The organism is Streptomyces sp. H27-H5, from assembly GCF_026627505.1.
Classification (GTDB): domain Bacteria; phylum Actinomycetota; class Actinomycetes; order Streptomycetales; family Streptomycetaceae; genus Streptomyces.
Genome location: NZ_JAPNLK010000014.1, coordinates 1 through 113,562, shown reverse-complemented (window position 1 = coordinate 113,562; position 113,562 = coordinate 1). Strand labels below are relative to the sequence as shown.

General features: G+C 71.8%; 111 protein-coding genes, 2 pseudogenes and 1 riboswitch. Of the genes and pseudogenes, 60 read left to right on the top strand and 53 right to left on the bottom strand.

The genetic code is table 11. From position 1 onward, the window contains the following. Window positions 1-494: 494 nt before the first annotated feature. The 25 genes from OTB19_RS09635 to OTB19_RS09515 form a co-directional block, all read right to left on the bottom strand. Window positions 495-965: a hypothetical protein gene (locus OTB19_RS09635; RefSeq protein ID WP_267797619.1), complete on the bottom strand. Its 471-nt coding sequence runs from the start codon at window positions 963-965 to the stop codon at window positions 495-497. 260 nt (window positions 966-1,225) lie between these two features. After that, entirely contained in the window at window positions 1,226-1,447 is a 222-nt protein-coding gene (locus tag OTB19_RS09630; RefSeq protein ID WP_267797618.1) for a hypothetical protein, read from the bottom strand. 22 nt (window positions 1,448-1,469) lie between these two features. Continuing rightward, entirely contained in the window at window positions 1,470-1,712 is a 243-nt protein-coding gene (locus OTB19_RS09625; protein WP_267797617.1) for a hypothetical protein, read from the bottom strand. A gap of 5 nt (window positions 1,713-1,717) precedes the next feature. Then, complete coding sequence (locus OTB19_RS09620; protein ID WP_267797616.1) at window positions 1,718-2,119, bottom strand: DUF6221 family protein; 402 nt, start codon at window positions 2,117-2,119, stop codon at window positions 1,718-1,720. Then, a complete protein-coding gene (locus tag OTB19_RS09615; RefSeq protein WP_267797615.1) occupies window positions 2,094-2,513 on the bottom strand; it encodes a helix-turn-helix domain-containing protein in 420 nt (139 codons plus the stop codon). The genes OTB19_RS09620 and OTB19_RS09615 overlap by 26 nt, the downstream gene beginning before the upstream one ends. An 89-nt stretch (window positions 2,514-2,602) precedes the next feature. Then, window positions 2,603-2,854 carry a hypothetical protein gene (locus tag OTB19_RS09610; protein WP_267797614.1) on the bottom strand — a complete coding sequence of 84 codons (252 nt, stop codon included), beginning with the start codon at window positions 2,852-2,854 and terminating at the stop codon, window positions 2,603-2,605. Further along, window positions 2,851-3,009 carry a hypothetical protein gene (locus OTB19_RS09605; protein WP_267797613.1) on the bottom strand — a complete coding sequence of 53 codons (159 nt, stop codon included), beginning with the start codon at window positions 3,007-3,009 and terminating at the stop codon, window positions 2,851-2,853. The genes OTB19_RS09610 and OTB19_RS09605 overlap by 4 nt, the downstream gene beginning before the upstream one ends. An 83-nt stretch (window positions 3,010-3,092) precedes the next feature. After that, window positions 3,093-3,752 (bottom strand): hypothetical protein, encoded by a 660-nt coding sequence (locus OTB19_RS09600; RefSeq protein WP_267797612.1) that lies wholly within the window; start codon window positions 3,750-3,752, stop codon window positions 3,093-3,095. Beyond that, window positions 3,749-4,396: a hypothetical protein gene (locus OTB19_RS09595; protein WP_267797611.1), complete on the bottom strand. Its 648-nt coding sequence runs from the start codon at window positions 4,394-4,396 to the stop codon at window positions 3,749-3,751. Before OTB19_RS09595 ends, OTB19_RS09600 begins: the two co-directional genes overlap by 4 nt. Next, the gene (locus OTB19_RS09590) at window positions 4,393-5,049 is read right to left on the bottom strand and encodes a hypothetical protein (RefSeq protein WP_267797610.1); all 657 of its coding nucleotides are present in this window, start codon (window positions 5,047-5,049) and stop codon (window positions 4,393-4,395) included. The genes OTB19_RS09595 and OTB19_RS09590 overlap by 4 nt, the downstream gene beginning before the upstream one ends. After that, window positions 5,046-5,396 carry a hypothetical protein gene (locus OTB19_RS09585; protein ID WP_267797609.1) on the bottom strand — a complete coding sequence of 117 codons (351 nt, stop codon included), beginning with the start codon at window positions 5,394-5,396 and terminating at the stop codon, window positions 5,046-5,048. The genes OTB19_RS09590 and OTB19_RS09585 overlap by 4 nt, the downstream gene beginning before the upstream one ends. After that, the gene (locus tag OTB19_RS09580) at window positions 5,393-5,614 is read right to left on the bottom strand and encodes a hypothetical protein (RefSeq protein WP_267797608.1); all 222 of its coding nucleotides are present in this window, start codon (window positions 5,612-5,614) and stop codon (window positions 5,393-5,395) included. Before OTB19_RS09580 ends, OTB19_RS09585 begins: the two co-directional genes overlap by 4 nt. Next, the gene (locus tag OTB19_RS09575) at window positions 5,614-5,844 is read right to left on the bottom strand and encodes a hypothetical protein (protein ID WP_267797607.1); all 231 of its coding nucleotides are present in this window, start codon (window positions 5,842-5,844) and stop codon (window positions 5,614-5,616) included. The genes OTB19_RS09580 and OTB19_RS09575 overlap by 1 nt, the downstream gene beginning before the upstream one ends. Further along, window positions 5,841-6,965: a WhiB family transcriptional regulator gene (locus OTB19_RS09570; RefSeq protein ID WP_267797606.1), complete on the bottom strand. Its 1,125-nt coding sequence runs from the start codon at window positions 6,963-6,965 to the stop codon at window positions 5,841-5,843. Before OTB19_RS09570 ends, OTB19_RS09575 begins: the two co-directional genes overlap by 4 nt. A 36-nt stretch (window positions 6,966-7,001) precedes the next feature. Continuing rightward, entirely contained in the window at window positions 7,002-7,580 is a 579-nt protein-coding gene (locus OTB19_RS09565; protein ID WP_267797605.1) for a hypothetical protein, read from the bottom strand. Further along, entirely contained in the window at window positions 7,577-7,906 is a 330-nt protein-coding gene (locus OTB19_RS09560) for a hypothetical protein (protein WP_267797604.1), read from the bottom strand. The genes OTB19_RS09565 and OTB19_RS09560 overlap by 4 nt, the downstream gene beginning before the upstream one ends. A 39-nt stretch (window positions 7,907-7,945) precedes the next feature. Then, window positions 7,946-8,206 (bottom strand): hypothetical protein, encoded by a 261-nt coding sequence (locus tag OTB19_RS09555; RefSeq protein ID WP_267797603.1) that lies wholly within the window; start codon window positions 8,204-8,206, stop codon window positions 7,946-7,948. A gap of 12 nt (window positions 8,207-8,218) precedes the next feature. Further along, window positions 8,219-9,208 carry a hypothetical protein gene (locus OTB19_RS09550; RefSeq protein ID WP_267797602.1) on the bottom strand — a complete coding sequence of 330 codons (990 nt, stop codon included), beginning with the start codon at window positions 9,206-9,208 and terminating at the stop codon, window positions 8,219-8,221. A 42-nt stretch (window positions 9,209-9,250) separates the two neighbouring features. Next, window positions 9,251-9,625, bottom strand: a complete 375-nt coding sequence (locus OTB19_RS09545; protein WP_267797601.1) for a hypothetical protein — start codon at window positions 9,623-9,625, stop codon at window positions 9,251-9,253. A gap of 220 nt (window positions 9,626-9,845) precedes the next feature. After that, window positions 9,846-9,992, bottom strand: a complete 147-nt coding sequence (locus tag OTB19_RS09540) for a hypothetical protein (protein WP_267797600.1) — start codon at window positions 9,990-9,992, stop codon at window positions 9,846-9,848. Continuing rightward, complete coding sequence (locus OTB19_RS09535) at window positions 9,989-10,330, bottom strand: hypothetical protein (protein ID WP_267797599.1); 342 nt, start codon at window positions 10,328-10,330, stop codon at window positions 9,989-9,991. Before OTB19_RS09535 ends, OTB19_RS09540 begins: the two co-directional genes overlap by 4 nt. Beyond that, window positions 10,327-10,800: a hypothetical protein gene (locus OTB19_RS09530; RefSeq protein WP_267797598.1), complete on the bottom strand. Its 474-nt coding sequence runs from the start codon at window positions 10,798-10,800 to the stop codon at window positions 10,327-10,329. The genes OTB19_RS09535 and OTB19_RS09530 overlap by 4 nt, the downstream gene beginning before the upstream one ends. After that, window positions 10,797-11,249 (bottom strand): DUF6197 family protein, encoded by a 453-nt coding sequence (locus OTB19_RS09525; protein ID WP_267797597.1) that lies wholly within the window; start codon window positions 11,247-11,249, stop codon window positions 10,797-10,799. Before OTB19_RS09525 ends, OTB19_RS09530 begins: the two co-directional genes overlap by 4 nt. 83 nt (window positions 11,250-11,332) lie before the next feature. Next, window positions 11,333-11,518, bottom strand: a complete 186-nt coding sequence (locus OTB19_RS09520) for a hypothetical protein (protein WP_267797596.1) — start codon at window positions 11,516-11,518, stop codon at window positions 11,333-11,335. Continuing rightward, on the bottom strand, window positions 11,515-11,808 hold the full coding sequence (locus OTB19_RS09515; protein WP_267797595.1) for a helix-turn-helix domain-containing protein: 294 nt from the start codon (window positions 11,806-11,808) through the stop codon (window positions 11,515-11,517). Before OTB19_RS09515 ends, OTB19_RS09520 begins: the two co-directional genes overlap by 4 nt. Window positions 11,809-12,082: 274 nt before the next feature. On the opposite strand from OTB19_RS09515, the gene OTB19_RS09510 reads away from it, so the two are divergent. From OTB19_RS09510 to OTB19_RS09485, 7 genes and pseudogenes are all read left to right on the top strand, one after another. Continuing rightward, window positions 12,083-12,481 (top strand): hypothetical protein, encoded by a 399-nt coding sequence (locus tag OTB19_RS09510; protein WP_267797594.1) that lies wholly within the window; start codon window positions 12,083-12,085, stop codon window positions 12,479-12,481. Between the two features lie 189 nt (window positions 12,482-12,670). After that, window positions 12,671-12,934: a hypothetical protein gene (locus OTB19_RS09505; protein ID WP_267797593.1), complete on the top strand. Its 264-nt coding sequence runs from the start codon at window positions 12,671-12,673 to the stop codon at window positions 12,932-12,934. A gap of 44 nt (window positions 12,935-12,978) precedes the next feature. Beyond that, window positions 12,979-13,173, top strand: a pseudogene (locus OTB19_RS43575) (magnesium chelatase domain-containing protein); the annotation flags it as partial. Beyond that, the gene (locus OTB19_RS09500) at window positions 13,171-14,361 is read left to right on the top strand and encodes a YifB family Mg chelatase-like AAA ATPase (RefSeq protein ID WP_420716816.1); all 1,191 of its coding nucleotides are present in this window, start codon (window positions 13,171-13,173) and stop codon (window positions 14,359-14,361) included. The pseudogene OTB19_RS43575 and the gene OTB19_RS09500, both read left to right, overlap by 3 nt. Beyond that, window positions 14,358-15,539 (top strand): DNA-processing protein DprA, encoded by a 1,182-nt coding sequence (dprA, locus tag OTB19_RS09495; protein ID WP_267797591.1) that lies wholly within the window; start codon window positions 14,358-14,360, stop codon window positions 15,537-15,539. Before OTB19_RS09500 ends, dprA begins: the two co-directional genes overlap by 4 nt. 209 nt (window positions 15,540-15,748) lie before the next feature. Further along, window positions 15,749-16,585 carry an RNA polymerase sigma factor WhiG gene (gene whiG, locus OTB19_RS09490; protein WP_267797590.1) on the top strand — a complete coding sequence of 279 codons (837 nt, stop codon included), beginning with the start codon at window positions 15,749-15,751 and terminating at the stop codon, window positions 16,583-16,585. A 61-nt stretch (window positions 16,586-16,646) separates the two neighbouring features. Further along, window positions 16,647-17,204 (top strand): TetR/AcrR family transcriptional regulator, encoded by a 558-nt coding sequence (locus OTB19_RS09485; RefSeq protein ID WP_053675163.1) that lies wholly within the window; start codon window positions 16,647-16,649, stop codon window positions 17,202-17,204. A gap of 53 nt (window positions 17,205-17,257) precedes the next feature. Here OTB19_RS09485 and OTB19_RS09480 read toward each other — a convergent pair whose 3' ends face one another. After that, window positions 17,258-17,719, bottom strand: coding sequence for a M23 family metallopeptidase (locus tag OTB19_RS09480; protein WP_267797589.1), 462 nt, complete (start codon window positions 17,717-17,719; stop codon window positions 17,258-17,260). A 251-nt stretch (window positions 17,720-17,970) separates the two neighbouring features. Between OTB19_RS09480 and rpsB the strand changes: the two genes are divergently transcribed. The 9 genes from rpsB (at window position 17,971) to OTB19_RS09435 (ending at window position 27,794) form a co-directional block, all read left to right on the top strand. Further along, window positions 17,971-18,924, top strand: a complete 954-nt coding sequence (rpsB, locus tag OTB19_RS09475) for a 30S ribosomal protein S2 (RefSeq protein WP_267797588.1) — start codon at window positions 17,971-17,973, stop codon at window positions 18,922-18,924. Between the two features lie 135 nt (window positions 18,925-19,059). Then, window positions 19,060-19,896 carry a translation elongation factor Ts gene (gene tsf / locus OTB19_RS09470; RefSeq protein WP_053675167.1) on the top strand — a complete coding sequence of 279 codons (837 nt, stop codon included), beginning with the start codon at window positions 19,060-19,062 and terminating at the stop codon, window positions 19,894-19,896. A 162-nt stretch (window positions 19,897-20,058) separates the two neighbouring features. Next, a complete protein-coding gene (gene pyrH / locus OTB19_RS09465) occupies window positions 20,059-20,838 on the top strand; it encodes a UMP kinase (protein WP_267797587.1) in 780 nt (259 codons plus the stop codon). An 85-nt stretch (window positions 20,839-20,923) separates the two neighbouring features. After that, window positions 20,924-21,481 carry a ribosome recycling factor gene (frr, locus tag OTB19_RS09460; protein ID WP_053675274.1) on the top strand — a complete coding sequence of 186 codons (558 nt, stop codon included), beginning with the start codon at window positions 20,924-20,926 and terminating at the stop codon, window positions 21,479-21,481. After that, window positions 21,481-22,557, top strand: coding sequence for a phosphatidate cytidylyltransferase (locus tag OTB19_RS09455; protein WP_267797586.1), 1,077 nt, complete (start codon window positions 21,481-21,483; stop codon window positions 22,555-22,557). The genes frr and OTB19_RS09455 overlap by 1 nt, the downstream gene beginning before the upstream one ends. A 74-nt stretch (window positions 22,558-22,631) precedes the next feature. After that, a complete protein-coding gene (rlmN, locus tag OTB19_RS09450; protein ID WP_150517606.1) occupies window positions 22,632-23,744 on the top strand; it encodes a 23S rRNA (adenine(2503)-C(2))-methyltransferase RlmN in 1,113 nt (370 codons plus the stop codon). Between the two features lie 58 nt (window positions 23,745-23,802). Then, a riboswitch (TPP riboswitch) is annotated at window positions 23,803-23,911 on the top strand. Between the two features lie 84 nt (window positions 23,912-23,995). Continuing rightward, window positions 23,996-25,099, top strand: coding sequence for a thiamine ABC transporter substrate-binding protein (locus OTB19_RS09445; protein WP_267797585.1), 1,104 nt, complete (start codon window positions 23,996-23,998; stop codon window positions 25,097-25,099). Between the two features lie 53 nt (window positions 25,100-25,152). Further along, window positions 25,153-26,769, top strand: a complete 1,617-nt coding sequence (locus OTB19_RS09440; RefSeq protein WP_267797642.1) for an ABC transporter permease — start codon at window positions 25,153-25,155, stop codon at window positions 26,767-26,769. After that, window positions 26,769-27,794 (top strand): ABC transporter ATP-binding protein, encoded by a 1,026-nt coding sequence (locus tag OTB19_RS09435; protein ID WP_267797584.1) that lies wholly within the window; start codon window positions 26,769-26,771, stop codon window positions 27,792-27,794. Before OTB19_RS09440 ends, OTB19_RS09435 begins: the two co-directional genes overlap by 1 nt. A 119-nt stretch (window positions 27,795-27,913) precedes the next feature. On the opposite strand, the gene OTB19_RS09430 is transcribed toward OTB19_RS09435, so the two are convergent. The 6 genes from OTB19_RS09430 to OTB19_RS09405 all read right to left on the bottom strand — a co-directional run bounded on the left by OTB19_RS09430 (window position 27,914) and on the right by OTB19_RS09405 (window position 33,869). Continuing rightward, the gene (locus OTB19_RS09430) at window positions 27,914-28,819 is read right to left on the bottom strand and encodes a DMT family transporter (protein WP_267797583.1); all 906 of its coding nucleotides are present in this window, start codon (window positions 28,817-28,819) and stop codon (window positions 27,914-27,916) included. An 80-nt stretch (window positions 28,820-28,899) separates the two neighbouring features. Next, window positions 28,900-29,991: an LOG family protein gene (locus tag OTB19_RS09425; RefSeq protein ID WP_267797582.1), complete on the bottom strand. Its 1,092-nt coding sequence runs from the start codon at window positions 29,989-29,991 to the stop codon at window positions 28,900-28,902. A 26-nt stretch (window positions 29,992-30,017) separates the two neighbouring features. Beyond that, window positions 30,018-31,100, bottom strand: coding sequence for a hypothetical protein (locus tag OTB19_RS09420; RefSeq protein WP_267797581.1), 1,083 nt, complete (start codon window positions 31,098-31,100; stop codon window positions 30,018-30,020). Beyond that, the gene (locus tag OTB19_RS09415) at window positions 31,082-31,819 is read right to left on the bottom strand and encodes an ABC transporter ATP-binding protein (protein ID WP_267797580.1); all 738 of its coding nucleotides are present in this window, start codon (window positions 31,817-31,819) and stop codon (window positions 31,082-31,084) included. Before OTB19_RS09415 ends, OTB19_RS09420 begins: the two co-directional genes overlap by 19 nt. A gap of 182 nt (window positions 31,820-32,001) precedes the next feature. Then, window positions 32,002-33,381, bottom strand: a complete 1,380-nt coding sequence (locus OTB19_RS09410) for an aspartate aminotransferase family protein (RefSeq protein ID WP_008737612.1) — start codon at window positions 33,379-33,381, stop codon at window positions 32,002-32,004. Further along, window positions 33,366-33,869, bottom strand: a complete 504-nt coding sequence (locus OTB19_RS09405; protein WP_053675186.1) for an Lrp/AsnC family transcriptional regulator — start codon at window positions 33,867-33,869, stop codon at window positions 33,366-33,368. Before OTB19_RS09405 ends, OTB19_RS09410 begins: the two co-directional genes overlap by 16 nt. Before the next feature lie 170 nt (window positions 33,870-34,039). On the opposite strand from OTB19_RS09405, the gene OTB19_RS09400 reads away from it, so the two are divergent. Next, window positions 34,040-35,479, top strand: coding sequence for a gamma-aminobutyraldehyde dehydrogenase (locus tag OTB19_RS09400; protein WP_053675188.1), 1,440 nt, complete (start codon window positions 34,040-34,042; stop codon window positions 35,477-35,479). A gap of 104 nt (window positions 35,480-35,583) precedes the next feature. Continuing rightward, a complete protein-coding gene (locus OTB19_RS09395) occupies window positions 35,584-36,762 on the top strand; it encodes an ABC transporter substrate-binding protein (protein ID WP_267797579.1) in 1,179 nt (392 codons plus the stop codon). Between the two features lie 122 nt (window positions 36,763-36,884). Here OTB19_RS09395 and OTB19_RS09390 read toward each other — a convergent pair whose 3' ends face one another. From OTB19_RS09390 to OTB19_RS09370, 5 genes are all read right to left on the bottom strand, one after another. After that, the gene (locus OTB19_RS09390; protein WP_267797578.1) at window positions 36,885-38,126 is read right to left on the bottom strand and encodes a serine hydrolase domain-containing protein; all 1,242 of its coding nucleotides are present in this window, start codon (window positions 38,124-38,126) and stop codon (window positions 36,885-36,887) included. A 147-nt stretch (window positions 38,127-38,273) separates the two neighbouring features. Next, entirely contained in the window at window positions 38,274-38,990 is a 717-nt protein-coding gene (locus OTB19_RS09385; RefSeq protein ID WP_267797577.1) for a response regulator transcription factor, read from the bottom strand. Continuing rightward, on the bottom strand, window positions 38,987-40,153 hold the full coding sequence (locus OTB19_RS09380) for a sensor histidine kinase (RefSeq protein WP_420716815.1): 1,167 nt from the start codon (window positions 40,151-40,153) through the stop codon (window positions 38,987-38,989). The genes OTB19_RS09385 and OTB19_RS09380 overlap by 4 nt, the downstream gene beginning before the upstream one ends. Beyond that, entirely contained in the window at window positions 40,150-40,839 is a 690-nt protein-coding gene (locus OTB19_RS09375) for a glycerophosphodiester phosphodiesterase (RefSeq protein ID WP_267797576.1), read from the bottom strand. The genes OTB19_RS09380 and OTB19_RS09375 overlap by 4 nt, the downstream gene beginning before the upstream one ends. Before the next feature lie 21 nt (window positions 40,840-40,860). Continuing rightward, the gene (locus OTB19_RS09370) at window positions 40,861-41,886 is read right to left on the bottom strand and encodes an adenosine deaminase (RefSeq protein ID WP_267797575.1); all 1,026 of its coding nucleotides are present in this window, start codon (window positions 41,884-41,886) and stop codon (window positions 40,861-40,863) included. A 108-nt stretch (window positions 41,887-41,994) separates the two neighbouring features. Here OTB19_RS09370 and OTB19_RS09365 point away from each other — a divergent pair, with 108 nt between their 5' ends. After that, on the top strand, window positions 41,995-42,708 hold the full coding sequence (locus OTB19_RS09365; protein ID WP_267797574.1) for a DUF4190 domain-containing protein: 714 nt from the start codon (window positions 41,995-41,997) through the stop codon (window positions 42,706-42,708). A 63-nt stretch (window positions 42,709-42,771) separates the two neighbouring features. On the opposite strand, the gene OTB19_RS09360 is transcribed toward OTB19_RS09365, so the two are convergent. Continuing rightward, entirely contained in the window at window positions 42,772-43,242 is a 471-nt protein-coding gene (locus OTB19_RS09360) for an NUDIX hydrolase (RefSeq protein WP_324290511.1), read from the bottom strand. 38 nt (window positions 43,243-43,280) lie between these two features. Next, entirely contained in the window at window positions 43,281-43,835 is a 555-nt protein-coding gene (locus OTB19_RS09355; RefSeq protein WP_267797572.1) for an NADAR family protein, read from the bottom strand. Window positions 43,836-44,029: 194 nt separating this feature from the next. Here OTB19_RS09355 and OTB19_RS09350 point away from each other — a divergent pair, with 194 nt between their 5' ends. The 8 genes and pseudogenes from OTB19_RS09350 to OTB19_RS09315 form a co-directional block, all read left to right on the top strand. Then, window positions 44,030-45,544, top strand: coding sequence for a gamma-aminobutyraldehyde dehydrogenase (locus OTB19_RS09350; RefSeq protein WP_267797640.1), 1,515 nt, complete (start codon window positions 44,030-44,032; stop codon window positions 45,542-45,544). A gap of 47 nt (window positions 45,545-45,591) precedes the next feature. Next, on the top strand, window positions 45,592-46,842 hold the full coding sequence (locus OTB19_RS09345; RefSeq protein WP_053675203.1) for a polyamine ABC transporter substrate-binding protein: 1,251 nt from the start codon (window positions 45,592-45,594) through the stop codon (window positions 46,840-46,842). Window positions 46,843-46,973: 131 nt separating this feature from the next. Then, window positions 46,974-48,125 (top strand): ABC transporter ATP-binding protein, encoded by a 1,152-nt coding sequence (locus tag OTB19_RS09340; RefSeq protein WP_053675205.1) that lies wholly within the window; start codon window positions 46,974-46,976, stop codon window positions 48,123-48,125. Further along, entirely contained in the window at window positions 48,122-49,051 is a 930-nt protein-coding gene (locus tag OTB19_RS09335; RefSeq protein WP_053675207.1) for an ABC transporter permease, read from the top strand. The genes OTB19_RS09340 and OTB19_RS09335 overlap by 4 nt, the downstream gene beginning before the upstream one ends. After that, window positions 49,051-49,854 carry an ABC transporter permease gene (locus tag OTB19_RS09330; RefSeq protein ID WP_267797571.1) on the top strand — a complete coding sequence of 268 codons (804 nt, stop codon included), beginning with the start codon at window positions 49,051-49,053 and terminating at the stop codon, window positions 49,852-49,854. Before OTB19_RS09335 ends, OTB19_RS09330 begins: the two co-directional genes overlap by 1 nt. Window positions 49,855-49,875: 21 nt before the next feature. After that, complete coding sequence (locus OTB19_RS09325) at window positions 49,876-51,294, top strand: NAD(P)/FAD-dependent oxidoreductase (protein WP_267797570.1); 1,419 nt, start codon at window positions 49,876-49,878, stop codon at window positions 51,292-51,294. A 198-nt stretch (window positions 51,295-51,492) separates the two neighbouring features. Beyond that, window positions 51,493-51,960 carry a hypothetical protein gene (locus OTB19_RS09320; RefSeq protein ID WP_267797569.1) on the top strand — a complete coding sequence of 156 codons (468 nt, stop codon included), beginning with the start codon at window positions 51,493-51,495 and terminating at the stop codon, window positions 51,958-51,960. Continuing rightward, a pseudogene (locus tag OTB19_RS09315) lies at window positions 51,942-52,481 on the top strand (chitinase); the annotation flags it as partial. The gene OTB19_RS09320 and the pseudogene OTB19_RS09315, both read left to right, overlap by 19 nt. A 61-nt stretch (window positions 52,482-52,542) precedes the next feature. Here the strand turns inward: OTB19_RS09315 and OTB19_RS09310 are convergent. Beyond that, complete coding sequence (locus tag OTB19_RS09310; protein WP_267797568.1) at window positions 52,543-53,166, bottom strand: phosphatase PAP2 family protein; 624 nt, start codon at window positions 53,164-53,166, stop codon at window positions 52,543-52,545. Between the two features lie 370 nt (window positions 53,167-53,536). Further along, complete coding sequence (gene gabT, locus OTB19_RS09305) at window positions 53,537-54,871, bottom strand: 4-aminobutyrate--2-oxoglutarate transaminase (protein WP_053675217.1); 1,335 nt, start codon at window positions 54,869-54,871, stop codon at window positions 53,537-53,539. 241 nt (window positions 54,872-55,112) lie between these two features. On the opposite strand from gabT, the gene OTB19_RS09300 reads away from it, so the two are divergent. The 11 genes from OTB19_RS09300 (at window position 55,113) to OTB19_RS09250 (ending at window position 71,713) form a co-directional block, all read left to right on the top strand. Next, the gene (locus OTB19_RS09300) at window positions 55,113-57,461 is read left to right on the top strand and encodes an ATP/GTP-binding protein (protein WP_267797567.1); all 2,349 of its coding nucleotides are present in this window, start codon (window positions 55,113-55,115) and stop codon (window positions 57,459-57,461) included. A gap of 170 nt (window positions 57,462-57,631) precedes the next feature. Continuing rightward, complete coding sequence (locus OTB19_RS09295) at window positions 57,632-59,212, top strand: PucR family transcriptional regulator (protein ID WP_267797566.1); 1,581 nt, start codon at window positions 57,632-57,634, stop codon at window positions 59,210-59,212. Window positions 59,213-59,383: 171 nt separating this feature from the next. Then, window positions 59,384-60,829, top strand: a complete 1,446-nt coding sequence (locus tag OTB19_RS09290) for an aldehyde dehydrogenase family protein (protein WP_053675222.1) — start codon at window positions 59,384-59,386, stop codon at window positions 60,827-60,829. A 184-nt stretch (window positions 60,830-61,013) separates the two neighbouring features. Next, window positions 61,014-62,966, top strand: a complete 1,953-nt coding sequence (locus tag OTB19_RS09285) for an acyl-CoA dehydrogenase family protein (protein WP_267797565.1) — start codon at window positions 61,014-61,016, stop codon at window positions 62,964-62,966. Window positions 62,967-63,078: 112 nt separating this feature from the next. Continuing rightward, window positions 63,079-64,341, top strand: coding sequence for a hypothetical protein (locus OTB19_RS09280; RefSeq protein ID WP_267797564.1), 1,263 nt, complete (start codon window positions 63,079-63,081; stop codon window positions 64,339-64,341). Window positions 64,342-64,361: 20 nt separating this feature from the next. Then, window positions 64,362-65,615 carry a 1-deoxy-D-xylulose-5-phosphate reductoisomerase gene (gene dxr / locus OTB19_RS09275; protein WP_267797563.1) on the top strand — a complete coding sequence of 418 codons (1,254 nt, stop codon included), beginning with the start codon at window positions 64,362-64,364 and terminating at the stop codon, window positions 65,613-65,615. Beyond that, the gene (locus OTB19_RS09270; protein ID WP_267797562.1) at window positions 65,612-66,913 is read left to right on the top strand and encodes a M50 family metallopeptidase; all 1,302 of its coding nucleotides are present in this window, start codon (window positions 65,612-65,614) and stop codon (window positions 66,911-66,913) included. Before dxr ends, OTB19_RS09270 begins: the two co-directional genes overlap by 4 nt. A 206-nt stretch (window positions 66,914-67,119) precedes the next feature. Then, window positions 67,120-68,277 carry a flavodoxin-dependent (E)-4-hydroxy-3-methylbut-2-enyl-diphosphate synthase gene (ispG, locus tag OTB19_RS09265; protein ID WP_267797561.1) on the top strand — a complete coding sequence of 386 codons (1,158 nt, stop codon included), beginning with the start codon at window positions 67,120-67,122 and terminating at the stop codon, window positions 68,275-68,277. Between the two features lie 147 nt (window positions 68,278-68,424). After that, window positions 68,425-69,270 carry a GNAT family N-acetyltransferase gene (locus tag OTB19_RS09260; protein WP_267797560.1) on the top strand — a complete coding sequence of 282 codons (846 nt, stop codon included), beginning with the start codon at window positions 68,425-68,427 and terminating at the stop codon, window positions 69,268-69,270. Between the two features lie 133 nt (window positions 69,271-69,403). Then, complete coding sequence (locus OTB19_RS09255) at window positions 69,404-69,976, top strand: GNAT family N-acetyltransferase (RefSeq protein ID WP_267797559.1); 573 nt, start codon at window positions 69,404-69,406, stop codon at window positions 69,974-69,976. A gap of 42 nt (window positions 69,977-70,018) precedes the next feature. Further along, window positions 70,019-71,713, top strand: coding sequence for a proline--tRNA ligase (locus OTB19_RS09250; protein WP_267797558.1), 1,695 nt, complete (start codon window positions 70,019-70,021; stop codon window positions 71,711-71,713). A gap of 41 nt (window positions 71,714-71,754) precedes the next feature. Here OTB19_RS09250 and OTB19_RS09245 read toward each other — a convergent pair whose 3' ends face one another. Genes OTB19_RS09245 through OTB19_RS09230 form a run of 4 tightly spaced genes read right to left on the bottom strand, consistent with a single transcriptional unit; the run spans window position 71,755 to window position 74,712 of the window. Beyond that, on the bottom strand, window positions 71,755-72,669 hold the full coding sequence (locus OTB19_RS09245) for a slipin family protein (RefSeq protein ID WP_267797557.1): 915 nt from the start codon (window positions 72,667-72,669) through the stop codon (window positions 71,755-71,757). Window positions 72,670-72,711: 42 nt separating this feature from the next. Then, window positions 72,712-73,614: an aminoglycoside phosphotransferase family protein gene (locus tag OTB19_RS09240; protein WP_267797556.1), complete on the bottom strand. Its 903-nt coding sequence runs from the start codon at window positions 73,612-73,614 to the stop codon at window positions 72,712-72,714. 16 nt (window positions 73,615-73,630) lie between these two features. Continuing rightward, complete coding sequence (locus OTB19_RS09235) at window positions 73,631-74,095, bottom strand: ferritin-like domain-containing protein (RefSeq protein WP_267797555.1); 465 nt, start codon at window positions 74,093-74,095, stop codon at window positions 73,631-73,633. Next, a complete protein-coding gene (locus OTB19_RS09230; RefSeq protein WP_267797554.1) occupies window positions 74,092-74,712 on the bottom strand; it encodes a hypothetical protein in 621 nt (206 codons plus the stop codon). Before OTB19_RS09230 ends, OTB19_RS09235 begins: the two co-directional genes overlap by 4 nt. A 157-nt stretch (window positions 74,713-74,869) precedes the next feature. Between OTB19_RS09230 and rimP the strand changes: the two genes are divergently transcribed. The 9 genes from rimP (at window position 74,870) to OTB19_RS09185 (ending at window position 87,596) form a co-directional block, all read left to right on the top strand. After that, entirely contained in the window at window positions 74,870-75,367 is a 498-nt protein-coding gene (gene rimP / locus OTB19_RS09225) for a ribosome maturation factor RimP (RefSeq protein ID WP_267797553.1), read from the top strand. A 2-nt stretch (window positions 75,368-75,369) separates the two neighbouring features. Then, window positions 75,370-76,455: a transcription termination factor NusA gene (gene nusA / locus OTB19_RS09220; RefSeq protein WP_267797552.1), complete on the top strand. Its 1,086-nt coding sequence runs from the start codon at window positions 75,370-75,372 to the stop codon at window positions 76,453-76,455. Between the two features lie 156 nt (window positions 76,456-76,611). After that, window positions 76,612-76,899, top strand: a complete 288-nt coding sequence (locus OTB19_RS09215; RefSeq protein WP_267797551.1) for a YlxR family protein — start codon at window positions 76,612-76,614, stop codon at window positions 76,897-76,899. A 148-nt stretch (window positions 76,900-77,047) separates the two neighbouring features. Then, a complete protein-coding gene (gene infB / locus OTB19_RS09210) occupies window positions 77,048-80,185 on the top strand; it encodes a translation initiation factor IF-2 (protein ID WP_267797550.1) in 3,138 nt (1,045 codons plus the stop codon). A 190-nt stretch (window positions 80,186-80,375) separates the two neighbouring features. Continuing rightward, window positions 80,376-80,669 carry a DUF503 domain-containing protein gene (locus OTB19_RS09205; RefSeq protein WP_053675255.1) on the top strand — a complete coding sequence of 98 codons (294 nt, stop codon included), beginning with the start codon at window positions 80,376-80,378 and terminating at the stop codon, window positions 80,667-80,669. 27 nt (window positions 80,670-80,696) lie between these two features. After that, entirely contained in the window at window positions 80,697-81,146 is a 450-nt protein-coding gene (rbfA, locus tag OTB19_RS09200; RefSeq protein WP_267797549.1) for a 30S ribosome-binding factor RbfA, read from the top strand. Further along, on the top strand, window positions 81,143-82,051 hold the full coding sequence (gene truB / locus OTB19_RS09195; RefSeq protein WP_267797548.1) for a tRNA pseudouridine(55) synthase TruB: 909 nt from the start codon (window positions 81,143-81,145) through the stop codon (window positions 82,049-82,051). Before rbfA ends, truB begins: the two co-directional genes overlap by 4 nt. 407 nt (window positions 82,052-82,458) lie before the next feature. Then, window positions 82,459-86,475 carry a serine protease gene (locus tag OTB19_RS09190; RefSeq protein ID WP_267797547.1) on the top strand — a complete coding sequence of 1,339 codons (4,017 nt, stop codon included), beginning with the start codon at window positions 82,459-82,461 and terminating at the stop codon, window positions 86,473-86,475. A 164-nt stretch (window positions 86,476-86,639) separates the two neighbouring features. Next, on the top strand, window positions 86,640-87,596 hold the full coding sequence (locus OTB19_RS09185) for a bifunctional riboflavin kinase/FAD synthetase (RefSeq protein WP_267797546.1): 957 nt from the start codon (window positions 86,640-86,642) through the stop codon (window positions 87,594-87,596). A gap of 95 nt (window positions 87,597-87,691) precedes the next feature. Here OTB19_RS09185 and OTB19_RS09180 read toward each other — a convergent pair whose 3' ends face one another. The 3 genes from OTB19_RS09180 to eccE form a co-directional block, all read right to left on the bottom strand. Continuing rightward, a complete protein-coding gene (locus OTB19_RS09180; RefSeq protein WP_267797545.1) occupies window positions 87,692-90,220 on the bottom strand; it encodes an SCO5717 family growth-regulating ATPase in 2,529 nt (842 codons plus the stop codon). Window positions 90,221-90,452: 232 nt separating this feature from the next. Then, window positions 90,453-91,169 carry a hypothetical protein gene (locus OTB19_RS09175; RefSeq protein ID WP_267797544.1) on the bottom strand — a complete coding sequence of 239 codons (717 nt, stop codon included), beginning with the start codon at window positions 91,167-91,169 and terminating at the stop codon, window positions 90,453-90,455. Continuing rightward, entirely contained in the window at window positions 91,166-92,335 is a 1,170-nt protein-coding gene (gene eccE, locus OTB19_RS09170) for a type VII secretion protein EccE (RefSeq protein ID WP_420716814.1), read from the bottom strand. Before eccE ends, OTB19_RS09175 begins: the two co-directional genes overlap by 4 nt. Window positions 92,336-92,714: 379 nt before the next feature. Here eccE and eccB point away from each other — a divergent pair, with 379 nt between their 5' ends. The 4 genes from eccB (at window position 92,715) to OTB19_RS09150 (ending at window position 96,526) form a co-directional block, all read left to right on the top strand. Beyond that, entirely contained in the window at window positions 92,715-94,289 is a 1,575-nt protein-coding gene (gene eccB, locus OTB19_RS09165) for a type VII secretion protein EccB (protein ID WP_267797542.1), read from the top strand. Window positions 94,290-94,300: 11 nt separating this feature from the next. Continuing rightward, window positions 94,301-95,641 carry a type VII secretion-associated serine protease mycosin gene (gene mycP / locus OTB19_RS09160; RefSeq protein WP_420716813.1) on the top strand — a complete coding sequence of 447 codons (1,341 nt, stop codon included), beginning with the start codon at window positions 94,301-94,303 and terminating at the stop codon, window positions 95,639-95,641. A gap of 214 nt (window positions 95,642-95,855) precedes the next feature. Next, the gene (locus OTB19_RS09155) at window positions 95,856-96,176 is read left to right on the top strand and encodes a WXG100 family type VII secretion target (RefSeq protein WP_267797541.1); all 321 of its coding nucleotides are present in this window, start codon (window positions 95,856-95,858) and stop codon (window positions 96,174-96,176) included. Between the two features lie 44 nt (window positions 96,177-96,220). Next, window positions 96,221-96,526, top strand: coding sequence for a WXG100 family type VII secretion target (locus OTB19_RS09150; RefSeq protein ID WP_267797540.1), 306 nt, complete (start codon window positions 96,221-96,223; stop codon window positions 96,524-96,526). 132 nt (window positions 96,527-96,658) lie between these two features. Here OTB19_RS09150 and OTB19_RS09145 read toward each other — a convergent pair whose 3' ends face one another. Together OTB19_RS09145 and eccCa are read right to left on the bottom strand one after the other, a co-directional pair. Beyond that, on the bottom strand, window positions 96,659-96,892 hold the full coding sequence (locus OTB19_RS09145; RefSeq protein WP_053683900.1) for a DUF397 domain-containing protein: 234 nt from the start codon (window positions 96,890-96,892) through the stop codon (window positions 96,659-96,661). 100 nt (window positions 96,893-96,992) lie between these two features. Beyond that, on the bottom strand, window positions 96,993-100,955 hold the full coding sequence (gene eccCa / locus OTB19_RS09140) for a type VII secretion protein EccCa (RefSeq protein WP_267797539.1): 3,963 nt from the start codon (window positions 100,953-100,955) through the stop codon (window positions 96,993-96,995). 208 nt (window positions 100,956-101,163) lie between these two features. Here eccCa and eccD point away from each other — a divergent pair, with 208 nt between their 5' ends. From eccD to OTB19_RS09110, 6 genes are all read left to right on the top strand, one after another. Beyond that, the gene (eccD, locus tag OTB19_RS09135) at window positions 101,164-102,684 is read left to right on the top strand and encodes a type VII secretion integral membrane protein EccD (RefSeq protein WP_267797538.1); all 1,521 of its coding nucleotides are present in this window, start codon (window positions 101,164-101,166) and stop codon (window positions 102,682-102,684) included. A 175-nt stretch (window positions 102,685-102,859) separates the two neighbouring features. Further along, window positions 102,860-103,147: a 30S ribosomal protein S15 gene (rpsO, locus tag OTB19_RS09130; RefSeq protein ID WP_053683894.1), complete on the top strand. Its 288-nt coding sequence runs from the start codon at window positions 102,860-102,862 to the stop codon at window positions 103,145-103,147. Between the two features lie 285 nt (window positions 103,148-103,432). Further along, complete coding sequence (locus tag OTB19_RS09125; RefSeq protein WP_053683892.1) at window positions 103,433-105,655, top strand: polyribonucleotide nucleotidyltransferase; 2,223 nt, start codon at window positions 103,433-103,435, stop codon at window positions 105,653-105,655. Then, window positions 105,652-107,031, top strand: coding sequence for a M16 family metallopeptidase (locus OTB19_RS09120; protein WP_267797537.1), 1,380 nt, complete (start codon window positions 105,652-105,654; stop codon window positions 107,029-107,031). Before OTB19_RS09125 ends, OTB19_RS09120 begins: the two co-directional genes overlap by 4 nt. 80 nt (window positions 107,032-107,111) lie before the next feature. Beyond that, complete coding sequence (dapB, locus tag OTB19_RS09115) at window positions 107,112-107,867, top strand: 4-hydroxy-tetrahydrodipicolinate reductase (RefSeq protein WP_267797536.1); 756 nt, start codon at window positions 107,112-107,114, stop codon at window positions 107,865-107,867. A gap of 19 nt (window positions 107,868-107,886) precedes the next feature. Then, a complete protein-coding gene (locus tag OTB19_RS09110; protein ID WP_267797535.1) occupies window positions 107,887-108,339 on the top strand; it encodes a hypothetical protein in 453 nt (150 codons plus the stop codon). A gap of 34 nt (window positions 108,340-108,373) precedes the next feature. Here the strand turns inward: OTB19_RS09110 and OTB19_RS09105 are convergent, their stop codons facing one another. Both OTB19_RS09105 and OTB19_RS09100 read right to left on the bottom strand, forming a co-directional pair. After that, window positions 108,374-108,928 (bottom strand): PH domain-containing protein, encoded by a 555-nt coding sequence (locus OTB19_RS09105; RefSeq protein WP_267797534.1) that lies wholly within the window; start codon window positions 108,926-108,928, stop codon window positions 108,374-108,376. A 48-nt stretch (window positions 108,929-108,976) separates the two neighbouring features. After that, on the bottom strand, window positions 108,977-109,216 hold the full coding sequence (locus OTB19_RS09100) for a hypothetical protein (RefSeq protein ID WP_053683883.1): 240 nt from the start codon (window positions 109,214-109,216) through the stop codon (window positions 108,977-108,979). A 225-nt stretch (window positions 109,217-109,441) separates the two neighbouring features. Here OTB19_RS09100 and thyX point away from each other — a divergent pair, with 225 nt between their 5' ends. The 3 genes from thyX (at window position 109,442) to OTB19_RS09085 (ending at window position 113,080) form a co-directional block, all read left to right on the top strand. After that, window positions 109,442-110,182, top strand: coding sequence for an FAD-dependent thymidylate synthase (thyX, locus tag OTB19_RS09095; RefSeq protein WP_267797533.1), 741 nt, complete (start codon window positions 109,442-109,444; stop codon window positions 110,180-110,182). A gap of 199 nt (window positions 110,183-110,381) precedes the next feature. Beyond that, complete coding sequence (gene dapA / locus OTB19_RS09090) at window positions 110,382-111,281, top strand: 4-hydroxy-tetrahydrodipicolinate synthase (RefSeq protein ID WP_267797532.1); 900 nt, start codon at window positions 110,382-110,384, stop codon at window positions 111,279-111,281. Window positions 111,282-111,394: 113 nt separating this feature from the next. Beyond that, window positions 111,395-113,080, top strand: a complete 1,686-nt coding sequence (locus OTB19_RS09085; protein WP_267797531.1) for a ribonuclease J — start codon at window positions 111,395-111,397, stop codon at window positions 113,078-113,080. 207 nt (window positions 113,081-113,287) lie between these two features. Here the strand turns inward: OTB19_RS09085 and OTB19_RS09080 are convergent. Then, on the bottom strand, window positions 113,288-113,562 hold a 275-nt coding region (locus tag OTB19_RS09080), incomplete at its 5' end, for a hypothetical protein (RefSeq protein ID WP_267797530.1).

Genomic DNA, 113,562 nt, shown 5'->3' with positions numbered 1-113,562 from the left:
TACCCGTCAGCGAGCCACAGGGCTCCCCCCCGCGTTCCGCGGGGCCCCACGGCAGCGATCGGAGGCCCCCCTCCCCCCTCACGCAGCGTGAGACGGGTCAGTAGCGAGGGCCGGCGCCATGCCAGCCACCGGGCTGGTGAGCTGCGGTGACACGGCTGTGACAGGGATGGCACAGGCCACGCCCACGCCGAGGGTCGTGGTCGTCCAGGCCGCGCTCGACCAGCTCCCGCTTGGACAGGGGCCAGTGGTCCGCGTGCGCGCTCGGCCGGCCGCACACCCCGTCGTGCGGGTGGTCCTCCTCGGCACAGACGCACGTCGGATCGCGGCGCAGCACCACGTCCCGGAACCGGCGCTCATGCTCACGCCCGTAGCCCTGAGTAGCCGCAGACGGGCGCGCCCGAGGCCGCGTGCACTCCTTGCACTTCGACGTCCCGGGCACGGGCACCTGCCCGCAGCCGGCCGTCGTGCACCGTCGAGGCGCGCGCGTGGGCACGTCAGACGTCCTTGCCGTCGGCCGGGGCGTCCTTGCCCACGGGCATGCCCTCTTCGACCAGGGCGAGGGTGGGACACGGCCAGGCGGGGGCCTCCCACGGGTTGCCGGCCGAGCAACCCTCGCAGATGCGGGTACGGCCGCCGTGCCCGTAGGGGTAACAGGCCTCGCGGCTGGGGGTGTGCAGGGCGCGGATGCGGTCGGCGAGGCTCTGCTCCACCGGCTCGGCGGGAGCGGCCTGCCCGGGGCGGGTCCAGCCGAAGGAGGTGAGCAGGTTGTCCGTCCCCGGCTTCATCGCGAGAGTGGCGACGCCCTCGACCATGGCCGTGTAGAGGGCGAGGTCGAGTGCGATGGCCGGCGGCTCACCGGCCCGTTGGGTGAGCGTGAAGCCGCTGACGGTGTCGCTGATGTCGTGGCCGTCGACCTCGACGGTGCCGCCGGTAGAGGTGAGGGCCAGGCGTACGGTGCGCTCCATGGTGGCTCCTGCTGCTGGCTGTTGGGGCGGGCCGGCCGCGGCCGCGTGCATGCCGCAGGGCCGTCGGGAGTCTCAACGCCCCGCGATGGTCTGCCTGCTGGACGCCCACCAGGCGGTGCGCCAGAGCATCCGACGGCCCTGCGGTGGACATGGCGAGGGCCCCAACCGCGGTGCTGTGGTCGGGGCCCTCGTGTGTCCTGGTCAGCCTGCCTGTGGGCATGGCTGTACTCGCGAATCGTGGCGCGCGACAACGGGCGTTGTCAAGCCGGATGATCACGGCGCTGTCCGGCCCGTGTGGGCTTGGGCCTGTCGCGGGCGGCCAGGACGTCCGCCAGCCGGTAGATGGGGCGCTTGGGTGTGCCGCCGATCCGGGTGAGGAGGCCGCGGCGTACCCAGTCTCGGATGGTGGCCGGGCGCACCCCGCAGGCGAGGGCGGCCGTGGTCGTCGTGAGCTGCCCGGGCGGCAGGGACAGGTACTCCATGCCTCTCAGTGTCACTCAGAGGTCAGAGCTGCCTCGCGGCGATCACGGCGGGGTCGGCGTCCACGAGGGCACGGGCCTCGCGCCTCACCTGCTCGGGCAGTGCGTCGAACGCGGCCTGGTACCCGGGGCGGACGACCCTGTCTCGAATGTCGTCGGGCATGCCGGCCATGAACTGGGGCGGCATGGCGTCGGCCAGGTCGCGCATGGTGATGGAGGCGATCAAGAGGGCCGCGGCAGCATCGACGAGCGCGTCGTGTTCGGTCATGGTGTTCATCGTCCCATCGCCGGGGCCCATGTGGGGTCGTAGTCCGGATGGTCGGCGTACGGCAGGGCAAGGAGGCGCAGGACGTCGGGTGCCCACGGGCTTCCCTCGCCGGGGACGACCACCGGTTGCGGATCCGCGATGCCGGTCACGTCTACGAGAGGCGCCGCGCACAGCTCCACGACCCGCGCCTTGGCGTCGATGTCGAGGAGGGTGCGGGCGGGGTCGTGGCGGGCGAGGTGCCCGCCGTCACGGGTGCCGGGGACGAACGCAACGGTGCCGTGGTTGTCGCGGTCCCTGATCTCACAGGCCGCGTGGTCGTAGTACCAGTGGGGTGACCACTGCTGGTGGGCCTCGGCCACCGTCTTGTCGTCGGCCAGGCGGTCACGCAGGAACGTGTACAGGTCCATCGGGTCCCTCCGGGGCGGTGGGTGCGGTGAGGTGGGGGTAGTAGTCGCGGAACTCGGCGGCGACGGCCAGGAGCTCGGCGGCGTCCTGGCGCAGCTGCTCGTGCCACTGAGCGGCGGTCGCGTCATCGATGAGGGGCGTGTAGCCGGGGCGCGCCTCGACGGTCTGGCGCACGGCCTGGTGGAGGTGGCGCATCGTCTCGTGCGCCAGGGCGGCGCGATGGCGCATCCGGTCCACCGCCGGCGCGGGAGCCGGCTTCATGACGGCGAGGTCGCGGCTCACGGTGTCCTTGGAGATGCCCAGTTCAATGGCGATGCGCCGGTTCGATGCGCCGGCCTGCGCCAGTCGTGCGACAGCGGCTCGGCGGTCGGTTCGGGTCAGCTTCTGGTGGCTCATGTGTGGGTGGTCCCTGGCTCATCCGTGGGGGTGGTGGCTCATGCCCGGCCGGGCCCGGTGCAACGCGCGGGCCCGGCCGGGCGGGTCGGTCAGTCCTCGGCGGCGGCGCGGCGCAGTTCCTCGGCGTACCGGGCGCGGCGGATGCCGGGTGTGACGCCGGGGGCGTGGGTGAGGATCTCCCGCTCGGTCTCGGTGGCGAGGTCGGTGTGGAGGCCGTGGTGTTCGACGGCGACCATCCGGGCGAGGATGTCGCGGCTGCCGGGCCACATGAGGTGGGTCGGGCGGGAGCGGTCGAGGTAGGCGGCGATACGCAGGAGCAGTGCGCGGCACGTGTCGGTCATCGGGTCACCGCCGAGGTGATGGTGCCGGTGACGCCGGCGGGGGTGGCGCGGAGGGTCAGGGTGCGGCCGCCGGTGTGGCGGATGATGCCGACGGCGGCGAGGTGCCGGCCGGGGCGGGGTTCGGGCGTCGGGGTGGGCGTGGCAGTATCGGGCACAGCCGATCTCCTTGGGTGTTCAAGGGGTTGGTCAGGCCCTCGCCGGTGTTCGAGCACTGGCGGGGGCCGTTGTGCGTGGTGGGTCAGCCGGTCGCCATTACCTCCTCACGCGCCGGCTGGGCGTCCTCGTCCATCCAGGTCTTGAGGTCGGCCCAGGCGGCCGCCGGGTACACGACTGCGCACCAGCGGCAGGTGATACCGGGCTGGCCGGCGTAGTGGCGCAGCGTCGCGCCGCAGACGCCGTCGCCGATGGTGGCCGGGCAGGGGCCGAGGCGGGTGCCGCGCTCCATCGTGTCGCGGGGGCAGACGATCTCCATGGCGGCCTCGTCGATCTGCCTGATCTCGGCGGCCAGGACGGCGGCCTTGGGCCAGGTGACGATGTAGGCGAGGTGACGGCCGAGGAAGTCGGCCGCGGTGGACACGCGCTCGTCGTAGGAGCCGGCGATCCTGGGCGCGGTGCCGCCGTAGGAGGCCTGCACGGCCGTCCATGCCTGCTCCAGCACGCCGACGATGCCGCCGGGCCCGCGCAGTGTCAGGACGTGGGCCGACACGGGCATCGGGGCTTCGACGTGGCGGACACGACCACCGAAGTTCGCCGGGCCGCTCGCGGTGGGCTGCAGTTCGTCCCGCAGGAGTCGGTAGAGGACGGGGAGGCGGCGCAGGCGGCCGGAGGTCGCGGCGCGGCACCGCGGGCACAGGTGGGTGTCGTCGACGAGCTCGGTGCCGCAGAGGCAGAGGTTCACGGCTGCTGCTCCTCGGTGTCGAGGGTGGCCAGGACGGCGGCGTACTGGTCGCGCCTGGCCCTGTACCCCTCGCAGCGCTGCGCGGCGTACTGCTCGGAGCTGGTGCCGTCGGCGAACGTGGTCTGTTCGTGACCGCGCCAGAAGGCCAGTTCTTCCTCGGCGCGGGTGATGGCCAGGCGGGCCTCGACCGCGAGGGCCTGCGGGGTGGCCCACACCGGGTCCGTGATCAGCGGTCGACCCTCGTAGACGTGGTCCCGCAGGTACGTGAACAGGGTGACGAACTGCATCTCCGCGCACCGGTCGTAGAACGCCGCCTTGTAGAAGATCGCGACGCGCCGGCGGCCGAGGTCGTCGAGGATGTACGACCACATGGGGTGATCGGACGCCTCGCGGGTCCACCCGTCCGGGAGCGAGGCCGGCACGAACAGCGGGTCGGCGGGGTCAGCGGCGCCGAACTGGAAACCGAGGGCCTCGAAGCTGGCACGGTCGCCTCGGAGGATCTCGGTGGGCAGGCGGTCGGAGGTGACGAGCTGCTCCTGGCCGCGCTGCTCCTGGCCGGCGATCAGCTCGTCGGGGGATCGGCCGAGCAGTGCGCCGGCGACCATTCCAGCGAGGGCAGTGGCGTCGGTGGTGTTCTCGATCATGACGTGGGCTCCTTGCGGGTGTCGGCGATGGAGCGGAGCAGCATCGCGGTGAAGTACCGGGACGGCGAGGGCCGGTTCGAGCTGAGGCGCTCCTCCAGCCAGGCGGCGATGTCGCGGATGGTGCCGAGCTGGGCTTCGGCGTCCCGGGCGCGAGCCGCCTGCCGTTGGGCTTGGAGGATGGTGGAGGCGTGGGCGCGCTGGGCGCGGGCGAGGTCGCCTGCGAGTCGGGTGGCGCGTCGGTGGGCCTCGGTGAACGCCCTGTCGGCGGTGGCGAGCTGTCGGGCCAGTTCGGTCTCCTGGGCGTTGTCGAGCCGCTCGTACAGGGCGTCGAGGGCGTCGCTGGTGATCGTGTCGACGGTGTGCCGGACGGGCTGGCCGGTGGACGTCTGCGGCTGCTGGAGGAACCGGTTCGTCCACCATCGGGTGCCGTTCGCATCGGCGTGGCTGCCGGCGTGGCCGGGGCGCAGGACGCATTCGGTGGCGCTCTGGTCGAGGGCCAGCGGGGGCTGGTGGCCGCAGTGCTCGGCGGGGCCCTTCCGGGCGGGCGGCGCGGGCCGGGCCTTGCGGGGGTAGGACACGTAGATGCCTACGAGCACGGCGGCCGTGACCGCCACGGCGGCGATCCACGCGAGGGCGACGAGGAAGCTGCTCATCGGCTGCTCTCCTTGGTGGGGGTGGCGCCCGGGTGGTCGAAGGGCGGCGGGGGCGGGGCGATCCCGGCGGCGACGGCGGCGCGCATCCAGCCGCGGGCCTCGGCGATCAGGGTGTCCGGGTGGTTCTTGCCGAGCGTCAGCCAGGCGGTGAAGGTCCCGCCGGTCTGCAGGTGCCAGGCGGCGTAGGCGAGCTGGCGTACGCGCGGGTCGACGTAGTGCACGCGGGCTGCTGCCTCGGTGTTCAGGACGGGTTCTGACATGTGGTCGCTCCGGTGCTTGTGTCCGTGGTGGTGCAGGGCGATCAGGAGAGGGAGGGCGGCGGCCCAGGCGGCGAGGAACCAGGTCACGGGGTGTCCGTGGGCGGTTGCTGGTCGGGGAGGCGGCGGCGCAGTACGCGGCGCAGGCTGGCCCGCTGCTCCTCGGACCGGGCGAGCTGTCGTTTGAAGTAGGCGGCGGTGGCCTGCGCTTCCCGCAGTTGGTCGGCGAGGGTGTCGCGTTCTTCGGTGCACAGGCGCAGGGCGCGAGCCGTCTCGGTGAGCCGGCGCCTGGTGGTGATCACGAACATCAGCGGTCTCCCGTCCGGGGGCGGCTGTGGAGGGGGATGACGGGCACGCTGGGGAGCCGGCGGGGGCCGGCGCAGATCGGGCAGAGGTCGGGGGTGCCGCCGACGCTCCAGCCGAGGCCGGCGGCGATCTCGTACGCCTCGTCCAGATCGCTGGTCGTCGTGAAGAGCTGCGCCGGACACCCCCCGTACTGGCCCATCCGGTCGCAGCGGACGGTGACGTGGGCGCTCACCGCTGCGCCCGGGCGGCCTCGTAGGTGCGGCGGGTCTTCTCGTAGGCCTTGCGGGCGGTGTCGAAGGCCGCGCGGGTGCCGCCGCGGTCGGGATGCGCGGCGGCCATCGTCCGGCGTGCCTCGGCCACCTGCAGCTCGGCGGCGCGGACGTCGATGCCGCCGGTGGGGGCGAGGGCGGGAGGCTTCAGGTACAGGTGGAAGTCGATCTCCCACCATCCGGCCGAGGCGCGGTAGATCTCGCCCTGGGCCTCGATCTTGTGCCGGTCCACGGAACCGATGTCGGGCTTACCGTCGTTCTCTCGTCGGATGTAGAAGATGCGGTGCGCCGTCTTGCGGGTGACGCGGAAGCGGACCACCCGGTGCGGCACCCACACGTCGTCGCCGTCTTCCCGGTGCTCTGCCTCGACGCCGTACAGGTACTCGATCACGGCGGGAAGCAGCGCCCGGGGACGAACGGGCTTGGGCATGGCCTGACGCATCGGCTGGTCGGCCAGGTGCTGCCAGGCCACGCACCGTGTGACCCCGCACGTCGCCTCGACACCGCCGGTCGCCGGCCGCCCGTACCCCAGGCGGAAGGCGACCTGCCGGAACGCGAACTGGGTGCCGCCCACGATCAGGCCGCGGCCTCCGGCCCATTCGACATGCCCGTCACTGCTCGGCCTGGTCCGGCCGTGGAATCGGAGGGCGACCTCCGCCCATGCCGGCTGCACGCCGAGGTCGCGGCGCAGCGGGGTGAGTGCGGCCGGGGCGACCTTGGTGCGGGCGCTGATCTCCCGGTCGGTGAGCTCGCCGGCGAGCAGCAGCGCCCTGGCCTGCTCCACGTCGCCGGTGGGGATCTCCCGAGGGCGGGTGTGCATCGGGTCGAGCTCCCACCGCTCGTGTGCGTTCAGGCCGCCGCGGATTCCCTCGCGTTCGTACAGGCCCTCGCCGGCCTCCTCGACGAGCGCGGCGGTCAGGCACTCGGTGCGTACCGGACACGTCCCGCAGATGGAGCGGGCGGCCAGGGCGTCCCCGAGGAACTCGGCGGCGCGGTCGCCGGCGCATGAGGCCTGGTCGGCCCAGTGGGGGGACGGCTCGGTGTCGGCGTGAGGGCGGGACCGGGCGTGGGACAGGAAGGGCATCAGGGCCTCCTCAGGGGTGTGGATGGGGCGCGGGGGTCAGCAGGGGCTGATGAGGTGCCGGTGACCGAGCAGGGTGCCGTCGGGGTCGTGGACCTCGCCCATGGGGACGAGGAGGTCGGCGCGGCCGCGCGCGGCGAACGCGATGGCGGCGGTGACGACGTACCGGGCGCCGGGGCGGGAGGGCGGCAGGTGCCGGATGTGGATCTCGGCGAGGTCGATGGGGACGACGTGGCCGCGGTACTCGTCGTCGCCCGGGCTGCCCAGGTCGATGATGTTGAGGTCGGCGGCCGGCTCGATGGCGTCGATGACCGCGCCCAGGCCGGTCAACGGGTCGGTGAGGACGTCGGGCGAGTCCGGCTTGTACATGCGCAGGGTCTCGCCGGTCAGGTTGATGATCACGGGGCGTCTCCGTCTCGGGTTGGCGGGCGGGGAGGGGGCAGTGCGGCGGGGCGGGGTGATGGACCAGCCGGCGGCGCGGATGTCGCGGGCGGTGGCCGCCCCGATGGCGAGGGCGGCGTCCGGCGCCAGGCCCACGCCGAGGACGTCGAGTCCCTGGTGGACGCGGGCGGCGATGACGGCGCCGATCGCCTCGGGGACGGTTCCGGGCCGGGTCACCTGCGCCACCGGTCCGTACGGGAGTCGTGGACCAGGCGCAGGCGACGGCGCGCCGCCTGCACGTTGGGCACGGGCGGGGCCGCCGGGCTGCAGGTCGCGGCGTGCGGCATCGCGAGCCACTCGTACGACTCGGCGGCCGGGCGGTCCGAGGTCAGGCCTCGGGAGCGGTACCCGCCCAGGCCGTCGCGGTAGACGGCGGTGTTCCCGCCCGCGGCCGGCTCGGGGTTGACGGCCTGGCGGCGGCCGCGGGCGGTGATGGTCCACAGGATGGACTGGTCGCAGGCGGAGCAGGCGGCCAGGTCGCGGGGGGCGGGCGTGGTGGGCACGGTGTGCGCTCCTCGAGGGCGGTCAGGGGGTCGGATTGGTCAGCAGCCGGCGGCGCAGCGCAGGATCGCGGTGTCGACCTGGTGGACGTGGACGTGCCCGGCGGCGCAGCGGGTGCCGGCGCAGTGCACGCCCCCGTCGACCACCACGTGCACGTGCTCGCCCTCGGCGGCGAGGGCCTGGGCGGCCTCGTGCGCCGGGTGCGGGGCCGGGCGGTAGGTCTTGGGGTGGCGGGCGTACGGGCCGTCCACGAGGTCGGAGATGTCCGAGGAGATGACGAGGTCTGCAGTGAGCAGCGGCACGGTGAGGGCCTTTCAGGCGGGTCTGGTGTCGGTGTCGGGTTCGGATTCGTCGGTGAGGTGCGGGTGGACCAGGCGGTGGCCGTACAGGGTCACGGCGCCTCGCACGCCCAGGTCCCGGATGGCGCGCAGGACGATCTCGGGATGGCCCTCGGCGGCCGCGCGGACCTCGGCCACGGTCGCCACGTGCTCGGGGTCGCGTACCGACAGCAGGAGCGGCATCTGGCCCTTGTTGCCGGCGCTTTTGGCTTTGGCCTCGGCGGCTCGGGCGTCGCGTCGCTGCTGCGTCGTGAGCGTCAGGCGTGGCGGCCAGGCGCCCGGCGGTGGGTCGGCGTCTGCCGGGCCGTCCTCACCAGGGGAGGGGCCCCCAGGGGAGAGCTGGTCAACAACAGCAGCCGATTCCTGGGGTAGTACCTGGGTAACCCTGGGTTGTTCCGGGGACGGTCCCCCGAACTCAACGGGGGATGGTCCCCCGAACCCCAACGGGGGACGGTCCCCCGAACTTTGCTCGGGAAAGTTCGGGGGATGGTCCCCCGAACTCTGGGCGTCGGGTTCAGGGGGCGGTCCCCCGAACTCCGGGTCGTCCTGCCAAGGCGCCGGCTTGGGCGGCTTCTTCTTCACGGGCAGGCTCTCGGCCAGGGATGCGACGGCCGCGGTCCAGTCCGGTCGGGGGCTGACGAGCAGCTGGTAGACGGTCGGCTTCCCCCGGCCACGGGCCCCGGCCACCCCCACCACCCCCGCCGCGATCGCGGCGTTGATGTAGCGGCGGCAGTCCTTCTCGTCCGTTGCAGCGCCCTTGGCGATGTCCTGGATCCGGATCTCCTTGCCGTCGCGGAACCGCATCTCTCCACGCGAGTTGGCGGCCGTGCCGAGCGCGTACAAGACCTTCAGGAAGCCGCCGCGCAAGGGTCGGGGTAGATCGCGCGTCCAGCGCCAGAACAGCGCGTTGCGGAAGTCGAGAGGCACGCTTCCGCGGGCGGGTTCGGGCTGCTCCTGGTCGTGCACGGTGGCCTCTCGGGTCGAGGTCGAACGGGTTGGCGGCGGTGCTCAGTTGCGGGGAACCCTGGGGACGGTGGCGTACCGCGGTACGGCCAGGCGCAGCACGGCCGTCTCGTACTTGTGGCCGGTGCCGTGGAGGCGGGCCACCCACCCGCGCTCTTCGAGGATTCGGATCTGCACGGCGACCTGGCCCGCCGTCAGGCCGGTGGAGGCGACCAGGCCGTGCAGGCCGGGCTGGTCGTCGCGGGAAATGTCGCCCGAGAGGGAGGCGAACGTGCAGAGCGTGAGCGCGACCAGCCGCGTGTGCGGGGTCATGCCGCTGGTGCGGATGCCCTGCTCGAAGGCTGCGCGGGAGGGGCGACTTCCGAGGCCGGCGGGCGACAGGGCGCGGCGGGCGACGTCGAGGGGAGTCGGAGAGGGCATGGTGCCTCCGGTCACTGGTGCGGGCGGGACGATGTGGGGACTTCGGTGGGTGCTGGCCGGGTCAGGTACGAGCCGGCGGGCCAGCCGGGGCCGGGCGGCGACTCGGGGCGCCCGGCCATGGCGTTCGGGGTGTGCAGGGAGCAGCGCCAGCCGCACGGGTACAGCCGGGCGGGGCCCGGGCCGTGCGGTACGGCCAGCGACTCACAGGCGCGGGGCCGGCTCACGAGGAGCGGGAGACCCGCAGGCGCGCGGCCCGCCACCCGGCGGCCACCGCCCGGGCCGCGAGGGCCAGGACGATGACCAGACCGAGGAGCCAGGCGAGCACGCCGCTCGCGAAGATGACCAGGAGGAGCAGCGCGGTGCTCATCCGATGTCCGGCTGTCTCGGCTCGTCGACGGTGGTCAAGGGTTCTCCCGGGGTGGTGGTGCCGCACTCGTCGCAGACGAGGCCGGCAGGGGTGCGGGTGTGGGGCCGGGTCAGGTGGGCGCAGGCGAGGGCGTGGCAGGCGAGCCAGGCGTCCGGCGCCCCGGCGTCCCGGCGGTGACGGCCGGCTCCCGGGTGGGCCGAGTAGCTCGGGTGCTGCGGGACCTCGACGACCAGGGGCGGGGGCACGAGTGCCTCCACCCGCCGAGTCGCCAGGTGGGCCACGGCGTGGAAGACCAGCCAGATCACGGCCAGCGCGCATAAAGCCAGCTCGCCCGTCATCGGGCGCTCCGGTGCTCGAAGCTGCCGCACCGGCAGCTCTCGGCGTAGCAGTGCGGGCCGTGAACGTTGTCCCAGTGCCCGCAGACACACCGGTACGTGCCGTCCGCAGTGGCGCTCAGCTCGGCCTCGGTCAGCCCGGCGCGGGCGGGCGGCTCGGTGATCTGCAGGCCGTTCTGTGCCGCCCACTCGCGTGCCAGCCGCTCGTCCGCAGCGGCGCAGTGCGCGTCGAAGTCGACGTATCCGAAAGCCCGGTAGGTGAGCGGGCCGAAGGCCATGGCGGTCGACGCGTTACCTTCGTCGTCGTAGGCGACCTCCAGCCCGTGGCGATGGGCGAAGGACTCGACGTCGGCATTGCGGCGGAGAGGCAACCGCATGTTCTGGGAGGCCGGGGCCTGTACCTGCGGGTTGCTCTCCAGCCAGTCCGTGAAGGCTCGCAGGCCGGCGATGAATTCGGCGCGGCGGGCGCTCATGCGGCACGCTCCAGCGTGGCCGCCAGGCGCTCCAGCAGCTCGACGGCGTCGTCGGTCGACCGTGCGGGCATGTCGCCCCACGCGTCGATGTGCTCCTCCAAGTCGAAGATCCCACCGCGGCTGAGGGCACCGCCCAGGGACGTCGCGAGGATGACGATCACGTTGTCCGCGAGGACACAGGTGTCGCGAGGGTCCCCGGTCGTGGCGCATTTGATGGCGGCGGTGATGGACATGGGGCGCAGGGCGTGCGGGATACACATCTCGCGGTCGGCGGCGTCCGGCACGGATCCGTGCTGCCAGTGCCCGCGGGTCCGGAGGATCCAGGCCGCCGTCCGGACGGTCTCCTCGACGGTGGCCGCGATGTGGCCGAGCTCCTGTACACGCAGGGCAGCCGGCAGCTTGACCACGGGCGCGTCGTCGGGCGGGATGGTCGGTAGGGTGGGGTTCACGGTGTACCTCTCTTCTCTGCTGAGTGAGGTCGTCCGGGGGGCTGCTCAGGCCGGGAAGTCGGAGCAGCCCTCACGCATGTGGGTCAGGCGGCGGTCTGCAGGGCCGGCGACACGGGGGCCGTCGGACGAGCCGACTCGAACACCGCCTGAATCTGCTGCCGCTGCTCGGCGGTCAGCGGCGGGGCAGCGGCCACGAGGTCGCGGATCGCCTCGACGGCGGTTGGCCCCAGCCGGTTCCTGGCGGCGGCTCGGCTGAAAGGGGCGGTCATACCGTCGCCTCCAGCCGGCTGCGGCCGGGGTGCCGGGTGGCGCGCCCCGTAGGGGTGAACAGGATCAGGACATCTACGCCGATGGCATCGGCGATCTGACAGGCCGTCGGATAGAACACGGACACCTGCCCACCGGAGAGCAGATTGCCGACGGTGCTGCGCGTGACGCCGGCCTCGGCGGCGAGCTCCCGGACACTCATTGCGGCACCGGTGCCGGTGCGCTTCATGAGCTTGGCCAGGAGGTCCCGGTCTACGAGCCGGAAAAGCGGAATGGCGTTGAGGTCAGTCACGGGGCCGTCCATCTCGTGCAGTGTTTCGTTGCACTGCTTGGATGGATGAAGCATTGCATAGCTTGGACGGTTCGTCCATGCACTTGGATGGTGAGTGTTGATTTGGCCAACATCGGCTCTGCGCCCTAGCGTGCGCCGTTGCACTGCATGGACACTCTGTCCAGCGAGTGGGGTGGCAGACCCCCCGCCACATGGGGGTATAGGTGGACCGCCTCACTGGTCGCATGGACACCCCACGGCCCATGACCAGACTCGGAGTGGCAAGATGACCCTCATGGCTGCACAAGATCGTTCCCCCACTGGGCGGACCCAGCTCAGGGATCTCGTGCGCGAGCGGAAGGCCGCGCTGGGCGTGGGCTATGAGCGACTCGCCGCGCGATGCATTGACCCCGAGACCGGGGAGCAGACGATCAAGGCGAGCTGGCTTCACCGCCTGGCGACGGACCTCCCCGTTCAGATCCCCGACTACGCGATGCTCCGGGGTCTCGCCGTCGGCCTCGATGTGCCGCTCGGGCGGGCGCAGGATGCGGCCGGCGCCGAGTACTTCGGTATCGACGTGGAGTGGTCCGCGTCCGGCGAGGCGCGCGCGCTGGTTCAAGGAGTAGAAGCTCTGACGCCCACTCAGCGTGAGCAGCTCCATCGACTCATCGAATCGATCGCCCGACAGGAATAGGGCCCGAGCTGCACCTCTGGCCAGCAATGCCACTCAGCGTGATCATGGCGTGCTCGGTGTAGTCAGAACCTGTTCAATGCGGCACCATTACTCGGACCGCCTGGGGGCGAGATAGTCCGATAGCCTGCGTCTGCGCTGGAGATCGAACACGCGCACGGATTGTGATGCAGGCAGCGCCAAGGGGGTCGCATGGCTGACAGTGACAGCAACCTGGGGCGTCCGCGCCCACGCCCGGTCGAGGCCGAGGTGATCGTCTCCCCCCTCGTACCCGACGGCCACGCGATGGTCCCGGTCCAGGTGCGGGGCCGCACCGTCCTCGCTCTGCACCCGGACCACGGGACGGAGCAGCTCGCCAAGGAGCTGACGGACCACCTGGCGCACGCGACGCGGGTGGGAATGGCTGTCCTCTATAACCCGCTCGACGACGAACCGCGGTCTCGGCCCGAGGTGTAGCCACTCTCCATACCTAGAACTGCCTTTCGTGAGCCTTCGACCTCGCCGTGGCGGCGGCCGTGCTCGGTGCCGCCGAGGTGGTCGAACCGGAGGTGATCGCCGACCTCGTCCTCATCGGGGAACTGGGGCTCGACGGCCGGGTGCGCCCCGTCCGCGGGATCCTCCCGGCCGTGCTCGCCGCCGCCGAGGCCGGCTACCGACAGGTGGTGGTGCCCCGACAATGCGCGGCCGAGGCCATGCTCGTCCCGGACGTCTCCGTCCTCGGCGTGGGCAGCCTGCGCCAACTGATCGCCGTGCTCACCGACGGGGAGGTGCCCGAGGAGGAGCCGGAGCCGGCCGGTCGGCCCGATCCCATGCTGGCCGGGCTGCTCGTGCCGGGCGCCGGACTCGGCAGCGGGATCTCCCGCGCCGGCGGGGACGGCTCCGATCATCCCGACCTGGCGGACGTCGCCGGACAGCACGCCGCCCGCCGGGCCCTGGAGGTGGCGGCCTCCGGCGGACACCACCTGTTCCTCAGCGGACCCCCGGGCGCGGGCAAGACGATGCTCGCCGAGCGGCTGCCCTGGATCCTGCCGCCGCTCACCCGACAGGACTCCCTGGAGGTGACGGCCGTCCACTCGGTCGCGGGAATCCTCCCGCCCGGCGAACCGCTCGTCGCCAGGCCCCCGTACTGCGCGCCCCACCACTCCGCGACCATGCAGTCGTTGGTCGGCGGCGGGGCCGGGGTGCCCAGGCCGGGGGCGGTGTCCCTGGCCCACCGCGGAGTGCTCTTCCTGGACGAGGCCGCCGAGTTCGGGGTCAAGGCGCTCGACGCCCTGCGCCAGCCGCTGGAGGCGGGGCACGTGGTCATCGCCAGGGCCGCCGGAGTGGTAAGGATGCCGGCCGGGTTCCTGATGGTGCTCGCCGCCAACCCGTGCCCCTGCGGGCGGCACACCGTGCAGGGCGGCGGCTGTGAATGCCCGTCCTCGGTGATCCGGCGCTACCAGGCCAGGCTCTCCGGACCGTTGCTCGACCGGGTCGACCTGCGGGTCGAGGTCGAACCGGTCAGCCGCCGCGACCTCCTCGGGGGGTCGGGCCGGGGCGAGTCCAGCGCGGTGGTAGCCGCCCGGGTGGAGGAGGCCCGGGACCGCGCCGCCACCCGGCTCGCCGAGACCCCCTGGCGGCTCAACTCCGAGGTACCCGGTCACCAGCTCCGCACCCGCTGGCAGGCCGCGCCGGGCGCGCTCGTGCAGGCCGAGCGGGACCTGGAACGCGGCCTGTTGACGGCGCGGGGGCTGGACCGGGTGCTCCGGGTCGCCTGGACCGTCGCCGACCTGCGGGGCCGGGACCGCCCCGAGGCGGCGGACGTGGCCGTCGCGCTGGAACTGCGGACCGGGATCGCGCGCGGGGCGACGCGGATCATGGGGGCGGCGGGGGTCGCGTCATGACCGGGGAGACGGAAGCCCAGGCGGAGACGGTGGCGCGGGCCGCCCTGACCCGGGTCCTGGAACCGGGGGACGCGCAGGGCGGGCGCCTGCTCCGGGAGCTGGGCGCCGTGGAACTCCTGCGACACCTCACCGACCCCGAGCCGGGGACCTCGGCGCCGGCCGGGGTGGGGCCCGAGCGGCTCGCCGGATACCGCAGACGGGCCGCCCTGGCCGAGCCCCTGCGGGACCTGGAGACCGCCGCCGCGGCGGGCGTGCGGTTCGTCTGCCCGGGCTCGGCGCAGTGGCCGACCCAGCTGGACGACCTCGGCGACGCGCGGCCCGTGGGGCTCTGGCTGCGGGGCGGACCGGACCTGCGGACCTGGGCGCTGCGCTCCGTCGCCGTGGTCGGGGCCCGCGCCTGCACCCCGTACGGGGCCCACATGGCGCAGACCCTGGCGGCCGGGCTCGCCGAGCGCGGCTGGGTCGTCGTCTCCGGTGCGGCGTACGGCATCGACGGCTCGGCCCATCGCGGAGCCCTCGCCTCGGGCGGGGCCACGGCCGCGGTGCTGGCCTGCGGGGTGGACGTGGCGTACCCCAAGGGGCACGCCGGGCTCCTCGGCCGGATCGCCGGCCAAGGACTGATCCTGGGGGAGCTGCCGCCCGGCAGTCATCCCACCCCGAGCAGGTTCGTGCTGCGCAACAGGGTCATCGCCGCCCTCACACGGGGCACGGTCGTCATCGAGGCGGCCCACCGCAGCGGCTCACTGGTCACCGCCCGGCGGGCCCAGGCGCTCGGCCGGTTCACCATGGGCACCCCCGGCCCGGCCACCAGCGGACTCTCCGCGGGGGTCCACGAACTGCTGCGCGGCGAGGCGGTGCTCGTCACGGACGCCGCCGAGGTGATCGAGCTGGTCGGAGGGATGGGTGAACTGGCCCCCGAGCGGCGCGGGCCCGTGCTCGCCCGGGACCTGCTGGACCCGGGCGCCTCACGGGTGCTCGAAGCCCTGCCGGCGGATCGGCCCGTGCCGGCGGAGGAGGTCGCCGTCGCCGCGGGCGCCGGCACCGATGAAGTCATCGGCAGACTGTACGAACTTCACTCTCTGGGGTTCGTCGAACGGCAGGGCGACGGCTGGCGGTTGACCATGCGGAGGTCGAGAGGAGGCGCACAAACCGACGCCACCCGGCGAGGCGGTCATTGACCTGGGGCGTTCCGGTGAAAGAGTGAAGCCGATGAGAGACGCGGTGTTCCGGTTGGCAGTCGTCGGGACCGTGCGCGAGGCGCCGGTCCGGAGCCGCCCGTGCCGGTCGGGGCGCCCCGACGGCCGCGCGGGATCCCGTACTCTTCGCGCACCGCGACACTTCCGTCACGCTACGCTCCCCACCAATCCGGCTCCGGCAAAGGCGAAGCATGCCCCAGCACACCTCAGGGTCTGACCGCGCTGCGGTGCCCCCCGCTGCCCGCGGCAGCGTGCGGTCCACCGCGCCCTCGTCCCTGGAGGTGCTGTGGCGCTCGTACAAGGAGTCCGGTGACGAGCGGCTGCGGGAGCAGCTGATCCTGCACTACTCGCCGCTGGTCAAGTACGTCGCGGGCCGGGTCAGCGTCGGCCTCCCGCCCAATGTGGAACAGGCCGACTTCGTCTCCTCGGGCGTCTTCGGACTGATCGACGCCATCGAGAAGTTCGACATCGAACGGTCCATCAAGTTCGAGACCTACGCCATCACCCGCATCCGCGGCGCGATGATCGACGAACTCCGGGCCCTCGACTGGATCCCGCGTTCCGTCCGGCAGAAGGCGCGGGCCGTCGAGCGGGCCTACGCCACGCTGGAGGCCCAGCTGCGGCGCACCCCGACCGAACACGAGGTCGCGGGCGAGATGGGCATCGCCGTCGAGGAACTCCACACCGTCTTCAGTCAGTTGTCCCTCGCCAACGTGGTCGCCCTGGAGGAACTCCTCCACGTGGGCGGGGAGGGCGGCGACCGACTCTCCCTGATGGACACCCTGGAGGACCACGCCGCGGACAACCCGGTCGCCGTCGCCGAGGACCGCGAACTGCGCAGGCTGCTGGCCAGGGCCATCAACACCCTCCCGGACAGGGAGAAGACCGTCGTGACCCTCTACTACTACGAGGGACTCACGCTCGCGGAGATCGGCAACGTCCTGGGCGTCACCGAGAGCCGGGTCAGTCAAATCCACACCAAGTCGGTCCTCCAGCTTCGGGCGAAGCTGGCGGATGTGGGGCGCTGACGGGCCGGCCCTTGCGGGACGTCCGTAGAGTGGTCGTGTGCCCAGGATTCGAGCGGCCTCCGTGGCCGAGCACCGGTCGATGCAGCGCGGCGCCCTGTTGGACGCCGCGCGTTCCCTGCTGTCCGAAGGCGGTACGGAGGCGCTGACCTTCCCCGCCCTGGCGGAGCGGACCGGTCTCGCCCGGTCGTCCGTCTACGAGTACTTCCGGTCGCGCGCGGCCGTCGTCGAAGAGCTGTGCGCGGTGGACTTCCCCGTGTGGGCCGCCGAGATCGAGGCGGCCATGGCCTCCGCCGAGTCGCCGGAGGCCAAGATCGAGGCCTACGTCCGCAGTCAGCTGGGGCTCGTGGGAGACCGGCGGCACCGCGCGGTCGTCGCGATCTCGGCGAGCGAGCTGGACGCCGGCGCGCGGGAGAAGATCCGCGCCGCGCACGGCGGGCTGGTCGCGATGATCGTCGAGGCGCTCGCGGGCCTCGGGCACGCCGAACCGCGCCTCGCGGCGATGCTGCTCCAGGGCGTCGTGGACGCGGCCGTCCGACGCATCGAGCTGGGCGCCGCGGAGGACCCGGTCGTGATCACGGACGCCGCCGTCGCCATGGCACTGCGGGGCGTCCGGGGCTGAGACCCTGCGGGCGCGCGACCCCCGGTCGCGGCCGGCACGTCACCGCCGGAGCGTCACTGCCGACCGGGACCGGGAAGCAGCCGGGGGGTCGGGCGGGGGAGCAGCCCCAGGGGGTTGAGGTAGGTCTCGCCGGCCAGGAGACCCCAGTGCAGGCAGGGCCGCGGACAGTGCGCGCCCTCGGTGAGGACCGCCACCACCTGCCCCGCCACGACCTCCTCGCCCTCGACGACGAGCGGGCGGACCGGCTCGTACGTCGTGCGCAGCCCGCCCGGGAGCGTGAGCGAGAGGACTCCCCGCCCCGCCACCGGCCCCGCGTGGTGGACCCGACCGGGGCCCGGCGCCCTGATCTCCGCGCCCACCGGCGCCGCCAGGTCCACGCCCCGGTGTCCGGCGGCGTACGGGGTCGGGGGCGGGTCCCACCAGCGGGCCACGACCAGCGGGGGCGGCAGCGGGCGCACTCCCGAGGTGAACGCCTGGGACAGCGCGAGCAGCAGTGTCAGCAGCAGTGTCGTCATACGGGCCAGCGTGCCGCGCTCCCCACCGGCCCCGCCGGGGCCTGTGGACGGCCGGGCCGGTGTGGACAATCGCGTCACCCGGCATACCGCCGAGTCCCGTACACTTCTTGTGGCGATCCGGGTCACCGGGTCGACTTCGCACGCCCCAGCACCGGCCGGTCAGGCCACGTGAAAGCGTCTCTCGGTCCCCTCTCAGGGGGCAGGGCGCGGCGGGGCGTCAGGAACCAAACCGAGAAAACAAGGAGATGGCCATGGCCGTCGTAACGATGCGGGAGCTGCTGGAAAGCGGCGTCCACTTCGGTCACCAGACCCGCCGCTGGAACCCGAAGATGAAGCGCTTCATCTTCACGGAGCGCAACGGCATCTACATCATCGACCTGCTCCAGTCGCTGTCGTACATCGACCGCGCCTACGAGTTCGTGAAGGAGACCGTCGCGCACGGTGGCTCCATCATGTTCGTCGGTACCAAGAAGCAGGCTCAGGAAGCCATCGCCGAGCAGGCGACCCGCGTCGGCATGCCGTACGTCAACCAGCGGTGGCTGGGTGGCATGCTCACCAACTTCTCGACCGTCTACAAGCGCCTTCAGCGTCTGAAGGAGCTTGAGGCGATCGACTTCGAGGACGTCGCGGCCTCGGGTCTCACCAAGAAGGAGCTCCTGGTCCTCTCTCGCGAGAAGATCAAGCTGGAGAAGACCCTCGGTGGTATCCGTGAGATGTCGAAGGTTCCCAGCGCCGTCTGGATCGTCGACACCAAGAAGGAGCACATCGCCGTCGGTGAGGCGCGCAAGCTCCACATCCCGGTCGTCGCGATCCTCGACACCAACTGCGACCCCGACGAGGTCGACTACAAGATCCCGGGCAACGACGACGCGATCCGCTCCGTCACCCTGCTCACCCGCGTGATCGCCGACGCCGTCGCCGAGGGCCTCATCGCCCGCTCCGGCGCTGCGACCGGCGACTCGAAGCCGGGCGAGAAGGCCGCCGCCGAGCCGCTCGCCGAGTGGGAGCGCGACCTCCTCGAGGGCGAGAAGAAGGCTGACGACGCCGAGGCCGCTCCGGCCGAGGCCGCTGCCGAGGCCCCCGCTGCCGAGGCCGTCGAGGCTCCGGCCGCCGAGGCCCCGGCCGCCGACGCCGAGGCTGTCGAGGCCCCGGCCGCCGACGCCGAGGCTGTCGAGGCCCCGGCCGCCGACGCCGAGCAGGCCTGACCCACTGAGAGCGCCCGGCGTTCACGCGCCGGGCACTCGCAGCACGGACGATGACGGCGGGGGAGCCGCGCCACAAGCGCGACTCCTCCGCCGTTCACCCGTAGATCTACGACTTCGAGAGAGAATCACAGACTCATGGCGAACTACACCGCCGCTGACGTCAAGAAGCTCCGCGAGCTCACCGGCGTCGGCATGATGGACTGCAAGAACGCACTGGTCGAGTCCGACGGCGACGTCGACAAGGCCATCGAGGCGCTCCGCATCAAGGGTCAGAAGGGCGTCGCCAAGCGCGAGGGCCGTTCTGCCGAGAACGGTGCCGTCGCCTCCCTGATCGCCGACGACAACACCTCCGGTGTCCTCGTCGAGCTGAAGTGCGAGACGGACTTCGTCGCCAAGGGCGACAAGTTCCAGGCCGTCACCAACGAGCTGGCCGCCCACATCGCCGCGACGTCCCCGGCCGACCTCGAGGCGCTGCTCGCGTCCGAGATCGCTCCCGGCAAGACCGTCCAGGCGTTCGTGGACGAGGCCAACGCCAACCTCGGCGAGAAGATCGTCCTGGACCGCTTCGCGCAGTTCACCGGCGGTTACGTCTCGGCGTACATGCACCGCACGATGCCCGACCTGCCGTTCCAGATCGGCGTCCTTGTCGAGCTCGACAAGGAGAACGCCGAGGTCGCTCGCGGCGTCGCGCAGCACATCGCCGCGTTCGCCCCGCAGTACCTCGCCAAGGAAGACGTGCCGGCCGAGAAGGTCGAGTCCGAGCGTCGCGTCGCCGAGGAGATCACCCGTGCGGAGGGCAAGCCCGAGGCTGCCATCGCCAAGATCGTCGAGGGTCGCGTCAACGGCTTCTTCAAGGAAGCCACCCTGCTCGGCCAGCCGTACGCGCTGGACAACAAGAAGTCCGTCCAGAAGGTTCTGGACGAGGCCGGTGTCACCCTGGTGCGCTTCAGCCGCATCAAGGTCGGCATCTGAGTCCGTCCGTACGCGACGGACACCGGACCCCGGTAGGGTCTGAAGCAGTCGTCCACGCTTGCGCAGGACGACCGCAGATCTGACGAGGAGGCCATTGCCGTAGAGGGAACCGCGAGGACCCACCGGCAATGGCCTTCTTCGTATGTGCACGAGGAGATCTCCATGAATCAGGGCGTGGACACCCACACCGCTTCCGACGACAAGAGCGACCACGAGAAGAAGGGCCGGCGCTTCATGCTGAAGCTGTCCGGTGAGGCCTTCTCCGGCGGCGGCGGACTGGGTGTCGACCCTGACGTCGTGCACGCCATCGCCCGCGAGATCGCGGCCGTTGTCCGAGACGGCGCGGAGATCGCGATCGTCATCGGCGGCGGCAACTTCTTCCGCGGCGCCGAGCTGCAGCAGCGTGGCATGGACCGTGCGCGGTCCGACTACATGGGCATGCTCGGCACCGTCATGAACTGCCTCGCCCTCCAGGACTTCCTGGAGAAGGAAGGCATCGACAGCCGCGTCCAGACCGCCATCACCATGGGCCAGGTCGCGGAGCCGTACATCCCGCTGCGTGCCGTGAGGCACCTGGAGAAGGGGCGCGTCGTCATCTTCGGCGCCGGCATGGGCATGCCGTACTTCTCCACCGACACCACGGCGGCCCAGCGCGCCCTGGAGATCGACGCCGAAGCCCTGCTCATGGGCAAGAACGGTGTCGACGGGGTCTACGACTCCGACCCGAAGGCCAATCCGGACGCGGTGAAGTTCGACGCGCTGGAGTACAGCGAGGTGCTGTCCCGGGACCTCAAGGTCGCCGACGCCACGGCGATCACGCTCTGCCGCGACAACAAGCTGCCGATCCTGGTCTTCGAACTGCTCGCCGAGGGCAATATCGCCCGCGCCGTCAAGGGTGAGAAGATCGGCACGCTCGTGAGCGACCAGGGCACCCGGGTCTGACCTCCGCATCGCCGGTCCACGCACGCTGCGGACCGGCCCGCCCCGCCCGCCTGAACCATCCATATCTGACATGCAGGAGCACGTGGTGATCGAAGAAATCCTCCTCGAGGCCGAGGAGAAGATGGAGAAGGCCGTCGTCGTCGCCAAGGAAGACTTCGCCGCGATTCGCACGGGACGTGCGCACCCGGCGATGTTCAACAAGATCGTGGCGGAGTACTACGGCGCCATCACGCCCATCAACCAGCTCGCCTCCTTCGCGGTGCCCGAGCCGCGCATGGCGGTCGTGACGCCCTTCGACGCGTCCGCGCTGCGCAACATCGAGCAGGCCATCCGCGACTCCGACCTCGGGGTCAACCCGAGCAACGACGGCCGCATCATCCGGGTGACCTTCCCCGAGCTGACGCAGGAGCGCCGCAAGGAGTACGTCAAGGTCGCGCGCACCAAGGCCGAGGACTCCAAGGTCTCCATCCGCGCCGTGCGTCGCAAGGCCAAGGACGCCCTCGACAAGCTCGTCAAGGACAAGGAAGCCGGCGAGGACGAGGTGCGCCGCGCCGAGAAGGAGCTCGACGACACCACCGCGAAGTACGTCGCGCAGGTGGACGAGCTGCTGAAGCACAAGGAAGCCGAGCTCCTCGAAGTCTGATGAACGACTCTTCCTGGCAGCCGGAGCCGGTTCCGGCGGGTCCCGCATACGATGCGCAGGCGGGCCCGCAGACTCGGCCCATGCCCATCGTGCCCGATGCCGCCGGCCGTGACTTCGACGACCGGGAAGCACGCGATCGGGGGGCCGCCGCCGCAGGCGGCCCCCTCTTCCGCGACGAGACGCCGCCGCAGGAGCCCATGCCCAGCCCCCCGCCTCCGCCCTCGCAGGCACCGCAGGACCCCTCGCCCCCACCGCAGAAGAAGCGTGCGGGGCGGGATCTGCGTGCCGCCATAGGGGTCGGCGTCGGCCTCGGTGCGGTGATCTTCGCTTCCCTCTTCATCGTCAAGGCGGTCTTCGTCGGCGTCGTCGTCGTCGCGGTCGTCGTGGGGTTGTGGGAGCTCACCTCCCGGCTCCAGGAGAAGAAGGGCATCAAGGCGCCGCTCGTCCCGCTCGCGGTCGGTGGCGCCGCCATGATCATCGCCGGGTACGTCCGGGGTGCCGAGGGAGCCTGGGTCGCCATGGCCCTGACCGCGCTCGCGGTCCTGGTCTGGCGGATGACCGAGCCGCCCGAGGACTACCTCAAGGACGTCACGGCGGGTGTCTTCGCGGCGTTCTACGTACCCTTCCTGGCGACCTTCGTCACGATGCTGCTCGCCGCCGACGACGGTCCGCAGCGGGTGGTGACGTTCCTGGTCCTGACCGTGGTCAGTGACACGGGTGCCTACGCGGTGGGCTGGCGCTTCGGCAAGACCAAGCTCGCGCCGCGCATCAGCCCCGGGAAGACCCGGGAGGGGCTCTTCGGGGCGGTGGCCTTCGCGATGGCGGCCGGCGCGCTGTGCATGGAGTTCCTGGTCGACGGCGGGGTCTGGTGGCAGGGCCTGCTGCTGGGGCTGGCCGTCGCGGTCAGTGCCACGATGGGCGACCTCGGCGAGTCGATGATCAAGCGGGACCTGGGCATCAAGGACATGGGGACCCTGCTCCCGGGACACGGCGGGATCATGGACCGGCTCGACTCCCTGCTGCCGACCGCTCCGGTGGTGTGGCTGCTGCTGGCCGCTTTCGTCGGCACCGGCTGACACCGGCCTCCGGTTACTCTTGAAAGGCGTGCTGCTTCTGCGGCGCGCCTTTCGTCTTACGAGGAGTACCTGCCATGGCCCGCCCTGTTCCGGGAGAGCTCACTTTCGTCGCCCCTCGCGGGGTGAAGAAGCCGCCCCGGCACCTCGCCGACATGACCCCGGCCGAGCGCCGCGAGGCGGTCGCCGCGATCGGCGAGAAGCCGTTCCGGGCCAAGCAGCTCTCCCAGCACTACTTCGCGCGGTACGCGCACGACCCGGCGGAGTGGACGGACATCCCGGCCGCCTCGCGGGAGAAGCTCCGCCAAGAGCTGCTGCCGGACCTGATGAACGTCCTGCGGCACATCTCGTGCGATGACGACACCACGCGCAAGACCCTGTGGAAGCTGCACGACGGCACGCTCGTCGAGTCCGTGCTGATGCGCTACCCGGACCGGGTCACCATGTGCATCTCCTCGCAGGCGGGCTGCGGGATGAACTGCCCGTTCTGCGCCACCGGCCAGGCGGGTCTGGACCGCAACCTGTCCACGGCCGAGATCGTGCACCAGATCGTGGACGGCATGCGCGCGCTGCGCGACGGCGAGGTCCCCGGTGGGCCGGCGCGGCTGTCCAACATCGTCTTCATGGGCATGGGCGAGCCGCTGGCCAACTACAACCGGGTCGTCGGCGCCATCCGTCGGCTGACCGACCCGGAGCCCGACGGTCTGGGGCTGTCCCAGCGCGGCATCACCGTTTCCACCGTCGGTTTGGTCCCGGCCATGCTGCGGTTCGCCGACGAGGGCTTCAAGTGCCGTCTCGCCGTGTCGCTGCACGCTCCGGACGACGAACTGCGCGACACCCTCGTCCCCGTGAACACCCGCTGGAACGTCCGCGAGGTGCTGGGCGCCGCCTGGGAGTACGCGGAGAAGTCCGGCCGTCGCATCTCCATCGAGTACGCCCTGATCCGCGACATCAACGACCAGGCCTGGCGTGGTGACCTGCTCGGCAAGCTCCTCAAGGGCAAGCGCGTGCACGTCAACCTGATCCCGCTGAACCCGACGCCCGGCTCGAAGTGGACGGCCTCGCGTCCCGAGGACGAGAAGGCCTTCGTGGAGGCCATCGCCCGCCACGGGGTGCCGGTGACCGTACGGGACACCCGCGGTCAGGAGATCGACGGCGCGTGCGGCCAGCTGGCCGCTTCGGAGCGCTAGGTTCCGTTTCCAGCCGGTCACATTCGGCCACGGGGTACTCTGTGGCCGAACAAATTTCATATTCCGACAGGGGAGCGCCACAGCGCTGAGAGTGCGGTAACCGTCACCGCAGACCCTCTGAACCTCGCCCCGGTCATTCGGGGTAGGAAGTTCGGTCACCACTCAAGCTGTTGCGCCCTGCCCGGCGTCCGCTCCACAGAGCGCCGGGCAGGGCCGCGTCTTCTCCTGGACATCCCAGGAGGAATTCACCAGTGAGCACCACCAGGAAGTACGCGGGCCTCGCGCTCGTGGCTGCGCTCGGCGTCGGCACCCTCAGCGCCTGCGGCGACGGCGGGACCAAGGACAAGCCGTCGGCGGGCGCGAGCGACGCCCCCAAGTCCAAGACCGTCACGCTCGTCTCCCACGACTCCTTCAACGTCAGCGACGCGGTCCTCAAGGAGTTCGAGCAGCAGAGCGGCTACACGGTCAAGAAGCTGAAGTCCGGGGACGCCGGCGCCGCCCTGAACCAGGAGATCCTCACGAAGGGCTCCCCGCGCGGCGACGTCTTCTTCGGCGTGGACAACACCCTCCTGTCGCGCGCCCTCGACAACGGCATCTTCACCGCGTACGAGGCCAAGGGCCTGGCGGAGGTCAAGCCCGAGTTCGTGCTCGACAAGGAGCACCGGGTCACCCCGATCGACTCCGGCGACATCTGCGTCAACTACGACAAGAAGTACTTCGCCGACAAGAAGATCGCCCCGCCGCAGACGCTGGACGACCTGATCAAGCCGGAGTACAAGGACCTGCTGGTCACCGAGAACGCCGCGACCTCCTCGCCCGGTCTCGGATTCCTGCTCGCCTCCGTCGGCAAGTACGGCGAGGACGGCTGGAAGGACTACTGGACCAAGCTGAAGGCCAACGGCGTCGAGGTCGTCGACGGCTGGGAGCAGGCCTACAACGAGCGGTTCTCCGGCTCCGCGGGCGGCAAGAAGGCCAAGGGCGACCGCCCGCTGGTCGTCTCCTACGCCTCCAGCCCGCCGGTCGAGGTGCTGTACGGCGAGCCGAAGCCGGCCGAGGCCCCGACGGGTGTCTCCACCGGCACCTGCTTCCGCCAGATCGAGTTCGCGGGCCTGCTGAAGGGCGCGAAGAACGAGGAGGGGGGCAAGGCCCTCCTCGACTTCCTGATCAGCAAGAAGTTCCAGGAAGACATGCCCCTGAACATGTTCGTGAACCCGGTCGTCAAGAACGCGGCGCTGCCGGAGCTCTTCACGAAGCACGGTGTGGTGATCGAGAAGCCGGAGAACGTCGCGCCGGAGACCATCGCCAAGAACCGTGAGCAGTGGGTCAAGGCATGGTCCTCGCTCGCCGTGAAGTAGGACGGGTGAGCCCGAAGGAGGGGACGCGGGCCACGCTGGTCAGGCTGGGCCTGATGGCGATCCCGCTCGTCTTCTTCGGGCTGTTCTTCGCCTATCCGGTCGCCGCGATCGTCGGGCGCGGACTCAAGACCGACGACGGCTGGCAGTTCGGCCGGATCGGCGAGGTACTGGCCCGGCCCGACATCGCCGACGTGCTGTGGTTCACCACCTGGCAGGCGGTCGCGTCGACGGCGCTCACGCTCCTGATCGCGCTCCCCGGCTCGTACGTCTTCGCGCGCTTCGAGTTCCCGGGCAAGCAACTGCTGCGGGCGGTGGTCACGGTGCCGTTCGTGCTGCCGACCGTGGTGGTCGGCACGGCGTTCCTCGCGCTGGTCGGGCGCAACGGACTGCTGGACGAGACGTGGGGCGTCCGCCTCGACACCACCGTCTGGGCGATCCTGTTGGCCCACGTCTTCTTCAACTACGCCGTCGTCGTACGGACGGTGGGCGGACTCTGGGCGCAGCTCGACCCGCGGCAGGAAGAGGCCGCCCGGGTGCTGGGCGCCGGCCGGTTCGCGGCCTGGCGGCGGGTGACGCTGCCCGCGCTCGGGCCGGCCGTGGCCGCCGCCTCGCTGATGGTCTTCCTGTTCACGTTCACCTCGTTCGGTGTCGTGCAGATCCTGGGCGGGCCGTCCTACGCCACCCTGGAGGTGGAGGTCTACCGGCAGACCGCGCAGTTGCTCGACCTGTCGACGGCCGCCGTGCTGACGATGATCCAGTTCGCCGCCGTCGGGCTGATCCTGTGCGTGCACGCCTGGACCGTGCGCAAGCGGGAGACGGCCCTGCGGCTCGTGGATCCGGCCCGGACCGCGCACCGGCCCAAGGGCGTGGCGCAGCGCGCCCTGTTGGGCGGGGTGCTGCTGACCGTGGCGCTGCTGATCGTGCTGCCGCTGGGCGTCCTGGTGGAACGGTCCTTCGACGCCCCCGGCGGGTACGGCCTCGACTTCTACCGGGCGTTGGCGGACGTGGGCGCGGGGGGCGGGACGTTCCTGGTCCCGCCGCTGGAGGCCATCGGGAACTCCCTGCGGTACGCGCTGGCGGCCACCGCCATCGCCCTGCTCATCGGGGGACTCGCGGCCGCGGCGCTGACCCGGCGCGCGGGTCGGTTCGTACGGGGCTTCGACGCGTTGCTGATGCTGCCGCTCGGCGTGTCCGCCGTGACGGTCGGCTTCGGATTCCTGATCACCCTGGACGAGCCCCCGCTCGACCTGCGCACCTCGTGGATCCTGGTGCCCCTGGCGCAGGCCCTGGTCGGAGTGCCGTTCGTGGTGCGGACGATGCTGCCCGTGCTGCGCGCCGTCGACGGCCGGTTGCGGGAGGCGGCCGGCGTGCTCGGTGCCTCGCCGCTGCGGGCCTGGCGGGAAGTGGACCTGCCGCTGGTACGGCGGGCCCTGCTGATCGCGGCCGGTTTCGCCTTCGCCGTGTCGCTCGGCGAGTTCGGGGCGACCGTCTTCATCGCCCGGGCCGACAGCCCCACGCTGCCGGTGGCCGTGGCGCGGCTGCTGGGGCGGGCCGGAGAACTGAACTACGGGCAGGCGATGGCCCTGAGCACGATTCTGATGCTGGTGTGCGCGGTGTCCCTGCTGGTGCTGGAGCGGCTGCGACCCGACAAGACCTCGGGAGAGTTCTGATGACGCTGCTTCGGCTGGACGGGGTGTCGGTCCGCTTCGGCGCGCGCGACGTCGTGGACGCCGTGGACCTGGAGGTCGCCGAGCACGAGATCGTCTGTGTGCTGGGTCCGAGCGGCAGCGGGAAGTCCACGCTGCTGCGGGTGGTCGCCGGGCTCCAGCCGGTCTCGGCCGGACGCGTGCTCCTGGACGGCGCGGACCAGGCCGCGGTGCCGGTGCACCGGCGCGGGGTGGGCCTGATGTTCCAGGACCACCAACTGTTCCCGCACCGCGACGTCGCCGGCAACGTCGGCTTCGGGCTGCGGATGCGGGGTTCCTCGCGCGACGCCTGCACGGGCCGGGTCGAGGAACTGCTGGACCTGGTCGGGCTCCCCGGAGCCGGGCGCCGCGCCGTCGCGTCGCTGTCGGGCGGCGAACAGCAGCGGGTCGCGCTGGCGCGGGCGCTCGCCCCGTCCCCGCGCCTGCTGATGCTCGACGAACCGCTGGGCCAGTTGGACCGGGGACTGCGCGAGCGACTGGTGGTGGAACTCCAGGGGTTGTTCTCCCGGCTGGGCACGACCGTCCTGGCGGTCACCCACGACCAGGGGGAGGCCTTCGCCCTGGCCGACCGGGTCGTGGTGATGCGGGACGGGCGGATCGCGCAGGTGGGGACCCCGCTGGAGGTGTGGGAGCGGCCGGCCTCGGAGTTCGTGGCACGGTTCCTGGGCTTCGAGAACGTGGTCCCGGCGACGGTGTCGGGCGGCGCCGCGGCCACCCCCTGGGGGAAGGTCCCGGTGCCGGACGGCTCGCAGGAGGGGGAGCGCCTGCTCCTGATCCGGGCCGCCGGGGTGACTCCGGCGGCCGAGGGGCTGCCGTGCGTCGTGGAGTCGCGGACCTTCCGGGGGACCCACGTGGCACTGCTGTTGCGACCCGAGTCGGGTCCGCCGCTGGAGGCCGAGTGCGGGCCTGTCGGGGCACCGGTCGTGGGGGACCGCATCGCGGTGACGTTCACCCCCGGCGAGGTCGTCGTCCTGCCCGCGCAGGACTGACCGGGGCCGATCGGGCGCCAATACGGCTCCGCCCCCGGACCCTTCGCCCGGTGAGGGCGGTGGGTCCGGGGGCGGGCGCGTTCCCCGTACGGCAGTACGGCAGTACGGCGGTGGGGCGGTTACGCGACCGGCACCGGGTCCGGGGACTCCGCCGGAGCCTCGGCGCCGTCGTGATTGCCGTACCAGGCCACCGCCACGGCGCCCGTCACCGCGAGGACGAAGCCCAGGACCGCCAGCCAGGCCAGACCGGGGCGGGAGGCGTCGCCCAGCAGGAGGACGCCGATGGCGCCCGGGAGCACCGTCTCGCCCACCACCAGGGCGGCCGTGGCCCCGTTCACGGAACCGATCTGGAGGGCCACCGTGTGCAGGTACATGCCGCCGATGCCCGCCACGAGGATGGCGTAGAGGGCGGGGTCGGACAGCAGGGCTACCAGGCCGAACGGCTCGACGCCGTTCAGGATGCGGACGCCCACCCCCAGCGCGCCGAAGGCCAGGCCGGACAGCAGACCGGCCAGGATCGCGGCCCGGCCGCCGAGGAACCGGACCGCCACCGTGCCGCCCACGATGATCAGCAGGGTGATCGCGAGCAGCCACCAGTGCGTGGACATCGGTGCGTGATGGCCGCCCTCGTGCCCCGCGGCCGTCGCCAGCAGCACGAGCGCCGCGCAGACGACCCCGATGGAGGTCCACTCCTTGCGGGTGAGCCGGATACCCAGCATCTTCACGCTGAGCACGGCGGTGATCACGAGGTTGGCGCTGATCACGGTCTGGGAGAGGAACAGCGGAAGGAGACGCGCCGCGAGCGCGCCCAGGCCGAAGCCCACGAAGTCCAGGATCGTGCCGACGATGAACTCCCAGGTCATCGCCGCCTTCGCGGTCGAGGACAGGTTCGGTCCGCCATGCGCGGTCACCCCGGCCGCGGCCGGGGACATCCGGGCCGCCCGGCGCGAGCCGACGGCTTGCAGGACGGATCCCGTGCCGTAGCAGATGGACGCCGCGATCGCGGTCAGCAGGCCTATGAGCACAGAGGGCTCCGTTCACGTCTGGCAGGTTTTGCGGTACCTCTACCAGACGTGCGAATCGGCCGGGAAGTTGCCTCGTCGGGTCAGCGCATCGAAGCGAGTGTCGCCGGGACCTCGTCCACCGAGTCCACCAGGGCGATCCTCGACTCCATCGACCGGCCGCGGGCCAGCGCCTGGAGCAGCGGCCAGGCCGGCAGGTGCTCCGTCCAGTGGGCGCGGTCGACCAGGACCATCGGGGTCGGTTCGCCGCGCGACTCGTAGTGGTTCGGCGTGGCGTTGTCGAAGATCTCCTGGACGGTCCCCGCGGCGCCCGGGAGGAAGACCACGCCCGCGGTGGACCGCGCCAGCAGCCCGTCCTCGCGGGTGGCGTTCGCGAAGTACTTGGCGATGTGGCCGGCGAAGGGGTTCGGCGGCTCGTGCCCGTAGAACCAGGTCGGGATCCCCACCGAGTCGCCGCCGTCGGGCCAGCGTTCCCGCACGGCGAAGGCCGCTCTCGCCCAGTCGGACACGGACGGCGTGAAGGAAGGGGCCTTGGCCAGCATCTCCAGCGCCTCGGGCAGCGCGTCGTCGGGCGCGGGGGCCAGGTAGGCGCCGAGGTTGGCGGCCTCCATCGCGCCCGGGCCGCCGCCGGTGGCCACGGTCAGCCCGGACCGGGTCAGGGTCCGGCCGAGCTCCGCCGCGCCGAGGTAGTCCGTACCGCCGCGGGCCATGGCGTGGCCGCCCATCACTCCCACCACCCGGGCACCGGCGAGGTGCTCGTCCAGGGCGTCGGAGACGGCGTCGTCGTGGATGGAACGCAGCATCGAGGCGTAGATGTCGCCGTCGGCCTTGATCTCCTGGAACCAGGCGTACGCCTGGGCGTCAGGGGTGGCCTCGTAGCCCTCCCGCAGGCCGGTGAACAGCTCGTCCGCGGTGTAGAGCAGACCCCGGTAGGGGTTGAACGGCAGGTCCGGCACCGGCGGGAAGACCAGGGCGCCGTCGGCGCGGACCTTCGCGGAGGCGTCGGGCTCCATGGCACAGCCGAGGAACACGGCGGCCGAGGTGTCGGCCGACAGCAGCGCGAACGTCCGCTCCAGCAGGTTGACCGACTGGACCCGGTAGCCGCTCAGGGAACCCCGAGCGGCGACCTGGTCGAATTCGGCGAGCGTCTCGATCTCGATGTCTGGGTTGACCATTCGGCCCACACTAAGGGCTGCGTCAGTCAGCGGGTCAACGCGAGAGACGTCAGTTGCGCCACACCCCAACTGAGGGATACGCATACGGCGAGCAGGGCAGTCGCGCGTACGGTGACGGCCGTACGCAGCACGGTTCCGGGGGTTCCCAGGTCGTTCAGGGTGTCCCGGACGGCGGTGCGGGACTGCCGCGACTCGACCGCGGATGTGAGGAGAGTCGCAGCCGCGCACAGCGCCACGAGCACGGCGGCCGGACCGGTCAGCGGGCCGAGCGGAGGCAGGAAACCGTCGGCGTCGCGCACGGCGAGGGTGGTGAGCCCGGCCGCCCCGATCGCGCACAGCACTCCGAGGGGACGGCCCAGCCGCGGCGCCTCCTCCTGGAGGGTCCGCCCGGCGAGCAGCCGGAGCGCACCCGGGCGGACGGCCTGCACCAGGGTTCCGCAGGCGAAGGCCACGCCCGGCCCGGCGAGGGCGAGTCCCAGGGCGATGAGCGCCCAGCCGGTCGGCACGGCGGCGCTGCCCCGTCCGGCGTAGGTCTCGACGGTCAGGCCGGAGGCGGTGAGGGCGACCCCCCAGGGGACCCCGCTCTGCGGGGACAGCCCGGCCAGGGGAGGACGGGAGCGCAGGGCGAGGGCCACCGCCGCCGAGGCGGCGAGGGGGATCAGGGCCAGCAGGGTCAGGGCGCCCGCCGCCGGCAGTGGCTGTTCGGCGTGCAGCAGCTCGGCGCCGGCTCCGTCGAACGGCAGCCCGCCCAGGTCGCCCCGCAGGTGCAGGAACGCGGCCAGGGCCACGGCGCCACCCAGGGCGCAGGCGACGGCGGTGGAGATCGCGGCGACGAGGGTGCGCCGTACGGGGCCCAGGCCGACCGCGTCCATGCCCTCCCGGGGCCGGGTCGCGGGGTCGGTCCGCGCCACGGCGACGGCGAACTGCACGGTGACGGCGAGCGGGACGAGCGCCCACAGCAGCCGAGGGAACGATCCGGCGGGTCGGGCCATGGCTCCGGCCAGCACGTACAGCAGCAGGAACCCGGTACCGGCGGAGGCGGTGGCGACGAGCAGCCGGCGCAGCTGGACCAGCGGCCGGGAGCCTCGGGCTAGGCGGAGAGCGAGCACGCGGCCTGGTCCTCCGTGGTGAGCGGGCCGGCCGCGGCGGCGACCGCGGCCGGGCGTCCGTCGAGCAGTTCGATCCGTCGGTCGGCGACGGTGGCGATCTCCTCGTCGTGGGTGGCGAGCAGCACGGAGATCTCGTGCGAGCGCGCCGCCGTGGTCAGGGTGCGCAGGAGCAGGGCGCGTTCGGTGCGGTGCAGGGAGGCCGTCGGCTCGTCGGCGAAGATCACCGTGGGCTCGTTGACCAGGGCTCGGGCGAGGGCGACGCGCTGTGACTCGGCCCGGGTGAGGGCGCCGGGGCGCTTGCGGGCGAAGCCGCCGATGTCGAGGCGGTCCAGCCATTCGCACGCGGCGCTCTTGGCGGCGCGGTGCGGGGTGCCGGCGAGGAGCAGCGGCAGTGCGGCGTTCTCCCACACCTTGAGTTCGGGCAGCAATCCGGGCTCGGGGCCGATCCAGCCGAACCGGTCGCGGCGCAGCCGTTCGCGGAGCGCGGCTCCCATGGTGTGCACGGGGACGCTGTTGAACCAGACCTCGCCCTGTTCCGGCACCAGCTGTCCGACGAGACAGCGCAGCAGGGTGGTCTTGCCGCTTCCGCGGGGGCCGGTCACGGCCAGGATCTCACCTTGGCGTACGCCGACGGAGACGCCGATGAGGCCTGGTGAACCGCTGTGGGAGTAGTGCAGGGACCGCGCCCAGAGCACATCATTGTCTGCCGGAGCCACCATGGCGTACACCTCCGTCCGGGGGAACGAAGCGGAGCCGGTTCGGTCACTGGCGCCGCAATGAGATGTAAAGAGATGAACGTCTTGGATGGTGACAGCACACGGCCCGGACCCCCGCGTTCTCACTCGAACGGGGGATCCGGGCCGTGTGGTTCGGACGATTTACCGCTTGTCGCGGGCCTTGCCTACAGCTTCGTCCACGCCTCCGTGAGCACCGAGCGCAGGATGCCCTCGATCTCGTCGAAGGTGCCCTGGTCCGCGATCAGCGGCGGGGCCAGCTGGATGACCGGGTCGCCACGGTCGTCGGCGCGGCAGTACAGGCCGTTCTCGAAGAGCGCCTTGGAGAGGAAGCCGTAGAGCACGCGCTCCGTCTCCTCGTCCGTGAAGGACTCCTTCGTGACCTTGTCCTTGACGAGCTCGATGCCGTAGAAGTAGCCGTTGCCGCGGACGTCGCCGACGATCGGCAGGTCGTGCAGCTTCTTCAGCGTCGAGAAGAAGGCGCCCTCGTTGTCCAGCACGTGCTGGTTGAGGCCTTCCTTGTCGAAGATGTCGAGGTTGGCCAGCGCGACCGCCGAGGAGACCGGGTGGCCGCCGAAGGTGTAGCCGTGCAGGAAGGTGTTGTCACCCTTGTAGAACGGCTCCGCGAGGCGGTCCGAGATGATGCAGGCACCGATCGGGGAGTAGCCCGAGGTCATGCCCTTGGCGCAGGTGATCATGTCCGGCACGTAGTCGAACTTGTCACAGGCGAACATCGTGCCGAGGCGGCCGAACGCACAGATCGTCTCGTCGGAGACGAGCAGGACGTCGTACTCGTCGCAGATCTCGCGGACCCGCTGGAAGTACCCGGGCGGCGGCGGGAAGCAGCCACCGGCGTTCTGCACCGGCTCCAGGAACACGGCGGCGACGGTGTCGGCGCCCTCGAACAGGATCTCCTGCTCGATCTGGTCGGCGCACCAGCGGCCGTAGGCCTCCGGGTCGTCGCCGAAGATCGGGGCGCGGTAGATGTTGGTGTTCGGCACCTTGTGCGCGCCGGGGACCAGCGGCTCGAAGGGGGCCTTCAGGGCCGGCAGACCGGTGATGGACAGGGCGCCCTGCGGGGTGCCGTGGTAGGCCACCGCGCGGGAGATCACCTTGTACTTGGTGTGCTTGCCCTGGAGCTTGAAGTACTGCTTGGCCAGCTTCCAGGCGGTCTCGACGGCCTCGCCGCCACCGGTGGTGAAGAAGACCTTGTTCAGGTCACCGGGGGCGTAGTGGGCGAGGCGCTCGGCGAGCTCGACGGCCTTGGGGTGCGCGTACGACCAGATGGGGAAGAACGCGAGTTCCTGCGCCTGCTTGTAGGCGACCTCGGCCAGTTCCTTGCGGCCGTGACCGGCGTTGACCACGAACAGTCCGGCGAGACCGTCGAGGTAGCGCTTGCCCTTGTCGTCCCAGATGTAGGTGCCCTCGCCCCGGACGATGGTGGGGACGGGGGAGTTCTCGTAGGACGACATGCGGGTGAAGTGCATCCACAGGTGGTCGTACGCGGTCTTGGAGAGGTCCTGGCTCACGGTTATCGGGTTCCCCACATGTAGGTCTGCTTCTTCAGCTTCAGGTAAACGAAGCTTTCGGTTGATCGCACGCCGGGGAGCGCGCGGATCTTCTTGTTGATCGTTTCCAACAGGTGGTCGTCGTCCTCGCAGACGATCTCCACCATCAGGTCGAACGAGCCCGCGGTCATGACCACGTACTCGCACTCGGCCATCGAGGTCAGTGCGTCGGCCACCGGGTCGAGGTCGCCCTCGACGTTGATGCCGACCATTGCCTGGCGCCGCAGGCCCACGGTGAGCGGGTCCGTTACGGCGACGATCTGCATGACGCCCTGGTCGAGCAGCTTCTGTACGCGCTGGCGCACGGCTGCCTCGGACAGGCCGACGGCCTTGCCGATGGCTGCGTAGGGACGGCGTCCGTCCTCTTGCAGTTGCTCGATGATCGCCAGGGACACAGCATCGACCGAAGGGGACGGTTGTCTGTTCCTGGAATCTGCGCTTCGACTGACCACGACCTCACTGTGCACGAGGAGTCGTCTGTTCCGCAAGCCGTAACCGATGAAATTCGTTGTTCGACGTCTCCGATTGCACGGATTTCGTAGTTGATGGTGTCTGGCTCTGTCGAAAGCGTCGGCCGAGGGGCTAGGCTTGGGGAATCGTCTCAATCGTTGGACATGTGATCAGGAGAGTGGCTGTAGTGACCACCGAACTGCGTCGTCTGCGCAACTACATCGGCGGGGAGTTCAAGGACGCCGCCGACGGGCGGACCACCGAGGTGGTCAACCCCGCCACCGGCGAGGCGTACGCCACCGCACCGCTGTCCGGTCAGGCCGACGTGGACGCGGCCATGGCCGCGGCCGCCGCGGCCTTCCCGGGCTGGCGCGACACCACCCCCGCGGAGCGGCAGAAGGCCCTGCTCAAGATCGCGGACGCCTTCGAGGCGCGCGCGGACGAACTCGTGGCCGCCGAGTCGGAGAACACCGGCAAGCCGCTGGGCCTCACGGCCAGCGAGGAGCTGCCGCCGATGGTGGACCAGATCCGCTTCTTCGCGGGTGCGGCCCGACTGCTGGAGGGCCGCTCGGCCGGCGAGTACATGGACGGGATGACCTCGATCGTCCGCCGTGAGCCGGTCGGCGTCTGTGCCCAGGTCGCGCCGTGGAACTACCCGATGATGATGGCCGTGTGGAAGTTCGCCCCGGCGATCGCCGCGGGCAACACCGTGGTGCTCAAGCCCTCGGACACCACCCCGGCCTCCACCGTGCTGATGGCCGAGATCATCGACTCGGTCCTGCCCAAGGGCGTCTTCAACGTCGTCTGCGGCGACCGCGAGACCGGCAAGGCCATGGTGGAGCACTCCACCCCGGCCATGGCCTCCATCACCGGCTCGGTACGCGCCGGCATGCAGGTCGCCGAGAGCGCCTCGAAGGACGTCAAGCGCGTCCACCTGGAGCTCGGCGGCAAGGCCCCCGTCGTGGTCTTCGAAGACGCCGACCTGGCCAAGGCCGTCGAGGACATCGCGGTCGCCGGCTACTTCAACGCCGGTCAGGACTGCACCGCCGCCACCCGCGTGCTGGTGCACGAGTCGATCCACGACGAGTTCGTGGCCGCCCTCGCCAAGGCCGCCTCGGACACCAAGACCGGGCAGCCGGACGACGAGGACGTGCTGTACGGGCCGCTCAACAACCCGAACCAGCTCAAGCAGGTCGCCGGCTTCATCGAGCGCCTCCCTGCCCACGCCAAGGTCGAGGCGGGCGGCCACCGGGTCGGCGAGAAGGGCTACTTCTACGCCCCGACCGTGGTCTCCGGGCTGAAGCAGGACGACGAGATCATCCAGAACGAGGTCTTCGGTCCCGTCATCACCGTGCAGTCCTTCACGGACGAGGCCCAGGCCCTGGAGTACGCGAACGGAGTCGAGTTCGCCCTCGCCTCCTCGGTGTGGACCAAGAACCACGGCCGCGCGATGCGCATGTCCAAGAACCTCGACTTCGGCTGCGTGTGGATCAACACCCACATCCCGCTCGTCGCCGAGATGCCCCACGGCGGTTTCAAGAAGTCCGGCTACGGCAAGGACCTCTCCGCCTACGGCTTCGAGGACTACACCCGCATCAAGCACGTCATGACCTCGCTCGACGGCTGACCTCTCGCCGCGGCGATCGCACTGATCAGCGCACAGCGCTGAAGGGGCGGGCAGTAGACACGTTGTCTATTGTCCGCCCCTTCGCGTTGCCCGAGGCTGTGGCCATGCCTGAACTCGCCTTCTCCCGGCGCTCGGCGCTGCGCGGCCTCGGCGCCGTGGTCCTGCCGGCCGCGCTCACCGCCTGCGGGGTCCCTGCCGCCTTCGTCCCCGAGGACCGGCGGGAGGGGCCGGACCGATCCGCCCGGGACCGGAGCCTCGCCTTCTCCAACTGGCCGCTCTACATCGACACCGACGAGGAGGACGAGGCGCGCCGGCCGACGCTGGACGAGTTCTCGGAGAAGACCGGCATCGAGGTCCGGTACACCGAGGAGATCAACGACAACGACGAGTTCTTCGGCAAGATCAGTCCGGCGCTCATGAACCACCAGGAGACCGGCCACGACCTCGTGGTGGTCAGCGACTGGATGGCCGCCCGCTTCGTCCACCTGGGCTGGGCCCAGAAGATGGACCGCTCGGCCCAGTCGAACGTGGCCAAGTACCTCGATCCCCAGCTCCGTTCCCCCGCCTTCGACGAGGGCCGGCTGCACACCGTCCCCTGGCAGTCGGGCATCACAGGCATCGCCTACAACCGCAAGGCCCTGGGCCGGGAGCTCAAGTCCGTCAAGGACCTCTGGCAGCCCGATCTCGCCGGCAAGGTGACGCTCTTCTCCGGGCTCGACGAGTCCTTCGCCCTGCTGATGCAGGGCGACGGCGTGGACGTCACCCGCTGGACCGAGACGGACTTCCACCGCATGTGCGACCAGGTCGAGCGCATGGTGCGCAAGAGGCACATCCGCCGCTTCACCGGCAACGACTACACCTCCGACCTGAGCAAGGGCGACGTCCTCGCCTGTCAGGCCTATTCCGGCGACGTCATCCAACTCCAGGCCGACAACCCCGACATCGAGTTCGTGGTGCCCGAGGAAGGAGCCGAGCTCTGGGCCGAGAGCCTGCTCGTTCCCAACCTGGCGCGACACAAGGCCAACGCCGAGGCCCTCGTGGACCACTACTACGACCCGGCGGTGGCCGCCCGACTCGCGGCGTCCGTCAACTACGTCTGCCCGGTCCCGGCCGCCCGAGAGGTGCTGGCGGGCTCCGATGACAAGGAGACGGCGGAACTGGCGGAGAACCCGCTGATCTTCCCCGACGACGAGATGCGCGAGCGCCTCGTCGTGGCCCGGGACATCTCCTCGGTGGAACGGCGCTCCTTCGCCAAGCGCTGGAACGCCATCGTCGGTCTCTGAGGCCCTCGTCGGTTCTCCGAGGCCATCGGCGGTCTCTGACGAGGATGTCCGCGATCGACCGTCGTCCGCCTCGTCCGCCTCGGCCGGTCTCCGCCCGGGGCGCGTTCGCCGGGGGCCGCCTCCTACTCGGTGAAGGCGGCCATCACCACGCCGAGGGCCACCGGGTTCGTGTCCGGTCCCTTGGCGTCCGTGGAGTTGACCGAGTAGACGAGGGTGCGGGAGAGGTCGCGGGTCGCGCCCATCCCCGTGGTGTAGCCGTGCCGGCCACCGGTCTTGCCCCAGGCCTCCGTGCCGTCCGGCAGGACGATCCTCGACATCCCCGCGGTCAGGACGGCCTTCTTCCCGGTGACGAAGTCGTCCACCGCGGGGACCGTGAACATCTCCTCCAGCCGGGCTCTCGGCACGATCCGGCCGCTGAACAGGGCGACGGTGAAGCGCTCCAGATCGGCGGTCGTCGAGATGATGTCGCCGGCCGCCCACCGGTCGGAGCTGTTCCACACCGAGACGTCCCGCAGTTCCCTCGTGCCGTCCGGCCGCGGCACCGCCTGGTAGCCGTGGTTGTGGGGACCCTGGATCCGCGTCTGTGTCCGCCCCGGGAACGATGTCCCACCCAGCCCCAGCGGCCGCAGGATCCGCTGGGCGACCGAGGACTCGTACGAGGTGCCCGTCACCTTCTCGATCAGCACGCCCAGCACCGTGTAGTTGATGTTCAGGTAGTGCTGGGCCTCGCCCGGATCGAACTCCTGCCCCTTCGCCAGGGCGTTGGCGATCTGCTCGCGCGGATCGGTCACGTCGAAGCGGTGCTCCCACTGGGCCTCGAAGGAATCGCCCGGCCCGTCGGCCGCCCGGATGCCGCTCGTGTGGTTCAGCAGCTGGCGCACCGTGGGGTCGGCCTTGAAGGCCTCGGGAAAGGCCGCCGGCAGGTACCGCCGCACCGGGGCGTCCAGATCGACCCTGCCCTCGGCGGCCAACTGGAGCACCACCGCCGCCGTGAAGGTCTTGGTCACCGAACCGGCCCGGAAGCGGCCCTGCTCCAGGGCCGCACGACCGGTGCGCACGTCCGCCACGCCCGCGGCGCCCCGCCAACCGCCGCTCGCGCCGCCGACCCGGACCAGGGCGGCCGTCGCGTCCTTGCCGCCCGCTCCGACGCCGGCGAGGGCGGCGCGCAGCGCCACCGCGTCGGGCGGCGTGGCGATGGTGGGAGCCGTGGGAGCCGTGGGAGCCGTGGGGCCCGTGCGGGCCGCCGGCGCGCCCACCGCCGTGCTCGCCGATGGAGGCGGCGGCGCGGAGTGGGCGACGGCCGGGCCGCCCGCGACCCCCAGCACCAGGGCTGTCGCGATCGCCGTGCGAATCGTTGCGTTCATGGTGGGATCCCCCCGTCGAGTCCCGGGGCGACCTCCACCCCGATGACCTCAATGTTGCTGGTCACAGGGGTGGTAGCGGATCCCCGACAAGAGGGGTTTTCCGCGGTACGACAACTCACCGCCGAGAGGGAGGACGGCGCCGCCGACTCACTCTCCGGAGGGAGATACCCCGGCGGGGGAGACCGCGGCGCGGGACTGGCTTCCCGCCGCGATCAGGCCTGTCTCGTAGGCACAGATCACCGCCTGGATCCGGTCCCGCAGCCCCAACTTCGCCAGCACGTTCCCCACATGGGACTTCACCGTGTGCTCGCTGACCGTCAGCGCCCCCGCGATCTCCGCGTTGGACAGCCCCCGCCCCAGGTGCAGCAGCGTCTCCCGCTCCCGCGCCGTCAGCACTCCCAACCGCTCGGCCGACAGGGCGGACCCGGCCGCCGGTCGCGCCGTCACCGCCGTGTACTCCTCGATCAGACGCCGCGCCACCGAAGGCGCGAGCAGGGACTCGCCGGCCGCCACCACCCGCACGGCGTGCACCAGATCGTCCCGCCGCACGTCCTTCAACAGGAACCCGCTCGCGCCGGCGTGCAGGGCTTCGTAGACGTACTCGTCGGAGTCGAACGTCGTCAGCATCACCGTCCGGCACCCGGTCTCCGCCGTGATCGTCCGACACGCCTCGATGCCGTCCAGCACCGGCATCCGCACGTCCAACAGCGCCACGTCCGGCCGCAGGTCCCGCACCGCCGTCACCGCCGCCGCGCCGTCGCCGACCTCGGCCACGACCTCGATGTCCTCCTGCACGTCCAGGATCATCGCGAAGCCGCTGCGCACCAGTTCCTGGTCGTCGGCCACCACCACACGGATCGTCAACTTCCCACCTCCAGGGCGGACGTTACAAGGACCACCCGCACCCGGAACCCCCGGCCGTCCGCGCCCGGACCGGACTCGACGGTTCCGCCGTGGGCGGCGGCGCGCTCCCGGATGCCGATCAGCCCGTGCCCGCCCGGGGAGCCGTCGGAGCCCCGCCCGTCGTCCGTCACCTCCACCGCGAGGTCCCCCGACCCGTACTCCAGACGTACGGCCGCAGTCGAGGCCCCGGCGTGCCGGACCACGTTCGTCAGGGCCTCCTGGACCACCCGGTACACCGTCGCCTCCAGCGCGGCGGGCAGCGGACGCACCGCGCCGGTCCGCTCGTACGAGACGGTGGGCCCGCTGCCGCGTACCCGGTCCAGCAGTCCGGCCAGTTGCCCGATGCCCGGCTGCGGTCGGCGCGGCGCGACCTCGTCCGTCCGCAGCACGCCCAACATCGCGCGCAGTTGGGTCATCGCGTCGCGGCCGGTGTCCGCTATGGCGTCGAACGCGGCCTCCGCCCGCTCGGGCGCCCGCCGTACCGCCACCGGACCGGCCTCCGCCTGCACGATCATGATGCTGACCGCGTGCGAGAGGACGTCGTGCATCTCCCGTGCGATCCGGGCCCGTTCCCGGGCCGCGGCCTGCTCCGCCTCGATCAGGTTCGCCCGCTCCAGCTCGGCGGCCCGTTCCTCGACGGCCCGCGTGTACGCCTGCCGGGTGACCTGGAGCCGGCCCAGCGCGTAGGCGGCGGCCGAGACGAAGAGGGTGAACAGCAACTCCCGCATGGTCCCGGTGTTCCGGCCCACCGACACGACGATCACCACGACCGTCAGCAGTGCGACGAGCAGGCGCACCCGGGCCGTGCACAGCAGGGCCACCGTGTAGTAGGCGATCAGCCCCGCGTACGGCAGCGGCTGGCCGGGCCCGTCCAGCGCGAGTTCGTAGAGGCCGCCCGCGAGCAGAACGGCGACCAACACCGTCACCGGCGCCCGGCGGCGCCAGATCAGCGGCAGCACCGCGAGCGTGGTCATCCCGTAGGAGGGCCAGTCGGCGGCCGGCAGTCCGGGATCGCGGGGCACCAGGAACGGCATGGTGACGGCCACCTGCACCAGCAGCGTCAGCCCCAGGTCCTGCCACCGCGGGTCGGCCCGGCGGACGCGTTCGCCCCAGGCCCGTATCACCGACGCCGCTCGGCCCGTACGGCCGTCAGCGCGTCCACCCGGTTCGTCGTGATCGAGTCGACCCCCGCCGCGATCAGCGTGCGCATCGACCGCTTCGTGTCGGCGGTCCACGCCGACACGAGCAGCCCGTCCCGGTGCAGGGCGTCGGTCAACTCCCGGTCGACGAGCCCGAAGCGGTAGTTGAGCCAGGCCGGGGCCACCGCGTCGATGAGCACCCGGCGGGGCGGCGACAGGGTGTTCCAGGTCAGCGCGATCTCCGCACCGGGGTCGGCGGCCCGCACCGCGAGCATCGACTTCGGGCCCGCGCAGTAGTACGTGCGGTCCCGCGCCCCGCACTCGCGGACCTGGTCCACGACCGTCCGCACCGCGTCGGCGTCCGCGCCCGGAAGGTCCACCATCACCCGGCCCGCGCCCGCCGCCATCAAGGCCTCGCGCAGCGTGGGGATCCCGCCCCGCGCCAGCTCCTTGAGCTGGGGAGCCGTGACGGCGTCGAGCCGCACGTCGTGCCCCCACAGCCGCTGGAGCGTTTCGTCGTGCAGGAGGACCGGAACCCGGTCACGGGTGAGCCGGACGTCGATCTCGACCGCATCCGCCCCCCGGGCGAAGGCGGAGCGGATCGAGTCGAGGGTGTTCTCGCGGACACGGTAGGGATCGCCGCGGTGGCCGACGGCAGTCAGGGTGCGCATGCAGCCCATTCTGCTCGGGCGTCAGGAGGCCAACCAGGTGTCGGTGTACGTGTCGATCTCCGCGGTCAGCCGCGCCTTGCCGGCCGGGTCGAGGAAGGAGGCCTCGACGGCGTTCTTGGCCAGCTGCGCCAGACCGCGCTCGTCGAGGTCGAGGAGCCGGGCGGCCACCGCGTACTCGTTGTTGAGGTCGGAGCCGAACATCGGCGGGTCGTCGCTGTTGATGGTGACGAGCACGCCCGCGGCGACCATCTCCTTGACCGGGTGCGCGTCCATGTCGGTCACCACGCGGGTCGCGATGTTCGAGGTCGGGCAGACCTCCAGCGCGATCCGGTGCTCGGCCAGGTAGGCCAGCAGCTCGGGGTCCCGGACGGAGGTCGTGCCGTGGCCGATGCGCTCGGCGCCCAGCTCCCGGATGGCGTCCCACACCGTCTCCGGTCCGGTGGACTCGCCGGCGTGCGGCACGCTGTGCAGGCCGGCCGCCCGGGCCCGGTCGAAGTACGGCTTGAACTGGGGGCGCGGAACACCGATCTCCGGACCGCCCAGGCCGAAGGAGACCAGGCCCTCGGGGCGCAGGTCGACCGCGAGGCGGGCGGTCTCGGCGGCCGCCTCCAGGCCCGCCTCGCCGGGGATGTCGAAGCACCAGCGCAGGATGACCCCGAGTTCGGCCTCGGCGTCCCTGCGGGCGTCCTCGATGGCCTCCATGAACGCCTTCTCGTCGATGCCGCGACGGGTGGAGGAGTACGGGGTGATCGTCAGCTCGGCGTAGCGGATGTTCTGCCGGGCCATGTCGCGGGCGACCTCGAAGGTCAGCGTGCGCACGTCGTCGGGGGTGCGGACCAGGTCGACGACGGACAGGTAGACCTCGATGAAGTGGGCGAAGTCCGTGAAGGTGAAGTAGTCGGCGAGCGCCTCGGGGTCCGTGGGGACCTTCGAGTCGGGGTGCCGGGAGGCGAGCTCGGCCACGATGCGCGGGGAGGCCGAGCCGACGTGGTGGACGTGGAGTTCGGCCTTGGGAAGCCCCGCGATGAAGGGGTGCAGGTCGGGCATGGGTGCCTCCGGGAGGACACGGGTTCGGGCAGGTCGGCTTCATCGTAGGCAGGCCCGGGGAGTGTCGGTGGCAGCGCTTAGCATGGCTGTACGAGAGGGGGGTGCCGTATGACCGACCAGAGCCCTGAACCGTCCGACCCGTGGGCACCGCCCGAGCGGCCGGCGGTGGACCCCGGCAAGGGGCGGGGTGCGTCGGGCGGGCCGGGGGGCCCGGGCCTGCACGACCAGCCGACGATCGCCGGCATGCCGGGCGCGACGGCCCCCGGGCCCTTCGGCGCGACCGCGCAGCCTTTTGACACCGCCGCGCAGCCTTTCGACACGGCTCCCCAAGCCTTCGGTGCGACCGCGCAGCCCTTCGGTGCGACCGCGCCGATCGACCCCGCCGGGTCCTGGGGGCAGGCTCCCGGTCCCGCGTACGGGTACCCGGCGCAGCCCGATCCCGCCGGATACGGCTACCCCGGGGGCCAGTTGCCGGGGCGGCCCGCCCCCTACACGCCCTGGGCCCCGACGCCGCCCCCGCCGAGCAACGGCCTCGCCATCACCGGGTTCGTGCTCGGCCTGCTCTCGGTCATCGCCTGCCCGACCCTGGTCGGCCCCGTCGCGCTCGGCATCGCCGGGGTCGTCTTCGGCGCGCTCGGCCGGGGCAAGGCGAACCGGGGCGAAGCCGGCAACGGCGGACTCGCGCTGGCCGGTGTCATCCTCGGTTCCGTCGGCATCGTGATCGGCGTCCTGGTGACCTTGGCCTTCTTCCTCGGACCGACCTTCGATGACGTCGACCGTTACGGGCCGTACGAGGACACCGGGGTCCAGGAGCGCATATGACCGACCGCCGCGCCCGCGGGGATCAGGGCGCGGGTGCCCGGTGGGGGAAGCGGTCGCAGTCGGTCAGACCCGCGCCGCCATCAGCAGCGTCGGCACCATGACGACCGCGTGACCGTCCGCCCCGGCCGAGCCGGCGGCGTCTTCCACGCTGTCGTCCCCACTGCCACTGCCACTGCCCCCGCGGTCGAGGTCGCCGCCGGTCCCGCGGGACAGGGGGACCCAGATCAGCCCCACCATCCGGGGGCAGTCGCACACCAGGTCCTCGTCCACCCCGAGGCGGGGCTCCCCGGGCGCGACGTCCACCCGGTAGCAGGCGGTCGGGCCGGAGGGGTAGGGCGCCTCGTACGCGAACCGCACGTCCAGGGCGCGCAGGCCGACCTCCTCGGCCACCTCGCGCCGTACCGCCTCCTCGGGTTCCTCCCCGGCCTCCAGCCCGCCGCCGGGCAGCGTCCAGTACTCCGGTCCGTCGTGCCGACCGGTCGGGCCCTTGCCCCGTTCCCGCACCATCAGCACGCAGCCGTCTCGGATGATCACCGCGGCGACCCGGCTTCGACCGGGTATGCCCGGAGCGGTCACGCGGCGTCCGTCCGCAGCCGGTCCCGGGCCTCCATGAGGGCGAAGCCGAGCAGGTTCAGCCCGCGCCACCGGGCCGGGTCGAGGGCCCGCTCGTCGTCGGCCGCCAGCCCGATGCCCCAGATCCGGTCCATCGGGCTCGCCTCCACGAGCACCCGGTTCCCGGTGCCGAGCAGGTATCCGCGCAGCGCCGGATCGGAGCCGAACTTGTGCACGCTGCCCTCCACGACCAGCGCGAACCGTTCCCGCTCCCAGACGGCGTTGTCGAAGTCGCGCACGAGGCGTCCGGCCTTCTTCGCCTCGGCCGGGGTCCCGGCTTCCAGCGCGGCGCGCTCCGCCTCCGCGTCCCCGAATATCCGGGCCTTGCCGGCCATCATCCAGTGCTCGGCGGTGGCGTACCGGACCTCACCCACAGTGAAAGCGGAAGGCCACCACTGGCTGAGGCAGCTCGGGCCGAGCGTCCCGTCCGGGCGCGGTCGGTGCCCCCAGAACGGCAGAAACTTGAGCCGTTCACCCCGGCTGACCTGCTTGATCAATGCGTCGATCATCTCCATGCACGCGAGTCTGGCAGTCGCCACGGACACTTCGTACGGGTTTTCCGGCGTGCCTCGACACATGGTCGACCGATTCCGTCGCGTAATCAAAAGGCAACAACGGAATCACTTGGCCGAGGCCCCTGCCTCTGTCAGGATCGGCACTCAATTCGGGCTGTAGTCCGAGCTGTAGCTACGGAGAGCGTGAGAGCGTGATGGGCAACCGCTTCCAGGTCAAGGACCGCTTCGCGGACGGCGCGCAGTACATCGACGGCAGGCTCAGGGCCGGCACCTCCGGGCAATCACACACCGTGATCGACCCGGCCACCGGCGACGAGGTCCTCACCTACGAACTCGCGGGCACCGCGGACGTGGACGAGGCCGTGGCCGCCGCCAAGAGGGCCTTCCCGGGCTGGTCCGCCGCCACCCCCGGGGAGCGCTCGGACGCGCTGCACCGGCTGGCCGCCGTACTGGCCGAGCAGGCCGACGACTTCGCCTACGCCGAGTCGATCCAGTGCGGCAAGCCGCTCAAGCTGTCCACGGAGTTCGACGTACCGGGGACCATCGACAACACCGCCTTCTTCGCGGGCGCCGCCCGCCACCTCCAGGGGCAGGCCGCCGCCGAGTACTCCGGCGACCACACCTCCTACGTGCGCCGCGAGGCCATCGGGGTGGTCGGCTCCATCGCCCCCTGGAACTATCCGCTCCAGATGGCCGCCTGGAAGATCCTCCCGGCCATCGCCGCGGGCAACACCATCGTGTTGAAGCCCGCCGAGCTGACCCCGCTGACCTCCCTGATGTTCGCCCAGGCGGCCAAGGACGCGGGCCTGCCCGACGGAGTGATCAACATCGTCACCGGCGCCGGCCGGGAGGCGGGGGAGCACCTCGTGGGGCACCCGGACGTGGTCATGACCTCGTTCACCGGTTCGACCGCCGTCGGCAAGCGGGTCGCCGAGATCGCCACCGCCACCGTCAAGCGGCTCCACCTGGAGCTCGGCGGGAAGGCCCCCTTCCTCGTCTTCGACGACGCCGACCTGGAGGCCGCCGCGCACGGCGCCGTCGCCGCCTCCCTCATCAACACCGGCCAGGACTGCACGGCTGCCACCCGCGCGTACGTCCAGCGCCCCCTGCACGACGCCTTCGTCGCGCGGGTCGCCGAGCTGATGGAGACCGTCCGCGTCGGAGACCCCTTCGCGCCCACCACGGACCTCGGTCCGCTGGTCTCGCACGCGCAGCGCGACCGGGTCGCCGGGTTCGTCGAGCGCGCCCGCTCCTACGCCACGGTCGTCACCGGCGGCGAGAGCCCCGGGGGAGACCTGGCCGGCGGGGCGTACTACCGGCCGACCCTGATCTCCGGCGCGGCCCAGGACAGCGAGGTCGTCCAGTCCGAGATCTTCGGTCCGGTCCTCGTGGTCCTGCCGTTCGACACCGACGACGAGGGCCTCGCGCTGGCCAACGACACCCCGTACGGACTCGCGGCCTCCGCCTGGAGCCGGGACGTCTACCGGGCCAACCGGGCCACCCGCGAGCTCAAGGCGGGTTGCGTCTGGGTCAACGACCACATCCCGATCATCAGCGAGATGCCTCACGGGGGCTACAAGGCCAGTGGCTTCGGAAAGGACATGAGCGCCTACTCCTTCGAGGAGTACACGCAGGTCAAGCATGTGATGTACGACAACACCGCGGTCGCCGCGAAGGACTGGCACCGCACGATCTTCGGGGACCGATAGTCACGACGCCGCCGCCGGCGGCCCTGCCACCCGAAAGGGCACAGTCCATGGAGCAGTTCGAGCCCGAGCGTCTCTCGGCGCCGCAACTCAACGCGATACGGCGCAGCCTCACCAGCGGGCGCGGCGCCCTCACCCGCCGTTCGCTGTTGCGCGCCTCCGGTGTCGGGGCGCTCACCCTCGGCGGCCTGTCGGCCCTGAGCGGTTGCGGGATCCCGCCCGCCCAACGGCAGGACGGCACGGCGGCGGCGTCCGACGACCGCTCGGAACAGGAGAAGGAGATCAACTTCTCCAACTGGACCGAGTACATGGACACCAGCGACGACGAGAAGAGCCGTCCCACCCTGGAGGAGTTCGCCAAGCGGACCGGGATCAAGGTCAAGTACACCGAGGACATCAACGACAACGTCGAGTTCTTCGGCAAGGTCCGCCCGCAGCTCGCGGCCGGCCAGGACACCGGCCGCGACCTGATCGTCGTCACCGACTGGCTCGCCGCGCGCATCATCAGACTCGGCTGGGCGCAGAAGCTGGATCCCGCCCGCCTCCCGCACGCCTACGCCAACCTGTCCCCGCAGTTCCGCAGCCCCGACTGGGACCCGGGCCGCTCCCACAGCTACCCGTGGACCGGCATCTCCACCGTCATCGCCTACAACTCCAAGGCCACCGGCGGCAAGACGGTCGACTCCGTCACCCAGCTGCTCGACGACCCCACCCTCAAGGGGCGGGTCGGCTTCCTGACGGAGATGCGCGACAGCGTCGGCATGACCCTCCTCGACCAGGGCAAGGACCCGGCGAACTTCACCACGGCCGACTACGACCAGGCCATCGGCCGACTCCAGAAGGGCGTCGACAAGAAGCAGATCCGGCGCTTCACCGGCAACGACTACACCGCCGACCTCGACAAGGGCGACCTCGCCGCCTGCCTCGCCTGGGCGGGCGACGTCATCCAGCTGCAGGCCGGAAACCCGGACATCAAGTACGCGATCCCGGCGGCCGGGTACATCACCTCCAGCGACAACCTGCTGGTCCCCGCCAAGGCCCGGCACAAGGCCAACGCGGAGCGGCTCATCGACTACTACTACGAGCTCCCGGTCGCCGCCCGACTGGCCGCCTACATCAGCTACGTCTGCCCGGTCGAGGGCGTCAAGGACGAGCTGGCGAAGATCGATCCCGAGCTCGCGGAGAACACCCTGATCGTCCCGGACAAGGCGATGACCGCCAAGTCCCACGCCTTCCGCTCCCTCAGCTCCGAGGAAGAGACGGCGTACGAGGAGAAGTTCGCCAAGCTCATCGGCGCCTGACGGCCCCCGCCGCCCCCTCGGCACAGGACCGGCACGCACCCACGGCGGCGCCGGCACCCCCGCGTACCGGCCGCCGCCGGCACCCGCGATTCCCGCACCCTTCCGAATACCACCACCGAAGGCCGCGACCCATGACTGACAAGACCGCGGGCGGCGACGTCCGCCTCGCCGGGATCAGCAAGCACTACGGCTCCTTCACCGCCGTGCATCCGCTGGACCTCACCATCCCCCAGGGCTCCTTCTTCGCGCTGCTCGGCGCCTCGGGCTGCGGGAAGACCACCACCCTGCGCATGATCGCCGGACTGGAGGAGCCCTCCACCGGCACCGTCAGCCTCGGCGAGCGCGAGGTCACCGACCTGCCGCCTTACAAGCGCCCGGTCAACACCGTCTTCCAGAGCTATGCGCTCTTCCCGCACCTCGACGTCTCCGAGAACGTCGCCTTCGGGCTGCGCCGACGCGGCATCAAGTCCGTCAAGAAGCAGGTCGACGAGATGCTGGAGCTGGTCCAGCTGGGCCAGTTCGCCGGGCGCAAGCCGCACCAGCTGTCCGGAGGCCAGCAGCAGCGCGTGGCGGTCGCCCGCGCGCTCATCAACCACCCCCAGGTGCTGCTCCTCGACGAACCCCTCGGCGCCCTCGACCTCAAACTGCGCCGCCAGATGCAGCTGGAGCTCAAGCGGATCCAGACCGAGGTCGGCATCACCTTCGTGCACGTCACGCACGACCAGGAGGAGGCCATGACCATGGCCGACACGGTCGCGGTGATGAACGGCGGCCGCGTCGAGCAGCTCGGCGCCCCCGCCGAGTTGTACGAGAACCCGAAGACCACCTTCGTCGCGAACTTCCTCGGCACCTCCAACCTCATCGAGGCCGAGGTGCTGGAAGCCGGCTCCGCGGACATCGTCGTGTCGAGCGCCGGCACCAAGCTCCGGCTGCCCGGCGCGCGATGTTCGACCACACCCCGCGCCGGCGAGAAGCTGCTGGTCGGGGTGCGTCCCGAGAAGATCTCCCTGGTGCCCGCGGACGAGGAACACACCATCGGCGCCGGCCGGAACAAGGTCGCGGGCCGAATAGCGGACTCCTCCTTCATCGGGGTGTCCACCCAGTACGTCATCGACAGCCGGGTCTGCCCCGAGCTGGAGGTGTACGCGCAGAACATCGAACGCGACGCCCGCCTGGTCCCGGGCGCCGAGGTGATCCTGCACTGGAACCCGGCGCACACCTTCGGCCTCGACGCCGCCCAGGACATCGACGCGGGAATCGAGACGGTCGAGGAGTCCGCGTGACCACCACCGTCGCGCCGCCCCAGGCGCCCGCCCCGACCGAGCCCCCGGTCCACAAGCCGTCGCTGCGCAAGCGCCTGATCCCGTACTGGCTGCTGCTGCCGGGCATCCTGTGGCTGCTGGTGTTCTTCGTGCTGCCGATGGTCTACCAGGCCTCGACCTCGGTGCAGACGGGCTCCCTCGAAGAGGGCTTCCAGGTCACCTGGCACTTCCAGACGTACTGGGACGCCTTCGCGGACTACCTCCCGCAGTTCCTGCGCTCCCTGCTGTACGCCGGTACCGCGACCGTCCTGTGCCTGCTGCTCGGGTACCCGCTGGCCTATCTGATCGCCTTCAAGGCGGGCCGGTGGAGAAACCTCCTCCTGGTGCTGGTGATCGCCCCGTTCTTCACCAGCTTCCTGATCCGCACCCTGGCCTGGAAGACGATCCTGGCCGACGGCGGCCCGGTGGTGGACGTCCTCAACGGGGTCGGCTTCCTGGACGTCACCAGCTGGCTGGGCATGACCGAGGGCGACCGGGTGTTGGCCACGCCGCTCGCGGTCGTCTGCGGTCTGACGTACAACTTCCTCCCCTTCATGATCCTTCCGCTCTACACCTCCCTGGAGCGGATCGACACCCGCCTCCACGAGGCCGCCGGAGACCTCTACGCCCGCCCCGCCACGGTCTTCCGCAAGGTGACCTTCCCGCTCTCCATGCCGGGCGTGGTCTCCGGAACCCTGCTCACCTTCATCCCCGCGAGCGGCGACTACGTCAACGCGGAACTGCTCGGCTCCACGGACACCCGGATGATCGGCAACGTCATCCAGTCGCAGTACCTGCGGATCCTCGATTACCCGACGGCGGCCGCGCTGTCCTTCATCCTCATGGCCATCGTGCTGATCATGGTCACCATCTACATCCGCCGAGCGGGGACGGAGGACCTGGTCTGATGCGCACCACCACGTGGCTCCGCCGCAACCTCGTCGTGATCGCGGGCCTCGGCACGCTCGCCTACCTGATCCTGCCGAACATCGTCGTCACCGTCTTCTCCTTCAACAACCCGGCCGGCCGGTTCAACTACGCCTGGCAGGAGTTCTCCCTCGACGCCTGGAAGGACCCCTGTGGCGTCGCCGACCTGTGCGGCTCGCTCTCGCTGTCGCTCCAGATCGCGCTCTGGTCCACCCTCGCCGCGACCTGCCTCGGCACGGCCATCGCCTTCGCGATGGTCCGCTACCGCTTCCGGGGGCGCGGCGCCGTCAACTCGCTGATCTTCCTGCCCATGGCCATGCCCGAGATCGTGATGGCGGCCTCGCTGCTCGCCCTCTTCCTCAACATGGGCATCCAGCTGGGCTTCTGGACGATCCTCATCGCCCACATCATGTTCTGCCTCAGCTTCGTCGTCGCCGCCGTCAAGGCGCGCGTCCTGTCGATGGACCCGCGACTGGAGGAGGCCGCCCGCGACCTCTACGCGGGCCCGGTGCAGACCTTCCTGCGGGTCACCCTGCCCATCGCGGCCCCCGGGATCGCCGCGGGCGCGCTGCTGTCCTTCGCGCTCTCGTTCGACGACTTCATCATCACCAACTTCAACTCGGGCAACACCGTCACCTTCCCCATGTTCGTGTGGGGATCGGCCCAACGCGGTACGCCCGTGCAGATCAACGTCATCGGCACGGCGATGTTCGTCATCGCGGTGCTGGTGGTGCTCACCGGCCAGATGGTCGGGAACCGCCGCAAGAAGGCACAGCCCAAGTAACTCTGTAGGGAGTTGGAAGCCATGGCCCCAGTCGCCATGCGAAGCGTTGCTCAATCACTTTCCGAAGCACTGCCGGTCTCGTACTGGCTGGACGACCCCGGCAAGCCGGCCGCGCTGCCGGCGCTGACCTCCGACGAGGCCTGCGACCTGCTGGTCATCGGCGGCGGGTACAGCGGCCTGTGGACCGCGCTGATCGCCAAGGAGCGCGACCCCACGCGGGACGTCGTCCTGATCGAGTCCAAGGAGGCGGGCTGGGCCGCCTCCGGCCGCAACGGCGGCTTCTGCGCCGCCTCCCTCACCCACGGCCTCGCCAACGGCATGGCCCGCTGGCCCGGCGAACTCGCCAAGCTGGAGGAGATGGGCGCCCGCAACCTCGACGAGATCGAGGCGGCGGTCGCCCGGTACGGCATCGACTGCGACTTCGAGCGGACCGGCGAGATCGACGTCGCCACCGAGCCCCACCAGGTCGAGGAACTGCGCGAACTCCACGAGGAGGCACAGAAGCTGGGCCTGGCGGGCGGGGCGCGCTGGCTCGACCGCGACGAGGTGCGCGCCGAGGTGGACTCGCCGACCTTCCTCGCGGGTCTGTGGGACACCGACGGGGTGGCGATGCTCAACCCCGCCAAGCTCGCGTGGGGCCTGAAGAAGGCCTGCACGGACCTGGGCGTACGGATCTACGAGAACACCCGCGGCCTCTCCCTGGCACCCTCGGGCGCCGGGATGGCCGTCCGCACCCCCTACGGCCGGGTCTTCGCCCGCCGGGTGGCCCTGGGCACCAACATCTTCCCCTCGCTGGTCAAGCGGATCCGACCCCTCACGGTCCCGGTGTACGACTACGCGCTGATGACCGAGCCGCTCACGGCCGACCAGCTGAAGGCCATCGGCTGGACGAACCGGCAGGGCCTGGGCGACAGCGCCAACCAGTTTCACTACTTCCGCATCACCCCGGAGAACCGCATCCTGTGGGGCGGCTACGACGCCATCTACCCCTACCGCGGACGGCTCGACTCCGAGTACGACGACCGTCCCGAGACCTATCTGAAGCTCGCGCAGCACTTCTTCACGGCGTTCCCGCAGCTGGAGGGCGTGAAGTTCAGCCACGCCTGGGGCGGGGCGATCGACACCTGCTCGCGCTTCTCCGCCTTCTTCGGCACCGCGCACTCCGGCAAGGTCGCCTACGCGGCCGGCTTCACCGGACTCGGGGTGGGGGCCACCCGCTTCGGCGCCGACGTGATGCTGGACCTGCTCGACGGCGCCACCACGGAGCGCACCGAGCTGGAGATGGTGAAGTCGAAGCCGCTGCCGTTCCCGCCGGAGCCGTTCGCCTGGACCGGAATCACGCTGACGAAGTGGTCGCTGGCCCGAGCGGACGCCCGCGGCGGACGGCGGAACCTGTGGCTCAAGGCACTGGACCGCCTCGGCCTGGGCTTCGACAGCTGAACCGCCGGCGGCCCCGGGCCGTCGACCCGCTGATCGGGTTGTCGGTTGATCGAGGTCCGCACGCCCGGCGCACGCGTCGATCGACATGTGACCCGCTTCACTGCCACGGGGTAACGAAACCCGCGTCATAGCCGCGTCCCACCCCGCTCTCTCCCGGTGAGAACCCTTCACCGAGCGACAGAGAGCGGAGACCGGGCGATGACGATCCCCGAGGACAAAACGGCAGTCGAGTGGCTGGTGTCGGTGGCGCCGGATCCCGATGCCTGCCGGTGGGAATGGGAACGCAACCCCTTCGGGGTCGCGCTCCTGCCCGCCGGCCGGCGCTGGGACGTGCTGATCCTGCCGACCGCGCTGGGGCAGGCCACCCTCGACGTACTGACCCTGCTCATCGACCGGCCCGGCCCGGTGCTCGCCGACCTCGGCGAGTCCAGGCTGGGCTTCTTCGTGCCCGCCGGCACCGCCTCCCGCTGGCTCGGCACGGGCGTGCGGGGGGCCGGGCACGGCACCTGGATCGTCGTCCCGTACCCGGGGCGGGCGACCGCCGGGGTCCGCTGGGTGGTGCTCCCCGACGGCCGCGGGACGCTCACCGACCCGGCGGTGCTGGAACTCGCGATGCACGAGGCCGCCGCGCGGGTGGCGGCGGAGGAGGGCCGGACTTCGTCCTGACCATGGCCCCCGAGACCTTCTTCGTCCAACTCGGCTACCAGTACTACGGCTCGGGCCCGTGGGGCGGCCAGGACCCGCGCGCCGGCGCCTACCTCCCGGTGATCCACGCCCTGCGCGACGACCTCACCCTGCTGCACGTCCAGGACTACAACTCCGGCTCGATCATGGGCCTCGACAACCAGTACCACTCCATGGGCGGCGCCGACTTCCACATCGCCATGACCGACATGCTGCTCACCGGCTTCCCGGTCGCCGGGAACACCGCCCGGGTCTTCCAGGCCCTGCGCCCGGACCAGGTCGCCATCGGCCTGCCGGCCACGACCAACGCGGGCAACGGCCACACCTCTCCCGCGGAGGTGACCAAGGCGCTGAACTGCCTGACGAAGAAGACCGACTGCGGGACCTACCAGACCCACGGCACCTGGCCGAACCTGCGCGGCCTGATGACCTGGTCGATCAACTGGGACCGCTTCGGGGGCTGGGAGTTCTCCCGGAACTTCGACGGGTACTTCGGCGGCTGACGGACGGACGGATCCGCGGGGTGGCGGGGGTCGGCGGGAGTCCGGCCCCCACGGCCCGGGCTCAGGCCACCCGGCCGTCTTCCCCATAGGTCTCTCCACCGGTCTCTCCACCGATCTCCCGATCGGTCTCCCGATCACCCTTGCGTCGTCCGCCGGGCCCTGCGGCCCGGCGGACGACGAGCAACAGGGGCGTGCACATCAAGACGCTGGCCACCACGTCCAGCGGCCAGTGGAAGCCGCGCAGGATCAGGCCCACCGCCGTCAGCGCGGCCAGGGCCAGCGCGAGGGGCACCGGCCAGGGCCGCCGCGTGTACGGGGCGATCAGCAGGGCCGCGCCCACGTACGCCACCAGGGAGGTGGCCGTGTGGCCGGAGGGGAAGTAGCCGGCGGCCCAGGGCTCCAGGGGGCCGGGGCGGGCGGTCCACTCCTTGAGGGGCACCACCAGCGCGGGCACCGCGATCATGGCCAGCCCCGCCGCCAGCGCGGCACGGCGACGGCCGCGCCGGGCGGCGTACGCCATCGCCAGGACCAGCACGGGCAGGGCGACCGGGACGTTGCCGAGGTCCGAGAGGCGCTCGGTGGCCGCGTCGGGGACCGTGCCGACCACGGCGCGGCTGAACTCCTCATCGGGCACCAGGAGCGGCCCGGACGCGAGGACCTGCCAGGTGACGAGCGCGAAGAGCACCGCGCAGAGGGCGAAGAGGGCGCCGAGGGGCGCGAGGGAAGTGGCCGGCCGTCCCGGAACAGGGGGGATGGTTCCGGGACGGCCGCCCGGATCGGGTTGCCGGGCGCCCCGGGGGGTTTGGGGCGAACGGCCGTCCGATCGGTGAGGAGTGTGCGCGAACGCATGCCCAATACGGCGCTGGGGAAGCCCGGTACTGGTGTCGCCCTCGGTTTCCCGTGAGCGGGGTGTCTCACTCATCTGCAGAAACCGTACGCCAACCCGAAGGGGGCCGGCAGCGGGATCGCGCTCCCGCCATCGGCCCCCCACACGTTCTTCACAGTGTCCGACCGTTACCGCCGGTAGGGGTGGGTCACTGTGTTCGGGTAATCGCTCAGATGCCCGCGAATGCGGCCTCGATGACGTCCAGGCCCTCGTTCAGCAGGTCCTCACCGATGACAATCGGGGGGAGGAAACGAAGCACGTTGCCGTAGGTGCCACAGGTGAGGACGAGCACGCCCTCCGCGTGGCAGGCCTTGGCGAGCGCGCCGGCCGCCTCCGGGAACGGGGTCTTGGAGACCGGGTCCTTGACGAGCTCGATCGCGATCATGGCGCCGCGGCCGCGGATGTCGCCGATGATGTCGTACTTCTCCTGCATGGCCGTCAGGCGGGTCTTCATGACGGACTCGATCTTCTTCGCCGCGGCGTTGAGGTCGAGTTCCTTCATGGTCTCGATCGAACCGAGCGCACCGGCGCACGCCACCGGGTTGCCGCCGTAGGTGCCACCCAGGCCACCGCCGTGCACGGAGTCCATCATCTCGGCGCGGCCCGTCACGGCGGCGAGCGGCAGACCGCCCGCGATGCCCTTGGCGGTGGTGATCAGGTCCGGGACGATGCCCTCGTCCTCACACGCGAACCACTGGCCGGTACGGCAGAAGCCCGACTGGATCTCGTCCGCGACGAACACGATGCCGTTGTCGTTGGCGAACTTCACCAGCGCCGGGAGGAAGCCCTTGGCCGGCTCGATGAAGCCGCCCTCGCCGAGGACCGGCTCGATGATGATCGCGGCGACGTTGTCGGCGCCGATCTGCTTGCTGATCTGGTCGATCGCCTGCGCGGCGGCCTCGGGGCCACAGTTCTCGGCACCGGTGGGCCAGCGGTAGCCGTAGGCGACCGGGACGCGGTAGACCTCGGGGGCGAACGGACCGAAGCCCTGCTTGTACGGCATGTTCTTCGAGGTCAGCGCCATCGTCAGGTTCGTACGGCCGTGGTAGCCGTGGTCGAAGACGACGACGGCCTGACGCTTGGTGTACGAACGGGCGATCTTGACCGCGTTCTCGACGGCCTCGGCACCGGAGTTGAACAGCGCGGACTTCTTGGCGTGGTCGCCCGGGGTCAGCTCGGCCAGGGCCTCGCAGACCTCGACGTAACCCTCGTACGGCGTGACCATGAAACAGGTGTGGGTGAAGTCGGCGAGCTGCGCGGAGGCGCGGCGCACGACCGCCTCGGCGGAGGCGCCCACCGAGGTCACGGCGATGCCGGAACCGAAGTCGATCATCCGGTTGCCGTCGATGTCCTCGATGATGCCGCCGCCCGCGCGGGCCGTGAAGACGGGGAGCACGGAGCCCACGCCACCGGCCACCGTCGCGAGGCGGCGGGCCTGCAGCTCCTGCGACTTGGGGCCGGGGATCGCGGTGACGATGCGGCGCTCCTGCGGGACAGCGGTCATAGAGGGCTCCTGGGGGTGTTTTCGGACGCACTTGTGTCTTTGTCCGCAGGCTAGGCCCGGGGACGGTGGTCCTGCATGCTCCGTTAGGGAGTGATGCGCGCGTGTCCTTGTCCGGGACGGCCATAGGAGGGCCGCGGCGCGTGTCGTGTGGATCATGGCGGGGTACGGGTCCCGGGGCGCCCGCGGCCACTAGATTGAGCGCGCAGCGCAGCGCAGTGAACGGGCAGGGGGCAAGGGGTTCATGAACACCGACGGTGCGTACGAGGGACAGTCCGTCCGCGCGGACCACGTGCCGAGACCGGCGGGCCCGCCGGCGGTTCCCGCGAAGCCGACCCACGCGCCGGGGGCGGGGGCGGGCGCCGGACAGGGCGCGGCCGGAGCCCCGCTGGCCGATTGGGCGCGCACCCCGCGCCCGAAGGCCGATCCGGGCGTCTGGCGCTTCGGATTCCGGCCGCGGGAAGGGGCGGAGGCCGAACCCGCCTCGGACCGGTCGCTGCTGAGCGGCGCCGTCATCTCCTTCCTCGCCTGTGTGCTGCTCTGGTCCCTTGTGAGCAACGGGTACATCCCCTATGTCACGGTGCCGGTGAAGCTCTTCACGCCTCGCGACTGGTGGGAGCTGGGCGGCAACCCAGTCGACGGCCGGGGCGAGGCCGCCCTGCAGGCGTACATGCTGCTGCTGACCGTCGCCCTCGTCGTGTGGTTCAGTCGGCTGGGATCCTGGGGGCCGGCCTTCGACCGGCTCGTAGCAGCGCGGGGCTTCCCGGCCCGGATGCTGGGGGCAGGCCTCGGGGCGTTGTTCGTGATCGCGCTGATCTGGACCAACACACTGACGGTCTTGGACCTGTTCGGCCACTTGATCCCGGGCAGCATGAGTCCGGACATGAAAACCGTCGCCTCCTACCTTGTCTACGTGGTCGTCTGTGTGCCGGTGATCGTGTTCTTCGTGCGCCTGGCCCGTAGGCCGACGACAGTCGACCGATCAGACGCGGGGCAAGAGCTTCCGACGGTGGTGTCCCCCGACGACCCCGTCGCCTTCAACGAGATCCGCGGGGCCGGGCTCGGGGAGGTGGCCGATCGGTTGGGTGGGGAGATCGGGGCCGGGCGGATGAACGACGTGGACTACGCCCGGATCCGCCGCGCCTGGGAGTCCGTGCGCGTCGACCCGTCGCGGGCGCGCGCCTTCGCCGACGCCGTTCGGGACAACGGCGCCGGGGCCTGTGTGCATCCCTCCGGGGCGCGGGACCTGCCCGGGCGGGCCGCGCGGCACGATCTGCTGACCCGGCAGGTGCTGCTCGGCACGGTGGAGGACGGGGAGCGCAACCCCTGGGCCCGGCGCGGGACCGCGTTCGCCCTCGATCCCGAGGTGCTCGGCACCTCGCTGGTGGCCGTCGGGCCCTCCGGCTCCGGCAAGACCCGTCATCTGGTCCGCCCGGTCGTGGAGGCGCTGGCGCTCCAGGCGCTGGCCGGGCAGGCGGCCGTCATCGCGGTGGGTTCGGCGGGGGCCCGGCTCGGTCCGGACTCGGCCTACGACATCGTGGTCCGGATCGGTGATCCGGAGTCCGTTCACGACCTCGACCTGTACGGCGGCGCCGGCGATCCCGACGAGGCCGCCGGCCTGCTCGCCGAGGCCTTCGTCGGGGACGTGCCCGGGGCGGACGTGCGCCGCGCCGCGACGGCCCTCGCCCAGGTGCTGGGGCCGTTCCACGCGGCTCGCGGGCGCTTCCCCTCCGTGCCGGAGCTGCGCGACCTCCTCGACCCGGTCGGCGACGCCCCGGACGCGCTGCGCCGGGAGCTGGAGGCCGCCGGGCAGCCCGCGATGCTGCGCGAGCTCGACGCCCGCAGCCGGCAGCGCGGCGCTCCGGGCGATCCCGCTCCGGCGCTCGCCGACCGGCTGGCCCTGCTGGACCGGCCCGCCTTCCACGGGTTCTTCGACACCTCCGGGCAGAGCCGGCCGTTCTCCGTGCGGGCGCTGGAGCACCCGATCCGGGTCCGGGTGGACCTGCCCGAGCGGGGGCACGCCGGCGCGTCGCGGATGCTGGCCCGGCTGCTGCTCGCCCAGTTCAACGCCTCCGTCGGGGCGCGTGCGGACCGCTCGCTCTTCGCGTTCCTGGCCTTCGACGACGCCTCGCACACCCTGACCCCGGAGACCGTGCGCGGCGTGCAACGGCTGAGGTCGGCGAACGCGGGGGTGCTGTTGACGTTGCGCACCCTCGACGACGTCCCGGACGGGTTGCGGACCCCGCTGCTGGGCGCGGTGGGCTGTCGGATGGCCTTCTCCGGGGTCACCACCTGGGACGGGAAGCGGTTCGCCGAGGCCTGGGGCACGGAGTGGGTGGAGACGCGGGACGTCACCCACCGGACGGTGTTCGCGGACCAGCCGCTGACCCGGGCCATCCACGCGTTCCGGAAGCTCGTCACGGGCAAGGCCGTGACCACGGACGCGGTGACCGTGCGGCAGGTGGAGCGCGAGCGCTGGTCGGCGTCCGACCTGGCCCACGCGGTGCCGCCGGACCACGCGGTGCTCTCGCTGACCTCGGTCCGGGGGGAGCGGGCCGCGCCCCTGCTGGTCAGGCTGACGGGATCGAGCTGAGCGGACCCGTACGAGGTGGCAGAATCGAGGGGAGTCGTTCATACGGCACGGCGAAATACCCCTCGCTCCACTCGGTGACATGCTCCCCGCTCGGCACGGCGCCACATCCCCCGCTCCGTGTTCCTGCCTCCTCGCCGTCCCACTCCTCCGTCTAAGGCCGCTGGTACCCGATGCCGCTCACCCTCGCCTCGCTCGTCCAGCACTCGGCGCTCAAACTCAGCGTCCGGGCGGGGGAGGGCCGCCTCGACACGCCCGTGCGCTGGGCCCACGTCAGCGAGCTCGCCGACCCCGTCCCCTACATGGAGGGCGGCGAACTGCTGCTGATCACCGCGATGAAACTGGACGCCGAGGATCCCGAGGAGATGCGGCGGTACGTACGCCGGCTCGCGGCGTCCGGGGTCGTCGGCATCGGCTTCGCGATCGGCGTCAACTACGAGGCGATCCCCCAGGCACTGGTCGAGGCGGCCGCGGCGGAGGACCTGCCCCTGCTGGAGGTGCCGCGCCGCACCCCGTTCCTCGCCATCAGCAAGGCGGTCTCCGCGGCCCTCGCGGCCGACCAGTACCGGGCCGTGACGGCCGGTTTCGAGGCGCAGCGGGAACTGACCCGCGCCGCCCTGTCGGCCGACGGCCCCACCGAACTCCTGACGAAGCTGGCGGCGCACGTCCACGGCTGGGCCGCGCTGTACGACACCTCGGGCGCGGTGGTCGCGGCGGCTCCCGACTGGGCGGCCCGCCGGGCGGCCCGACTGACCCCGGACGTGGAACGGCTGCGGGAACGGCCGGCGCCCGCGAGCGCGGTCGTGGGCGGCTCCGACGACCGCGTCGAACTCCAGTCGCTGGGCACGGGGCGACGGGCGCGGGGCGCGCTCGCGGTGGGCACCGGCGCCCCGCTGGGCACGGCGGAGCGGTACGCCGTGCACTCGGCGGTGGCCCTGTTGACGCTCACCACCGAGCGGTCCCGGTCCCTGCACGACGCGGAGTCCCGGCTGGGGGCCGCCGTGCTGCGGATGCTGATGGTCGGCGAGGCGGAGCACGCGCTGGCCGTCGCCGGGGACCTGTACGGGGCGCTCCTGGAGTCCCCGTTCCGGATCGTCGTCGCCGAGCCGGCCCTGACGGGGACGGCCCAACCGGAGGGTCTCGCCCAGTTGGCCGACGCGGTGGAGTCGGCGGCCGCCCGTACCGGCGAGGCGCTGCTGGTCGTGCCCGAGGACGGGCGGCTGGTGGTCCTGGCGGCCGAGGCGGGTTCCGCGGCACGGGCCTGCGCGGAGCACGCGGAACTGCTGGAGGCGCGGCGCGGCCGGGACACGACCGGGCCGGAGCCCGACGAACTGGTGATCGGGCTGTCGGGCGCGGCCGGGCCCGCCGGCGTGGCGGCGGCCTTCAAGCAGGCGGACCAGGCACTCGCCGTGGCCCGGCGGCGCGGCCGGGCGATGGTGGAGCACGAGGACCTGGCGGCGGGGTCGGTCCTGCCGCTGCTGGCCGACGACGCGGTACGGGCCTTCGCGGACGGCACGCTGCGGGCCCTGCGGGAACACGACGAGAAGGGGCGCGGCGACCTGGTGGCCTCGTTGCAGGCCTGGCTCTCCCGGCACGGCCAGTGGGACGCGGCGGCGGTGGACCTGGGCGTGCACCGGCACACGCTGCGGTACCGGATGAAGCGCGTGGAGGAGATCCTGGGCCGCTCGCTGGACGACCCGGACGTCCGGATGGAACTCTGGCTCGCCCTCAAGGCCGCCTCGACCGTCTCCTAGGCCCTCTCGTCACAGTGGCGCCCGCCCCGCACGGAGCGGCCCCGACACTGACAAAGCGGCGCGGGCCGGGTCGCGTGTACTCCATGCCGGATAAACAACGAATCCTCCGCGGAGTCCTACGGTGGTGGGGACAAGGACCCCACCGCACAACTCCGAAGGGCCGGGATTCGCATGACTTCCACCCACGCCTTCTGGCTCGCCGGCCGCCTGGCCACCGGCGAGGACAGCTTCGACGTCCACTCCCCGTGGGACGGTCGCCTGGTCGGCTCCGTCAGCGTGCCGACCGACGCGCAGGTCGAAGAGGCCGTGGCCGCGGCGCACGCCGTGACGGCGGAGTTCTCCGCGACCCCCGCCCACGTACGGGCCGCCGCCCTGGACCACGTGTCCAAGCGGCTCGCCGAGCGCACCGAGGAGATCGCCCAGCTGATCTCCGCCGAGAACGGCAAGCCCATCAAGTGGGCCCGCGGTGAGGTCGGCCGTGCGGTGTCCGTGTTCCGTTTCGCCGCCGAAGAGGCCCGCCGCTTCAACGGCGGAGAGGCCCAGCGCCTCGACACCGACGCCGGTGGCGTCGGCCGGCTCGCGCTGACCCGCCGCTTCGTCAAGGGTCCCGTGCTCGGCATCGCGCCGTTCAACTTCCCGCTGAACCTGTGCGCCCACAAGGTGGCCCCCGCCATCGCCGTCGGCGCGCCGATCATCCTGAAGCCGGCCCCGGCCACCCCGCTCTCCGGCCTGATCCTCGGCGAGCTGCTCGCCGAGACGGACCTGCCGGTCGGCTCCTGGTCCGTCCTGCCCGTGGCGAACGACAAGATGCCCGCCCTGGTCAAGGACGAGCGCCTGCCGGTCATCTCCTTCACCGGCTCCGACACGGTCGGCTACGCCATCCAGCAGTCGGTGCCCCACAAGCACTGCACCCTGGAGCTCGGCGGCAACGCCGCGGCCGTCGTCCTCGCCGACTGGTCCTCCGAGGCCGACATCGACTGGGCCGCGACCCGCATCGCGACCTTCTCGAACTACCAGGCCGGCCAGTCCTGCATCTCGGTGCAGCGCGTGATCGCCGACGCCTCCGTGTACGACCGCCTCGTCGAGAAGGTCGTCGCCAAGGTCCGCGCCCAGGTCACCGGTGACCCGTCCGACTCCGCCACCGACGTCGGCCCCCTCGTCTCCGAGGACGCCGCCAAGCGCGTCGAGTCCTGGGTGGACGAGGCCGTCTCCGCCGGCGCCAAGCTGCTCACCGGTGGCAAGCGCGAGGGCGCCTCGTACGAGCCCACCGTCGTCGCGGACCTGCCGGCCGGTGTCACGCTCGCCGTCGAGGAGGTCTTCGGGCCGGTCCTCACGCTGCAGAAGGTCGACGGCGTCGACGAGGCCTTCGCCGCCGTCAACGACTCGAAGTTCGGTCTGCAGACCGGCGTCTTCACCCGTGACATCCAGGTCGCCTTCCGCGCGCACCGCGAGCTGGAGGTCGGCGGTGTGATCGTCGGCGACGCGCCGTCCTACCGCGCCGACCAGATGCCGTACGGCGGCGTCAAGCAGTCCGGTGTCGGTCGCGAGGGCGTCCGCTACGCCATGGACGACTACACGTACGAGCGGGTCCTGGTCCTCACCGGCCTGGACATCTGACCGGACTCGTACGGTCACGAGCCGACGGCCGGAGCCCACTGTGCGGGGGCTCCGGCCGTCTCCTTTTCGCCCACCCGGCCGGACGCCCCTTTTCAGGGCGCACGAAACGGGTACGACTCACCAGGTAGCACCGACCGGTATCCGGAAAGTCAACCGACTTCGGCGGCGAGGTGAGTCCCCTCTCATGTCCGCAACACAGCCCAGCGGCACCCAGCCCAAGGTGACCGAGCGCGAGGCACGGCAGGTCGCGGAAGCGGCCCGGGAACAGGACTGGCGCAAGCCCAGCTTCGCGAAGGAACTCTTCCTCGGGCGGTTCCGGCTCGACCTGATCCACCCCCATCCGCTGCCCGCCGACGAGGACGTCCGGCGCGGTGAGGCCTTCCTGGCCCGGCTGCGGCAGTTCTGCGAGACCGGGATCGACGGCGCCCGCATCGAACGCGAGGCGAGGATCCCCGACGAGACCGTGCGCGGACTGAAGGACCTCGGCGCACTCGGCATGAAGATCGACCCCAAGTACGGGGGCCTCGGTCTCACCCAGGTGTACTACAACAAGGCACTCGCCCTCGTCGGTTCGGTCAGCCCCGCCATCGGGGCCCTGCTCTCCGCCCACCAGTCGATCGGCGTCCCCCAGCCGCTCAAGATGTTCGGCACCCAGGAGCAGAAGGACACCTACCTGCCCCGCTGCGCCACCACCGCCATCAGCGCCTTCCTGCTCACCGAGCCCGACGTGGGCTCCGACCCGGCGCGACTGGCGACCACGGCGGTACCGGACGAGAGCGGCGACGCGTACCTCCTCGACGGGGTGAAGCTCTGGACCACCAACGGGGTGGTCGCCGACCTGCTCGTCGTCATGGCCCGGGTGCCGAAGAGCGAGAACCACCGGGGCGGGATCACCGCCTTCGTCGTCGAGGCGGACTCGCCCGGCATCACCGTCGAGCACCGCAACGCCTTCATGGGCCTGCGCGGTCTGGAGAACGGCGTCACCCGCTTCCACCAGGTGCGGGTCCCCGCGGCCCAGCGGATCGGCGCCGAGGGCGCCGGTCTGAAGATCGCGCTCACCACCCTGAACACCGGACGCCTCTCGCTGCCCGCCATGTGCGTCGGCGCCGGCAAGTGGTGTCTGAAGATCGCCCGGGAGTGGTCGGGCGTGCGCGAGCAGTGGGGCCGACCGGTGGCCCGGCACGAGGCGGTCGGCGCCAAGATCGCCTTCATCGCCGCCACCACCTTCGCACTGGAGGCCGTGGTCGACCTCGCCTCCCAGATGGCCGACGAGGACCGCAACGACATCCGCATCGAGGCCGCCCTCGCGAAGCTCTACGGCTCCGAGATGGCCTGCCTGATGGCCGACGAACTGGTCCAGATCCGCGGCGGACGCGGCTTCGAGACCGCCGAGTCGCTGGCCGCCCGCGGCGAGCGGGCCGTCCCCGCCGAACAGATGCTCCGCGACCTGCGCATCAACCGGATCTTCGAGGGCTCGACCGAGATCATGCACCTGCTCATCGCGCGGGAGGCGGTGGACGCCCACCTGTCGGTGGCCGGCGACCTCATCGACCCCGAGAAGGCCCTCGGCGACAAGGCCAAGGCCGGCGCCAGGGCCGCCGGGTTCTACGCCCGCTGGCTGCCCAGACTGGCCACCGGGGCCGGCCAGGTGCCGGGCACCTACCGGGAGTTCCACCCCGACGGCCACCCCGACCTCGCCACCCACCTGCGCTACGTCGAGCGGACCTCCCGCAAACTCGCCCGATCGACGTTCTACGCCATGTCCCGTTGGCAGGGGCGGATGGAGACGAAGCAGGGCTTCCTCGGGCGGATCGTGGACATCGGGGCCGAACTCTTCGCGATGAGCGCGGCCTGTGTGCGCGCCGAGCACCTGCGCGCCGGCGGCGAGCACGGCCGCGAGGCCTACCAACTCGCCGACGCCTTCTGCCGGCAGTCCCGGATCCGCGTCGAGGAACTCTTCGGCCGGCTCTGGTCCAACACCGACGACCTGGACGGCAAGGTCGTCGCCGGGGTGCTGTCCGGCACCTACACCTGGCTGGAGGAGGGCATCCTCGACCCCTCGGGCGACGGCCCGTGGATCGCCGACGCCACGCCCGGCCCGTCCACCCGCGAAAACGTCCACCGCCCGCTGCGCTGACCTGCGAGGATCAACGCGGGCCCGACGTGAGGAGCGATCCGCGCGAACGACCCGCACGCACGGGACGCGTACGAGCACCGGCACGAGCACGAGGCGGACGGGAACGATGGCGATGGCCGAGGACGACCGTCACAGCCGACGGCTGGCCTGGTGCGTGGCGCACCTGCTGCGCCACGCACCGGACCCCGTCACCGCCGACCTGACGGGCCGGCTGGACGACACCACCCGCAAGTACCTGCTCCGCGACGAGTACCTGCCCGCCTCCCTCGTCACGCTCGTGCTGCGGCACGGCACCGACGAGGACCGGCGGACCGTCGCCCGCAACCCGCGCGTGTTCGGACGCCCGCTGCCGGGCCTGCCCGGACCCGCGCGGTACGCGGCCCGCCCCGCGCCCGGCCCGGAACTGCGCGCGGCCCTCGGCATCGGCCCCGGCCCGCTGGACACCGACGAACTGGTCGGGCTGCTGCGCGCGCACGGCGCCCGCCCCCGGCTCCCGCTCACCCTGCTGCGGCTGCCGCACACCCTCGACCCCGAACCGCTGCGCGCCCTGCACGCCCGCGACCCGTTGCCGCCCGGCGCGATCGAGGCGCTGCTGCTGGTCGGCGACCTGCCCCTGGACGTGTCCGTCGCGCTGCTCGGCGGCGCGCCGGGGCAGACGTACGGGCGCCGCTGGTACCGACCCGCCGTACGGGCCGTCCGGATGGGACTGCTGACCTGCGACGAGCTCGTCTCCCGCGTGACTCCCGCCGGACGGACCCTGCTCCTGGCGAACCTGCCCGCCAGTCCGGGCGGGCTGCGCTGGAACGTGCCCGAACAGGCCGAGGTCCACTCCGCCGTGCGGCGGGTGTTGCGCCCCACCCTGGGCGACGACCCGCGCTGGTGGCCGATCCTGAGCCGGCGGGCCGTCGGCTTCGACGGCACGCTGCCCGAACTGGTCGAGGTGGTGGCCGCGCGGGAGACCCCGCCCGCCGGCGTCCACACCGGCCCCGAACCGGTTGGCGGGGTGGAACGCGAACTGGCCCTGGTCAGCTTGGCCGTGCCGATGGAGCGGGTCAGCGAGGACATCCGGTGGGTCCGCGACTGCCTGGACCGGGGCCTGCTCACCGGGGCCGACGTGATCCGCCACAAGGTGCCCGCCTGCTGGGCCCTGGACGAGGACCACTGGCTCGGCGACATCGACCACCCCGACCGCCACGACCGCCCCGAGGCCGTCCACTCGGCCCGCGCGGAGGCGGATCGGCTGTTCGCCGAGGCCCTCGGCGCGGACGCGGACGCCTGGTGGCGGGCCGCCCGCGCGCTCCCCGACTTCGCCGGGACGCTGCCGGAGCTGTTGGCCGGTGTGATTCAAGGGGACTCCGTGTCCAACCGCACCTGAGTTGCGGCAACAATGGGGGCATGAGCGACAGCCCAGCCCCCCTCGCCGATCCGCACCTCGTCTTCGACCCCGCGGTCGGCCGCCGGGACATCGTCATCCTCGGGTCGACCGGGTCCATCGGGACCCAGGCCATCGACCTCGCCCTGCGCAACCCGGACCGCTTCCGGGTGACCGCGCTGTCCGCCGCCGGCGGGCGCGTCGCGCTGCTGGCCGAGCAGGCTCGACGGCTGCGGGTCGCCGCGGTCGCCGTGGCCGACGAGGATGCCGTACCGGCCCTGAAAGAGGCGCTGAGCGCCCAGTACGGCGGCGCCGAGCCGCTGCCGGAGATCCTGGCCGGCCCCGACGCGGCGAGCGAACTGGCCGCCTCCGCGTGCCACACCGTGCTCAACGGCATCACCGGCTCCATCGGCCTCGCGCCCACCCTCGCCGCCCTGCGGGCGGGCCGGACCCTGGCCCTGGCCAACAAGGAGTCGCTGATCGTCGGCGGTCCGCTGGTCAAGGCGCTGGCGAAGCCCGGCCAGATCATCCCGGTGGACTCCGAGCACGCCGCGCTGTTCCAGGCGCTCGCCGCCGGCACCCGGGCCGACGTGCGCAAGCTCGTGGTCACGGCCTCCGGCGGTCCCTTCCGCGGCCGTACCCGTGCCGAGCTGGCCGACGTCACCGTCCAGGACGCGCTGGCGCACCCCACCTGGGCCATGGGCCCGGTCATCACCGTCAACTCGGCGACGCTGGTCAACAAGGGGCTGGAGGTCATCGAGGCGCACCTGCTCTACGACATCCCCTTCGACCGCATCGAGGTCGTCGTCCACCCGCAGTCCTACGTCCACTCGATGGTCGAGTTCACGGACGGCTCCACCCTGGCGCAGGCCACCCCGCCGGACATGCGCGGCCCGATCGCGATCGGCCTCGGCTGGCCCGAGCGGATCCCCGACGCGGCCCCGGCGTTCGACTGGACCAAGGCGTCGAGCTGGGAGTTCTTCCCCCTGGACACCGAGGCCTTCCCCTCGGTGGGACTGGCCCGCCACGTGGGCGCCCTGGGCGGCACCGCCCCGGCCGTGTTCAATGCGGCGAACGAGGAGTGCGTGGACGCCTTCCTGGCCGGTCGGCTGCCGTTCACAGCAATCATGGATACGGTCTCCGCTGTGGTCGATGAGCACGGAACGCCGGAGGCGGGAACTTCCCTGACCGTCCGGGACGTCCTTGAAGCGGAGACCTGGGCCAGGGCCCGGGCACGGGAGCTGGCGGCACGCGCCGCCGTGGAGGCGAGCGCATGATGATACTGCTGACCTTGATCGGTGTGGTCGTCTTCGTGGTCGGCCTGCTGGTCTCCATCGCCTGGCACGAGCTCGGACACCTCTCCACGGCCAAGATGTTCGGCATCCGCGTGCCCCAGTACATGGTCGGCTTCGGCAGGACCATCTGGTCGCGGAAGAAGGGCGACACGGAGTACGGGATCAAGGCCATCCCGATGGGCGGCTACATCCGCATGATCGGGATGTTCCCGCCCGGCGAGGACGGCAAGGTCACCGCCCGCTCGACGTCGCCGTTCCGCTCGATGATCGAGGACGCGCGCTCCGCCGCGTACGAGGAGCTCCAGCCCGGCGACGAGACGCGGCTCTTCTACACGCGCAAGCCGTGGAAGCGCGTGATCGTGATGTTCGCCGGGCCGTTCATGAACCTGGTCCTGGCCGTGGCGATCTTCCTGGCCACCCTGATGACCTTCGGCGTGAACACCCAGACCACCGTGGTCAGCAGCGTGTCCGACTGCGTCCTCCAGCAGAGCGAGAAGCGCGACAAGTGCGCCGCCGGCGACCCGGTGGCCCCCGCCAAGGCCGCGGGCCTGTTGCAGGGGGACAAGATCGTCGCGTTCAACGGCAGGAAGGTCGACGACTGGTCGGCGCTCCAGAAGGACATCCGCGCCACCGTCGGCCCGGCCACCGTCACCGTGGAGCGCGCGGGCCGACTCGTCGACCTGAAGCCCACCCTGATCGAGAACACCGTTGCCAAGACCGACGGGCGCGGCGAGTACGTCAAGGACCAGTACGTCACCGCGGGCTTCCTCGGTTTCGCCCCGGCCAGCGGGTACGTGGAGCAGTCCTTCCCGCAGGCCGTCTCCCGCATGGGCGACATGATGGAGTCCGGGGTCGAATCCCTGGTGGCGCTGCCGTCCAAGATCCCGGCCCTGTGGAACTCCGTCTTCAACGGCGCCGAGCGCGACGTGAACGGCCCGATGGGCATCGTGGGCGCCGCCCGGGTCAGCGGCGAGATCTTCACCCTGGACCTGCCGCCCACACACATCCTGGTGATCTTCCTGAACCTGGTGGCGGGCTTCAACCTCTCGCTTTTCCTGTTCAACATGCTGCCGCTGCTGCCGCTCGACGGCGGTCACATCGCGGGCGCGCTGTGGGAGTCGTTGCGGCGCAACGTGGCCCGTGTCTTCCGCCGGCCGGACCCCGGTCCGTTCGACGTGGCCCGGTTGATGCCGCTGGCCTACGTGGTCGCGGGAGTCTTCGTCTGCTTCACCCTGCTGGTGCTCGTGGCCGACGTGGTGAACCCGATCAAGATCACCTGACGCGTCCGGTCCGATCTCCGGATCGACCGCTCATGCGAAAGTCGTACGACCGTGCGCAGGAGGCCGGGTACACATCGTGCCCGGCCCTTCGCGTTCGGGCGGCACACCCCCGGCGATGCGCGGGTCCCGCGCTGATTGGCGTAATCTCGAAGCCTGGAGCCCGCCGATCTCGGGACCTTGATCCACACCTTGGGGTTGCACAGCAGATGACTGCCATCTCTCTCGGAATGCCGTCCGTGCCGACGAAGCTCGCCGACCGACGGGTCAGCCGCAAGATCCAGGTCGGTTCCGTGGCCGTCGGTGGAGACGCACCCATTTCGGTGCAGTCGATGACCACGACCCGCACCTCCGACATCGGTGCCACCCTCCAGCAGATCGCCGAGCTCACCGCCTCCGGCTGCAACATCGTCCGCGTCGCCTGCCCGACGCAGGACGACGCCGACGCGCTGGCCGTGATCGCGAAGAAGTCGCAGATCCCGGTGATCGCCGACATCCACTTCCAGCCGAAGTACGTGTTCGCCGCGATCGACGCCGGCTGCGCCGCCGTCCGCGTCAACCCCGGCAACATCAAGCAGTTCGACGACAAGGTCAAGGAGATCGCGCACGCGGCCAAGGCCGCGGGCACCCCGATCCGGATCGGCGTCAACGCCGGCTCCCTCGACGCCCGACTGCTCAAGAAGTACGGCAAGGCCACCCCCGAGGCGCTCGTCGAGTCCGCGCTGTGGGAAGCCTCCCTCTTCGAGGAGCACGGCTTCGGCGACATCAAGATCTCGGTCAAGCACAACGACCCCGTCGTCATGGTCAACGCCTACCGCCAGCTCGCGGCCGCCTGCGACTACCCGCTGCACCTCGGCGTCACCGAGGCCGGCCCCGCCTTCCAGGGCACCATCAAGTCCGCCGTCGCCTTCGGCGCCCTGCTCTCCGAGGGCATCGGCGACACCATCCGCGTCTCCCTCTCCGCCCCGCCGGTCGAGGAGATCAAGGTCGGCAATCAGATCCTGGAGTCGCTGAACCTCAAGCCCCGCCGCCTGGAGATCGTCTCCTGCCCGTCCTGCGGGCGGGCCCAGGTCGACGTCTACAAGCTGGCCGAAGAGGTCACGGCGGGCCTGGAGGGCATGGAGGTCCCGCTGCGCGTCGCGGTCATGGGCTGCGTCGTCAACGGCCCCGGCGAGGCCCGCGAGGCCGACCTGGGCGTCGCCTCCGGCAACGGCAAGGGCCAGATCTTCGTGAAGGGCGAGGTCATCAAGACCGTCCCCGAGTCGAAGATCGTGGAGACCCTCATCGAAGAGGCCCTGAAGATCGCCGAACAGATGGAGAAGGACGGCATCCCGTCCGGCGAGCCCACCGTCGCCATCGGCGTCTGAGCGACCCCGCCGACACCGCTGAGGCCCCGGCCCGTTCCCGCAGCTCGCGGGCGGGGTCGGGGCTTTTTCGTGACCCGTGGGACCAGGCATCCTCATGCGACGCCGGGTACAGTTCGGGGATCAGCAGACTTGCATGGTGAGGCCCCAGTGTTGACGCAGACCACCACCCGGGTCCTTGAACCCGGTGATCTCGACGCCGCGCTCGCGGTCCTGGGCCGCGACCCCGTCGAGAACGCCTTCGTCACCTCGCGCGTCCAGGTCGCCGGGCTCGATCCGTGGCGGCTCGGCGGCGAGATGTGGGGCTGGTACACCGACGGCGACCTCCAGTCCCTCTGCTACGCGGGCGCCAACCTGGTCCCCGTCTGCGCCGGACCCGACGCCGTACGCGCCTTCGCCGACCGGGCCCGCCGCACCGGCCGCCGCTGCTCCTCCATCGTCGGCCCGGCCGAGGCCACCCGGCTGCTGTGGCAACTCCTGGAGCCCAGCTGGGGTCCCGCCCGGGACGTCCGCTCCCGCCAGCCCCTGATGGTCATCGAACAGCCCTCCACCGAGGTCCGGGCGGACCCCCTGGTCCGCCGGATCCGCAAGGACGAGCTGGACCTGATCATGCCCGCCTGCGTGGCGATGTTCACCGAGGAGGTCGGCATCTCCCCGCTCGCCGGCGACGGTGGGCTGCTCTACCAGGCCCGGGTCGCCGAACTCGTCGGCTCCGGCCGCTCCTTCGCCCGCGTCGAGGACGGCAAGGTCGTCTTCAAGGCGGAGATCGGCGCCGCCACCCCCCGCGCCTGCCAGGTCCAGGGCGTCTGGGTCGACCCCGAGTTCCGCGGCCGGGGGCACTCCGAGACCGGCATGGCGGCCGTCGTCGAGTACGCGCTGCGCGACGTGGCCCCGGTGGTCAGCCTCTACGTCAACGACTTCAACACCGCCGCCCGGGCCTCCTACCGCCGCGTCGGCTTCCGCGAGGTCGGCGCGTTCATGAGCGTGCTCTTCTGACACCGTCCGCCCCACCCGGCCGGCTCTCCCGCGACGCCCCGCTCCCGCGCAACCGCGGCCGGCGGCGCCGGAGCGGGCCGCCGGCCGCGAGGGCCACGTATCCCTCGCCGGGACCCGCGAGTAAGGTCACGGCATGCTGCCTACCTCCGAGGGCGACGACCCCGACCGGCCCGCCGGACTCCGCATCGCCGCCCTCGACCTCGCCGCCCGCGTGGACGAGGCCCTGCGCGTGCAGGCCGTCGCGTTCGGGCTCAGCGACGACGAGGTGGGCATCCGGCGCTACATCGTCCAACGCCACATGGACTGCCGGGGCGCCCGCGCCCTGGGGGCGTTCACCGAGGACGGCGTACTCGCCGGATTCGTGTACGGCATGCCCAACGACCGCGACCACTGGTGGTCCACCGTCGTCGAACCGCACCTGCGCGCCGGCGGCCACGACGGCTGGCTCGACCACTCCTTCGTCATCACCGAACTCCACGTGCACCCCGGATTCCAGGGCCGGGGCGTCGGCCGCGCCCTGATCACGCGGATCACCGACACCGCCGCCGAGCCCCGCTCGATCCTGTCCGCCATCGACACCGAGAGCCCCGCCCGCGGCCTCTACCGCGCCCTCGGCTACACGGACCTCGCCCGCCAGGTGCACTTCCCCAGCGCGAGCCTGCCGTACGCCGTCATGGGCGCCCCGCTGCCCCTGCGCCGGCGCTGAATCCGTTTCAGGCTCCGCCCCGGTCCCCGATAGCCTCCCGTCATGTCAACGCAACACGTGCAGCGCATGTCCCGCCTCATGGCCAAGACCCTCCGCGAGGACCCGGCGGACGCGGAGACCCTCAGCCACCGCATGCTGGTCCGCGCCGGCTACGTCCGCCGCAGTTCCGCCGGCGTGTGGAGCTGGCTGCCGCTCGGCAAGCGGGTCCTGGACAACGTCTCGCGCGTCGTCCGCGAGGAGATGGACGCGATCGGGGCCCAGGAGGTCCTCCTCCCGGCGCTGCTGCCCAAGGAACCGTACGAGGTCAGCGGCCGCTGGTCGGAGTACGGCGACCTGCTCTTCCGCCTCAAGGACCGCAAGGGCGCGGACTACCTCCTCGGCCCCACCCACGAGGAGATCTTCACCCTGCTGGTGAAGGACCAGTGCACGTCCTACAAGGACCTGCCGGTCATGCTCTACCAGATCCAGACCAAGTACCGGGACGAGGCCAGGCCGCGCTCCGGGGTGCTGCGCGGCCGCGAGTTCCAGATGAAGGACTCGTACTCCTTCGACGTGAGCGACGAGGGCCTGGCCGAGTCCTACGCCCTCCACCGCGCCGCCTACCGGCGGATCTTCGAGCGGCTCGGGCTGAACCACCGGATCGTGTCGGCGGTCTCGGGAGCGATGGGCGGCTCCGCGTCCGAGGAGTTCCTCGCCCCGGCCGAGGCGGGCGAGGACACCTTCGCCGACTGCCCGTCCTGCGACTACGCCGCCAACACGGAGGCGGTGACCTTCGCCCTGACGCCGGTGGCCGGCGAGCACGGCCCGTTGGAGGAGATCCCCACCCCCGACACCCCCACCATCGAGACGCTGGCCGCCCACCTGGGCGTACCCGCCTCGGCGACGCTGAAGAACCTCCTCGTCAAGGTCGACGGCGAGATCGTGGCCGTCGGCGTACCGGGTGACCGCGAGGTGGACCTCGGGAAGCTCGGTGAGCATCTCGCCCCGGCGGTCGTGGAGTTGGTCACGGCCGAGGACTTCGTGGACCGGCCCGACCTGGTACGCGGCTACGTGGGCCCGCAGGGCCTGGACAAGGTCCGCTACCTGGCCGACCCCCGTGTCGCGCCCGGTACTTCATGGGTGACCGGCGCCAACAAGCCCGACACGCACGCCCGCGACGTGGTCTGCGGACGGGACTTCGAGGTGGACCAGTACCTCGACGTGGTGGTCGTGGCCCCCGGCGACCCCTGCCCGCTCTGCGGCGTCGGCCTCCGCCTGGACCGCGCGATCGAGATCGGCCACATCTTCCAACTCGGCCGCAAGTACGCCGACGCCTTCGGGCTCGACGTGCTCGGCAAGGAGGGCAAGCCCGTCCGGGTCACGATGGGCTCGTACGGGATCGGCGTCTCCCGGGCCGTCGCGGCGCTCGCCGAACAGACCGCCGACGAACGGGGGTTGTGCTGGCCCGCCGCCGTGGCCCCGGCCGACGTGCACGTGGTCGCGGCGGGCAAGGCCGTACCGCTGGCGCTCGCCGAGGAAGCCGCCGAGGCGCTGGCCGCGGCGGGACTGCGGGTCCTCCTGGACGACCGGCCGGGGCTGTCGCCCGGGGTCAAGCTGACCGACGCGGAGCTGATCGGCGTGCCGTGGATCCTGGTCGCCGGGCGCCGCTCGGCCGAGTCGGTGGTCGAACTCCAGAACCGCCTGGACGGCACCCGTGAGGAGCTCCCGCTGGCGCAGGCGCTGGCCCGCCTGACGTGACGGCCCCGCCGGGGCGCGGGGCCCGTCGGCCCGTGCCCCGGCTACTCGCGTTCGGCCGGGGGCGGGTCGAGGGCCGGGAGCGCGTCGGTGTCCGCTGCCGGCTCGATGGTCGGCGCCGCGGTCGGGGCCGCGCCCGGCGGGACGGCCTTGTCCGCCGGCGGGACGGCCGGTCCCGGGGGCGCGGGGGCTGCGGGGGCGGGCGCCGCGCGTTCGAGGAAGCGCAGGAGCTCCACCGGGAACGGCAGGACCAGCGTGGAGTTCTTCTCCGCCGCCACCGCCACCACCGTCTGCAGGAGCCGCAGTTGCAGCGCCGCCGGCTGCTCAGACATCACCTCGGCCGCCTCGGCCAGCTTCCTCGACGCCTGGAGCTCCGCGTCCGCGTTGATGATGCGCGCCCGCCGCTCGCGGTCCGCCTCGGCCTGCCGGGCCATCGAGCGTTTCATGGTCTCCGGCAGCGAGACGTCCTTGATCTCGACCCGGTCGATCTGGACACCCCAGCCGATCGCCGGGCTGTCGATCATCAGCTCAAGCCCCTGGTTCAGCTGCTCCCGGTTGGACAGCAGATCATCCAGGTCCGACTTGCCGATGATGGACCGCAGCGAGGTCTGGGCCATCTGCGAGACCGCGAACCGGTAGTCCTCGACCTGGATGATCGCGTCGGCCGCGTCGACCACCTTGAAGTAGACGACCGCGTCCACCCGCACCGTGACGTTGTCCCGGGTGATGCCCTCCTGGGCCGGCACCGGCATCGTCACGATCTGCATGTTCACCTTGCGCAGCCTGTCCACGCCCGGGACGACGAAGGTGAAGCCGGGACCCCGCACGCCCTCCCGGAGCCGGCCCAGCCGGAACACCACGCCCCGCTCGTACTGCTTCACCACCCGGGCGGCGACGCCCAGGTACACCGTGATTCCCACGCCCGCGGCGATCGCCGCTGTCAGCAGTTCCTCGACCATGACGGCCCCCTGCCGGACATACCTACCTATGTACGGTATGCCCTACAACCAGGCCGCGAACTCCAACAACAGCTCGGCGTCCCGACGCCGCCCGGCGGCCAGCGCCCGGTTCCCCGACTCCACCGCGCGGAACACCGTCCAGCCCCGCAGCCGCTCCCGGTCCACGTCCAACGCGTCGGCCAGCTTGTTCACCCGCCGGCGCGCGCCCGACGCCCCCGTCGAGGAGGCGACCTGGTCCTCCAGTCGATCCCTGACCAGCCGCGCGAGATCGTAGGCCCGCTCGCCGACCACCGGGTCAGGCCCCACCGTCAGCCACGGCGCCCGCTCGCCGGCCAGCACCTTGCCCTGCCGGAAGTTCCCGTGCAGCAGCAGCTCCTCACCCGGCGCCGCCGTCAGCTCCTCGCGGAGCGCGAGGGCCGTCGAAGCCAGCGCCTCGACTTCCGGGGGAGCCTTCCGCAACGCCTCGGCCTGCCGCTCCGTGCGCTGCGCGACGGTCTCCCACCGGTGATCGGCCCCCGGGGCCACCCACAGCCGCCGGAGCGTGCCCGAGGCCTCCAGCAACGCCTTCGCCTCCGGCAGCGAGCGCAGCGAGACCTCCGGGTGCAGCCGCTCCAGGAGCAGCGCCCCGTCCTCCTCGTGGTGGCGCGAGTCCAGGACGCGTACCGCCCCGAACCCGCCCCAGTGGGCGAGCGCCGCCAGCTCCCGGTCGGGCCGCGCCCCGGGGGGCGCCAGCTTCAGCGCGGCCGGGGTCCCGTCGGCGTACCGGACGAGGACCACCAGGCTGCTGCGTCCGCCCGGGGCCTGCACCCGCTGCGCGGACACCTCACGCCGGGTCAGCGCCTCCTCGGTCAGCAGGGGCAACCGCCCCAGCCAGTCCGTGTCCCGCGTCGTCTCCGGCGTCTCGCCGAGCGCCCGTACCAGCCGCTGCGGCGGTTCGAAAGCCATGCGTGCGTGATCCCTTTCAGCTGGTCTGGGCTCGCTTCGAGCGTTCCGCGAGCCCAGGGAAGGCTACGCCGACACCACGCCAGCGTGCCGCGCGGACCGCCGCGGCGCTCAACGCGTCGGCCGCCTCACGGCGCAACGGACCGTCGGATGCCCGCACCAGATCGGAGTACGCGCCGGCCACCCGGTCCTCGACGTCCCCGGCGAGCCGCTCGGCGTCCGCCGGGGACCGCAGTTCGAACGGCAGGGCGTACGCGGCCTCCGACGGACGGGGAGATCCGCCCAGGTCGCGCACGGTACGGGCGAGCGAGTCACGGCGCGCCAGGTGCTGCCCGTACGCCTCGCGGGCCTCGGCCGATCGGGCCGACGCGATACGGGCGCCGATCACCCCGTAGGCGTACGCGGCTGCGTGCTCGGCGGCCAGCGCGGACTGCGCGGCCTCCAGCGGGCGGGTCGTCGTGGAGGGCTCGGGCTTCACGGTCATGCTCCCGGGGTCGAGGTCAGCAGGTACGCGTGGACCGCGCCGCAGGCCGCGACCGAGGCCAGCAGGCGCGCCAGCTCCCCGGGGGCGCCGGCCAGCGCGACGGTCCGGGTCTCGGCCAGACTCCGCTCGGCGTCCGCGAGTTCGGCCAGCGCGTCGGCGGCCTTGGGCGGGACCGGTTCGCCGGAGGGCGCGGGCGTGGCCGTCGCCGAGGCGGAGGGAGAGGCCTGCCGTTCGCCCGAGCGTCCGGGGTCGACGAACGCCAGGGCCGCGGGGTGCGCCGCGACGGAGGCGCGCAGCGGCGTGAGCCGCCCGGCCAGGTCCGGATGGGCGGCGATGGTCCTGTCGTAACGTTCCAGCAGCTCCTCGCTGTCACGCACGGCACCTTCCCGCATCCGCCGTTCGAGTGACACCTCGGCGATCGCACCGGACGCGTCCCCGGCGTCCGAGCACCCGGTGAGCAGTGCGGCGCCGCCCGCGCCGACGGCCGTGACGAGCACGCTCCGGCGCGAGGGGCGCGGGGTGCGGGAAGGACGACGGGGTCCGGCGGGCTCCGCCGACTCCGGGAAACCCGAGGTCCGCGCGGGCACGGAGGGCGGGCGTGGCGTGATCCAGGGCACGGTGACGTCCTCCGGAGGTGACGGCGGGGCGGGTGTGATCAAGGTACCCGGGGCCCGTCCCGGAGCGCGGACGGCAACACCCTCCGCGACCGGATACCCTTTGACCTGACACGCGACAGAAAACCACAACAGCACACGCGGCCGAGGAGTCACCCGGATGAGCACCACCCAGAGCGACAGGCTGCGCGGACTGCTGGAGCCGCTGGTCACCGCCAAGGGCCTGGACCTCGAAGACATCGAGACGTCCAAGGCGGGCAAGCGCCGGATGCTGCGGATCATCGTGGATTCCGATGAGGGTGTGGAACTGGACGCCTGTGCCGAGCTGAGTCGCGAGGTCTCCGATCTGCTCGACGAGAGCGACGTGATGGGCGAGGACGAGTACGTCCTCGAAGTGAGCTCGCCGGGCGCGGACCGCCCGCTGACCGAGCACCGTCACTACATCCGGGCGATCGGCCGTCTCGTGAAGTTCCAGTCGGTCGAGAGCGGGGAACTGATCGCCCGCATCCTCGACGTCGACGACGAGGGCATGGACCTCGAAGTACCGGGTGTGAAGGGCCGCAAGGCGACCACCCGCCGCATCGCATTCACCGACATCGTCAAGGCGCGTGTCGAGATCGAGTTCAACCGCAAGGACAAGAAGGAAGAGGAGGCGTAGTCGTGGACATCGACATGAGTGCCCTACGGGGTCTGGTCCGGGAGAAGGAGATCTCCTTCGACCTGCTCGTCGAGGCGATCGAGTCGGCCCTCCTCATCGCGTACCACCGCACCGAGGGCAGCTTCCGTCGCGCCCGCGTCGTGCTCGACCGCACCAACGGTCACGTGGTCGTGTGGGCGACGGAAGACCCGAAGGATCTCGAAGAGGGCCAGGAGCCCAAGGAGTTCGACGACACGCCGTCGGACTTCGGCCGGATCGCCGCGACGACCGCCAAGCAGGTGATCCTCCAGCGTCTGCGCGACGCCGAGGACGACCTGACCTTCGGCGAGTTCCTCGGCCGCGAGGGCGACGTCATCACCGGCGTCGTCCAGCAGGGCAAGGACCCCAAGAACGTCCTCGTCGACATCGGCAAGCTGGAGGCCATCCTGCCGGTGCAGGAGCAGGTCCCCGGCGAGGAGTACACCCACGGGCTGCGCCTGAAGGCGTACGTCGTGCGTGTCGCGAAGGGTGTCCGCGGCCCGTCCGTGACCCTCTCGCGGACCCACCCCAACCTGGTGAAGAAGCTGTTCGCCCTGGAGGTTCCGGAGATCGCCGACGGCAGCGTCGAGATCTCGGCGATCGCCCGCGAGGCCGGCCACCGCTCCAAGATCGCCGTCCGCTCCACGCGCTCGGGCCTGAACCCCAAGGGTGCCTGCATCGGCCCCATGGGCAGCCGTGTGCGCAACGTGATGGCCGAACTGCACGGTGAGAAGATCGACATCGTCGACTGGTCGGACGACCCGGCGGAGATGGTCGCCAACGCCCTGTCACCCGCCCGGGTGAGCAAGGTCGAGGTCGTCGACTGGGACTCCCGCAGCGCCCGCGTGACCGTGCCCGACTACCAGCTGTCGCTGGCCATCGGCAAGGAGGGCCAGAACGCCCGCCTCGCCGCTCGGCTCACCGGCTGGCGCATCGACATCCGCCCGGACACCGAGGACCCCTCGGACCGGGACGGCGACCGCGACCGCGGTGGCGACCGGGACCGCGGTGGCGACCGGGACCGCGGCGACGACCGCGCGGACCGTCACTCTGACCGGCGCGGGGAATAAACCACTACCGGTCGGTGGTTTTCGGCCGGTAGACAGGGACCCCGTAGGTCGGGGTCCCTGACCTGTGGGTCCCCCGGGATCCACGTGAATCACAACGACATCCGTTCGATTTTTCGCCCGAAGGGGTGAGGTCGGTGCGGGGAGGTAGACTTAAGCGTGTCTGGCCGGACGCAAGCCCGCGCATGCCCCGAACGCACCTGTGTGGGGTGTCGGGAGCGAGCGGCCAAGAGCGATCTGCTGCGCATCGTGGCGGTCGAGGACGAATGCGTCCCCGATCCTCGCGGTACGCTGCCCGGCCGGGGTGCCTACGTGCATCCCGCCGTGGTCTGCCTCGACCAGGCGGTCCGCCGCAGAGCGTTCCCCCGGGCCCTTCGGTCCGCCGGAACGCTCGACACGGCGGAACTGCGCAAAGCCGTGGCCGGTGAGGCCGGGGCGACACCGTAAGAAGCAGTACGGCACGGATACCCCGTGCGGTCAGGTACCTCGCGAGTTGGAAGTAGGTCGAGATTGCGATGAGCACTCGATGAGTACGCGATGAGTACGCCCATGAAGTAGCGACGGTCCGGCGTAACCCGGACCTAAAAGGAGCGAAGTGGCTAAGGTCCGGGTATACGAACTCGCCAAGGAGTTCGGGGTAGAGAGCAAGGTCGTCATGGCCAAGCTCCAAGAACTCGGTGAATTCGTACGTTCGGCGTCCTCGACGATCGAGGCGCCTGTCGTACGCAAGTTGACTGACGCACTGCAGGGGCCCGGCGGCAACGCCGGCAAGTCCGCTGCGAAGCCCGGCGCGCCCCGCAAGGCCGCGCCCGCCAAGCCCGCGGCGCCCTCCCCGGCCGCCGCGGCACGTCCTGCCGCCCCGAAGCCCGGTGCACCGGCCCCCAAGCCGGTCGTCGCCGAGGCTCCGGCCGCCAGTACCCCCGCCCCGGTGACTCCGGCCGCATCCGGCCCGCGTCCCGGTCCCAAGGCTCCGGCCGCCCCGAAGCCCGCTCCGGCGGCTCCCGTGGCGACCGAGTTCTCCGCGCCTCCGGCGGCTCCGGCCGCCCCGGCGCGCACCGAGCGTCCCGCCGCCGCGGCTCCCGGTCCCCGTCCGGCGCAGCAGCGTCCGGCACAGGGTCAGGGTGGCCAGGGCGGTGCCCGTCCCGGCGCCCCGCGTCCGGCCGGTGCCGCGCCCGGCGCCCAGGCCCAGCGCCCCGGTGGCGCTCAGGCCCCGCGTCCCCAGGGCGCACGTCCGGCCGGTCCCCGTCCGGGCAACAACCCCTTCACCTCTGGTGGCTCCACCGGTATGGCGCGCCCGCAGGCGCCCCGTCCGGCCGGCGCTCCCCGTCCCGGTGCCCCCGGCGCCGGTGGCGGCCAGGGTGCTCCGCGTCCGCAGGGCGGCCCCGGCGGCGCTCCGCGTCCGCAGGGTCAGGGCGCAGGCCGTCCGACCCCGGGCGGCATGCCGCGTCCGCAGGGCGCCCGTCCCGGTGCCGGTGGCCCTGGTGGCGCTCCCGGTGGTAACCGTCCGAACCCGGGCATGATGCCGCAGCGTCCCGCTGCCGGTGGTCCCGGCCCCCGTCCCGGTGGCGGCCCCGGTGGCCGTGGTCCCGGTACGGGCGGCGCAGGTCGTCCCGGCGGTGCCGGTCGTCCCGCGGGTGGCGGCTTCGCCGGTCGTCCGGCCGGTCCGGGTTCGCGTCCCGGCGGCGGTGGCGGCTTCGGCGGCCCGCGTCCCGGTGGCGGCGGCTTCGGCGGCGGTCCGGCGGGTGCCGGTGGCGGCGGTCGTCCCGGCTTCGGTGGTCGTCCCGGCGGTCCCAATGCCCGTGGTGGCACGCAGGGTGCCTTCGGTCGCCCCGGTGGTCCGGCCCGTCGTGGTCGCAAGTCCAAGCGTCAGAGGCGCCAGGAGTACGAGGCCATGCAGGCCCCGTCCGTCGGCGGCGTGATGCTGCCTCGCGGCCATGGCGAGACCGTTCGCCTGTCGCGCGGTGCCTCCCTCACCGACTTCGCGGAGAAGATCAACGCCAACCCGGCGTCGCTCGTCGCCGTGATGATGAACCTCGGCGAGATGGTCACTGCCACGCAGTCCGTCTCCGACGAGACGCTCGAGATGCTGGCCGGCGAGATGAACTACGTCGTTCAGATCGTCAGCCCGGAGGAAGAGGACCGCGAGCTCCTCGAGGGCTTCGACATCGAGTTCGGCGAGGACGAGGGCGGCGAGGAATACCTCATGCCGCGTCCGCCGGTCGTGACCGTCATGGGTCACGTCGACCACGGTAAGACCCGACTGCTCGACGCCATCCGCAAGACGAACGTCATTGCGGGCGAGGCCGGTGGCATCACGCAGCACATCGGTGCGTACCAGGTCGGTACCGAGGTCAACGGTGAAGAGCGCAAGATCACCTTCATCGACACCCCGGGTCACGAGGCGTTCACCGCCATGCGTGCCCGTGGTGCCAAGTCGACCGACATCGCGATCCTCGTGGTCGCGGCCAACGACGGCGTCATGCCGCAGACGATCGAGGCGCTCAACCACGCCAAGGCCGCCGGCGTCCCGATCGTCGTCGCGGTCAACAAGATCGACGTCGAGGGTGCCGACCCGGTCAAGGTGCGCGGTCAGCTCACCGAGTTCGGTCTGGTCGCCGAGGAGTACGGCGGCGACACGATGTTCGTCGACATCTCCGCCAAGCAGGGTCTGCACATCGACTCCCTGCTCGAGGCCGTCGTCCTCACCGCCGACGCCTCGCTCGACCTGCGTGCCAACCCGGAGCAGGACGCTCAGGGTATTGCGATCGAGTCCCACCTCGACCGCGGCCGCGGTGCCGTCGCCACCGTCCTCGTCCAGCGCGGAACGCTGCGCGTCGGCGACACGATGGTCGTGGGCGACGCCTACGGCCGAGTGCGCGCCATGCTCGACGACAAGGGCAACAACGTCGAGGAAGCGGGTCCCTCGACCCCCGTCCTGGTCCTGGGACTCACCAACGTCCCCGGCGCCGGCGACAACTTCCTCGTCGTGGACGAGGACCGTACGGCCCGTCAGATCGCCGAGAAGCGTGCTGCGCGAGAGCGCAACGCCAACTTCGCCAAGCGCGTCCGTCGTGTGTCCCTCGAGGACCTCGACTCCGTGCTCAAGGCCGGTCTGGTCCAGGAACTCAACCTCATCATCAAGGGCGACGCGTCCGGTGCGGTCGAGGCTCTCGAGTCCTCGCTGCTCCAGCTCGACGTCGGTGAAGAGGTCGACATCCGGGTCCTGCACCGCGGTGTGGGTGCGGTCACCGAGTCCGACATCTCGCTGGCGATGGGCTCCGACGCCATCGTCATCGGTTACAACGTCCGTGCGGCCGGTCGCGCCGCGCAGATGGCGGACCGCGAGGGTGTCGACGTCCGCTACTACTCGGTGATCTACCAGGCCATCGAGGAGATCGAGGCGGCCCTGAAGGGTCTCCTCAAGCCGGAGTACGAAGAGGTCGAGCTCGGTACGGCGGAGGTCCGCGAGATCTTCCGCTCGTCCAAGCTGGGCAACATCGCGGGTGTTCTCATCCGCTCCGGCGAGGTCAAGCGCAACACCAAGGCGCGGCTCCTGCGCGATGGCAAGGTCATCGCCGAGAACCTCACCATCTCCGGTCTGCGCCGCTTCAAGGACGACGTCACCGAGATCCGCGAAGGCTTCGAGGGCGGTATCAACCTCGGTTCCTTCAACGACATCAAGATCGACGACGTCATCGCGACGTACGAGATGCGCGAGAAGCCCCGCGCGTAAGCGCGAGGCGGTTCGCACCGTGTCGTAAGGCGTAAGGCTCGTACGGCCGAAAGGTCGTACGAGTAGCACCGGGGCCGGTCGGCGGAATATCCGTCGATCGGCCCCGGCCGTTGCGTGTACGGTTCTGGTGATCCTGCCGCGCGTAGGCCGGCAGCCACCGAACCCGCACCGGCGGGACATCCGGAACTGCATGTACGTGGGGACTCTGTCCTTCGATCTGCTCCTCGGCGACGTTCACTCGCTGAAGGAGAAACGCTCCGTCGTCCGGCCCATCGTCGCCGAGCTCCAACGCAAGTTCTCCGTGAGCGCGGCAGAGGTGGGCGACCAGGACCTGCATCGCAGGGCCCTCATAGGGGTCGCCCTGGTGAGTGGGGACGCGGGGTTCGTGTCGGACGTACTGGACCGCTGCGAGCGGTTGGTCGCGGCACGTCCTGAAGTGGAGCTGCTGTCGGTACGACGGCGGCTCCACGGTGATGAAGACTGACTGCAAGACAAAGAAGGAGACGGACCAGTGGCCGACAATGCGCGGGCGAAGAAGCTGGCGGACCTCATCCGGGAGGTGGTGGCCGAGAAGCTGCAGCGCGGTGTCAAGGACCCCCGCCTCGGTACGCACGTGACCATCACGGACACCCGGGTCACCGGCGACCTGCGGGAGGCCACGGTCTTCTACACGGTCTACGGCGACGACGAGGACCGGGCCAGTGCGGCAGCGGGCCTGGAGAGCGCCAAGGGCGTACTGCGCTCCGCGGTCGGCCGGGCGGCGGGAACCAAGTTCACGCCCACCCTGACTTTCGTGGCGGACGCCCTCCCGGAGAACGCCAAGACCATCGAGGACCTCCTCGAGAAGGCGCGCACCTCCGACGCCCAGGTCCGCGAGGTGTCCTCCGGGGCCAAGTACGCCGGCGACGCCGACCCGTACAAGAAGCCGGACGAGGACGACGAGGACGCAACCGCGGAATGAGCACCAACGCAGGGAAGACTCCGGACGGCCTTGTCATCGTCGACAAGCCGTCCGGCTTCACTTCGCACGACGTGGTCGCCAAGATGCGCGGGATCGCCAAGACCCGTCGCGTCGGCCACGCCGGCACGCTCGACCCGATGGCCACGGGCGTACTCGTCCTCGGCGTCGAGAAGGCCACCAAGCTCCTCGGCCACCTCGCGCTGACGGAGAAGGAGTACCTCGGCACCATCAGGCTGGGACAGGACACCCTCACGGACGACGCCGAGGGCGAGATCATCTCCTCCGCCGACGCGTCCGGGGTGACCCGCGAGGCCGTGGACGCCGGCATCGCCAAGCTGTCCGGCGAGATCATGCAGGTCCCGTCCAAGGTCAGCGCCATCAAGATCAAGGGCGTCCGCTCCTACAAGCGCGCCCGGGACGGCGAGGACTTCGAGATCCCGGCCCGACCGGTGACCATCTCGTCCTTCCAGGTGTACGACATGCGGGACGCCGAGGCCGAGGACGGCACCAAGGTCGTCGACCTCGTCGTCTCCGTCGTCTGCTCCAGCGGTACGTACATCCGGGCCCTCGCCCGTGACCTGGGCGCCGACCTCGGCGTCGGCGGCCATCTGACGGCGCTGCGGCGCACCCGGGTGGGCCCGTACAAGCTCGACCGGGCGCGGACGCTCGACCAGCTCCAGGAGGAGCTGACCGTCATGCCGATCGGCGAGGCCGCGGCTGCGGCCTTCCCGCGGTGGGACCTGGACGCCCGGCGTGCCGGTCTGCTCGCCAACGGCGTGCGGATCGAGATGCCGGAGCAGTACGAGGACGGCAAGACGGTCGCCGTGTACGGTCCCCAGGACCAGCTGCTCGGGCTCGTGGAGAGCAAGGGCGGCAAGGCGAAGTCGCTCGCGGTGTTCGTCTGACGGACGGAGTTCGTCCCGACGGGCGGTTCGGCCCGGTGCGTTCGTACGGCCCTCGGGCCGCACGGCGGGCCGGGCCGTTCGCGTCCGTCCCGACGGTTCTCCGGGGCGACATCCCTCCGGGGTGACCGTGCGTCCGGGGTGACCGTCGGGTCGTCCGGTCGGGGCCGCGCCCCTCGTCGCGCGTGTTTGTCGTGGAGCGGCGAGCGCACAGAGATCGCCGCTCACCGCTCCACGACCCCCCTCGGGTAGCTCTCTATCCACCCGGAGTGCCTTATTCACCCGTCCGAGCAGGCGCTCGGAGTGAATGGAGGGAGCGTAAGGGGGCGCTTTCGCCTCGCGTGCTTTTCCCGCTGATCTTCACGTGCCTAACGTCATGAGCACGGGTACGGCGGGGGAGTGGTGCGGCAATGACGGAGCTCGTCAGGATCTGCGATCTCGCCGGGCGGGTGCGGGGCAGCGGCTTCGTCGCGGACGACCGCGGCACGGTGATCACCAGCCACGAGGCCGTGGACGGTCTGGCCCGGGTGGTGCTGCACGGCCCGGGGGAACGCACCTGGCTCGCCGAGGCGGGGGACCTGACCCCGCTGCCGTGGCTCGCGCTCGCCCTCGTACGCACCGACGGGCTGGGACTGCGCCCCCTGCCGATCGGGGCGCGCTCGGTGATCACTCCCGGGACGTACGTACGGATCCCCGCGCGGGGGTGGCGACAGGCGCGCGTGCTCGCGGCCGGCGCGGAGGTCACGTACACCGCGACCGACCGGTTCCACGTCCTGCCCGCCACGGTGGAGCTGGCGATCGGCACGGCCGGCCGGGACGCCCTGGAGCTGGGCGGGGAAGCCTGCGGGGGGCCGGTGCTCGACGCCGAGACCGGAGCGGTGCTCGCGGTGGTGGGCACCGCTCTGCACGCCGAGCACCGCTCCGCCGGCTTCGCGATCCCCCTGCGCGCGGCGGCCGAGGCCGACCCCGGCGGTCCGCTGGCCGCCCTGCTGGAACGGAACGCCGCCACCGTGCCCGGACACGGCGCCGACCTGAACCTGGCCGGCGCGCTGGAGCTGACCGGGACCACCCTGCCCCCGGCGCTCACCGCCGACGGGCCGGAACCCGTCGAGCGACCCGAGATCGCCGCCGAACTGGCCGCCTTCACCACCTCGAACCGGTCCGTCCTCGGGCTGGTCGGCGCCCCCGGCACCGGCCGGACCACGGCACTGGCCGTCCTGACCGCGCACCGCGCCCGCGGGGCCCGGCCCGCGCCCACGCTGTGGCTGCGCGGAGCCGATCTGCGCGCCGGCGACTCCTCGCTGGCCGACGCGGTGGGGCGGGCGCTGGCCGCGGCGCGGCGGATCGTCTCCGCGGGTGCGGAGGCGCGTACCGAAGCCGAGGCGGAGGTGGGGACGGACGTGGGGACGGCGCGTGTGGCGTCCCCGGAACCCGCGGCGATGGCCGGCGCGGAGGCGGCCGTGTCCGCCGGCCCGGTCCCGGGCCTCGGCTCGGCATCGGGCTTCGGCTCGGCATCGGGCTTCGGTCCGACCGGGGGCCTCGGCTCGGCATCGGGCTTCGCGCCCCTCGCGCCCCTGGCGTCCGTCGCGCCCCTCGCCCCGGTCGCCGACGCCGGTCGCGGCGGCCGGGCGACCGGCGTGGGCACCGTCGCACCGCTCCCGGGACTCTCCGGCCCCGCCGGTCCTGCCGGGACGGCCGTGATCGGACCGGTTCCGGAGCCCGGCGCCGCCCCCGGAGCCGCGAGCACCGCCGAGCGGATCGCACGGCTGGCCGCCGACGCCGGCTGCGCGCTGCTCGTGGTCCTCGACGCCCCGGAGGAGACGCCCCCGCGCCAGGCCCCACGACAGGCGCCCTGGGCCGAGGCCACCGCCCGGTGGCTCGACGGGATCGGTGCCCGGCTGGTCGTCGCCGCCCGGCCGGAGTACTGGGAGCGGGCCGGCGCCCTCTATCCGCCCGAGGCGCTGTACACCCCCTCCCGTCCGGCCCGACGGCTGCCGCCCGCGCTGCCGGTCGGCGACCTGACGCCCGACGAGGCGCGGACGGCCCGCGCCCGCCTCGGCATCCCCGCCGACGCGGTACGGGAAGCCGACGCCCGACACCCCCTCACCCTGCGCCTGCTCGCCGACATCCGGGCCGCCGAGGTCACCGCGGGGCGGCCCGGCCGCGACGAGGTCTTCGCGGCGCACCTCGACCTGTCGGCGCTGCGGGTCGCCGTGCGGATCGCGGCCACGGGCGCCGGCCCCTCGGAGCCGGGCCCGGGCGGCGCCCCGTCCACGCCCCCGGGCGCCGGCGGGACCGGGGGAGCGGGAGCCGGCTGGTTCGGCGGGCTCGGCGCGGCCGGGTCCCGGATCCGCGCGACGGGAGCCCCGTCCGGCCCCGACACCCCGGGCACCGCGGGCACTGACCGGGTATCGGCCCTGATCGGATCGGTGTGCGGCGCGGCCCAGGCGGACGGGGACGACCCGGCGGCACGACGCCCCGGTGACCAGACTCGCGGGGTGCACGGTCCGGGTGTGCACGGGCCCGGGGTGCGGCGGCTCGCCGCCCGGGTCGCGGGGCGGCTGCACGAGGCCGCCCGCCGCTGCCTCGGGCCGGGGCAGGGCGAGCTGGACCGGGCCGCCTTCGAGGAGCTGTTCCCCTGGCGGACCGGCTGGGCCTCGGCCGTGCTCACCGAGGGCCTGCTGGTCCCCGCCGGGACCGGGTACCGCTTCGCCCACGAGGAACTGTCCGACTGGCTCCAGGCGGGACACCTCGACGTCCCGACCGCACTGGATGCCCTGGTGCACCTCGGCCCCGCCACGACGGGCCCGCCCGTGCCCCGCCACCGTGTCGGAACGGTCCTGGAAGCGCTGCTCAGGCTCTCGCCGACCGAGACCCGAGCGCTGCTGACCCGGCTGGTGGAGGCGCTGAACTCCCTCGCGGAAGCCGAACCGGAGCGGCAACCGGAGCCACAACCGGAAGAGCGGGCGGAGAGGGAGCGCGAGCGGCCCGGGCCCGGGGAGGACGGCCGGGCCGACCGGGTCTGGTGGGCGGCCCGCCTGCTCCGCGAGAGCCTGCTGCGGGTCCCCGACGCCACGCCGTACCTGCCCGTCCTGCACGCCCTCGCCGAACACGTCGCCCGCACCGGCCCCGACGACTTCGAAGGCCGGTTCTGGAACCGGCTCCGCCTGTCCGAGTCCGACCGCCTCGACCTGTTGCGCCGGCTGCTGCCCTGCGACCACCGTTACCTGGAGGCCGCCGCCCGACGCCTCGCCCGCGACCCGCGGCTCGTCCAGCCGCTGCTCTGCGTCTGGCTGACCGACGAACGCCGGTTGCGCGGGCGCCCCGGAGCCACCGTCGCCACCGCCGCCCAGGCCCTGCTGCACACCCACCGCGCCCTCGCCGTCGACGAACTGGCGGAGGCCCTGGTCGCGGCCGCCCATCCGCGTGCCGACGAACTGCTCGCCGTACTCGCCGAGGACGAGCCCTCCGCCCTGTGCCGGGCCGTCGACCGCTGGGCCCACGACGAACGACCCGGGCGCCGGGTCGCCGCCGCCGCGTACGGACTGACCACCGCCCCGCACGTGCGCGCCCCCGCCGACCGCGAGCTGCTGCGCCGCGCGGCGCAGGCGCTGCTGGCCCGCCCGGCCGACGCGACCCTGCACGGCAGCGCCCTCGGGACGCTGCTCCGCGACCCCCAGGTGCGGGCCCGGTACCTGCCCGACGCCCTCGCCTGCTTCCGGGATCCCGAGGGCGGTGCCCGGCTGCCCGCGTCGGCATTGGTCGCGGCGCTGCCCGTGCTCCCCGACCCGGACGCCGTCTTCGCCGCCCTGCGGGCCCGCGCCGACGGGGAGGTGGTGCGCGCCTTGGCCGCGCTCACCACGCCGGGGCTGGCCCGCCGCGCGGGTGACCTCGTACGGGAGCACCTCGCACGGCACCCCGAGGACGCCCCGCACGCGGCCGTGTTCGTGGACCGGCGCCTCGACCAGGGCCTGACCGCGACGCCCGTGCTCCGCCCGCTGGTCCTCGACCTGCTGCGGACCGCCCCGACCGGCGTCCGGGTCGCCCTGGCCCGGGTACTGGCCGCGCCCGGCGGGGAGGGCTCCTCGGTGCTCCGGGGCGACCTGGCCGACGTACTGCTGCGGGAGGAGACCGACCCGGTGGTGCTCGACGCCTTCCTCGGGGCGCTCGCCGCCTGGGTGGGCGCGCGGCCGGAGGAACGCACCCGCGAGCTGCTGCGGCGCACGGGCCGTCGGCTGTTGGGGACGCCGGGGGGCCCGGCGGTGTTCGAGCACCGGACGGTGGAGCTCGCCCGCGCCGATCCGGTCTTCGGGAGCCTCGTCGCACGCTGGCTCGGTGAATCGGGGGTGGAGGCGGCCGCGCTGCTCGGGCCGGGGGCCCGACGCACGGTCGAGACGCTCAGCAGGGCCGCTCCCGACATCACGTGACGCGGGGGCGGTTCCCCCGACGTCATCCGACGCCCGACATCACGTCGCGCGGGGCGGAGTCGGCCCGATGCCGATGCGGACCCCCGGCCGGCGGCATGGCAGTCTTAGACCTGCAATCGACATCAGGACAGGGACCATACGGGTTCGGGCGAGGAGCGGTCACAGTGCAGCGCTGGCGTGGCTTGGAGGACATCCCCCAGGACTGGGGACGCAGCGTCGTCACCATCGGCTCCTACGACGGTGTGCACCGGGGGCATCAGCTGATCATCGGGCGTGCCGTCGCCAAGGCCCGGGAGCTGGGCCTCCCGTCGGTCGTCGTCACCTTCAGCCCGCACCCGAGCGAGGTCGTGCGGCCCGGCAGCCACCCGCCGATCCTGGCGCCCTACGACCGGCGCGCCGAGCTGATGTCCGGTCTCGGGGTGGACGCGCTGTTGATCCTGCCATTCACGGCGGAGTTCTCCCAGCTGTCCCCGGCCGACTTCATCGTGAAGGTGCTCGTCGACAAGCTGCACGCGCGCGCCGTCATCGAGGGACCGAACTTCCGCTTCGGTCACAAGGCCGCCGGGAACGTCGACTTCCTGCGCGAGCTGGGGGCCACCTACGACTACGAGGTCGACGTCGTGGACCTGGTGGAACGCGGCGAGGCGGGCGGCGGGGTGCCGTTCTCCTCGACGCTGGCGCGCCGGCTCGTCGCCGAGGGCGACATGGACGGCGCGGCCGAGATCCTCGGCCGCCCGCACCGGGTCGAGGGCGTCGTGGTGCGCGGCGCGCAGCGCGGCCGCGAACTCGGCTACCCGACGGCCAACGTCGAGACCCAGCCGCACACCGCGATCCCCGCGGACGGGGTGTACGCGGGCTGGCTGACGGCGGACGGCGAGCGGATGCCGGCGGCGATCTCCGTGGGGACGAACGTGCAGTTCGACGCCACCGAGCGGACCGTCGAGGCGTACGCGATCGACCGGATCGGGCTGGACCTGTACGGGATGCACGTGGCCGTGGACTTCCTCGCGTACGTGCGGGGCATGGCCAAGTTCGAGTCCCTGGACGGGCTGTTGGAGGCCATCGCCGACGACGTGAAGCGGGCGCGGGTGCTGACCGACGCCTACGACGCGGAGCGCTGAACCCGGCCGCACGCATGACGTGAGGGCCCGTACCGTCCCCGGGGGCGGTACGGGCCCTCACGTGTTGCCGCCGAATGCGCCCGAGCCGGCCGTCGTCAGCCGAGCCGGGGGTCGCGTGGCGGACCACCGGGCTGCGGCGGCTGCGGCGGTTGTTGCCCCGGCTGCCCGGGCTGCTGCCAGGGCTGACCGGGCTGCGGGTACGCCCGGTCGTACGGCTGCGGGGCGGGCGGCTGCGGGGCGGGCGGCTGTTGCTGGTAGGGCCCCTGTTGCCGGTACGGCCCCGGAGCCTGCGGGGCCGGGGCGGCCTGCGGGGCGCCCCAGTGGTTCTGCGGGGCCTGCTGCTGCGCCCGGACGAAGTCCTCGGCCACCAACGCGGAGAGGTTGAAGTACGCCTCACGCGTCTTCGGCCGCATCAGGTCGAGGTCCACCTCCGCGCCCGCGGCGAGGTGCTCGTCGAAGGGCACCACGACCACGCCCCGGCAACGGGTCTCGAAGTGCTGGACGATGTCCTCGATCTTGATCATCTTGCTGGTCTCGCGGACCCCCGAGATGACGGTGAGGGAGCGGGACACGAGATCGGCGTAACCGTGGGCGGAGAGCCAGTCGAGCGTGGTGCTCGCGCTGCTGGCGCCGTCCACGGACGGCGTCGAGATGATGATCAGCTGATCGGCCAGGTCGAGGACCCCGCGCATGGCCGAGTACAGGAGCCCGGTGCCCGAGTCGGTCAGGACGATCGGGTACTGGCGCCCCACCGTCTCGATGACGCGCCGGTAGTCCTCGTCGTTGAAGGTCGTCGAGACCGCGGGGTCCACGTCGTTCGCGATGATCTCCAGGCCGGAAGGGGCCTGCGAGGTGAACCGGCGGATGTCCATGTACGAGTTCAGGTACGGGATCGCCTGGACGAGGTCCCGGATCGTCGCACCGGTCTCGCGGCGCACCCGACGGCCGAGGGTGCCGGCGTCGGGGTTCGCGTCGATGGCCAGGATCTTGTCCTGTCGCTCGGTGGCGAGCGTCGCCCCGAGCGCGGTGGTCGTCGTGGTCTTGCCGACGCCGCCCTTGAGGCTGATGACGGCGATCCGGTAGCACGACATGACCGGCGTACGGATCAGCTCCAGCTTGCGCAGTCGCTCCGCCTCGGCCGCCTTGCCGCCGAACCGGAAGCCCGAACGGGTCGGCTTGGGCTTCTGCTTGGCCCGCAACAGACGGTCCGAGGACAACTCGACGGCGGCGGTGTAGCCGAGCGGCGCCCCGCCGCCGCCCTGACCGGACGCGTACGGGGGCTGCTGGGGGCCGGTCGGCCACTGCGCGCCCGAGCGGGGGTCGACGTGAGACGGCTGAGGCTGCGGCGGTTGGGGCTGTTGCTGTTGCTGTTGGGCCGGGGCGGGAGGGAAGCCGTATCCCCCGTGCGGGGCCGGGTGCCGGGGCTCCCGGTCGGCGGGGGAGGGCGGGAAGCCGTAGCCCTGCGGAGCGCCGGGCATGCCGAAGGCGGGCGGCGGAAGTTCCCCACCGGGTCCCCCGTAGGGGTTCTCGGCGACGGGCGCCGGCGCGTCCGCGGGGGTGACGGGCGGGGCGTACGGCCCGGGCACGGGCTCCGCGAAGGGAGCCTGCGGCGCGGGGTCCCGGTAAGGCCCGGCCGCGGGCACCGCGTCGGCGGGAGCGGCGAACGGCGCGGGGACCGGAGCGGCGACCGGAGGCGGGGACACACCGTCTGTGGGCGCGGCGGACACCGCCGGCTCGACCGGTGCGGGCGCGGGTGCCTCGACCGGCGCGGGAACCGGAGCCGGTGCGTGCGCGGGGCTCGGGTACGGCTCCGGTGCGGGGCCGGGGTACGGCGGCGCCGGGGGTTCCGGCGTCACCGCGACCGGCGCGGGCGGGGCCACCGGCGCGGGCGGGGCGACGGGAGCCGGATCGACCGGGGCCGGGTGGATCGGAGCCGGGTGGATCGGAGCCGGGTGGACCGGAGCGGGCTCGGGCGCGGAGGCCGCCGGGGTGTCCTGGACCGGCGCCGCCTCGGGCGCGGGCGGGGCCACCGGCTCGGCGGGTCCCGCGTACGGGGGAACCGGCGCCGGGGCGTGCGAAGCCGGCGCGACCGGTTCCGCGACCGGCGCGGCGGGGATGTCCGGGTGGGCGGGCGCCGGCGCGGGCGCGTCCGCCGGGGCGGACGTCTCGTCCGGGCCCGGGTACGACGCGGCCGGACCGGGGTACGCCTCGTCCGGGCCCGGGTACGACGGAGCCGCCGTCGGGGGCCGGTCCGTCGGGGGCTCGTGAGAGGGCGCCGCGGCGCCGCGGGGCGGCTCGGGGGACGCCGGTGCGGGCGCCTGCTCGGCCCGCGTCGTGAACGCGGCGGGCGCGCCGTGCTCGTCGGCCGGGCGCCGCGGCGCGGGCGGGGCGATCCGCATCGTGGAGGGCGAGACCACGTCCGACGGGCGGTGGGGTTCGAACCCGCTGCCCTCGGGCAGCCCCGGCACCGGCGTGGCCGGAGCCGACGGCGCACCCTGGGTGTACCAGGCCGGCGGGGTGTAGTCGATGGTGAACTCGCCCGTCACTTCGGGCTCCGCGTCGGACTGATCGTCCGTCGGGACGTCCCACGTCCCGCCGCGCCTCTCGTTCCGATCGCCGCTCACTGGTCCTCCTGGTTTGTCGAACACCGCACAGGCGCCCACCTCGACGCCGCGCCCTCACTCAGCCTAATGGCGCCCCATCGCGCGGCCCGCCCTCGCGGGGGGCCCGCGGACCGGGGGCACCACGTCCCTCCCTACAGGTCGGCCGGGCGCTGAGCAACCGTCACCGCCACCCGCTCACCCCATCCGGGGGAGTCCCGGCCGCCCACCACCGAACCGTTCGCGCCGCGCCGGCTCAGTCGATCCGCCGTGCCGGACCCAGCAGCCCGATCTCCGTGTCCGTGCCCTGCGTCAACACGAACGTGCGATCCCGCGGCGTACACCACAGCGTGACCCCGTCACCCAGCGTCGGCAGCGAGTCCACCGCCGCGGCCGGCAGCTCCATCAGGCGGCCGATCTGCTCCGCCTCGTCGGGCGAGACCCGCTGCACGCCCACCACCGAGGAGTTCCGCAGCAGCCGGGGCGCCGTCGGGCTCAGGTAGGGAAGCAGGGTCAACACCGACTGCCACGGACCCGCCACCACCCGGCCGCGCGGCGGTCTCATCCCGCAGTCCCGGATCACCAGGACGGGGCTGCCCGCGGACGCGCCCTGCGGCGGGACCCGGCCCACCTCGTGGAGGGTCACGCACTGCTGCCCGCCGCCGGCGGCCTGCGCCAGACCGGACCACACCGGCCCGCGCCCGGTCTCCACCGCGACCCGCGCCCCGGTGGCCGCCGCGCGCAACGCCAGCACCTGGGCCGTCCAGAGACCGCCGATCAGCGTCACCTCGTACGGGGTGGGACGGTTGACGCCCAGCACCGCCGGGTTGCCCTCGGCGTCCACGCCGATGACGACCCCGTCGTCCCCGACGGGGAGCGCCAGCAGGTCCAGTTCCGCCGCCGGCAGCACGTGCCGTTCCCGGCGCGGGCCGACCAGCCCGAAGCCGCCCCGCAGGGCGCCCGTACCCCTCATCGCGCGCCTCCCAGCGGCAGCGAAGCCAGCAGCCCCGGCACCTGTTCCCGGTCCAGACGTACGAGGTCGGTCTTCACACCCCGCGCCGTCCGTTCCAGTTCGCGCCGGGCGGCGACCAACTCCTCGTCACTGCGCCCGGTCACCCGTACGTGACCGGTCAACGTGACGCCCTGTCGCCCGGCGGGGGCCATCGTGAGGCTGAAGTTCGTCGCCAGGGCCGGCAGGGAGGTCAGCAGCGCCACGAACCGGGGGAGCGTGGCCCCGGAACCGCCCAGCCGCGGCCAGCGGCCGATCCAGTACGTGGTGTGCCGGCGGTCGTCGCAGCGCCAGGTCCGCGAGGTCTCCTCCGTGCGTCGCCCCGACCCGGCCGACCGGCCCGCCTGGGTGATCGCCATCGGGTTCGCGCACGAGGACGTCGCCAGCGCGCCCGTGAGTTCCTGCTCGGTCAGCACCGTGGCGCGGAACCCGGCCCCCGTCAGCCGGCTCGCCAACTGATCGGCGGCCCGCACCAGACACCGCTGGGCGCCGCCGAGCCCGCCGCCGCGCGCGGTGACGGCCTCGGGGCACAGCTCCGGGTCGAGTTTCAGCGCCACCCACGTCAATCGCACCGCGGGCGTGCCGGTGCGGGCCTGTAGCGGGGTGTAGTTGAGCGTGGCCATCGACCGGGCCGGCAGGTGCGGCGCCGGCGCGGGTTGGGTGTGCTGCACCAACTGCGCGGACTCCAGGTGGATCCCGTCCACTTCGAGGATGTCCCGTACGAGAGCGAGCGGCAGCGGTCGCGCACCCCGGTCCGGCCTCAGCGCGGTGGCGTCCGTGTCCACCTGTACAACCGCGGTCAGGAACGTCCCGTCGCCCACCATGCCGACCGGCCGCCGATCGCGGTCCCCGAACGTCAGGGTCCGCAACGCCGGATCGGCCTCGACCAGCGGGGCCAGCCCCGGTTCGGTCCCGGCGGGCACGGCGAAGGCGGCGGCCCGGCGCCGGCGGGCCCGCAGCGCGAGGGAGCCGGCGAGCCACTCCGGCAGGGACCGCCGGCGCCGGCGGACGACCGCGAGCACCACCAGGACCGACGCGAGCGCGCCGGCCGGCATCAGCAGCAGCGGTTCCACCACCCACGCCACCAACAGCGCCGCCGCGGCGACCTGGAGCAGAACGAGCTGTTGCAATCGGAACGGACCGAACCGCCCCGGACCCGACCTCGGATGTGGTGTCACCCCGTCGCCCGCGGATGCGGCCGGGGTCGTCTGCGACCGCGTCGCGGTGGCCATCACTCGCGCACCTCCCCATCCCGGGGTCGGACCCCGTACGTCCGATGCCGCGCGACGGTCGCCGCCCGACACCGGGAATCCCCTCGATCCGCCCCGACAGGCCCTGATGCCCCACGGTGCCTGAAATCGCGCGCACCGGGGGGTGTTGAAGGGCCAACAGAGCCTACCCGCCCCGGTACGAGGTCTTCGGCAAGAGGCATAGTAGGTGCCCGGTCAGACAATCGAGGCTCGGGGACCGTACTCACCGACCGGGCCGTGCGGGGAGAAGCAGGCGGCCATGGCATCACGACGTGATGAGCTCAACGCGTACACCTTTGCGAAGCGGCGTACGGTGGCGGCCTTCCTCCAGCCGTCCGCCACCGGCACCGAGGAGGGCGCGCCCAGGCCGCTGCGCGCCGTCCTGCCCGGAGTGGTCGTCGGGGCACTGGTGTTGGCGGGCTTCGGAGCCTGGGGCATGTTCAAACCGCAGGCCCCCAAGGGCTGGGCCGAGCCGGGCGCCACGGTCATCGTCGGCAAACAGTCCACGACCCGCTACGTGGTCCTGTCCACCGAGATCAACGGCAAGGCCCGGACCCGGCTGCACCCGGTGCTGAACCTGTCCTCCGCCCGACTCCTCCTGGATCCCTCGAAGTTCAAGGTCGTCCAGATCGACGACAGGATCCTCGACGCCGGCAAGCCGCCGCGCGGCCCGATCATCGGCATCCCCTACGCCCCCGACCGGCTGCCCACCGCCGCGGACGCCGGCAAGGCCAAGCGCTGGGCGGTCTGTCAACAGCCCGGCGGCAACGGCCAGGGTGTACAGACCGCCGCCTTCGTCCTCGCCGACCGTGAGGCGGGACGCGTGGACGACGCCGGCAAGGTCACCGGCGGCCAGCTGCTGTACGTCCGGAACACCGGCGGCGCCAAGGAGCGCTACCTCGTCGACGCGGGCGGCACCAAGTACCGCTTCCCCGAGGGCACGCCGGACGCGGGCACCCTCACCACCGCCCTCGTCGGTACCGGCGCCGTCCCGCAGTCCGTCACCGAGCAGTGGCTGGCCACCCTCAACCCCGGCGACGACCTGGCCTTCCCGCAACTGCCCGGCACGCCCGGCGCCGGCGCGAACGTGCAGGGCCTGGCCACCGCCGACAACAAGGTCGGCATGGTGCTCACCGCGCAGACCGGCGCCGGCGCCCAGCACTACGTGGTCCTGCCCGGACGGGTCGCCCCGGTCTCGGAGTTCGTTGCCTGGCTGTTGATCTCCGCGCCGGCGACCGACACCCTCGACATGCACGGCAAGGCCCGCGAGATCGACCTCCAGTCGCTCGACCCGGACGCCACCCCCTTCAAGAGCGAGGTCAGATGGCCGCAGCGACGCGGCCCCCAGCTCAACCGCGTCGCGCCGACCGCCGGCGCCGCCTCGGGAAGCGAGCAGCGCGACACCGTCTGCAACGTCCTGCGCTCGGTCGACGGCCAGGGCAGGCAGACCCTCAGCACCTGGGCCGGCACCGGATTCCCCCTCGACATCACCGCCGGCGGCACCAGCTCGTACGTCACCCCCGGCACGGGTCTGCTCTACACCCAGACCCAGGGCCGGCAGACCACCGCCGGGGGATCCCTGTTCCTGGTCACCGACACCGGCCTGCGCTACGCGGTACAGGCCAACGGGGACAGCGACGCCGAGCAGTCGAAGATCGGCGCCGGCGCCCCGAAGGACCCGGCCGCCGACGGGCGTCCCGAGGCGAGCCAGGCGCAGATCCGGCTCGGCTACGGCGCCGTCACGCCGGCCATGGTGCCCCTCGCGTGGTCCGAGTTCCTCTCCAAGGGCCCGCGACTGGACACCAACTCCGCCCGCCAGCCGCAGGGTTCGTGAGGACGCCGCCGATGCCCGAGACGCCGATGCCCCGCCCCCGCCCACCCCGCGCGCCCCGTGCCTCCCGGGCCCTGCGACCCGGTCCGGCGCGCGTGAGCGCGCGGGCCGCGCTCCTCGCCTCCGCCCTCGCGCTCGTCACGGTCCCGGCGGCCGCCGCCGCGCCCCGGGCCTCGTACGCCGCGTCCCCCGCATACGCCGTGTCCCCCGCATACGCCTCGTACGCCTCCCGGGTCTCCGGAGCCGGTGAGTGCACCTTCCCCATGAAGAAGCAGATCGCCGATCGCCCGTGGGCCCTGCAACGGGTGCTCCTCGACTCCCTCTGGGCTCGGACCAAGGGCAAGGCCAAGGACGGGACGAGCATCCGCGTCGCGGTCATCGACACCGGCGTGGACCGGGCGAACCCGCAGCTCAGCGGGGCCCTCGACATCGCCGCAGGCAAGGATTTCGTTGCCCCCGAGGGCGGCGACGGCACCGCCGACACCGTCGGCCACGGCACCAAGGTCGCCGGACTGATCGCGGCCCGCCCGCAGGAGGGAACCGGCTTCGTCGGCCTCGCCCCCGAGGCCACCGTCATCCCCATCCGGCAGAACGACGGCCAGGGCAACGGCAACGCCGCCACCCTCGCCAAGGCCATCGACCACGCCCTGGCCAAGGGCGCACACGTGATCAACATTTCCCAGGACACCGACGCGCAGCTGAGCGCGGACTCCGACCTGGCCAAGGCCGTCAGGCGCGCCATCGACGCGAAGGTCGTGGTGATCGCCTCGGCGGGCAACGACGGCCTCGGCGGCCGGAAACGCAAGACCTACCCGGCGGCCTTCCCCGACGTCCTCGCCGTGGGCTCCTCCGACCGCAACAACGAGCGGGCCTCCTTCTCCCAACCCGGCGACTTCGTCGGCGTCGCGGCCCCCGGCGTCGACATGGTCTCCACCGTCCCCGGCTTCGGCCAGTGCATCGACAACGGGACGAGCTTCTCCGCACCGTACGTCGCCGGCCTGGCCGCCCTGCTGCGCGCCGAGCACATGGACTGGACCCCGCGACAGATCGTCTGGCAGATCCAGAACACCGCCGAGCGCGCCGTCAACGGCCGCGACGACTACGTCGGTTGGGGGGTCGTCGACCCGGTCCGCGCGGTCACCCAGGACAGTGAACCCCCGAAGCCCCCCGTCCCGGACCCCGGACTGCCACCCGCGGCCGCCCCGGAGGCCGCGCGACTGAGTCTCACCGAGACCGCGCAGGAGCGCGAGGAGCGCCTCGGCACCTACGCCCTCGGGATCGGCGTGGTCCTCATCGGCGTCATCGCGGGGACCGCCACCGTCATCCGCGACGCCCGCCGCCGCCGTTTGCAGTGAACGGTCACCGGCCCACGAAGGCCGTGGGGCACCGGTGTTGGACCGGTGCGACGGAGTGACTAGAGTGACGCCGAGCTTCACGACTGTGATCGGGGGATCGCGTGGAGCGGAGGGGGACTTCCGAGGCGAGCGGCTCCACGCCGCGCCGGGAACATCCGTTCCGCCACGCAGTCCGCCGGTTCTGCCGGCGAATTGAGATGTAGAGGAGCTTCGGATGACGAACAATTTCGGTCTCGCGGACGATCCGGTCGTCAAGGCGGCCAACAAGATCTCCGAGACGGCCCAGGCCGTCACCACCCAGTCACGTGAACTGGCCGACATCGTCGCGACGGTGAGCGCCGGTTGGACCGGTGTGGGTGCCGGTGGATTCGCCAAGGCCCAGGAGGACATCAACCTGGACCACGACAAGATCCGCCGTCTGCTCGGGGTGCTGCACCACGCGATCTCGCAGACCAAGAACCTGAGCAACGCCCAGGACGAGGACGTGCGAGCGACCTTCGCCGCCGCCAACAAGTCCGGTCTGAACAACATCTGACCCGGCGTCGTCACCCGTCAAGCCCCAGCGCGAAGGAGAAGACCATGGTTGACCCCGGCCACACCCGGGTCCGGTACGAGACCGTCCAGCAGATGGCCGACCGCATCCGGATCGTGTCGAACAACATCCTCAAGGACCTGGCCGAGATGGAGCAGGCCGTCAAGGTCGTCACCGACACGTGGGACGGTGAAGCGCACCGCGAGTACGTGGCCCTCCAGACGAAGTACAAGGCCGCGGCCGACCACATGCAGAAGCAGCTGGAGACCGTCGCCAAGCTCATCGAGGCCGGCAAGGGCGACTACCGCGCCACCGACGTGAAGGCCTCGCGCCTGTTCACCGAGGCCTACTGAGCCGGTAGCCGGTAGCCGGTAGCCGGTAGCCGGTAGCCGGTAGCCGTCTCCCGGCACCCCGCCGCCGAGCGCCTGAACGGGGCGCGCCCGCACCGGGCGCGCCCCGTCCGCGTCTCCCGACGCCCGCCGACCTCAGCGCAGGTCGAACTCGCCGTCCCTGGCGCCGAGCACGAACGCCTCCCACTCGGCGGCCGTGTACCGCAGCACCGTCTCCCGGTCCAGCGAGGACCGCATGGCCACCGCCCCCTCGGGAAGCTTGGCGATCTCGACCCGCTCCTCGTCGGGACTCGTCCCGGGCGGGCCCTCCCACTCGACACCGCTGATGTCGAGCGCGTACAGCTCGTCCTTCTCCTGCTGGGACCCCATGGCGCGGCCTTCCCTTCGTACGACGGCGGTGCAGCGTTCTGGCCCGATTATCGACGCCGGCGCCACGGGCGGGGGAGCGATTCGACTTCTCGGGCCGGCCTCACACCGCGGAGTTCGGCAACCGCCCGATCTGCACCAACGACGTGCCCCGCTTGCGCGAGGCATAGTAGCCCCGGCCCGGCGGCATCGGACGCGGCCGGACACTGCCGATCAGGTCACCCTCGGACGGGTCGCCCGACAGCACCACGCCCTGCGCCCCCAGCTCCTTGATCCGCTGCATGAACGGCTCGTACAGGGAACGCGAGGCCCCCGCCGCGTTCCGGGCGATGATGAAGCGGACGCCGGTGTCCCGGGCGAAGGGCAGGAACTCCACCAGCGCGGCCAGCGGATTGCCCTGACTGCTCGCGACCAGGTCGTAGTCGTCGATGATGATGAAGACGTCCGGGCCCGTCCACCAACTGCGGTCCCGCAACTGCTGCGGGGTCACGTCATCGGGCGGCCGGCGCCGGGAGAACACCCCGCCCAGCGCCTCCATGTGCATCTGGAGGGAACTCGCCATCGGCGCGTACTCCAACAGGTGCTCCTCCGGGAGCGCCCCGAGCAGCCCCCGCCGGTAGTCGCCGACCACCAGTTTGGCCTGGTCGGGGGTGTACCGGTCGGCGATCTGCCGGGCGATGAGCCGCAACAGGTTCGTCTTGCCCGACTCGCTCTCGCCGAAGACCAGGAAGAACGGGTCGGTCTCGAAGTCGACGAACACCGGCTCCAGGTCCGTCTCCCCGATGCCGATCGAGATCCCGCGCGAGGGGTACTCCCCGCCCTTGGGCAGCCGGTCGGTGTGGAGCAGCCGCGGCAGCAGCCGCACGCCGGGAGCCGATGCGCCCGTCCACGCCTCCTTCACCGACGCCACGAACGCCGCCGTGGCCTCCGACAGGTCCTCCGCGCTGTGCGAACCGTCGATCCGCGGCAGCGCGCCCAGGAAGTGCAGCTTCTCCGGCACCTGACCGCGACCCGGCATCCCCGTGGGGACGTTCGCGGCGACCCGCCGGTCGAACTCCGAGTCCATGACGTCGCCGAGCCGCAGTTCCAGCCGACTCAACATCTGGTCCTTCAGCGCGGACCGCACCTCCATGTAGCGCGCGGCCGTCACCACCACGTGGATCCCGTACCCCAGACCGCGGCCGGCGATGTCCGTGACGACCGGCTCCAAGCCCTCGTACTCGGTACGGAAACCGCCCCACCCGTCCACGATCAGGAACACGTCGCCCCACGCCTCGCCGGGCAGATCGCCCGCCGCGCGCCGCCGACGGTAGGTGCCCATCGAGTCGATGCCGTGGGCGCGGAAGAACTCCTCGCGCCGGTCGAGGATGCCCGCGACCTCCGCGACCGCCCGGCGCACCCGCTCCGGATCGAGCCGCGAGGCGATCCCGCCCACGTGCGGCAGCTCCGCGAGCGACGACAGACCGCCGCCGCCGAAGTCCAGACCGTAGAACTGCACCTCGCGCGGGGTGTGCGTCAACGCGAACGAGGAGATCAACGTCCGCATCAGGGTCGACTTGCCCGACTGCGGACCGCCCACCACCATCATGTGGCCCGCCGCGCCCGAGAAGTCCCGATACAACACCTCACGCCGCTGCTCGAACGGCTTGTCGATCAGGCCGAGCGGCACGACGAGCCCGCCGGGCCGCGTGTACCCCTGCGCGTGCAACCCGCGGTCCGCCGACGGGGCCAGGGCCGGCAGCAACTGGTCCAGCGGCGGCGCCTGGTCCAGCGGCGGCAGCCACACCTGGTGCGCCGGCACGCCCTGGCCCTCCAGCCGGCCCACGATCACGTCCAGCACCGTGTCCGCCTGCGCGTCGTCCCCCTGCGCGGCGGCCCGCGCCGCCAGGTACGCCGGGTCCGGCGCGGCGTACACCACCGGCACCGGCGCCGCCGTGAACCGCACGGGCCGGCGCTCCAACGGGAACAGCCCCACCGACAGGTCGGGCCCGCCCGAACGGTAGGTGCCCGACACGTACGCCGCCTTGAAGCGGGTCATCTCGTCCGTACCGAACTTCAGGTACCCCGAACCCGGCACCGACGGCAGGTGGTACGCGTCCGGCACCCCGAGCGCGGTCCGCGACTCGGCCGCCGAGAACGTCCGCAGACCCACCCGGTAGGAGAGGTAGGTGTCCAGCCCGCGCAGCTTGCCCTCCTCCAGCCGCTGCGACGCCAGCAACAGGTGCACGCCCAGCGAACGCCCGATGCGGCCGATCTGGATGAACATGTCGATGAAGTCGGGCTTCGCCGTCAACAGTTCGGAGAACTCGTCGATGACCAACACCAGCGAGGCCAACGGCTCCAGCGGCGCACCGGCCGCCCGCGCCTTCTCGTAGTCGTGGACGTTCGCGTAGTTGCCCGCCGACCGCAGCAGCTCCTGCCGGCGCTGCAACTCGCTGCGGATCGAGTCGCCCATGCGGTCCACGAGCGTCAGGTCGTCCGCCAGGTTGGTGATCACCGCCGCCACGTGCGGCATCTGCCCCATGCCCGTGAACGTCGCACCACCCTTGAAGTCGGCGAGGACGAAGTTCAGCGTCTCCGAGGTGTGCGTGACCGCCAGGCCCAACACCAGCGTCCGCAGCAGCTCCGACTTCCCGGAGCCGGTCGCACCCACGCACAGACCGTGCGGACCCATGCCCTCCTGGGCTGCCTCCTTGAGGTCCAGCATGACCGGGGAGCCGTCCTCGCCCACTCCGATCGGCACGCGCAACCGTTCACCGGCCGATCGGGGCCGCCACGTCCGCGACACGTCGATGGAGGCCGCGTCACCCAGGTTCAGCAGGTCCGTGAAGTCCAGATTCGCCAACAAGGGCTCGTCCTCGTCACCGCCACCCGTGCGCAACGGCGCCAACTGCCGGGCCAAGGCCTCCGCCGCGGGCAACGACAGGGTGTCCGGCACCCCTTCGTACGCGATGCCGCCGCCCGACTCCAGTCGCAACCGACCCGGCCGCACCACCACGGACAAACCGCCGCGCGGCTCGTCGAGCTCTCCCGGAACCACCTCGACGACGGTCACGCCCTGGAGGCCCTCGACCGCCGCGAACACCGAGTCCGGCGGCACGATCCCGCCGTCCAGCACGATCACCAGGTGCGGCTGGTCCAACACGGGGGAGACCTCCCGGCTGAAGCGCGGCCGCCCCTCCAGGCGCGGGGCCAACAACCCCTCCAGCTCACCCAGGTCGTCACCGAACAGCCGCTTCGTGCCGGCGCCGTCCACCTGACCCGGCACCTGCGTGTGCGGCAACCACTTCGTCCAGTCCCACGAGGGCACCGCCCCCGGCGCGGCCACCACGGCCACCATCAGGTCCTCGGGGGAGTGCAACGTCGTCAACTGCGCCACCAACGCCCGCGCCGTCCCGCGCGCCGACTCCGTCTCCCCGGACACCGTCACGTGGTAGAACGCCCGGATCGACACCGCCACCGGCAGCCCGTCCAAGGAGGAGTGCACCTTCAGGAACCGCTGCATCGCGCCCGCCGTCAGCGGCTCCAGCTCGTCCACCGGCGCCGTGTCCGGAGCCACCAACGCGGTCGCCAGCCGCTGCGGGCCGAGCCCCAGCCGCGCCTGCCCGAAGTCCGCGTCCCCGACCCGCCGTTCCCACAGCCGCGATCCCTCGGCCACCACCGACCACAGCTGCTCCGGAGCCGGGTGCAGGTACCACTGCGCGTCGCGCTGCGCCCGCGCCGTCCTGCGCACCTGCCGGCGCGTCTGCGCCAGGTACTTCATGTAGTCCCGGCGCACGTCCGCCATTTGCCCCTGTGTACCGCGTCGGTGACGCACCAACTGGGCGATCACCATGCCCACGGTCGACGCCAGCATCAGCACGCCCATGATGCGCATGAAGGGCGCCGTACCCGGCATGAAGAAGAAGACGACCGACGAACCCATGCCGAGCATCGGCAGGAGCTGCATCAGCATGCCCTCCTGCTGCCCGCGCGGCAGCTCCGGCGGCGCCTCCATCCTCAGTTCGTCCGAAGGGACTTCGGGCGGCAGCGCCCGGGGCGGGCGCTTGACGACGATCTGGCTCACCGGAGCATCAATCCCTTGGAAACGGACGGGACGTCGCGACCGACGCCCCCAAGTCCCGCACACGGAGGGGGACTCCTCCGCGCGACGGCGATCCTACGTGCCGGCCCTCGGACGCAGGCCCGGTAGGGTGACCGCGCGCGGCATGCGCAACCGCGAATCGGCCCGCGCACGCACGCGGTCGAGCACGCCAACCAGGGGGGTCACACAGGTGAGTACGGCCGAGGCGACGGGTTTCTGCAGGGTCACCGTCGTGGCCCCGGACAGCCGGATAGACGTGGCCCTCCCCGAGGACATCGCCGTCGCCGACGTCTACCCCGAACTGCTGCGCCTCACCGGCCAGACCCAGCCCGTCGGCGCACCGACCGGCTTCCACCTCGTACGCCGCTCCGGGGTGGTCCTCGACGGCGCCCGCACCCTCGCCGCCCAGCAGGTCCTCGACGGCGAGGTGCTCAGCCTGCGCCCCTTCGCCGAGTCCCTGCCGCCCGCCGTCTTCGACGACGTCTCCGACGCCGTGGCCTCGGCCGTCGTCCGCGACCGCCACCGCTGGAGCGACGACATGCTGCGCGGCGCGGGCCTGGCGGGCGCCGCCGTCCTGCTCGTCCTGCTCGGCTTCGTCCTCTGGTACGCCGACCCGGTCCGCCACGACATGCACGGCCTGCCCGGCGTCATCGCCGGAGCCGTCGCCGTCCTGCTCGTCGCCGCCGCCGGCGTCCGCGCCCGGGTCTACGACGACCGGGGCTCCGCCGTCGCCCTCGGTCTCGCCGCCCTCCCGCACCTGCTGATCGCCGGCTCCGGCATCGTCGCCCCCGCGGCCGGCCAGGGACCCGGCCGCCTCCAGTTCCTCCTCGGCTGCCTCTGCGCCCTCGTGGCCGCCGTCGCCCTGGTCGCCCTCACCCCGAACGGCGACGCCCCCTTCGTCGCGGCCACCTTCCTGGCCGCCACCGGAACCCTCGCCGCCTTCGCGGCCATCGCCACCGAGGGCTCCGCCACCGCCACGGCCGCCGTCTGCGCCCCCGCGGCCGTGGGCCTCGTCGCCTTCCTCCCCGGCCTCTCCGCCCGCTTCGCCCGGCTGCCCATCGGCTACGCCGCCCCGCAGAGCTCCGCAGGCGACCACGAGATCCCCGATCGGCACGAGACCCGGCCGTCCGGGGCCCCGACCGACCCGGCAGACCCCGGCGCCGAGGCCCGGCGCGACCCGGCCGCCCTCGACGCCGAGGCCATCGCCGTCCAGGCCCGCCGCGGCCACGAGATGCTGCTCGGCCTCGTCGGCGGCTGCGCGGCCGTCGCCGTGGGCGCCGCCGCCGTCCTCGGCTTCTCCGACGACACCTGGGGCCGACTGCTCGCCCTGGCCACCGGCCTCGCCATGCTGCTCAGGGCCCGGCTCTTCCGCCACACCTCGCAGGTGGTGTGCGCCCTCGCCGCCGGTCTCGCCGCCGTCGCCCTGCTCGTCCTGGGCCTGGCCCTGCACCCGCCGGCCGACCTCGTCGCGGAGCTCCTGCGCCACGGGGGCCGCGGCGCACTGGACCTCCGTACGATCTGGCTCTCGGCCGCCGTCGCCGCCGGCGCGGTCCTCCTCACCACAATTGCGCTTGTCATCCCCCGCAAGGGCCTGTCACCCTTCTGGGGACGGACGCTCGACCTCACCGAGGCCGCAGTGCTGCTCAGCCTGGTCCCGCTGACCCTGGCCGTGCTCGACGTCTACTCCCGGGCCCGCGCTCTCACCAGCTGAGACTGCCGGGACCCGGCAGCCTGGTACGCTGTGTGACGGCCGTTTGTGTACGCGCCCCCGGAGATCTTCTGGAGGCTGCGCTCAGCGGACCCCGCCTCCCGAGTAACGGAAGATCCCCAGAGAATTCGACCTGGGGCACTCGGTGGCAACGAAGACCCAATACTGAGGAGTACGCGTGCCGCTCGACGCCGCAACGAAGAAGCAGCTCATCGAAGAATTTGGTGCCAAGGAGGGCGACACCGGCTCCCCCGAGGTTCAGGTCGCGATGCTCTCCCGCCGCATCTCGGACCTGACCGAGCACCTCAAGACCCACAAGCACGACCACCACTCCCGTCGTGGTCTGCTGATCCTGGTCGGCCAGCGTCGCCGCCTGCTGCAGTACCTGGCCAAGAAGGACATCCAGCGCTTCCGTACGCTGGTCGAGCGCCTCGGCATCCGCCGCGGTGCGGCCGGCGCCAAGTAAAGACGCTGTGAAGGGAGCGGTTCCCACACGAGGGAGCCGCTCCCTTTGCTGTACGTGCGCGACGCACCACACGCTTTGTAGTCTGGAAGCACACGCGCACAACCGAAGAGGAGGAGCGCCCTCCCTACGCCGCCGGTCCTCGGTAGTGGCATCCGGAAAGCCCAGCGAGGGCAACGAACCGGGTGCTTCGATCGAAGACCGGCCCGCACGCCAGGAGCGCTTCTCCAACACCGTTCGTCACCACACGGGTGACGGACGGAGACGACGAAAATGGAGATATCGCTAGTGGAGAACGAGACCCACTACGCCGAGGCCGTCATTGACAACGGTTCCTTCGGCACCCGCACCATCCGCTTCGAGACGGGCCGTCTGGCCCGCCAGGCCGCCGGCTCCGCCGTTGCCTACCTGGACGACGACACGATGGTGCTGTCCGCCACCACCGCGTCGAAGAAGCCCAAGGACCAGCTCGACTTCTTCCCCCTCACGGTGGACGTCGAGGAGCGGCAGTACGCGGCCGGCAAGATCCCCGGCTCCTTCTTCCGTCGCGAGGGCCGGCCCTCCGAGGACGCGATCCTCACCTGCCGCCTGATCGACCGCCCGCTGCGCCCGTCCTTCAAGAAGGGCCTGCGCAACGAGATCCAGGTCGTCGCGACGATCATGGCGCTCAACCCCGACCACCTGTACGACGTCGTGGCGATCAACGCCGCCTCCGCGTCCACCCAGCTGGCCGGCCTGCCCTTCTCCGGCCCGATCGGCGGCGTCCGCGTCGCGCTGATCCGCGGCCAGTGGGTCGCCTTCCCGACGCACACCGAGCTCGAGGACGCCGTCTTCGACATGGTCGTCGCGGGTCGCGTCCTGGAGGACGGCGACGTCGCGATCATGATGGTCGAGGCCGAGGCCACCGAGAAGACCATCGCCCTGGTCAAGGGCGGCGCCGAGGCGCCGACCGAGGAGGTCGTGGCCGCCGGCCTCGACGCCTCGAAGCCCTTCATCAAGGTCCTCTGCAAGGCCCAGGCCGACCTGGCCGCCAAGGCCGCCAAGCCCGAGGGCGAGTTCCCGGTCTTCCTGGACTACCAGGACGACGTGTACGAGGCCCTCTCGGCCGCCGTCAAGGGCGAGCTCTCCCAGGCGCTGACCATCGCGGGCAAGCAGGACCGCGAGGCCGAGCTGGACCGCGTCAAGGAGATCGCCGCCGAGAAGCTCCTCCCGGCCTTCGAGGGCCGCGAGAAGGAGATCTCCGCCGCCTACCGCAGCCTCACCAAGGCCCTGGTGCGCGAGCGCGTCATCAAGGACAAGGTCCGCATCGACGGCCGCGGGATCACGGACATCCGTACCCTCGCCGCCGAGGTCGAGGCCATCCCGCGCGTGCACGGCTCGGCGCTGTTCGAGCGTGGCGAGACCCAGATCCTGGGCGTCACCACCCTCAACATGCTCCGCATGGAGCAGCAGCTGGACACCCTCTCCCCGGTGACCCGCAAGCGCTACATGCACAACTACAACTTCCCGCCGTACTCCGTCGGCGAGACCGGCCGCGTCGGTTCGCCGAAGCGCCGCGAGATCGGCCACGGCGCGCTCGCCGAGCGCGCGATCGTGCCGGTCCTCCCGACGCGCGAGGAGTTCCCCTACGCGATCCGTCAGGTGTCCGAGGCCCTCGGCTCCAACGGCTCGACGTCCATGGGCTCGGTCTGCGCCTCCACCATGTCGCTGCTGAACGCCGGTGTGCCCCTCAAGGCCCCCGTCGCCGGCATCGCCATGGGTCTGATCTCGCAGGAGATCGACGGCAAGACCCACTACGTCGCCCTCACCGACATCCTCGGTGCGGAGGACGCCTTCGGCGACATGGACTTCAAGGTCGCCGGCACCAAGGAGTTCGTCACCGCGCTCCAGCTGGACACCAAGCTCGACGGCATCCCGGCCTCGGTTCTGGCCGCCGCCCTCAAGCAGGCCCGCGACGCCCGCCTCCACATCCTCGACGTGATGATGGAAGCGATCGACACGCCGGACGAGATGTCCCCGAACGCCCCCCGGATCATCACCGTCAAGATCCCGGTGGACAAGATCGGTGAGGTCATCGGCCCCAAGGGCAAGATGATCAACCAGATCCAGGAGGACACCGGCGCCGAGATCACGATCGAGGACGACGGCACCATCTACATCGGTGCCGCCGACGGCCCGGCCGCCGAGGCCGCCCGCGCCACGATCAACCAGATCGCCAACCCGACCATGCCGGAGGTCGGCGAGCGCTACCTGGGTACGGTCGTCAAGACCACCACCTTCGGTGCCTTCGTCTCCCTCATGCCGGGCAAGGACGGCCTGCTGCACATCTCGCAGATCCGCAAGCTCGCCGGTGGCAAGCGCGTGGAGAACGTCGAGGACGTGCTCGCGGTCGGCACCAAGGTCCAGGTCGAGATCGCCGAGATCGACTCCCGCGGCAAGCTCTCCCTCGTCCCCGTGGTCGAGGGCGAAGCAGCCGACGCCGACGCTGACAAGGACGACTCCGACAAGTGACGTCGCGTAGTTCCCGTGTGACGGCCCGCCCCTCTTCGGAGGGGCGGGCCGTCGCCCGTACCCAAACCCTGCTCAAGGGGCAGAACGGCATCGGCACCGTCCGGCGCACGGTCCTGCCCGGCGGACTGCGCATCGTCACCGAGACGCTGCCCTCCGTCCGCTCCGCCACCTTCGGCATCTGGGCGAACGTGGGCTCCCGGGACGAGACGCCCACGCTCAACGGCGCCACGCACTACCTGGAGCACCTCCTCTTCAAGGGCACCGACAAGCGCAGTGCCCTCGACATCTCCTCCGCGATCGACGCGGTCGGCGGCGAGATGAACGCCTTCACGGCGAAGGAGTACACCTGCTACTACGCACGGGTGCTCGACACCGACCTGCCGCTGGCCATCGACGTGGTCTGCGACATGCTCACCGGCTCGCTGATCCGCGAGGAGGACGTCGACGCCGAGCGCGGCGTCATCCTCGAAGAGATCGCCATGACCGAGGACGACCCGGGCGACTGCGTGCACGACCTGTTCGCGCAGACCATGTTCGGCGACAGCCCGCTGGGCCGTCCCGTCCTCGGCACCGTGGAGACGATCAACGCGCTCGGCGCCGACCGGATCCGCCGCTTCTACAAGAAGCACTACGACCCGACCCACCTGGTCGTGGCCGCGGCCGGCAACGTCGACCACAACAAGGTCGTACGTCAGGTCCGCGCGGCCTTCGAGAAGGCCGGCGCCCTGGGTCGCACCGACGCCGAGCCGATCGGCCCGCGCGGCGGCACCAAGCGGATCCGCACCGCCGGCCGCGTCGAACTGGTCAACCGCAAGACCGAGCAGGCCCACGTGGTCCTCGGCATGCCCGGCCTCGCCCGCACCGACGAGCGCCGCTGGGCGCTGGGCGTGCTGAACACCGCCCTCGGCGGCGGCATGTCCTCCCGGCTGTTCCAGGAGGTCCGCGAGAAGCGCGGCCTCGCCTACAGCGTGTACTCGTACACCTCGGGCTTCGCCGACACCGGCCTGTTCGGCGTGTACGCCGGCTGCCGGCCCAGCCAGGTCCACGACGTGCTGCGGATCTGCCGGGACGAGCTGGACAAGGTCGCCTCGGACGGGCTCACGGACGAGGAGATCAGGCGGGCCGTCGGCCAGCTGTCCGGCTCCACGGTCCTCGGCCTGGAGGACACCGGTGCCATCATGAACCGGATCGGCAAGAGCGAGCTGTGCTGGGGCGACCAGATGTCGGTCGACGACATGCTGGCCCGGATCGCGGCCGTGACCCCGGACGACGTCCGGGCCGTCGCGCAGGACGTGCTGGCCCACAAGCCGTCGCTCGCCGTGATCGGACCGTTGAAGGAGAAGCAGGCCGCCCGCCTCGACGAAGCGGTCGCCTGAGATCCTGGGTTCCCGGGTGCCGGTCCGCCCCGGCCGGCCGGCACCCGGCCCTGTGAGACGCAAGCGAAGGAAGCACGAGCATGAGCAGCAAGCTGCGGGTCGCGGTTCTCGGCGCCCAGGGGCGCATCGGCGCCGAGGCGGTCAAGGCCGTCGAGGCCGCCGAGGACATGGAACTGGTCGCCGCGCTCACCCGCGGGGACAAGCTGGAGATCCTGACCGCCGCCGGCGCCCAGGTCGTCGTCGAGCTGACCACCCCCGCCGCCGTCATGGACAACCTCGACTTCTGCGTCCGGCACGGCATCCACGCCGTCGTCGGCACCACCGGTTGGAACGAGGAGCGCCTGGCCGAGCTGAACACCTGGCTCGCCGGCTCCCCGGAGACCGGGGTGCTCATCGCCCCCAACTTCTCCATCGGCGCCGTTCTCACCATGAAGTTCGCCGCTCAGGCCGCCCGCTACTTCGAGTCCGTCGAGGTCGTCGAGCTGCACCACCCCAACAAGGTGGACGCCCCCTCGGGCACGGCGACCCGCACCGCGCAACTCATCGCGGCCGCCCGCGCCGAAGCCGGTCTGGGCGCCCAGCCCGACGCCACGGCCACCGCCCTCGACGGTGCCCGCGGCGCCGACGTGGACGGCGTCCCCGTGCACGCCATCCGCCTGCGCGGCCTGCTGGCCCACCAGGAGGTGCTCCTCGGCGGCGAGGGGGAGACCCTCACCATCCGTCACGACTCCCTGCACCACAGCAGCTTCATGCCGGGCATCCTGCTCGGCGCACGCCGCGTGACGCAGACCCCGGGCCTCACCTTCGGCCTGGAACACTTCCTCGACCTCGGCTGATGAGCAGGCAGTAGTACCCATGCGCGCGAAGATCACGTACTTCCTCACGGCCGCCGTCCTGGTCGTCTACTTCGTCCTGGTCGGTAGCCGGGGCCTGATGCTGCTTCAGCACGGCACCTGGCTCACCGTCACCATGGGCCTGTCCGTGCTGGTCCTGCCGGTCATCGGCATCTGGTTCCTCTGGAAGAACACGCGGTTCGTCACCAAGGCCAACCAGCTCGCCGCCGAGCTGGAGGCCGAGGGCGCCCTGCCGGCGGACGAGCTGGAGCGGGACCAGTACGGGCGGATCCTGCGGGACTCCGCCGACGAGGTCTTCGCGCGCCGCAAGGTCGAGACCGAGGACGCGCCGGGCGACTGGCGCAGCTGGTTCCGGCTCGCCGTGGCCTACCACGACGCCCGCGATACCCCGCGGGCCCGCAAGGCCATGCAGCGCGCCATCGCCCTGCACGACGGAAAGCCCGTACAGGTCTGATTCCCGTACGGGCTCCACGTGCGCCGGGGACGGCTCAGGCGGGGACGGCCCGGTACTCGTCGGCCCACGCCTCCACCATCCCGGCGGCCCGGTCGAAAGCCTCGGACCGGGCCAGGAAATCGGCGTTGTGGTCGGTCAGGAGCACCGGCAGTTCGGCGCCGTCGCGCGCCGCCGCGGTCAGGGCCTGACCCTGCACGGTCCTCGGCAGTCCGAGCCAGCGCACCGGCTGCTGCACGGTGCGAATGCTGTCGATCTTGCTCCAGGCGACCGAGCGCGTCCCGAAGAACGCCACCCGGCGCAGCCCCGTACGACTCACCCAGACACCCATGCGCAGCAGGCGCAGGGTCGCGCCGACCACGGCGAGCGCGGCCGCCAGGGAGAGCAACGCCCCGCCCCAGGTGCCCGCGAAGGCGACGATCATCGTGGCCAGGAGCATGAAGGCGGAGAGCAGCAGCAGCAGCGCCGCGACGGCGACCCGCCAGGGACCGGGACGGTAGGGCCGCCGCCAACGGTCGGGATCGTCGTGGGGCAGTGTCTCTTCTTCGTGCGCGTCGAAGACGCCGTCGGCCGTCAAGAAGGGCAGGGGCACGGCTGGACCTCACTCACATGCACGTTCGGTTGGGCTGTGCCCGTGAGGCTACCGCCCCTCGGACGCCTCCGACTGCTGTGACTTCTGGGGCGCCTTGTGCGGCTGCAGTGCCGGCATGCCGAAGAGCAGCGAGCCGACGAGCCCCGCCACCACGGTCAGTCCGACCAGCGTACGGGCGGCGATCTGCGTCTTGGCCAGACTCTCTCGCGGCGGTGGAGTGACGTTACTGCGGAATCGGTCGGCCTCGGCGACGAAGGCGAAGGGGACGGGTTCGCGCCGGCGAAACATGGAGGCACTCTCCTCACGGTCAGGGCCCGCGGGCCACGTGGTGCGTTCTCCAGGTAAGACGTCCGAAGTCCCCGATCCGTGCCGCGAATCGGAACATTCACCGAATCACGTGGCGGAGCGTCAGCTGTACGGGTGACCCCGCCACCGCCCCGGCCTGGGAATCGAGCCGTTCCCCGCGCCGTAGAGTGGGCGCGCCCCAGGTAATACCGTTCGGAAGGACCCCCGGTGAGCGAGAACGCCGCTTCAGACCTGAAACCCAGCTTCCGCAGTGACGTGACGGTGGAGCTGGTGAAGCACTCCGCCGCCGACTCCGACGTGCTGTGGGCCGCCCGTGTCTCCACGGCCGGCGAGCAGTCCCTGGAGGAGCTCCAGAAGGACCCCGAGCGCTCCAAGGGCCTCATCAACTATCTGATGCGCGACCGCCACGGCAGCCCCTTCGAGCACAACTCGATGACCTTCTTCATCAGTGCCCCGATCTTCGTGTTCCGCGAGTTCATGCGGCACCGCGTCGGCTGGTCCTACAACGAGGAATCGGGCCGCTACAGGGAGCTGGAGCCGGTCTTCTACGTCCCGGACGCGGATCGCAAGCTGATCCAGGAGGGCCGCCCGGGCAAGTACGTCTTCGTCGAGGGAACCGCCGCGCAGCAGGAGCTGACCAGCCGCGTCATGGAGGACTCCTACGTCCAGGCCTACCGGGCCTACCAGGAGATGCTGGCGGCGGGCGTGGCCCGGGAGGTTGCCCGTTCGGTCCTGCCGGTCGGACTTTTCTCCTCGATGTACGCCACCTGCAACGCGCGCTCGCTGATGCACTTCCTCGGACTGCGCACCCAGCACGAGCTGGCGACCACCCCGTCCTTCCCGCAGCGGGAGATCGAGATGGTCGGCGAGAAGATGGAGCGGCACTGGGCCGGTCTCATGCCGCTCACGTACGCCGCGTACAACGCGAACGGTCGCGTTGCCCCGTAAGGCCGGAGCCACGCCCGGCGCACAGATGTGCGGCGCAAGTCCCAAGTGTCCGTATTGCGGCGTTTCGTAAAGTTCATCTAGGCTGATCAAACGGACCCGGCACTGCTTGAACCCCCGAGCAGGCAGTGCCGGGCTCCAACACTCGGTTCACGTCCCCCGAGGGGACACCGCGAGCATGGCAGCGAGTAGCGTGTTACCCATGGCTCCGATCTCGACTCCGCAGACCCCCTTCGGGCGGGTCCTCACCGCCATGATCACGCCGTTCACGGCTGATGGCGCACTCGACCTCGACGGCGCGCAGCAGCTCGCCGTCCACCTGGTGGACGCAGGCAACGACGGCCTGATCATCAACGGCACCACCGGTGAGTCGCCGACCACCACCGACGCGGAGAAAAACGACCTCGTACGAGCCGTACTCGAAGCCGTCGGCGACCGCGCCCACGTGGTGGCGGGCATCGGCACCAACGACACCCGGCACACCCTCGAACTCGCCCGTCAGGCGGAGCGCACCGGCGCCCACGGCCTGCTCGCGGTGACGCCGTACTACAGCAAGCCGCCGCAGGAAGGCCTCTACCGGCACTTCACGGCGATCGCGGACGCCACCGAGCTGCCCGTCATGCTCTACGACATCCCCGGCCGCAGCGGTGTCCCGATCAACACCGAAACGCTCGTCCGGCTGGCCGAGCACCCCCGTATCGTTGCCAACAAGGACGCCAAGGGTGACCTGGGCCGCGCCAGCTGGGCCATCGCCCAGAGCGGTCTGGCCTGGTACTCCGGCGACGACATGCTGAACCTGCCCCTCCTGTCGGTCGGCGCGGTCGGATTCGTCTCCGTGGTCAGCCACGTGGTCACCCCCGAACTCCGCGCGATGCTCGACGCCCACCTGGGCGGCGACGTCCAGAAGGCCACCGAGATCCACCAGAAGCTGCTCCCCGTCTTCACCGGCATGTTCCGCACGCAGGGCGTCATCACCACCAAGGGCGCCCTCGGCCTGCAGGGACTTCCCGCCGGCCCGCTCCGGCTCCCGCTCGTCGAGCTGACCGGAGAAGAGACGGCGCAGCTCAAGATCGATCTTGCCGCCGGCGGGGTACAGCTCTGACAACAGACTTCACAACTGAACAAGCACAATCCGAAACCGCATAAGCAAGTGCACGAATGACATGCGCGCCACGTGCCTACGAGGTACGTGGCGCGTGTGGTGAGGAGACACTTTTGAGCCATCCGCATCCTGAACTGGGCCCGCCGCCGAAGCTCCCCAAGGGCGGCCTCCGGGTCACCCCCCTGGGTGGCCTCGGCGAGATCGGCCGCAACATGACCGTCTTCGAGTTCGACGGTCGCCTGCTGATCGTCGACTGCGGCGTCCTCTTCCCCGAAGAGGAGCAGCCGGGCATCGACCTGATCCTGCCGGACTTCTCGTCCATCCGGGATCGCCTCGACGACATCGAGGGCATCGTGCTCACGCACGGTCACGAGGACCACATCGGCGCCGTCCCCTACCTCCTCCGGGAGAAGCCGGACATCCCGCTGATCGGCTCCAAGCTGACGCTCGCCCTGATCGAGGCGAAGCTCCAGGAGCACCGCATCCGCCCCTACACCCTTGAGGTGAAGGAAGGCGAGCGCGAGAACCTGGGCCCCTTCGACTGCGAGTTCATCGCGGTCAACCACTCCATCCCGGACGCGCTGGCCGTGGCCATCCGCACCGGCGCCGGCATGGTGGTGTGCACCGGCGACTTCAAGATGGACCAGTTGCCGCTGGACAAGCGCCTCACCGACCTGCACGCCTTCGCGCGTCTGAGCGAGGAGGGCATCGACCTCCTCCTCTCGGACTCGACGAACGCCGAGGTCCCGGGCTTCGTCCCGCCCGAGCGCGAGATCTCCAACGTCCTGCGCACGGTCTTCGCGAACGCCCACAACCGGATCATCGTGGCCAGCTTCGCCAGCCACGTGCACCGCATCCAGCAGATCCTCGACGCGGCCCACGAGTACGGCCGCCGTGTGGCCTTCGTCGGTCGCTCGATGGTCCGCAACATGGGCATCGCCCGTGACCTGGGCTACCTGAAGGTCCCGCCGGGCCTGGTCGTGGACGTGAAGACCCTCGACGACCTGCCGGCCCACGAGGTCGTCCTGGTCTGCACGGGTTCCCAGGGCGAGCCCATGGCGGCCCTGTCCCGCATGGCGAACCGCGACCACCAGATCCGGATCGTCCCCGGCGACACGGTGATCCTGGCGTCGTCCCTGATCCCGGGCAACGAGAACGCGGTCTACCGCGTGATCAACGGCCTGACCCGATGGGGCGCCAACGTCGTGCACAAGGGCAACGCCAAGGTGCACGTCTCCGGTCACGCCTCCGCGGGCGAGCTGCTGTACTTCTACAACATCTGCAAGCCGCGGAACCTGATGCCGGTCCACGGCGAGTGGCGCCACCTGCGCGCCAACGCCGAGCTCGGCGCGATGACGGGTGTCCCCAAGGACCGCATCGTCATCGCCGAGGACGGCGTGGTCGTCGACCTGATCGACGGCAAGGCCCGCATCTCGGGCAAGGTCCAGGCCGGATACGTGTACGTGGACGGCCTCTCGGTCGGCGACGTCACCGAGGCGTCGCTCAAGGACCGCCGCATCCTCGGCGACGAGGGCATCATCTCGGTCTACGTGGTGGTCGACAGCACCACGGGCAAGGTCGTGAGCGGCCCGAACATCCAGGCCCGAGGCTCCGGCATCGAGGACTCGGCGTTCACCGCGGTCCTGCCGAAGATCGAGGAAGCCATCGCGCGCGCCGGCGCCGACGGCGTGGCCGAGCCGCACCAGATCCAGCAGCTCATCCGCCGCACCATGGGCAAGTGGGTCTCGGACGGCTACCGCCGCCGCCCGATGATCCTCCCGGTCGTCGTCGAGGTCTGAGCCTCGCCGTAACGCCCGTATCGGAGCGGGGCAACCGGATTTGCATCCGGGGGCCCCGCTCCAGTACGTTTACGTCTCCACCTCGCACGGACCCGGGCACACACGTGTGCCCGACCGACCATGCGAGCGGGTGGGAATCAAGCACTCAGGACACCTGATAAAGTCTGATCCACCCGAAAGGGAAAGGCCCTCCAACGGCCATCGAATTCAAATCCAAGTCGGAAACGACACGGAAATGATCTGATAGAGTTGGAATCGCCGGAAAGGGAAAACGCGAAAGCGAAGAACCTGGAAGGCGGAAACAAGCGAGACTGACTCTGATAGAGTCGGAAACGCAAGAACGAAGGAAGCGCCCGGAGGAAAGCCCGAGAGGGTGAGTACAAAGGAAGCGTCCGTTCCTTGAGAACTCAACAGCGTGCCAAAAATCAACGCCAAAAGTTGATACCCCGTCCATTTCGGTGGATGAGGTTCCTTTGAAAAAG

Bases quoted from the DNA above. Each gene is read 5' to 3' on its own strand.
- OTB19_RS09635 (WP_267797619.1), bottom strand. From the start codon at position 965: ATGGAGCGCACCGTACGCCTGGCCCTCACCTCTACCGGCGGCACCGTC.
- OTB19_RS09630 (WP_267797618.1), bottom strand. From the start codon at position 1,447: ATGGAGTACCTGTCCCTGCCGCCCGGGCAGCTCACGACGACCACGGCC.
- OTB19_RS09625 (WP_267797617.1), bottom strand. From the start codon at position 1,712: ATGACCGAACACGACGCGCTCGTCGATGCTGCCGCGGCCCTCTTGATC.
- OTB19_RS09620 (WP_267797616.1), bottom strand. From the start codon at position 2,119: ATGGACCTGTACACGTTCCTGCGTGACCGCCTGGCCGACGACAAGACG.
- OTB19_RS09615 (WP_267797615.1), bottom strand. From the start codon at position 2,513: ATGAGCCACCAGAAGCTGACCCGAACCGACCGCCGAGCCGCTGTCGCA.
- OTB19_RS09610 (WP_267797614.1), bottom strand. From the start codon at position 2,854: ATGACCGACACGTGCCGCGCACTGCTCCTGCGTATCGCCGCCTACCTC.
- OTB19_RS09595 (WP_267797611.1), bottom strand. From the start codon at position 4,396: ATGATCGAGAACACCACCGACGCCACTGCCCTCGCTGGAATGGTCGCC.
- OTB19_RS09590 (WP_267797610.1), bottom strand. From the start codon at position 5,049: ATGAGCAGCTTCCTCGTCGCCCTCGCGTGGATCGCCGCCGTGGCGGTC.
- OTB19_RS09580 (WP_267797608.1), bottom strand. From the start codon at position 5,614: ATGTTCGTGATCACCACCAGGCGCCGGCTCACCGAGACGGCTCGCGCC.
- OTB19_RS09570 (WP_267797606.1), bottom strand. From the start codon at position 6,965: ATGCCCTTCCTGTCCCACGCCCGGTCCCGCCCTCACGCCGACACCGAG.
- OTB19_RS09545 (WP_267797601.1), bottom strand. From the start codon at position 9,625: ATGCCCTCTCCGACTCCCCTCGACGTCGCCCGCCGCGCCCTGTCGCCC.
- OTB19_RS09540 (WP_267797600.1), bottom strand. From the start codon at position 9,992: ATGAGCACCGCGCTGCTCCTCCTGGTCATCTTCGCGAGCGGCGTGCTC.
- OTB19_RS09535 (WP_267797599.1), bottom strand. From the start codon at position 10,330: ATGACGGGCGAGCTGGCTTTATGCGCGCTGGCCGTGATCTGGCTGGTC.
- OTB19_RS09530 (WP_267797598.1), bottom strand. From the start codon at position 10,800: ATGAGCGCCCGCCGCGCCGAATTCATCGCCGGCCTGCGAGCCTTCACG.
- OTB19_RS09520 (WP_267797596.1), bottom strand. From the start codon at position 11,518: ATGACCGCCCCTTTCAGCCGAGCCGCCGCCAGGAACCGGCTGGGGCCA.
- OTB19_RS09510 (WP_267797594.1), top strand. From the start codon at position 12,083: ATGGCTGCACAAGATCGTTCCCCCACTGGGCGGACCCAGCTCAGGGAT.
- OTB19_RS09505 (WP_267797593.1), top strand. From the start codon at position 12,671: ATGGCTGACAGTGACAGCAACCTGGGGCGTCCGCGCCCACGCCCGGTC.
- OTB19_RS09500 (WP_420716816.1), top strand. From the start codon at position 13,171: ATGCTCGTCCCGGACGTCTCCGTCCTCGGCGTGGGCAGCCTGCGCCAA.
- dprA (WP_267797591.1), top strand. From the start codon at position 14,358: ATGACCGGGGAGACGGAAGCCCAGGCGGAGACGGTGGCGCGGGCCGCC.
- whiG (WP_267797590.1), top strand. From the start codon at position 15,749: ATGCCCCAGCACACCTCAGGGTCTGACCGCGCTGCGGTGCCCCCCGCT.
- OTB19_RS09480 (WP_267797589.1), bottom strand. From the start codon at position 17,719: ATGACGACACTGCTGCTGACACTGCTGCTCGCGCTGTCCCAGGCGTTC.
- rpsB (WP_267797588.1), top strand. From the start codon at position 17,971: ATGGCCGTCGTAACGATGCGGGAGCTGCTGGAAAGCGGCGTCCACTTC.
- tsf (WP_053675167.1), top strand. From the start codon at position 19,060: ATGGCGAACTACACCGCCGCTGACGTCAAGAAGCTCCGCGAGCTCACC.
- pyrH (WP_267797587.1), top strand. From the start codon at position 20,059: ATGAATCAGGGCGTGGACACCCACACCGCTTCCGACGACAAGAGCGAC.
- OTB19_RS09455 (WP_267797586.1), top strand. From the start codon at position 21,481: ATGAACGACTCTTCCTGGCAGCCGGAGCCGGTTCCGGCGGGTCCCGCA.
- rlmN (WP_150517606.1), top strand. From the start codon at position 22,632: ATGGCCCGCCCTGTTCCGGGAGAGCTCACTTTCGTCGCCCCTCGCGGG.
- OTB19_RS09440 (WP_267797642.1), top strand. From the start codon at position 25,153: ATGGCGATCCCGCTCGTCTTCTTCGGGCTGTTCTTCGCCTATCCGGTC.
- OTB19_RS09435 (WP_267797584.1), top strand. From the start codon at position 26,769: ATGACGCTGCTTCGGCTGGACGGGGTGTCGGTCCGCTTCGGCGCGCGC.
- OTB19_RS09425 (WP_267797582.1), bottom strand. From the start codon at position 29,991: ATGGTCAACCCAGACATCGAGATCGAGACGCTCGCCGAATTCGACCAG.
- OTB19_RS09415 (WP_267797580.1), bottom strand. From the start codon at position 31,819: ATGGTGGCTCCGGCAGACAATGATGTGCTCTGGGCGCGGTCCCTGCAC.
- OTB19_RS09395 (WP_267797579.1), top strand. From the start codon at position 35,584: ATGCCTGAACTCGCCTTCTCCCGGCGCTCGGCGCTGCGCGGCCTCGGC.
- OTB19_RS09390 (WP_267797578.1), bottom strand. From the start codon at position 38,126: ATGAACGCAACGATTCGCACGGCGATCGCGACAGCCCTGGTGCTGGGG.
- OTB19_RS09375 (WP_267797576.1), bottom strand. From the start codon at position 40,839: ATGCGCACCCTGACTGCCGTCGGCCACCGCGGCGATCCCTACCGTGTC.
- OTB19_RS09370 (WP_267797575.1), bottom strand. From the start codon at position 41,886: ATGCCCGACCTGCACCCCTTCATCGCGGGGCTTCCCAAGGCCGAACTC.
- OTB19_RS09365 (WP_267797574.1), top strand. From the start codon at position 41,995: ATGACCGACCAGAGCCCTGAACCGTCCGACCCGTGGGCACCGCCCGAG.
- OTB19_RS09355 (WP_267797572.1), bottom strand. From the start codon at position 43,835: ATGGAGATGATCGACGCATTGATCAAGCAGGTCAGCCGGGGTGAACGG.
- OTB19_RS09350 (WP_267797640.1), top strand. From the start codon at position 44,030: ATGGGCAACCGCTTCCAGGTCAAGGACCGCTTCGCGGACGGCGCGCAG.
- OTB19_RS09345 (WP_053675203.1), top strand. From the start codon at position 45,592: ATGGAGCAGTTCGAGCCCGAGCGTCTCTCGGCGCCGCAACTCAACGCG.
- OTB19_RS09340 (WP_053675205.1), top strand. From the start codon at position 46,974: ATGACTGACAAGACCGCGGGCGGCGACGTCCGCCTCGCCGGGATCAGC.
- OTB19_RS09330 (WP_267797571.1), top strand. From the start codon at position 49,051: ATGCGCACCACCACGTGGCTCCGCCGCAACCTCGTCGTGATCGCGGGC.
- OTB19_RS09325 (WP_267797570.1), top strand. From the start codon at position 49,876: ATGGCCCCAGTCGCCATGCGAAGCGTTGCTCAATCACTTTCCGAAGCA.
- OTB19_RS09320 (WP_267797569.1), top strand. From the start codon at position 51,493: ATGACGATCCCCGAGGACAAAACGGCAGTCGAGTGGCTGGTGTCGGTG.
- gabT (WP_053675217.1), bottom strand. From the start codon at position 54,871: ATGACCGCTGTCCCGCAGGAGCGCCGCATCGTCACCGCGATCCCCGGC.
- OTB19_RS09300 (WP_267797567.1), top strand. From the start codon at position 55,113: ATGAACACCGACGGTGCGTACGAGGGACAGTCCGTCCGCGCGGACCAC.
- OTB19_RS09295 (WP_267797566.1), top strand. From the start codon at position 57,632: ATGCCGCTCACCCTCGCCTCGCTCGTCCAGCACTCGGCGCTCAAACTC.
- OTB19_RS09290 (WP_053675222.1), top strand. From the start codon at position 59,384: ATGACTTCCACCCACGCCTTCTGGCTCGCCGGCCGCCTGGCCACCGGC.
- OTB19_RS09285 (WP_267797565.1), top strand. From the start codon at position 61,014: ATGTCCGCAACACAGCCCAGCGGCACCCAGCCCAAGGTGACCGAGCGC.
- OTB19_RS09280 (WP_267797564.1), top strand. From the start codon at position 63,079: ATGGCCGAGGACGACCGTCACAGCCGACGGCTGGCCTGGTGCGTGGCG.
- dxr (WP_267797563.1), top strand. From the start codon at position 64,362: ATGAGCGACAGCCCAGCCCCCCTCGCCGATCCGCACCTCGTCTTCGAC.
- OTB19_RS09270 (WP_267797562.1), top strand. From the start codon at position 65,612: ATGATGATACTGCTGACCTTGATCGGTGTGGTCGTCTTCGTGGTCGGC.
- ispG (WP_267797561.1), top strand. From the start codon at position 67,120: ATGACTGCCATCTCTCTCGGAATGCCGTCCGTGCCGACGAAGCTCGCC.
- OTB19_RS09255 (WP_267797559.1), top strand. From the start codon at position 69,404: ATGCTGCCTACCTCCGAGGGCGACGACCCCGACCGGCCCGCCGGACTC.
- OTB19_RS09250 (WP_267797558.1), top strand. From the start codon at position 70,019: ATGTCAACGCAACACGTGCAGCGCATGTCCCGCCTCATGGCCAAGACC.
- OTB19_RS09245 (WP_267797557.1), bottom strand. From the start codon at position 72,669: ATGGTCGAGGAACTGCTGACAGCGGCGATCGCCGCGGGCGTGGGAATC.
- OTB19_RS09240 (WP_267797556.1), bottom strand. From the start codon at position 73,614: ATGGCTTTCGAACCGCCGCAGCGGCTGGTACGGGCGCTCGGCGAGACG.
- OTB19_RS09235 (WP_267797555.1), bottom strand. From the start codon at position 74,095: ATGACCGTGAAGCCCGAGCCCTCCACGACGACCCGCCCGCTGGAGGCC.
- rimP (WP_267797553.1), top strand. From the start codon at position 74,870: ATGAGCACCACCCAGAGCGACAGGCTGCGCGGACTGCTGGAGCCGCTG.
- OTB19_RS09205 (WP_053675255.1), top strand. From the start codon at position 80,376: ATGTACGTGGGGACTCTGTCCTTCGATCTGCTCCTCGGCGACGTTCAC.
- truB (WP_267797548.1), top strand. From the start codon at position 81,143: ATGAGCACCAACGCAGGGAAGACTCCGGACGGCCTTGTCATCGTCGAC.
- OTB19_RS09190 (WP_267797547.1), top strand. From the start codon at position 82,459: ATGACGGAGCTCGTCAGGATCTGCGATCTCGCCGGGCGGGTGCGGGGC.
- OTB19_RS09175 (WP_267797544.1), bottom strand. From the start codon at position 91,169: ATGAGGGGTACGGGCGCCCTGCGGGGCGGCTTCGGGCTGGTCGGCCCG.
- eccB (WP_267797542.1), top strand. From the start codon at position 92,715: ATGGCATCACGACGTGATGAGCTCAACGCGTACACCTTTGCGAAGCGG.
- mycP (WP_420716813.1), top strand. From the start codon at position 94,301: ATGCCCGAGACGCCGATGCCCCGCCCCCGCCCACCCCGCGCGCCCCGT.
- OTB19_RS09155 (WP_267797541.1), top strand. From the start codon at position 95,856: ATGACGAACAATTTCGGTCTCGCGGACGATCCGGTCGTCAAGGCGGCC.
- OTB19_RS09150 (WP_267797540.1), top strand. From the start codon at position 96,221: ATGGTTGACCCCGGCCACACCCGGGTCCGGTACGAGACCGTCCAGCAG.
- OTB19_RS09145 (WP_053683900.1), bottom strand. From the start codon at position 96,892: ATGGGGTCCCAGCAGGAGAAGGACGAGCTGTACGCGCTCGACATCAGC.
- dapB (WP_267797536.1), top strand. From the start codon at position 107,112: ATGAGCAGCAAGCTGCGGGTCGCGGTTCTCGGCGCCCAGGGGCGCATC.
- OTB19_RS09110 (WP_267797535.1), top strand. From the start codon at position 107,887: ATGCGCGCGAAGATCACGTACTTCCTCACGGCCGCCGTCCTGGTCGTC.
- OTB19_RS09100 (WP_053683883.1), bottom strand. From the start codon at position 109,216: ATGTTTCGCCGGCGCGAACCCGTCCCCTTCGCCTTCGTCGCCGAGGCC.
- dapA (WP_267797532.1), top strand. From the start codon at position 110,382: ATGGCTCCGATCTCGACTCCGCAGACCCCCTTCGGGCGGGTCCTCACC.